General features: G+C 68.3%; 99 protein-coding genes, 3 tRNA genes and 8 pseudogenes (2 of these 110 only partly in view). 38 read left to right on the forward strand and 72 right to left on the reverse strand.

Going from position 1 to position 111,865, the window contains the following annotated elements; translation table 11 throughout:
• The 7 genes and pseudogenes from ACQ86G_RS29310 to ACQ86G_RS29340 form a co-directional block, all read right to left on the reverse strand.
• On the reverse strand, positions 1 to 1,126 hold the 5' portion of the coding sequence (locus ACQ86G_RS29310) for a restriction endonuclease subunit S (protein WP_431258545.1). Its footprint begins 494 nt before the window's first position; only the first 1,126 of its 1,620 coding nucleotides appear in the window; the start codon lies at positions 1,124 to 1,126; its stop codon lies beyond the left edge, outside the window.
• Positions 1,123 to 2,591: pseudogene (locus ACQ86G_RS29315) on the reverse strand (N-6 DNA methylase). The gene ACQ86G_RS29310 and the pseudogene ACQ86G_RS29315 overlap by 4 nt, the downstream one beginning before the upstream one ends.
• A gap of 82 nt (positions 2,592 to 2,673) precedes the next feature.
• On the reverse strand, positions 2,674 to 5,040 hold the full coding sequence (hsdR, locus tag ACQ86G_RS29320; protein ID WP_431258546.1) for an EcoAI/FtnUII family type I restriction enzme subunit R: 2,367 nt from the start codon (positions 5,038 to 5,040) through the stop codon (positions 2,674 to 2,676).
• 740 nt (positions 5,041 to 5,780) lie between these two features.
• Positions 5,781 to 7,151, reverse strand: coding sequence for a DUF2326 domain-containing protein (locus ACQ86G_RS29325; protein WP_431258547.1), 1,371 nt, complete (start codon positions 7,149 to 7,151; stop codon positions 5,781 to 5,783).
• Positions 7,121 to 7,570: a hypothetical protein gene (locus tag ACQ86G_RS29330; RefSeq protein ID WP_431258548.1), complete on the reverse strand. Its 450-nt coding sequence runs from the start codon at positions 7,568 to 7,570 to the stop codon at positions 7,121 to 7,123. The genes ACQ86G_RS29325 and ACQ86G_RS29330 overlap by 31 nt, the downstream gene beginning before the upstream one ends.
• 4 nt (positions 7,571 to 7,574) lie before the next feature.
• Entirely contained in the window at positions 7,575 to 7,886 is a 312-nt protein-coding gene (locus tag ACQ86G_RS29335) for a hypothetical protein (RefSeq protein WP_431258549.1), read from the reverse strand.
• Between the two features lie 3 nt (positions 7,887 to 7,889).
• Positions 7,890 to 8,792, reverse strand: coding sequence for a hypothetical protein (locus ACQ86G_RS29340; protein ID WP_431258550.1), 903 nt, complete (start codon positions 8,790 to 8,792; stop codon positions 7,890 to 7,892).
• 89 nt (positions 8,793 to 8,881) lie between these two features.
• Here ACQ86G_RS29340 and ACQ86G_RS29345 point away from each other — a divergent pair, with 89 nt between their 5' ends.
• On the forward strand, positions 8,882 to 9,235 hold the full coding sequence (locus ACQ86G_RS29345) for a helix-turn-helix domain-containing protein (protein ID WP_431258551.1): 354 nt from the start codon (positions 8,882 to 8,884) through the stop codon (positions 9,233 to 9,235).
• 27 nt (positions 9,236 to 9,262) lie between these two features.
• Here ACQ86G_RS29345 and ACQ86G_RS29350 read toward each other — a convergent pair whose 3' ends face one another.
• The 4 genes from ACQ86G_RS29350 to ACQ86G_RS29365 form a co-directional block, all read right to left on the reverse strand.
• Complete coding sequence (locus ACQ86G_RS29350; protein ID WP_431258552.1) at positions 9,263 to 9,997, reverse strand: YkgJ family cysteine cluster protein; 735 nt, start codon at positions 9,995 to 9,997, stop codon at positions 9,263 to 9,265.
• Positions 9,998 to 10,103: 106 nt separating this feature from the next.
• Positions 10,104 to 12,530, reverse strand: a complete 2,427-nt coding sequence (locus ACQ86G_RS29355) for a hypothetical protein (protein WP_431258553.1) — start codon at positions 12,528 to 12,530, stop codon at positions 10,104 to 10,106.
• A 1,286-nt stretch (positions 12,531 to 13,816) separates the two neighbouring features.
• Complete coding sequence (locus tag ACQ86G_RS29360) at positions 13,817 to 14,869, reverse strand: FecR family protein (protein ID WP_431258554.1); 1,053 nt, start codon at positions 14,867 to 14,869, stop codon at positions 13,817 to 13,819.
• A gap of 2 nt (positions 14,870 to 14,871) precedes the next feature.
• Positions 14,872 to 15,363 (reverse strand): RNA polymerase sigma factor, encoded by a 492-nt coding sequence (locus ACQ86G_RS29365; RefSeq protein WP_431258555.1) that lies wholly within the window; start codon positions 15,361 to 15,363, stop codon positions 14,872 to 14,874.
• A gap of 325 nt (positions 15,364 to 15,688) precedes the next feature.
• On the opposite strand from ACQ86G_RS29365, the gene ACQ86G_RS29370 reads away from it, so the two are divergent.
• The gene (locus tag ACQ86G_RS29370) at positions 15,689 to 15,958 is read left to right on the forward strand and encodes a helix-turn-helix domain-containing protein (RefSeq protein ID WP_431258556.1); all 270 of its coding nucleotides are present in this window, start codon (positions 15,689 to 15,691) and stop codon (positions 15,956 to 15,958) included.
• A gap of 257 nt (positions 15,959 to 16,215) precedes the next feature.
• Entirely contained in the window at positions 16,216 to 17,310 is a 1,095-nt protein-coding gene (locus tag ACQ86G_RS29375; protein WP_431258557.1) for a TIR domain-containing protein, read from the forward strand.
• Between the two features lie 296 nt (positions 17,311 to 17,606).
• On the opposite strand, the gene ACQ86G_RS29380 is transcribed toward ACQ86G_RS29375, so the two are convergent.
• From ACQ86G_RS29380 to guaB, 4 genes are all read right to left on the reverse strand, one after another.
• Positions 17,607 to 18,875: a tyrosine-type recombinase/integrase gene (locus ACQ86G_RS29380; RefSeq protein WP_431258558.1), complete on the reverse strand. Its 1,269-nt coding sequence runs from the start codon at positions 18,873 to 18,875 to the stop codon at positions 17,607 to 17,609.
• A 221-nt stretch (positions 18,876 to 19,096) separates the two neighbouring features.
• A complete protein-coding gene (gene guaA, locus ACQ86G_RS29385; RefSeq protein WP_431258559.1) occupies positions 19,097 to 20,701 on the reverse strand; it encodes a glutamine-hydrolyzing GMP synthase in 1,605 nt (534 codons plus the stop codon).
• Positions 20,702 to 20,756: 55 nt separating this feature from the next.
• A complete protein-coding gene (locus ACQ86G_RS29390) occupies positions 20,757 to 22,028 on the reverse strand; it encodes an MFS transporter (protein ID WP_431258560.1) in 1,272 nt (423 codons plus the stop codon).
• Between the two features lie 6 nt (positions 22,029 to 22,034).
• Positions 22,035 to 23,507 carry an IMP dehydrogenase gene (guaB, locus tag ACQ86G_RS29395; RefSeq protein WP_431258561.1) on the reverse strand — a complete coding sequence of 491 codons (1,473 nt, stop codon included), beginning with the start codon at positions 23,505 to 23,507 and terminating at the stop codon, positions 22,035 to 22,037.
• A 60-nt stretch (positions 23,508 to 23,567) separates the two neighbouring features.
• Between guaB and ACQ86G_RS29400 the strand changes: the two genes are divergently transcribed.
• Positions 23,568 to 24,077 (forward strand): DUF4124 domain-containing protein, encoded by a 510-nt coding sequence (locus tag ACQ86G_RS29400; protein ID WP_431258562.1) that lies wholly within the window; start codon positions 23,568 to 23,570, stop codon positions 24,075 to 24,077.
• A gap of 120 nt (positions 24,078 to 24,197) precedes the next feature.
• Here the strand turns inward: ACQ86G_RS29400 and ACQ86G_RS29405 are convergent, their stop codons facing one another.
• Complete coding sequence (locus tag ACQ86G_RS29405) at positions 24,198 to 24,533, reverse strand: RnfH family protein (protein ID WP_431258563.1); 336 nt, start codon at positions 24,531 to 24,533, stop codon at positions 24,198 to 24,200.
• Positions 24,520 to 24,984 (reverse strand): type II toxin-antitoxin system RatA family toxin, encoded by a 465-nt coding sequence (locus tag ACQ86G_RS29410; protein ID WP_431258564.1) that lies wholly within the window; start codon positions 24,982 to 24,984, stop codon positions 24,520 to 24,522. Before ACQ86G_RS29410 ends, ACQ86G_RS29405 begins: the two co-directional genes overlap by 14 nt.
• Before the next feature lie 147 nt (positions 24,985 to 25,131).
• Here ACQ86G_RS29410 and smpB point away from each other — a divergent pair, with 147 nt between their 5' ends.
• The gene (gene smpB, locus ACQ86G_RS29415) at positions 25,132 to 25,596 is read left to right on the forward strand and encodes an SsrA-binding protein SmpB (protein ID WP_431258565.1); all 465 of its coding nucleotides are present in this window, start codon (positions 25,132 to 25,134) and stop codon (positions 25,594 to 25,596) included.
• Positions 25,597 to 25,653: 57 nt separating this feature from the next.
• Here the strand turns inward: smpB and ACQ86G_RS29420 are convergent, their stop codons facing one another.
• The gene (locus tag ACQ86G_RS29420) at positions 25,654 to 26,856 is read right to left on the reverse strand and encodes a PLP-dependent transferase (RefSeq protein WP_431258566.1); all 1,203 of its coding nucleotides are present in this window, start codon (positions 26,854 to 26,856) and stop codon (positions 25,654 to 25,656) included.
• Positions 26,857 to 26,989: 133 nt separating this feature from the next.
• The gene (gene rimO / locus ACQ86G_RS29425; protein WP_431258567.1) at positions 26,990 to 28,399 is read right to left on the reverse strand and encodes a 30S ribosomal protein S12 methylthiotransferase RimO; all 1,410 of its coding nucleotides are present in this window, start codon (positions 28,397 to 28,399) and stop codon (positions 26,990 to 26,992) included.
• Positions 28,400 to 28,622: 223 nt separating this feature from the next.
• Between rimO and ACQ86G_RS29430 the strand changes: the two genes are divergently transcribed.
• The 3 genes from ACQ86G_RS29430 (at position 28,623) to ACQ86G_RS29440 (ending at position 31,317) form a co-directional block, all read left to right on the forward strand.
• A complete protein-coding gene (locus ACQ86G_RS29430) occupies positions 28,623 to 30,377 on the forward strand; it encodes an ATP-binding protein (protein ID WP_431258568.1) in 1,755 nt (584 codons plus the stop codon).
• Positions 30,378 to 30,448: 71 nt separating this feature from the next.
• Positions 30,449 to 30,916: a GFA family protein gene (locus tag ACQ86G_RS29435; protein ID WP_431261528.1), complete on the forward strand. Its 468-nt coding sequence runs from the start codon at positions 30,449 to 30,451 to the stop codon at positions 30,914 to 30,916.
• A gap of 131 nt (positions 30,917 to 31,047) precedes the next feature.
• Positions 31,048 to 31,317, forward strand: coding sequence for a hypothetical protein (locus ACQ86G_RS29440; protein ID WP_431258569.1), 270 nt, complete (start codon positions 31,048 to 31,050; stop codon positions 31,315 to 31,317).
• Positions 31,318 to 31,392: 75 nt separating this feature from the next.
• Here ACQ86G_RS29440 and phaR read toward each other — a convergent pair whose 3' ends face one another.
• The 9 genes and pseudogenes from phaR to ACQ86G_RS29485 form a co-directional block, all read right to left on the reverse strand.
• Positions 31,393 to 31,986 carry a polyhydroxyalkanoate synthesis repressor PhaR gene (gene phaR, locus ACQ86G_RS29445; RefSeq protein ID WP_431258570.1) on the reverse strand — a complete coding sequence of 198 codons (594 nt, stop codon included), beginning with the start codon at positions 31,984 to 31,986 and terminating at the stop codon, positions 31,393 to 31,395.
• A 130-nt stretch (positions 31,987 to 32,116) separates the two neighbouring features.
• A complete protein-coding gene (locus tag ACQ86G_RS29450) occupies positions 32,117 to 33,127 on the reverse strand; it encodes a tripartite tricarboxylate transporter substrate binding protein (protein ID WP_431258571.1) in 1,011 nt (336 codons plus the stop codon).
• Between the two features lie 189 nt (positions 33,128 to 33,316).
• Entirely contained in the window at positions 33,317 to 34,279 is a 963-nt protein-coding gene (locus ACQ86G_RS29455) for a LacI family DNA-binding transcriptional regulator (protein WP_431258572.1), read from the reverse strand.
• Between the two features lie 126 nt (positions 34,280 to 34,405).
• Positions 34,406 to 34,783 carry a hypothetical protein gene (locus tag ACQ86G_RS29460; protein WP_431258573.1) on the reverse strand — a complete coding sequence of 126 codons (378 nt, stop codon included), beginning with the start codon at positions 34,781 to 34,783 and terminating at the stop codon, positions 34,406 to 34,408.
• Positions 34,780 to 35,031 carry a ribbon-helix-helix protein, CopG family gene (locus ACQ86G_RS29465; RefSeq protein ID WP_431258574.1) on the reverse strand — a complete coding sequence of 84 codons (252 nt, stop codon included), beginning with the start codon at positions 35,029 to 35,031 and terminating at the stop codon, positions 34,780 to 34,782. Before ACQ86G_RS29465 ends, ACQ86G_RS29460 begins: the two co-directional genes overlap by 4 nt.
• A 71-nt stretch (positions 35,032 to 35,102) precedes the next feature.
• A complete protein-coding gene (locus ACQ86G_RS29470) occupies positions 35,103 to 35,735 on the reverse strand; it encodes a hypothetical protein (protein ID WP_431258575.1) in 633 nt (210 codons plus the stop codon).
• A gap of 19 nt (positions 35,736 to 35,754) precedes the next feature.
• Complete coding sequence (locus ACQ86G_RS29475) at positions 35,755 to 37,404, reverse strand: substrate-binding domain-containing protein (protein WP_431258576.1); 1,650 nt, start codon at positions 37,402 to 37,404, stop codon at positions 35,755 to 35,757.
• Positions 37,401 to 38,737, reverse strand: a pseudogene (locus ACQ86G_RS29480) (toxic anion resistance protein). The gene ACQ86G_RS29475 and the pseudogene ACQ86G_RS29480 overlap by 4 nt, the downstream one beginning before the upstream one ends.
• Entirely contained in the window at positions 38,692 to 39,816 is a 1,125-nt protein-coding gene (locus ACQ86G_RS29485; protein WP_431258577.1) for a hypothetical protein, read from the reverse strand. Before ACQ86G_RS29485 ends, ACQ86G_RS29480 begins: the two are co-directional and overlap by 46 nt.
• A gap of 361 nt (positions 39,817 to 40,177) precedes the next feature.
• On the opposite strand from ACQ86G_RS29485, the gene ACQ86G_RS29490 reads away from it, so the two are divergent.
• Positions 40,178 to 40,705: a Csu type fimbrial protein gene (locus ACQ86G_RS29490; protein ID WP_431258578.1), complete on the forward strand. Its 528-nt coding sequence runs from the start codon at positions 40,178 to 40,180 to the stop codon at positions 40,703 to 40,705.
• Between the two features lie 64 nt (positions 40,706 to 40,769).
• On the opposite strand, the gene ACQ86G_RS29495 is transcribed toward ACQ86G_RS29490, so the two are convergent.
• From ACQ86G_RS29495 to ACQ86G_RS29515, 5 genes and pseudogenes are all read right to left on the reverse strand, one after another.
• A complete protein-coding gene (locus tag ACQ86G_RS29495) occupies positions 40,770 to 41,924 on the reverse strand; it encodes a diguanylate cyclase domain-containing protein (RefSeq protein WP_431258579.1) in 1,155 nt (384 codons plus the stop codon).
• A 294-nt stretch (positions 41,925 to 42,218) separates the two neighbouring features.
• Positions 42,219 to 42,295, reverse strand: a tRNA-Val gene (locus ACQ86G_RS29500).
• A gap of 104 nt (positions 42,296 to 42,399) precedes the next feature.
• A tRNA-Val gene (locus ACQ86G_RS29505) sits at positions 42,400 to 42,476 on the reverse strand.
• Between the two features lie 117 nt (positions 42,477 to 42,593).
• On the reverse strand, positions 42,594 to 44,867 hold the full coding sequence (locus ACQ86G_RS29510; protein ID WP_431258580.1) for a RelA/SpoT family protein: 2,274 nt from the start codon (positions 44,865 to 44,867) through the stop codon (positions 42,594 to 42,596).
• Positions 44,868 to 44,912: 45 nt separating this feature from the next.
• Positions 44,913 to 45,778: pseudogene (locus ACQ86G_RS29515) on the reverse strand (alpha/beta fold hydrolase).
• A gap of 48 nt (positions 45,779 to 45,826) precedes the next feature.
• Here ACQ86G_RS29515 and ACQ86G_RS29520 point away from each other — a divergent pair.
• Positions 45,827 to 46,597 carry a 3-hydroxybutyrate dehydrogenase gene (locus tag ACQ86G_RS29520; protein ID WP_431258581.1) on the forward strand — a complete coding sequence of 257 codons (771 nt, stop codon included), beginning with the start codon at positions 45,827 to 45,829 and terminating at the stop codon, positions 46,595 to 46,597.
• Between the two features lie 36 nt (positions 46,598 to 46,633).
• Here the strand turns inward: ACQ86G_RS29520 and ACQ86G_RS29525 are convergent, their stop codons facing one another.
• Positions 46,634 to 47,371: an SIMPL domain-containing protein gene (locus tag ACQ86G_RS29525; RefSeq protein ID WP_431258582.1), complete on the reverse strand. Its 738-nt coding sequence runs from the start codon at positions 47,369 to 47,371 to the stop codon at positions 46,634 to 46,636.
• Between the two features lie 237 nt (positions 47,372 to 47,608).
• Here ACQ86G_RS29525 and ompR point away from each other — a divergent pair, with 237 nt between their 5' ends.
• Both ompR and ACQ86G_RS29535 read left to right on the forward strand, forming a co-directional pair.
• Complete coding sequence (gene ompR / locus ACQ86G_RS29530; protein WP_431258583.1) at positions 47,609 to 48,337, forward strand: osmolarity response regulator transcription factor OmpR; 729 nt, start codon at positions 47,609 to 47,611, stop codon at positions 48,335 to 48,337.
• Positions 48,338 to 48,341: 4 nt separating this feature from the next.
• A complete protein-coding gene (locus ACQ86G_RS29535) occupies positions 48,342 to 49,667 on the forward strand; it encodes an ATP-binding protein (protein WP_331613380.1) in 1,326 nt (441 codons plus the stop codon).
• A 64-nt stretch (positions 49,668 to 49,731) separates the two neighbouring features.
• Here the strand turns inward: ACQ86G_RS29535 and ispF are convergent, their stop codons facing one another.
• Genes ispF through ispD form a run of 3 tightly spaced genes read right to left on the reverse strand, consistent with a single transcriptional unit; the run spans position 49,732 to position 51,774 of the window.
• Entirely contained in the window at positions 49,732 to 50,223 is a 492-nt protein-coding gene (gene ispF / locus ACQ86G_RS29540) for a 2-C-methyl-D-erythritol 2,4-cyclodiphosphate synthase (protein ID WP_431258584.1), read from the reverse strand.
• 49 nt (positions 50,224 to 50,272) lie between these two features.
• On the reverse strand, positions 50,273 to 51,028 hold the full coding sequence (gene map, locus ACQ86G_RS29545) for a type I methionyl aminopeptidase (RefSeq protein WP_431258585.1): 756 nt from the start codon (positions 51,026 to 51,028) through the stop codon (positions 50,273 to 50,275).
• The gene (gene ispD / locus ACQ86G_RS29550; protein WP_431258586.1) at positions 51,025 to 51,774 is read right to left on the reverse strand and encodes a 2-C-methyl-D-erythritol 4-phosphate cytidylyltransferase; all 750 of its coding nucleotides are present in this window, start codon (positions 51,772 to 51,774) and stop codon (positions 51,025 to 51,027) included. The genes map and ispD overlap by 4 nt, the downstream gene beginning before the upstream one ends.
• A gap of 59 nt (positions 51,775 to 51,833) precedes the next feature.
• Here ispD and ACQ86G_RS29555 point away from each other — a divergent pair, with 59 nt between their 5' ends.
• The 5 genes from ACQ86G_RS29555 to ACQ86G_RS29575 all read left to right on the forward strand — a co-directional run bounded on the left by ACQ86G_RS29555 (position 51,834) and on the right by ACQ86G_RS29575 (position 60,424).
• Positions 51,834 to 52,892 carry an RNA methyltransferase gene (locus ACQ86G_RS29555; protein ID WP_431258587.1) on the forward strand — a complete coding sequence of 353 codons (1,059 nt, stop codon included), beginning with the start codon at positions 51,834 to 51,836 and terminating at the stop codon, positions 52,890 to 52,892.
• Between the two features lie 157 nt (positions 52,893 to 53,049).
• The gene (gene mfd / locus ACQ86G_RS29560) at positions 53,050 to 56,517 is read left to right on the forward strand and encodes a transcription-repair coupling factor (protein WP_431258588.1); all 3,468 of its coding nucleotides are present in this window, start codon (positions 53,050 to 53,052) and stop codon (positions 56,515 to 56,517) included.
• A 183-nt stretch (positions 56,518 to 56,700) separates the two neighbouring features.
• Positions 56,701 to 57,696 carry a PIN domain-containing protein gene (locus tag ACQ86G_RS29565; protein WP_431258589.1) on the forward strand — a complete coding sequence of 332 codons (996 nt, stop codon included), beginning with the start codon at positions 56,701 to 56,703 and terminating at the stop codon, positions 57,694 to 57,696.
• Positions 57,697 to 57,793: 97 nt separating this feature from the next.
• A complete protein-coding gene (gene serB / locus ACQ86G_RS29570) occupies positions 57,794 to 58,516 on the forward strand; it encodes a phosphoserine phosphatase SerB (protein WP_431258590.1) in 723 nt (240 codons plus the stop codon).
• 159 nt (positions 58,517 to 58,675) lie between these two features.
• Positions 58,676 to 60,424 (forward strand): bifunctional diguanylate cyclase/phosphodiesterase, encoded by a 1,749-nt coding sequence (locus ACQ86G_RS29575; protein WP_431258591.1) that lies wholly within the window; start codon positions 58,676 to 58,678, stop codon positions 60,422 to 60,424.
• A gap of 33 nt (positions 60,425 to 60,457) precedes the next feature.
• Here the strand turns inward: ACQ86G_RS29575 and rraA are convergent, their stop codons facing one another.
• The 4 genes from rraA to ACQ86G_RS29595 form a co-directional block, all read right to left on the reverse strand.
• On the reverse strand, positions 60,458 to 60,994 hold the full coding sequence (gene rraA, locus ACQ86G_RS29580; RefSeq protein WP_431258592.1) for a ribonuclease E activity regulator RraA: 537 nt from the start codon (positions 60,992 to 60,994) through the stop codon (positions 60,458 to 60,460).
• Positions 60,995 to 60,998: 4 nt separating this feature from the next.
• Positions 60,999 to 61,229, reverse strand: coding sequence for an RNA-binding S4 domain-containing protein (locus ACQ86G_RS29585; RefSeq protein WP_421036040.1), 231 nt, complete (start codon positions 61,227 to 61,229; stop codon positions 60,999 to 61,001).
• A gap of 39 nt (positions 61,230 to 61,268) precedes the next feature.
• Positions 61,269 to 62,993 (reverse strand): thiamine pyrophosphate-binding protein, encoded by a 1,725-nt coding sequence (locus tag ACQ86G_RS29590; protein WP_431258593.1) that lies wholly within the window; start codon positions 62,991 to 62,993, stop codon positions 61,269 to 61,271.
• A 148-nt stretch (positions 62,994 to 63,141) separates the two neighbouring features.
• Positions 63,142 to 64,404, reverse strand: coding sequence for an MFS transporter (locus ACQ86G_RS29595; RefSeq protein WP_431258594.1), 1,263 nt, complete (start codon positions 64,402 to 64,404; stop codon positions 63,142 to 63,144).
• A 69-nt stretch (positions 64,405 to 64,473) separates the two neighbouring features.
• On the opposite strand from ACQ86G_RS29595, the gene ACQ86G_RS29600 reads away from it, so the two are divergent.
• The 8 genes and pseudogenes from ACQ86G_RS29600 to ACQ86G_RS29635 all read left to right on the forward strand — a co-directional run bounded on the left by ACQ86G_RS29600 (position 64,474) and on the right by ACQ86G_RS29635 (position 72,124).
• Complete coding sequence (locus tag ACQ86G_RS29600) at positions 64,474 to 64,761, forward strand: hypothetical protein (RefSeq protein ID WP_431258595.1); 288 nt, start codon at positions 64,474 to 64,476, stop codon at positions 64,759 to 64,761.
• Positions 64,746 to 65,330, forward strand: a complete 585-nt coding sequence (locus tag ACQ86G_RS29605) for a helix-turn-helix domain-containing protein (protein ID WP_431258596.1) — start codon at positions 64,746 to 64,748, stop codon at positions 65,328 to 65,330. Before ACQ86G_RS29600 ends, ACQ86G_RS29605 begins: the two co-directional genes overlap by 16 nt.
• A gap of 12 nt (positions 65,331 to 65,342) precedes the next feature.
• A pseudogene (gene nadA / locus ACQ86G_RS29610) lies at positions 65,343 to 66,454 on the forward strand (quinolinate synthase NadA).
• Between the two features lie 105 nt (positions 66,455 to 66,559).
• On the forward strand, positions 66,560 to 66,847 hold the full coding sequence (locus ACQ86G_RS29615; RefSeq protein ID WP_431258597.1) for a late competence development ComFB family protein: 288 nt from the start codon (positions 66,560 to 66,562) through the stop codon (positions 66,845 to 66,847).
• Between the two features lie 354 nt (positions 66,848 to 67,201).
• The gene (locus tag ACQ86G_RS29620; protein ID WP_431258598.1) at positions 67,202 to 68,476 is read left to right on the forward strand and encodes an HlyD family secretion protein; all 1,275 of its coding nucleotides are present in this window, start codon (positions 67,202 to 67,204) and stop codon (positions 68,474 to 68,476) included.
• A gap of 72 nt (positions 68,477 to 68,548) precedes the next feature.
• On the forward strand, positions 68,549 to 68,881 hold the full coding sequence (locus ACQ86G_RS29625; protein WP_431258599.1) for a hypothetical protein: 333 nt from the start codon (positions 68,549 to 68,551) through the stop codon (positions 68,879 to 68,881).
• A 157-nt stretch (positions 68,882 to 69,038) separates the two neighbouring features.
• Positions 69,039 to 69,977, forward strand: coding sequence for a hypothetical protein (locus tag ACQ86G_RS29630; protein WP_431258600.1), 939 nt, complete (start codon positions 69,039 to 69,041; stop codon positions 69,975 to 69,977).
• Positions 69,974 to 72,124 carry a peptidase domain-containing ABC transporter gene (locus tag ACQ86G_RS29635; protein WP_431258601.1) on the forward strand — a complete coding sequence of 717 codons (2,151 nt, stop codon included), beginning with the start codon at positions 69,974 to 69,976 and terminating at the stop codon, positions 72,122 to 72,124. The genes ACQ86G_RS29630 and ACQ86G_RS29635 overlap by 4 nt, the downstream gene beginning before the upstream one ends.
• Here the strand turns inward: ACQ86G_RS29635 and nadB are convergent.
• Both nadB and ACQ86G_RS29645 read right to left on the reverse strand, forming a co-directional pair.
• Positions 72,061 to 73,674 carry an L-aspartate oxidase gene (gene nadB, locus ACQ86G_RS29640; protein ID WP_431258602.1) on the reverse strand — a complete coding sequence of 538 codons (1,614 nt, stop codon included), beginning with the start codon at positions 73,672 to 73,674 and terminating at the stop codon, positions 72,061 to 72,063. The two genes, ACQ86G_RS29635 and nadB, sit on opposite strands and share 64 nt — an antisense overlap.
• 46 nt (positions 73,675 to 73,720) lie before the next feature.
• The gene (locus ACQ86G_RS29645; RefSeq protein ID WP_431258603.1) at positions 73,721 to 74,701 is read right to left on the reverse strand and encodes a GlxA family transcriptional regulator; all 981 of its coding nucleotides are present in this window, start codon (positions 74,699 to 74,701) and stop codon (positions 73,721 to 73,723) included.
• A gap of 253 nt (positions 74,702 to 74,954) precedes the next feature.
• On the opposite strand from ACQ86G_RS29645, the gene ACQ86G_RS29650 reads away from it, so the two are divergent.
• The 3 genes from ACQ86G_RS29650 (at position 74,955) to ACQ86G_RS29660 (ending at position 76,513) form a co-directional block, all read left to right on the forward strand.
• Positions 74,955 to 75,479 (forward strand): MFS transporter, encoded by a 525-nt coding sequence (locus tag ACQ86G_RS29650; protein ID WP_431258604.1) that lies wholly within the window; start codon positions 74,955 to 74,957, stop codon positions 75,477 to 75,479.
• A 185-nt stretch (positions 75,480 to 75,664) separates the two neighbouring features.
• Positions 75,665 to 76,207 carry an MFS transporter gene (locus tag ACQ86G_RS29655; RefSeq protein ID WP_431258605.1) on the forward strand — a complete coding sequence of 181 codons (543 nt, stop codon included), beginning with the start codon at positions 75,665 to 75,667 and terminating at the stop codon, positions 76,205 to 76,207.
• Between the two features lie 87 nt (positions 76,208 to 76,294).
• The gene (locus tag ACQ86G_RS29660; RefSeq protein ID WP_431258606.1) at positions 76,295 to 76,513 is read left to right on the forward strand and encodes a hypothetical protein; all 219 of its coding nucleotides are present in this window, start codon (positions 76,295 to 76,297) and stop codon (positions 76,511 to 76,513) included.
• 102 nt (positions 76,514 to 76,615) lie between these two features.
• Here the strand turns inward: ACQ86G_RS29660 and ACQ86G_RS29665 are convergent, their stop codons facing one another.
• Positions 76,616 to 77,410, reverse strand: a complete 795-nt coding sequence (locus ACQ86G_RS29665; protein ID WP_431258607.1) for a YkgJ family cysteine cluster protein — start codon at positions 77,408 to 77,410, stop codon at positions 76,616 to 76,618.
• A gap of 38 nt (positions 77,411 to 77,448) precedes the next feature.
• On the opposite strand from ACQ86G_RS29665, the gene ACQ86G_RS29670 reads away from it, so the two are divergent.
• Both ACQ86G_RS29670 and ACQ86G_RS29675 read left to right on the forward strand, forming a co-directional pair.
• Positions 77,449 to 77,583 (forward strand): hypothetical protein, encoded by a 135-nt coding sequence (locus tag ACQ86G_RS29670; protein WP_431258608.1) that lies wholly within the window; start codon positions 77,449 to 77,451, stop codon positions 77,581 to 77,583.
• Positions 77,584 to 78,225: 642 nt separating this feature from the next.
• Entirely contained in the window at positions 78,226 to 78,372 is a 147-nt protein-coding gene (locus ACQ86G_RS29675) for a hypothetical protein (protein WP_431258609.1), read from the forward strand.
• A gap of 16 nt (positions 78,373 to 78,388) precedes the next feature.
• Here the strand turns inward: ACQ86G_RS29675 and ACQ86G_RS29680 are convergent, their stop codons facing one another.
• Together ACQ86G_RS29680 and ACQ86G_RS29685 are read right to left on the reverse strand one after the other, a co-directional pair.
• Positions 78,389 to 78,763, reverse strand: a complete 375-nt coding sequence (locus ACQ86G_RS29680) for a response regulator (RefSeq protein WP_431258610.1) — start codon at positions 78,761 to 78,763, stop codon at positions 78,389 to 78,391.
• 441 nt (positions 78,764 to 79,204) lie between these two features.
• Positions 79,205 to 80,623: an aldehyde dehydrogenase family protein gene (locus ACQ86G_RS29685; protein ID WP_431258611.1), complete on the reverse strand. Its 1,419-nt coding sequence runs from the start codon at positions 80,621 to 80,623 to the stop codon at positions 79,205 to 79,207.
• A gap of 128 nt (positions 80,624 to 80,751) precedes the next feature.
• Here ACQ86G_RS29685 and ACQ86G_RS29690 point away from each other — a divergent pair, with 128 nt between their 5' ends.
• Positions 80,752 to 81,660 (forward strand): LysR family transcriptional regulator, encoded by a 909-nt coding sequence (locus ACQ86G_RS29690; RefSeq protein ID WP_431258612.1) that lies wholly within the window; start codon positions 80,752 to 80,754, stop codon positions 81,658 to 81,660.
• A 150-nt stretch (positions 81,661 to 81,810) separates the two neighbouring features.
• On the opposite strand, the gene paaZ is transcribed toward ACQ86G_RS29690, so the two are convergent.
• From paaZ to ACQ86G_RS29745, 11 genes and pseudogenes are all read right to left on the reverse strand, one after another.
• A complete protein-coding gene (paaZ, locus tag ACQ86G_RS29695) occupies positions 81,811 to 83,859 on the reverse strand; it encodes a phenylacetic acid degradation bifunctional protein PaaZ (protein ID WP_431258613.1) in 2,049 nt (682 codons plus the stop codon).
• Positions 83,860 to 83,953: 94 nt separating this feature from the next.
• Positions 83,954 to 85,117, reverse strand: a complete 1,164-nt coding sequence (locus tag ACQ86G_RS29700; protein ID WP_431258614.1) for an ABC transporter substrate-binding protein — start codon at positions 85,115 to 85,117, stop codon at positions 83,954 to 83,956.
• 117 nt (positions 85,118 to 85,234) lie between these two features.
• Positions 85,235 to 85,897 carry a TetR/AcrR family transcriptional regulator gene (locus ACQ86G_RS29705; RefSeq protein WP_431258615.1) on the reverse strand — a complete coding sequence of 221 codons (663 nt, stop codon included), beginning with the start codon at positions 85,895 to 85,897 and terminating at the stop codon, positions 85,235 to 85,237.
• Positions 85,898 to 85,918: 21 nt separating this feature from the next.
• Positions 85,919 to 86,997: pseudogene (gene paaE / locus ACQ86G_RS29710) on the reverse strand (1,2-phenylacetyl-CoA epoxidase subunit PaaE).
• Between the two features lie 9 nt (positions 86,998 to 87,006).
• A complete protein-coding gene (gene paaD / locus ACQ86G_RS29715; protein WP_431261529.1) occupies positions 87,007 to 87,600 on the reverse strand; it encodes a 1,2-phenylacetyl-CoA epoxidase subunit PaaD in 594 nt (197 codons plus the stop codon).
• A 5-nt stretch (positions 87,601 to 87,605) separates the two neighbouring features.
• A complete protein-coding gene (paaC, locus tag ACQ86G_RS29720) occupies positions 87,606 to 88,379 on the reverse strand; it encodes a 1,2-phenylacetyl-CoA epoxidase subunit PaaC (protein WP_431258616.1) in 774 nt (257 codons plus the stop codon).
• A 10-nt stretch (positions 88,380 to 88,389) separates the two neighbouring features.
• Complete coding sequence (gene paaB, locus ACQ86G_RS29725; RefSeq protein WP_088408956.1) at positions 88,390 to 88,695, reverse strand: 1,2-phenylacetyl-CoA epoxidase subunit PaaB; 306 nt, start codon at positions 88,693 to 88,695, stop codon at positions 88,390 to 88,392.
• 81 nt (positions 88,696 to 88,776) lie between these two features.
• A complete protein-coding gene (gene paaA, locus ACQ86G_RS29730) occupies positions 88,777 to 89,778 on the reverse strand; it encodes a 1,2-phenylacetyl-CoA epoxidase subunit PaaA (protein WP_431258617.1) in 1,002 nt (333 codons plus the stop codon).
• 11 nt (positions 89,779 to 89,789) lie between these two features.
• Positions 89,790 to 91,101 (reverse strand): annotated as a pseudogene (gene paaK / locus ACQ86G_RS29735) (phenylacetate--CoA ligase PaaK).
• A 58-nt stretch (positions 91,102 to 91,159) separates the two neighbouring features.
• Complete coding sequence (paaI, locus tag ACQ86G_RS29740) at positions 91,160 to 91,627, reverse strand: hydroxyphenylacetyl-CoA thioesterase PaaI (protein WP_431258618.1); 468 nt, start codon at positions 91,625 to 91,627, stop codon at positions 91,160 to 91,162.
• Positions 91,627 to 92,499 carry an enoyl-CoA hydratase-related protein gene (locus tag ACQ86G_RS29745; RefSeq protein ID WP_431258619.1) on the reverse strand — a complete coding sequence of 291 codons (873 nt, stop codon included), beginning with the start codon at positions 92,497 to 92,499 and terminating at the stop codon, positions 91,627 to 91,629. The genes paaI and ACQ86G_RS29745 overlap by 1 nt, the downstream gene beginning before the upstream one ends.
• 151 nt (positions 92,500 to 92,650) lie before the next feature.
• On the opposite strand from ACQ86G_RS29745, the pseudogene ACQ86G_RS29750 reads away from it, so the two are divergent.
• Positions 92,651 to 93,261: pseudogene (locus tag ACQ86G_RS29750) on the forward strand (phenylacetic acid degradation protein PaaY).
• 257 nt (positions 93,262 to 93,518) lie between these two features.
• Positions 93,519 to 94,286, forward strand: coding sequence for a hypothetical protein (locus ACQ86G_RS29755; protein WP_431258620.1), 768 nt, complete (start codon positions 93,519 to 93,521; stop codon positions 94,284 to 94,286).
• Between the two features lie 3 nt (positions 94,287 to 94,289).
• Here the strand turns inward: ACQ86G_RS29755 and ACQ86G_RS29760 are convergent, their stop codons facing one another.
• A complete protein-coding gene (locus ACQ86G_RS29760) occupies positions 94,290 to 95,252 on the reverse strand; it encodes a carbohydrate kinase family protein (RefSeq protein WP_431258621.1) in 963 nt (320 codons plus the stop codon).
• 171 nt (positions 95,253 to 95,423) lie between these two features.
• Between ACQ86G_RS29760 and moaA the strand changes: the two genes are divergently transcribed.
• Genes moaA through ACQ86G_RS29775 form a run of 3 tightly spaced genes read left to right on the forward strand, consistent with a single transcriptional unit; the run spans position 95,424 to position 97,770 of the window.
• Positions 95,424 to 96,560, forward strand: a complete 1,137-nt coding sequence (gene moaA, locus ACQ86G_RS29765) for a GTP 3',8-cyclase MoaA (protein ID WP_431258622.1) — start codon at positions 95,424 to 95,426, stop codon at positions 96,558 to 96,560.
• Positions 96,560 to 97,195: a molybdenum cofactor guanylyltransferase gene (mobA, locus tag ACQ86G_RS29770; RefSeq protein WP_431258623.1), complete on the forward strand. Its 636-nt coding sequence runs from the start codon at positions 96,560 to 96,562 to the stop codon at positions 97,193 to 97,195. The genes moaA and mobA overlap by 1 nt, the downstream gene beginning before the upstream one ends.
• Positions 97,192 to 97,770, forward strand: a complete 579-nt coding sequence (locus tag ACQ86G_RS29775; protein ID WP_431258624.1) for a GNAT family N-acetyltransferase — start codon at positions 97,192 to 97,194, stop codon at positions 97,768 to 97,770. The genes mobA and ACQ86G_RS29775 overlap by 4 nt, the downstream gene beginning before the upstream one ends.
• A gap of 208 nt (positions 97,771 to 97,978) precedes the next feature.
• On the opposite strand, the gene ACQ86G_RS29780 is transcribed toward ACQ86G_RS29775, so the two are convergent.
• A complete protein-coding gene (locus ACQ86G_RS29780) occupies positions 97,979 to 98,641 on the reverse strand; it encodes a hypothetical protein (protein WP_431258625.1) in 663 nt (220 codons plus the stop codon).
• A 231-nt stretch (positions 98,642 to 98,872) separates the two neighbouring features.
• On the opposite strand from ACQ86G_RS29780, the gene ACQ86G_RS29785 reads away from it, so the two are divergent.
• Together ACQ86G_RS29785 and ACQ86G_RS29790 are read left to right on the forward strand one after the other, a co-directional pair.
• Positions 98,873 to 99,403 carry a DUF962 domain-containing protein gene (locus ACQ86G_RS29785; protein ID WP_431258626.1) on the forward strand — a complete coding sequence of 177 codons (531 nt, stop codon included), beginning with the start codon at positions 98,873 to 98,875 and terminating at the stop codon, positions 99,401 to 99,403.
• Positions 99,404 to 99,533: 130 nt separating this feature from the next.
• A complete protein-coding gene (locus ACQ86G_RS29790) occupies positions 99,534 to 99,962 on the forward strand; it encodes a CBS domain-containing protein (protein WP_431258627.1) in 429 nt (142 codons plus the stop codon).
• 36 nt (positions 99,963 to 99,998) lie between these two features.
• Here the strand turns inward: ACQ86G_RS29790 and ACQ86G_RS29795 are convergent, their stop codons facing one another.
• The 13 genes and pseudogenes from ACQ86G_RS29795 to fdnG form a co-directional block, all read right to left on the reverse strand.
• Positions 99,999 to 100,577, reverse strand: a complete 579-nt coding sequence (locus tag ACQ86G_RS29795) for a nitroreductase family protein (RefSeq protein WP_431258628.1) — start codon at positions 100,575 to 100,577, stop codon at positions 99,999 to 100,001.
• A gap of 11 nt (positions 100,578 to 100,588) precedes the next feature.
• The gene (phnE, locus tag ACQ86G_RS29800; RefSeq protein WP_431258629.1) at positions 100,589 to 102,223 is read right to left on the reverse strand and encodes a phosphonate ABC transporter, permease protein PhnE; all 1,635 of its coding nucleotides are present in this window, start codon (positions 102,221 to 102,223) and stop codon (positions 100,589 to 100,591) included.
• Entirely contained in the window at positions 102,220 to 102,744 is a 525-nt protein-coding gene (locus ACQ86G_RS29805) for an ATP-binding cassette domain-containing protein (protein WP_431258630.1), read from the reverse strand. Before ACQ86G_RS29805 ends, phnE begins: the two co-directional genes overlap by 4 nt.
• On the reverse strand, positions 102,741 to 103,034 hold the full coding sequence (locus ACQ86G_RS29810) for an ATP-binding cassette domain-containing protein (protein WP_431258631.1): 294 nt from the start codon (positions 103,032 to 103,034) through the stop codon (positions 102,741 to 102,743). Before ACQ86G_RS29810 ends, ACQ86G_RS29805 begins: the two co-directional genes overlap by 4 nt.
• 15 nt (positions 103,035 to 103,049) lie before the next feature.
• Positions 103,050 to 103,940 carry a putative selenate ABC transporter substrate-binding protein gene (locus ACQ86G_RS29815; protein ID WP_431258632.1) on the reverse strand — a complete coding sequence of 297 codons (891 nt, stop codon included), beginning with the start codon at positions 103,938 to 103,940 and terminating at the stop codon, positions 103,050 to 103,052.
• 16 nt (positions 103,941 to 103,956) lie between these two features.
• Positions 103,957 to 104,844 carry a putative selenate ABC transporter substrate-binding protein gene (locus ACQ86G_RS29820; RefSeq protein ID WP_431258633.1) on the reverse strand — a complete coding sequence of 296 codons (888 nt, stop codon included), beginning with the start codon at positions 104,842 to 104,844 and terminating at the stop codon, positions 103,957 to 103,959.
• A gap of 54 nt (positions 104,845 to 104,898) precedes the next feature.
• Positions 104,899 to 104,991: transfer RNA gene (locus tag ACQ86G_RS29825), tRNA-Sec, on the reverse strand.
• 16 nt (positions 104,992 to 105,007) lie between these two features.
• Positions 105,008 to 107,002 carry a selenocysteine-specific translation elongation factor gene (gene selB / locus ACQ86G_RS29830; RefSeq protein ID WP_431258634.1) on the reverse strand — a complete coding sequence of 665 codons (1,995 nt, stop codon included), beginning with the start codon at positions 107,000 to 107,002 and terminating at the stop codon, positions 105,008 to 105,010.
• Positions 106,999 to 108,480: an L-seryl-tRNA(Sec) selenium transferase gene (selA, locus tag ACQ86G_RS29835; protein ID WP_431258635.1), complete on the reverse strand. Its 1,482-nt coding sequence runs from the start codon at positions 108,478 to 108,480 to the stop codon at positions 106,999 to 107,001. Before selA ends, selB begins: the two co-directional genes overlap by 4 nt.
• 2 nt (positions 108,481 to 108,482) lie before the next feature.
• Positions 108,483 to 109,505 (reverse strand): formate dehydrogenase accessory protein FdhE, encoded by a 1,023-nt coding sequence (fdhE, locus tag ACQ86G_RS29840; RefSeq protein ID WP_431258636.1) that lies wholly within the window; start codon positions 109,503 to 109,505, stop codon positions 108,483 to 108,485.
• A complete protein-coding gene (locus ACQ86G_RS29845) occupies positions 109,502 to 110,122 on the reverse strand; it encodes a formate dehydrogenase subunit gamma (protein WP_431258637.1) in 621 nt (206 codons plus the stop codon). The genes fdhE and ACQ86G_RS29845 overlap by 4 nt, the downstream gene beginning before the upstream one ends.
• A 17-nt stretch (positions 110,123 to 110,139) precedes the next feature.
• Entirely contained in the window at positions 110,140 to 111,120 is a 981-nt protein-coding gene (fdxH, locus tag ACQ86G_RS29850; protein WP_431258638.1) for a formate dehydrogenase subunit beta, read from the reverse strand.
• Between the two features lie 12 nt (positions 111,121 to 111,132).
• Positions 111,133 to 111,865: pseudogene (gene fdnG, locus ACQ86G_RS29855) on the reverse strand (formate dehydrogenase-N subunit alpha) (it continues 2,335 nt past the right edge of the window).

The following is a 111,865-nucleotide window of genomic DNA, read 5'->3' on the forward strand; positions in this document are numbered from 1 at the left end:
CAATATCGATCCGGCCTCTTTGCACGTTTGCCACCCGAAGGTATGGGAAGTGATGCTTCGCTGGGGCACGCAGTGGCGTCTTCTGGATGCCGCCTTGCACCGTGCAAAACTCGTTGATCGTCCGAAGCCGCCATGTCGAACGTGCGGCGCCAGTGCAAAGCCGCCCCTCCACGCCCAGTTGCATCACCGACTTCTTCAGCGCCTCAACGCTGGCCTCGGTGGTGAACAGCGCATGGAAATGCTCGGCTAGTTGTTGCCAACCATCTCGGAACTCGGCAGCGTCGCGGGCTTGGTTGAGACTGGCGAGCAGGGCCTCCACTAGCTTGGCATGGGCGGCAGCGGCGTCGTCCTGCTCAGCCTCCAGCCGATCGCATAGGGCCATCAATTCCTCGACCTTGGCGACGATGCGGTGTTGCTCTTCCAGTGGTGGCAACGGAAAAGGATGCCTCTCAACAAACTCCTTTGGAAGTCGCTTCTGTCCTGCCGTGCCAGTCATTCGGGATTCCCCTGTCACCAGGAACCAAGGTGACTTGAGGTATGCCAAAACATACCTGGGGGCAAGCGTTCCAGCGCACGGTCTGACGATGTGCAGCTCAGTGGTGCCGGCGCCGATGCCGTTTGTCAGGCCAGTGAAAACACAAGCCTTGCTGTTCTCGAAGCACGGCGTGATCTTCGCAACTCCGATGTCACCCTCGGCGAAGTGGGTGAACCCCTGTTTTACCTCGCTCCAGCGGCGTAGCTCCTGGGTGTGTCCGCTGTCGAACTTGGCTCCAATCGAGGCCATTGGCACGAATGAAACTGACAAGTCGTCAGGCGCCACGTTGCGCGGATTGATGAGCGACACCGTTGCAAGAGTGGTCCAGAGCCAGCCAGCAGGCAGCTCGAAATGGTCGTCATAGGAAGCCTCGGCCGATTGGCTGGACTCCGTCCTGGCCTTACGGCTGGCGGCCGCAGCCAGACGAGCGGCACGAATACGCTCAAGCAGTGCCTCCGCTGGTTCGTCTGCCAAAGATTGCGGTACGAGCTTGCCCCTGATGGCGAGGTCGAGGATCAATGATCGAAGTTGGTTGATGCCGTTCGGAGCAGCCGCCAGCAGCGGCAGATTCTCAGTGACCAGCGCCGTCATGCGTCTCGCTCCAGCGCCTCAGATAAGACCGCCTTCAACTGCTCCCGCAAGCCATGGATGCCTTCTTGCATCTGCGCGTACTCGGCCAGCAATTGTGCCGGGTCATGGCTCACCTGTTCGCCAACGTGGCGGTTCTTGCAGTCGAGGTTGTAGTTGCGCGCCTTGATGTCTTCGGCGCTGACCTTCCAGGCGAACTGGTTTTCGACGCGGGCGGCAAAGCCGTCGCCCTCACTGCCCCACCAGGCCTGCTCGACCGCGAACTCCTCGATGCGCATCGGACGCGTCTTGGAATAGTTTTTCGCCCCGTCCGGATACTGGTGCTCGTAGAACCAGATGTCTTTGGTCGGCGTGCCCTTCGTAAAGAACAGCAGGTTGGTCTTGATGCCGGTGTAAGGGTTGAACACGCCGTTGGGTAGGCGAACGATGGTGTGCAGGTTGCAGTCGGTGAGCAGCTTCTCCTTGATGCGGCTTTTGATGCCCTCGCCGAACAGGAATCCGTCGGGCAGCACCACGGCGGCGCGGCCACCATCCTTCAGCAAGTGCATGATGAGCACAAGAAAGAGATCAGCTGTTTCGCGGGTGCGGAAGGCGGCGGGGAAGTTGGTCTCGATGCCATCCTCTTCCATGCCCCCGAAGGGTGGGTTGGCAACGATGCAGTCCACCCGGTACTTCGGCCCCCAACTGATCAACGGTCTGGCCAACGTGTTGTCATGCCGGATGTTGCTCGGCACCTCAATGCCATGAAGAATCATGTTGGTGGTGGCCAGCAAGTGCGGCAGGGGCTTTTTTCCACGCCACCAATGCTGGCCTGCAGGACCCTCTCGTCTTCCGGCGTCCTCACATAGCGGCGTCGCTTGTGTTCGATGGCGCAGGTTAGAAAGCCACCAGTGCCACAAGCCGGGTCCATGACTTTCTCGTCCAGCTTGGGGTCCACCATGCGCACCATGAACTCGGTGACCGGGCGCGGCGTGTAGAACTCACCTGCGTTGCCTGCGCTCTGCAAGTCGCGCAGTAGCTGCTCGTACATGTCGCCGAAGGCGTGCCGCTCCTGTGCCTTGTTGAAGTCAACCGCCTCTTGAATTTTGTTGACGACCTGGCGGAGGAGATGTCCGGACTTCATGTAGTTGTAGGCGTCCTCGAACACGCTGCGCACGACAAACGCGGCCGGTGTGGTGCTGTAGCTCTCAAGCTTCTGCAGCGACGGGAAGAGTTCGTTGTCGATGAAGCTCTTCAGCTCATCGCCGGTGACGCCTTCGGGATTGGCAGCCCAGGTGCGCCAGCGGTAAGGCTCGGGCAGAGGCGAGCGGTAGGCATCGTCCAGCAGCTCCCATTCCTGCTCGCGATCGTCAAAGATTTTCAGGAACAGAAGCCACACAAGTTGGCCGATGCGCTGGGCATCGCCGTCGACACCGACGTCCTTGCGCATGATGTCTTGGATGGACTTGATAGAGCTGCTGATCGACATTAGGGAAGCGTAGAGAAAGCGAAAGCGCTGGCGACAGGCCAGCGCAATGGGAGGTCAATGGAATCGCCAGTGCCGGCGCTGATCATGCGTAAAGCTGCGCCTCCAACTCCGCAACGGCCTTCACGTAGCCCGACCTGCCGCCAAAGGCCTGTACAAGCTCGACAGGCGCGCCGAAGCGGCTGAACGGGTCCAACTGCAGGATTTTGATGTCCTCAATGGGCTCCAGTCCGGTGTCGGCATACTTCTGAAGCAGCGCTTCGAGCACCTGGCGTGCGGCACCTTGGTATTTGGCAAAGTAATTGCGCTTCTTGACGTTGTCGGCACGTTCTCTGCGGGACAGCGGCGGCTGGTCGAAGGCGACGTGACAGATCAGGTCGAACGCGTCGAGCGGCTTGCCATGCTTGGCTTCGACCTCTTCGGCCAGCGCATCCCAGAGCACGCCATGATTGGCCAGCTCTTCGATGATGACCTTCTTCTGCTCGGCGTCAGACCAGCGGCGCAGGAAGGCGTCCAGCGAGCCGAACTGCCGGGTGACGCAACTGCGGGTGTAATCGCGCAGGGACTCGGTGATGAGCTTGCCGTCGGGACCGTAGTACTGCACGCGCTCGGCCACGACGAAGACCGGCACGTTGCCGACCACATACTTGATCCGGCCCCCGCCATCTCCCCCCATATCGCCGCCTTCGTCCGGCGGCCGGCCGTCGCCGCCCCCAGGCTCACCGCCTTCGGGTTGCTCGGGCAGTTCGTCCGGCGGTACCGGCGGCTCGTCGCCCTTGGGTTCGTAGACCTGCACCGGGTCACCATCAAAAGCCGGGTCGGCGAACAGCTCGGTCGCCTTCTTGAAGTCCATGATGGTGAACCAGAACTTGCCGTAGTCCTCGTTGATGCGGGTGCCGCGGCCGATGATCTGTTTGAACTCGGTCATGGACTTGATGTGCTGGTCCAGCACTACGAGCTTGCAGGTCTGGGCGTCAACCCCGGTGGTCATCAGCTTGCTAGTGGTGGCGATGACGGGATAGCGCTCTTCCGGGTTGATGAAGTTGTCGAGCTCGGCCTTGCCTTCCTGGTCGTCCCCGGTGATGCGCATCACGTACTTGCGGTTCTCCTGGCTACGCATTGGGTTCAGGTTGACCAGTGCCTGACGCATGCGCTCGGCGTGGTCGACGTCGTCGCAGAAGACGATGGTCTTCTGGAAGGGGTCAGTGGCCTTGAGTAAGGCGGTAATCTTCTCGGCCACCAAGTGGGTGCGAGCCTCCAGCACCAGGTCCCGATCCATGTCCTTGAGGTTGTAGATGCGGTCTTCGATGGGCTGGCCGTTCTTGTCCAGCATGCCGGCCGGCGGGCGCCAGCCCTGCAGGTCCTTGTCGAAGTCTATGCGCACGACCTTGTACGGAGCCAGGAAGCCATCGGCGATGCCTTGCTTGAGGCTGTAGCTGTACACCGGCTCGCCGAAGTAGTGAACGCTAGAGACCTCCTTGGTTTCCTTGGGCGTGGCAGTGAGGCCGATGTGGGTGGCGCTGGAGAAGTAGGCCAGGATTTCGCGCCAAGCGGAATCCTCTGCGGCGCTGCCTCGGTGGCACTCGTCGATGACGACGAGGTCGAAGAAGTCGGGCGAGAACTGCTTGTAGATGTTCTTCTCTTCCTCAGCGCCGGACACGGCCTGGTACAGCGACAGGTAGATCTCGTAGGACGTGTCGATCTGCCGCTTAGTGATCTTCGTCATCGCCGCGCCGAAAGGCTTGAAGTCGTTGTTCTTTGTCTGATCGACCAGGATGTTGCGGTCGGCCAGGAACAGGATGCGCTTCTTCTGCCGGCTCTTCCACAGGCGCCAGATGATCTGGAACGCGGTGTAGGTCTTGCCGGTGCCGGTGGCCATCACTAACAGCACGCGGTTCTGGCCGCGAGCAACCGCCTCCACCGTGCGGTTGATGGCGTTCATCTGGTAGTAACGCGGCATGCGGCCAGTGCCGTCGTCGTAATACGGCGCCTCGACCTTGGCAACAGCTTCGGCGTCGAGGCCCTTCCAGACACAGTAGCGCTGCCAGAGTTCGGCGGGGCTGGGGAACTGGTTGAGCGTCAGCTCGGTCTCGGTGAGGGCCGCGTTGCCGGTGCGGTCATGGAACAGGAAGCCATCGCCATTGCTGGAGAACACGAAGGGCACGTCCAGCGCCTCAGCGTAGTCCAGGGCTTGCTGCATGCCGTCGCCCAGCGTGTGGGTGTTGTCCTTAGCCTCGATGACTGCCAGCGGGAGGTTGAGCTGGTGGTACAAGATGAAATCGGCGCGGCGCGACTTGCCTCGGCTATGCAGCTTGCCACGGACGACGATGCGCCCCTTGGTGAAGCTGACCTCCTCGCGCACCTGCCGCTGCACGTCCCAGCCCGCCGCCGTGATGGCTGGCGCGATGAACTTGGTACAGATGTCGCGCTCAGACAGCGATCTTTTGTTCATGCCGACGTGATCCCCCTGGGAAGCATTTTGCCTGCTCGAACCATAGGGGCGCCGGGTTTGGTACGGAATTCGCGCATCGCGCGCCGTACACCTCGGCGGTTGCAGCTGGTCATCGCTAGCTTCCACAACATCGGTTGCAGCCGCGACAATCCACCGAGAAAGATATCGGGGCGAAGAACAGGTGGAACGGAAATGGGCAGGCGTTCTGACCGACGTGGACCGCTACCTCGCGGATGTGAGTGCGGCGTCGGCTGTGCATGCCGTGCTCGACAGATTAAGAGATTTCGAAACCTCGTACGAATCCATGTTCGTAGTTCAGGAATGGTCTTCGAGAACAAAGAAAGTATGAGGTATCAGCCGCAAGCCGTGTCTGGCAAAGGACGCTTGCCGAAGCGTCGCTCCGAAGGTCGATTCGCCCTCAAGTTCGGCGGACGTCGCGCAGACCTCATGGAAGCCGAAATTGCCCGGGCAATCCAGGAAGTACTAGCGCAAGGCTAGAACTGCTTGTGAAGCTACTCGAATACCGGCGTAGCCTCCACCGATGGGACACTAGCCCGCCTCGATGACCATGCGAAGACTGCGGATGTCTTCTACATGGAGCACATCTACAAGGCGCAAGGTAAGCGTGGCAAGAAGCAAGTCGTGGAGTACGCGATCCACCTTCCGTCCGAATCGCTGAGACGCCGGCTCGGAGAGTGGCCGCAAAGCGCGCCGCGTCGGCGCTCTTGCGTCGAGCCGAATCAAAACTCGCGCTTGAAGAATCGGCCACCCGGGTCGTCGCTGAGCGAGGCCACCGTGACGTCGCCCACATCGAACTCATAGGCGCCGTCGCGCGCCTGGTCTTGCTCGGCGGAGGAGAGTTCATCGACGTTGAAGGTCGCGATGTACTGGAACGGGCGGTAATCAGCCTGCGCCGCGAGGGCTTGACGGTACACGTAGTTGAGCGTCTTGACCGCGATTCGCTTGGCGATGCCGTGGAAGACACCATCCTGGATCAGGAATCGCGGCAGCGCCAGATCCTCCTCGACCTGGGTCAGCAGAACCGTCAGGTCGTACGCCACCAGGAGGAGGCGCGCGAACCCGAGCGCATCCACCTTCGGCAGCGAGACCGAGATCTTCACCGGCAGCGCTTTCGCGGCCGTTCCCGACTGGCTCACGATGTCGAGCGCCGCACCGGCAACTTCATCAGCAGATGTTGTCACCGCGTTGTGGACGACGTCGATGTAGCGGGCCCGCACACGGTCGATCTGCTCTTCCACCGTCCGCAGCGCGGCGGCCGCCTCGTGGCGGTAGGTCTGCATCAGAAGCTCGAGACTCGAAATGCGATCGTCCGCCAGCTTGATCTGGCCGATTGTCGCCCGGTACCGCTCGAGATCGCCATGTTCGGTCGCCAGGCGCTGGATGGCTGAATCGAAGGTCTCGTGGAAGTTGGTCGTGTCGACCGCGCGCATCAGGCTCGAGCGCTGCTGCTCAAGCTCGCTGAGCCTTTGCACGGCCTCGTTGTGCGTCCGGTCCAGTTCCACCAAGCGCTTGCCGTGAAACCGCAAGCGCTGCTGGGCTAGCGAGCGCCGGAACTCCATGACCTCTTCAATTGACTTTCGAACGGCGGCGCCCAGCGCCGCCGACACGTCGTTGTACTGCTGGATCACGCCAGCGGCATCGATCTCGTCCGTCACATCCAGGAAGCGGCGCAGCTTCTCAAGCTGGCGCCGAGACTGGGTGGCCAGCTTGCGCTGCTCAGACGCATCGGCCTCGAGCTTGGACAACGCCGCCGACACCTCCTCGAAGCCCTCGAAGAGATTGAAGTCCCGCACGGCCTTGGTGATCTCGGACAGGCGGGTCTCAGCGCTGACGAGATCGGTGCGCAGGACTTCCAGCGTCTTGCCGGTCTCTTGCTCGATCTTGCCCTTGAGATGTTCGCGCCCCTTCTGCTCTGCGTCCCACGTGGTGCGCGCCTCCTCGAGCTTGACCAGACCTTCGTTGGGCAAACCCAGCAAGTAAAGCGATAGGATCGTTGACTCGCGCTGGTTCCCGCCGCCATGCGTCATGAACTTGACGGGCTCGTGGCGCTTTTGCGCGCTCAAGTCGTCCTTGACGTAGAACGGCAGCAACTTGCGAAGCCCCCGTCCGCACCGATGCTGCCCGAGCGCGGCGGAAAGAAGATCTCGCCCAGGAGCGCCTTGGCACCACGAACGTCTAAGACCTCCTCGGCCGCATCGCCGATGCGCAGCCCCACCTCATCAGCCGCCTTACCGAACCCGCGGCGGATCTGGATGGACTTGCCGGCCACGGTCAACCGCAGGCACGCCGAGTGTGCATCCTGCGAGATCCACGCGTACTCATCCTTGGCGAACACGTGTCGACTCCAGTCGGCCAGGAGGAGGAAGTCGATCATGCGAACGATCGAGGATTTCCCGACGCCGTTGATCCCAGGCCCCTCGTTGCGACGTGCATCGGCGTACTTGCCGATGATGAGATTGATCCCGCTGCGGAACTCGACGTCCTCGAACAGCCCGGTGGGCGACCACATGCGCTCAAGCATTGCCGTCGCCCCTGTTGGTGATGACGTTGGCCGAGACGGCACTGCCGGCGGCAGTCACCGCGGTTGCCGACGGGTCGCAGAGCGTCACCTTGTAGCCTTTGACCTCGATCGTTCCGGTCGCGAAGAGCATTTCAAGGGTCGAGAAGAAGTTCTGCGGAGTGCGGCGCTTGTCGGCCTTGAGGAATCGGTCGAGAAGATCCTCGACGATCAGCGGCTTGCGCAGCCGGCGCAGCGTGCCCAGGACATCCGCGCCGTAGAAGACGAGGCTGAGCGACAGATCGGAATCGGGATGCAGGATCGCCATGGCTCAGGTTCCCGTCCCCGGCTGCACGGGGTCGGGCTCCAGGCCAATCAAACACTGGGTGAACACGTGGAAGAGCAGCGCCTCGATGTACTCGCGTACCTCATCGTGCTGCCCATAGTTGTAGCGCTGGCCGTAGGCCTTGGCCAGGCTGTTGAACTTCTCCTCGAAGGTGGCGCCGGGGGCCTGCGCGAAATCCGACACGATGCGCGCCTTCAGGTGCCCCGTGTCCTCGACGCTCATCGAGGTGAACTCGGCGTGCACCTCCATCTGCTGGGCCGCCGTCAGTGCGATCTGCTGCAGCACCGTATCCACCGAGGCCGGCGAGTAGTTCTTGATGACCTTGGCTTCGATCTCGGGCGCGCTGCGCGCGTATTTGACCCAGGGCGCCGTTGGCGCGGGCCGCTCGAGCAGGTCGTTGAGCACCATCTGCACAAAGTCGCTTGACAGCAACTCCTCGGGAATCTGCAGCGACTTGCAGATCCGGCGGCGAAAGCCGAAGCTCAAGTCGTCGATCATCTGAAGGATGCGACCCAGGCCCCACACGCTCTGGCCGCTGCCGTGCAGGTCGTTGACGAGCTTGAAGTGATCGGGCGATGGTTCCTTGTTCAGGAACAAGCGCCAGTTCGGGTACTGAGCCTTCCAGTGCGCGACGTACATGTTGTAGTCGTCGGTGATCTTCTTGCGCTGCTTGGTGAAGGTCGGCTGATCCGGCCCATAGCAGGCGATTCCGCAACCCTCTTCAAAGATGATCCCGTCCAGACCACCGTCGCGCGTGGGCCGAAGGTTGGAGAAGCCAGCGGCGCCGTGAACCATGTACAGGATGCTCACCACGAAGTCCTGGAACGGCATCTCGCGAAGCGCGCCAACCTGCGTCTTCAGATGAGTTTCCAGCGCACCCCGCAACATGTCTAGCTCCTGGCATTCACCTGCGGCTCACGGACCACTGGCGCTTCAGTAGTATGCACCATGTGCATATTTAGTGCTAGGCTGAACGGATGCGATTGCCACTGCCAAAGGCGCCCCATCTCGTCGTGAAAGCTGCGCGTTTGAAGCTTGGACTGACCCAGGAAGCCTTTGCAACCCAGATCAAGACGAGCCAGTCTCTGGTGTCGAAGTATGAAAGCGGCCAAGTAGCCCCGCCGGCCGAAATCTTGATGCACTGTGTGCATGTCTTGAGTTCACCAGGTGAGGATTCGGTGAGCGAGAACGCACTGCTCGACCTGGTCAGAGAGCGTCTCAGTGGTAAGCACCGAGCGGCCATACGAGCTGCAGTGGCAGACCTGATCCTGGGCCTGGTCCCCGCCGCCAGTCCAAAGCGACGATCTCGCAAGCCGAAGGCTAGCGCCTGAGCCAGCGGCTACCTGCTGCCTACGGTCTCAGGTCGCTCTCTGTGTGTCCCGATTCTTGCCGGAGGGGAACGAGTTCTTCCCAGCTCGCCAACGCTTAATGGCGGCCGGCTGCGTCAGCGCCTCGAGTACTGCAGCAGACATCTCGTACCTCGCAGCATCCATTCCTTCGATCTCCATGGACGCAACAGAGGACGTGAAAAGGCCATGGGCAACCGCCAGACGCTCCAGGGATTGCGGCGCCGCATCTTGCGACGTCGGATCATCGAACGTGACCCGACAGGGTTCAACGTCGAACGAATGGTGCTTGCGGCAAGCCACCGGGCGGACGTCATAGATCGAGCAGGAGTCCTGCGGAGACAGGAACGCACACCGAACGTTGGTGGCGGTATGCTCTTCTTCGGTCAGTCCCTGCACCGACGCCACGTTCTTAGCCAGGCTCTCGATTGCCACGGCGACACGCTCGGGCCTCCATTTCGCGCGCAGGTGCTCCGCGATCGCAATCGCCTCCGGCGCGCTGACGTGCACGTGATAGTTGCAGCAGTAGCTGCAGCCCTGGCCGCACGCCAGGCTGAGGTCGTCGGGAATCTCGACACTGGCCAGCGCCGCGTCGACGCGCTTATAGAACTGAACTTGGTGCTCCGCCAGGGTGCGGAGACCCTTCTTCACAGCCAACAGCCCCTGACGATGTAAGCCCAGCTCACCGCGAGCCGCTTGCGCGGCAACGGTCATGAAGTTGTCTTCGAACCCGCGTGCGTCGTCCATCACGATATTCCCTCGGAGAATTTTCGGCGCAGCGCCAGGAGCTTGGCCCGTCATTCGTCGCTGCTGAGAGGCATTCTCTTAGTAGAGAAGCTCACTGGGTGAGCTACTAGTCTCGGAGCCAGCGGTTCTTGAACGCCGTCGCTTCGGACGCGAACCTGTCTAGGAACCGATCCCTGGGCGCATGCTTTAGGGCGCGCTCGACGCATTGTCGAGCGCTCTCGACGTCCTTCGGTTCCGAGTAGACGTAGGCATAGCCGCGCTGCAGGTCGCACAGGTGCTTGGGCTTGCCGAGGGACTCGGCGCGATCCAGATCCTTGAGCGCGTCGGGCGCGCGCCCCATCCGCGCTTCGATCATGCCGCGGGTGAACCAGGCTTCAGGCTCTTCGGCGAGCAGCACGGTCGCACGCTTGGCCTTCTCCAGCCCCTCCGGATAACGCCGCTGGCTGAACAGGGCATAGGCGAACCGGTCGTAGAGGTAGCCGTTGTCCGGATCCTCCGTACAGGCGGCCGCGTAGTGCTCGAAGGCCTGGTCGATGTTTCCGTCCTGGAAGCTCTTCCAGGCAGCGCGCGCCGACGGAACCACGAAGGCGCGGGTGTTGCGGTCGCGCACCTGGGTGGACGCATCGGCGACGAATTCCTTGTACCGCTTTTGAACCCAGTTGACGTCCTCGTCGGTCGGAACCGTCTTGCCGTCCAGGAGCTCGGTGCGCTCGGCGCAGTAGTTCGAGAACTCCGGGTTAAAAGCAACTTGCAAGATGCCTTGGATCTTGGTCACCGTCCCGATGCCCTTGCTCTCCTCGATGGCCTCGCTCGCGGCGGCCACGTTCACGTTGGCGATCCGGCAGCACAGCTGGATGATGTACTGGTCGATCACATCGCCGATGCGGCTCATGAGGAGCATCACGTGGCGCATCTCGGGCGCGAGGCGGCTCCAGGCGTCGTCGTACAGGAACTGACCCAGATCCTGGCGCTGCATCCGCTGCACGCGCTCGAACGCGCGCTCCAAGCTTTCACCAGGCGCCGACGCGGCTTGAGCGAACACTTCGAGAGCGATTGGCTTGTTGTTGAGTGCCTTGGAATGGGCGCGGAGCGTGGCCGGGCCTGCCTGGATGATGGACTGGCACCTGAGGGTGCGCCCGCGCTTCTTCAGGAACTCCAGACCCTCGTCTGGTGTCCAGCTCTCCGTAGGGATGGGAAACGCCTCGATCTGCTCGCGGCGCCGCGAGGTCAGGATCACTCGCCCGACGTGCTTGCTCAGCTCGTTGATCTGGGCACCGAGAGCTTTGATGTCGGCCTCGTTCTTGGCCATCGTCTCGGTGTTGTCCAAGATGATCAGGTGGTCGTCACGTTTGATCCGCATCCCAGCCTGCAGGCCAGCGAGCTTGGCGACGACCTCCTTGGGACTCTTGTCATACCAGGAGCGGTCCAGCGGCTTGGTGGAATGCAGGCGCGCGATCTCGACCGCGACATCAGCGACACCGACGTCCTGCGCGGAAATGTGCTCCAGGCCTTGCAAGCCCCAGCGGGTCTTCTTGGCCGTGTAGAAGGTGATCAGCTCGGGCCGCCACTTGACGTCGGTCTCGCCTTCGATGAGTCGGTGCAGGAACTCGATGACCAGGGTAGTTTTGCCCATCCCACCGTCGCCGTGGACCATGCACCGGCGCGAGTCCATGTCGTCCGCCCACTCCTCCAGCGCGGACAGCTCGATCGACCGCCCAGTGAACTCCTGAATCGTCGCCAGCCGATCGGGGATCAGAACGAACGGCTGCCAGTTCGGAGCCCAGCTCGGCTCAGCGATGGCATATTCGGGCGACGATCGCGCCGGAAGCTCCAAAAGCAGGTTGGGGACTTCAAAGACGACGTCTTCGCGCTTCAGGAGCGCGCGAGAGATCTGAGCCTCGACCCGGATCTTGCCGGCGGAAGTTGCAATGAGTCGACGGTAGCAAACCGGGTCGCCACGATAGAGCTTCAGCGTTTTCAGGGGCGTGCCCTCGCGACCACCAAGCGACGGGATCAGGAGCGTCTCGCCGTCGTCAGAGACTGTGGGCAGGAACGGCGCGGCTCGAGTGATCAGGCTGCGGATGACGGCCACGTCCGATTCGGGATCGTAGTCGCCCGGCAGTCCGTGCCCTTCGACGCCATCGTTGCGCTCGCGCACGAACGCCAGGAGGACGGTTTCGACGTTCGCCTTGGGCTTTCCGACCAGGCGCTTGAGCGCCTCGGACAGAGGCGCCGTCTCCCAGTAGTAACGACCGGCTGACTTCCAGCCGATGTTTTCGACCGCCACGAGGAGTTCGGACAGCAAGCCGACCAGGTCACCGTCCGCGGGCGCAACGAAGTCCTTCAAGTCGACGCCGGTGAAGTTCTGCAGCTTGGAAGGATCTGCTCGGAGGGTGTTGGCGATCCACTCCCCGAGCACAACGCAGGCGTGCTGAAGCGTGATTCGCATCAGACCCAGGACGGCAGCCCGAACATTCTCCGGGTTCTTGAGTTGCTCGGCACCCCGAGCGCGGGTCTCCAAGATTGCTTGCATGCGTCTCGCTTTTTGTTCGATCGATGTTGAACCTGGCAGCAGGTCAAGCACGGGACGGCCGCAGCATCACCGCTGCCGTGACTCCATGCGATCTTTTTCTCCTCTAACCCTTAAAACGGGATCGATTTGCAGAACCCGACATTGGGCTCAAAAACTTTTTTCCGGGAGAGCCTTTACTGCAGTGGCCACGCACGCCGCCTCGCTGCATGTCACCGTTTCGGAGCTTCTGCCTGACTCGATCGGGGCCGATGAGATGACTCGGGTGAGGAATGAACCAAGCTGCCCATCACCGGAATACGGTATGAGGCATGGTCGCCAGCGCAATTCGGAGCGCGGGAACGCTGGCGCGTGAGATATCAGTGATCCGGGCCGCAGATTCTGGCGTTGTGCAGCCGAGTTGATTTACGACGAAGTTGGGGTCCTACTGGGTGCAATGTTCGTGCTGATTCAGGCGGGCATCACCGAGACCGTCTCCATAGTGATGGCCTGTATCGACTGCACGGTCAGACGGTCAGCAGGGATGCCGTGATGGACTTCGAAGCCGGCAGCGGAAGCCCACCGCGCTCAACGCCTCATCAAGAATGAGGATGATGAGCTACCCATATAAATCGGGCCTGTAGTCTATTAAGGCTCCACTCGGAAAACTGCAACGCCAAACGGTGGCCGAAGCGATCAAGCTTGTGAACTGAGGGAGAGAGACATTCGATATCGAAGCCTCGCCACAATATTTCAGAAGGCCGGTTCGTGTGAATAGTTCCAAGCGCAAGGCGCAACCATCAGCAACAACGTCCGGGGCGTTTCGCCCGAAGCGCTCTGCGAACAGAGGTTGGACCGCGTACCACCGCCCTTGCACGCCAAAGTTCCTGCAGGCAGCCCACAGGTGACCAGGTGTTTCGTAAACAGGTTGAGTGCCGGCGCTAATGGCCATGGTGGTGACATGCCCCCCGCCGTAGAGCACGTACTTTGGCATCGGGCACGTTGTTGACGCCTCCGACGAGCGTGCCGGCGACCGCAACGTGTCGTGATCGCATGTCGCGGGGCGCCAGGGCAGTCGTTCTTGCCTGCACAGTGCTTGAGCCCGCTGTCGGGCGACCGGTTCAAGGCGTGAAACAGCCGGTCAGAGCGGGCCGCCCTCAATGACCGGTCTGCGTGGGCGCTGTCGTTCAGGCAGTGGCCCGCGAATGACTCAGACCAGCCTGATGCAGTCAGTCGGCCTCATCGGTGCTGCCGGTGCTGCCGGTGCACGAGTATTCGCGAGTGGCGAATGGCCCACAGAGCGCGAGGCGCTACGGGGCGGTGAGCGTGACACCCCCAGCCTCCCGCTGCAGCACCAAGTCGTGCAGCCGCGCCACCGCCCGGGCGAAGGCGTCGTTGTCTCCGGTCCGGTACACGCCGCTCACCCGCAGCGCCTCACCATCGACCCCCACGAGGAAGATCTGCGCCTTGCTGTAGCGATTCAACTCAGCCACGGCTTCAGGCAGTGGTGTGTTATCGAATACGGCCTCGCCCCGCTGCCAGGCCAACAACTGATTTAACCTCGGCCGATCCAGTCGTGGCGGCGGGAACTCTTCCCCCGCCCTACCCTCCTCCGACCGGAGGACTCGCATGCGATCTCCAGGCGCCATCACTAGAGAAGCTGGCATCGTCTGTGCGCCGCGAGGGCGTTGTACGACCACCCGCCCCTCGATCAGCGTGACGCCGAAGGATTCACTGCTGTCGCGTTCGCGCGGCGTCGCCCGGACCAGAAACGCCGTGCCGGTGGCCACCACCTTGGCGTTTGCGACCTGGACCTCGAAGGCCCTACTGGAGTCCTTCGCCACCTCGAACAACACTTCCCCACTCCGAACGCTCACAGCTCGCCGTGTCTTGGTCAGCTCGACACGTACATCGGTCGATGTGTTGAGGCTCATGCGGGTGCCATCGGCCAGCATCACGACGCGCCGCTCGCCAACCCCCGTCTCATAAATCTGCTCATCGGGAAGAAGACGCCATGCGAGCGAGGCCGCGCCACCCAGCGCCGTAGAGACCAGGACCGCGCGCCGGATACGGAAACCCCCGTTGGCGCCGTGGTGCGGTCGCGCACCGGCGGTCGCACCTGCATAGACGCTGAGCGTGAGGCCCGAGACAGCCTCCCAGGTATCGGTGCACCGCTCGAAAGCCAGGCGATGCGCCGCCGAACGACCTTGCCAGTCCAGGCAGGCCAATTCCATAGTCCGAGATCGGCTGGGGCCGTGCAGCCGGGCCACCCACACGGCGGCCTCTGCGGCAATCTCGGGCGTCACTTTCAGATGCGATTCCGGTGCGGTCGCTGGTGTGTCGGAGGTCCTCGGCGGAGGCATTGCTACCAGCCTTCCATCCAGGAGGTCAGTCGCAGCGTGGCCTTGGCGACGTGTTTGTGGACGGCGCTGACGCTCATGCCGTGTGATTGTGCGATCTCACTGTAGGAAAGGCCATCAATGCGATGAGCCAGGAAGACACTTCGCGTTGTCTCAGTCAAGCGCTCAAGGCCGATGCTCAGGCGTGCGAAGCGCTCCTTGGCGAGCAGTGCGGCCTCCGCGGTCGGCGCGATGCCGGTGAGCACAACCTCCTCCACGGTGACCTCATCGCCGCGCGTCCGCTGCGCACGATGGGAGTCAATCGAGAGATTGAGCGCCGTTCTCATCATGAAGGCTTCGGGCCGCTCGACGACGTGGTCCCGCTCGTAGCAGGCGAGTCGAATCCAGGCCTCTTGAACAAGGTCGTCGGCCTCGTGTCCGCTGCGCCCACGGCGCATCAGCGCAAGGCGAACGCGAACGAGGGTGTCGTGCAAGTCCTTGAAGGGGAGTGCTGTCATACCACGTCAGCGCGTTGGTTGGAATCTGGCAGCGCTTGCGCGAGCAAGGCTAGCGCGCTGGCGCGAGCAGGAGGACAAAGGTTTTCGAACGTACCGATGACATGCCTTAGACAAAGCGGCCCGCGAGGGCATGCCGAGAGGGCAAGGAAGCTGACTCCCGCTCCGTCGATAAGGTCTTCGAGCCGATTCCCGTCTCTAACAATCGCTGAGTGACTCATTACGCCTCCTTGCGAGCGCATGGCGGCGTCCACCCACACAACAAGCTCAGCCAATATGTGAAGCAAACTCCGTAGATGCAAATTTAGCACATGAGCACGCTAGCGGAATGTCCGCCAAGCCGAAGCCGCCAGAACATTTGCCACCTCCCGAAGACGTTCGGGCAGTCCTTGCCTACAACGTTCGACGTTTGCGCGTGAGCAGGTCGTGGTCCCAGGAAGATCTTGCGATGGAGTGCGGGTTGGACCGTACCTATGTGTCTGCCGTCGAACGAGCTCGCTGGAACATTTCCTTGGGAAACGTTCAGCGAATTGCGTCGGCGCTCGACACTGAACCCTGGCGGCTGCTACGGCCGCCATCGACATCCAGTGATAACTGAGTTGCTACCGCCGGCATCGCTCGAAGAGTGACGGAGACAGAGCGGCGAATAGACGAGGGTAAGGGGTCAGGCGCTATGGCCAGTCGCGAGAGACTCGGCTACCGTATTCGCTCATTCACAAACAGGGAGGACGTATGGCAAGAGCGCCTGCGAAAAAGGCTGTGGCTGCGAGGAAGAGCGCGGAGAAGCCAAAAGCACGAGCTGTGAAGGGCTCGCCACCGGCAAAGCCTTCGGCGCCAGAGCGTACGCGTTCCTATATGTCGCAGGAAGAAATTCCCGCATATGAACTTGACGAGGCGTTGCTGGTCGCCAAAGCGCTATTGCAAGAATATGGCGGGCATGCTGCCGCACCTCTTGACGTGGCGGCTGCGATGGATCTGACACCCACAAGCGGAAAGTTCCGAATGCTATGCGGGTCGTCCATCGCGTATGGACTGACCACAGGTGGGTACAACGCAGGACAAATCGCGCCTACCGCGCTGGCTCGCCAAATCTTAGAACCGCAAGAGGAAGGCGCAGGCGCTTCCGGCCGACGGGAGGCGGTTATGAAGCCGCGCATTCTCCGTGAGTTTCTTTCAAAGTATTCTGGTTCTCCCCTACCAAGACAAGATATTGGAGAGAACGTGCTCAAGGGTATGAGTGTCCCCGCCGATCGAGCAAGCTCGGTGTGGGAGATGATCTTGCGCACTGCAGACTCGGTCGGATTCCTGCAGACCATTAAAGACAAAAAGTATGTGAACCTCGGCGGCGGCAAGCCTTTGGCAGCGTCAAAGCCGTTGGTCGACGACCATGGAGAGTACGAGGCGCCCAATCACAGTGAGATCAAAGAACTAGTACGCGATGTGCACGAGCCTGAACCTGGCGAGGTCGCGCGAGAGTCGAAGCGATCTAGTAGCCACAACGACGCGAAGCTGCGCCGAGTTTTCATCACGCACGGCAAGAACACCGCGTTCATTGAGCCCATCAAAGAGCTACTTGGCTTCGGCGAATTGATTCCCGTGGTCTCTATCCACAAGGAGTCGGTCGCCCAACCCGTACCAGACAAAGTGATGAATGACATGCGAAGCTGCGGCGCTGCGATCATTCACGTGGACGGCGAGCAGAAATTCTTGGACCACGAAGCAAAAGAGCACACAGTCATCAACGCGAATGTGCTGATCGAGATTGGCGCTGCAATGGCTCTATACGGCAGACGCTTCATTCTGCTTGTGCGTGACGGCGTGAAGCTTCCGTCTAATCTGCAGGGCCTGTATGAAGTGCGATATCAGGGCGAATCGCTAGACGGAACGGTGACCATCCGCCTCTTGAAAGCCATCAATGAGATGAAGGCAGTCGGGCTTCCAAGCGAGTGAGCGTGAGCAAGCCCTCCCGCACGGCCGCCTGACCTCGGCACCCGGCGCCAGGGCGGGATTGCCGGAGGTGCACGACGAACTCGCGCAGGCGTTCGTAGGCTTCCAGGCGCTACTTGCCGAACTCCAAGTAGGCGTCGGCGGTCGTGGTCGCATCCTCCTGGGACTTCGTCACCTTGGCCAGACACAGGCTCTCGGCTCAGTTGTCGGTCAGCGCGCCAGTGATGAATAGCCGGCTCAGGCGGGTGAACGCCGGCACGCGGCTGCCGCGGGAGGACGAAAGGCGCCGTGACCAACCGTCACTGGGGCGTTGGGACGGGGCCACTATCTCCATAGCGGATCCAGCCGTCCAGCATGTCCGCCCAAGTCTGGAGCATCGACCGCCGCTGCTCGGCGTACTCTGCCTTGTTGTAGACGGCGCGCACGCCGCGCTGCTCATGGGCCAGACACTTCTCGATCCAGTCGCTGTTGAAACCCGCCTCATGCAACAGCGTGCTAGCTGTTCGGCGCAGATCATGCACGGTGAAGGGCTCGAAGTCATCTCCTCGCTCACGAATCAACGCTACCGTCGCGTCAATCACGCGGTTCAGCGTCGCAGCGCTGATGGGCAGCGCCGTTTCGTACCGCCCCGGATGAAGATAGGAGCTGGCTCCGAAGCAGGTCTTGAATGCCACGAGGATGTCCAGCGCCTGCTGGCTCAAGTAGACGTTGTGCGGCCGCCCTGCCTTCATGCGCTCCTTGGGGATTGTCCAAGTCGCGGTCTCGAAGTTCACTTCGCCCCAGACGGCATCGATGAACTCAGACTTGCGAACCAGCGTCAGCAGCATGAACTTGAGGGCCAGGCGCAAGGTCGGCATCGTCGCGGTCTGCTCGAGGGCCTTGAAGAAGACGTGAATCTCAGCCGGTGACAGGGCTCGATCCCGCGCCTTGAACGACGCAATCGCGCTGGGGCGGATCGCTTCGGCCGGGTTGTCGATCTTCAACCCACGCGCCTGAATGAAGCGGAACACCTGCAGCACGATTTCGCGGGCGTGAACTGCCGGGGCCGAGACCCCGCGTTCCTTGATCTTTTCGCACCGCGCCATCAGGCGAACGGGCGTGATCTCTTCGAGCTTCAGCCGGCCAAACTCCGCCGCCAGATTGCGGTCGTAGACCGACTTGCGCATCGCACGCGTGGACTCCGCAAGCGGGGCCTGGGCGAAGTAGGTCTCCACCCACTTGCCGAAGGTCAGAGCGTCGGCGGCCTCGGTGCGCTTCTCTGTCTTGCCACGCGACGGGCTTTCGCCCTGCTCCACGGCTCGACGCGCCCGCGCCAACAGCAGCCTCGCCTCGGCCAGGGTCAGCGACATGCCGTAGTCCAGTCCCGCGGGATCGCGGCGCCGCTTCGCACCGAGGCTCGGATCGTACTTGCCGATCACCAGCGTCTCCCGGCGCCCATGGATGCGGTAGTCAAACCGAAAGCTCGCCACGCCGGTGCGCGTGACGGCGACATACAGGCCCTGCTGATCCGCGACCTTGTAGACCCGATCCTTGGCCTTCAGCGCCTTCAATTGCATATCGGTGAGCATCGATTCCCCCTGAACTGATACCGTCAGTCGATACCGTCAAGCCATTCGACGGTATCGGCGGTGGTCGTTCAAGGGGCTGCTCTCGATACCGCTCGGAATACCGCCGGAATCGACGGGCTTTCGTGTGGCGGACTGGAACCGGGTGAGACCGTAGGTGCCTGTCAGGACTGAGGTTTCGAGGGACCGCCGGACTACATGGCACGACCTGAAATCAGCTTAAGTCACTCCCACTCGATCGTCGCCGGCGGCTTGCTCGAGACGTCGTAGGTCACGCGGTTGATGCCGCGCACTTCGTTGATGATGCGACCCGAGCAGCGCTTGAGCAGGCTGTACGGCAGCTCCGCCCAGTCGGCCGTCATGAAGTCGCTGGTCTGCACCGCGCGCAGCGCCACCACGTAGTCGTAGGTCCGGCCGTCGCCCATCACGCCCACGCTCTTCACCGGCAGGAACACCGTGAAGGCCTGGCTGGTCAGTTCGTACCAGGTCTTGCCCGTCGCCTCGTCGCGCGTGTTGCGCAGCTCCTCGATGAAGATCGCGTCGGCGCGGCGCAGCAGGTCGGCATATTCCTTCTTCACCTCGCCCAGGATGCGCACGCCCAGGCCCGGGCCAGGGAACGGGTGGCGGTAGACCATCTCCGGCGGCAGGCCCAGCGCCACGCCCAGTTCGCGGACCTCGTCCTTGAACAGCTCGCGCAGCGGCTCCAGCAGCTTCAGGCCGAGCTGCTCCGGCAGCCCGCCCACGTTGTGGTGGCTCTTGATCGTCACGGCCTTCTTGGTCTTCGTGCCGCCGCTCTCGACCACGTCCGGATAGATCGTGCCCTGCGCCAGGAAGGTCGCGCCTTTGTGACCGCCGTCGCCGGACTTCAGCTTCTCGGCCTCGGCCTTGAACACGTCGACGAACAGCCCGCCGATGATCTTGCGCTTGCGTTCGGGATCGGTCACACCGGCCAACTGGCCGAGGAACAGATCGCTCGCATCGACACGGATCACCTTCGCATGCAGCTTGCCGGCGAACATGTCCATCACCATGTCGCCCTCGTTCAGGCGCAGGAGCCCGTGATCAACGAAGACGCAGGTCAGCTGGTCGCCGATGGCGCGGTGGATCAGCGCCGCAGCCACCGAGGAGTCCACACCGCCGGACAGGCCGAGGATGACCTCTTCGTCACCGACCTGCTCGCGGATCTTCTGGACCGCTTCCTCGATGTAGTCGCCCATGATCCAGTCGCCCTTGCAGCCGGCGATCTCGCGCACGAAGCGCTTGTAGATCGCGGCGCCCTGGACCGTGTGCGTGACCTCGGGATGGAACTGGAGCGCGTAGTAGCCCTTGTCCTCGTTGACCATGCCGGCGATGGGGCAGGTCGGGGTGGACGCCATCAGCTTGAAGCCCGGCGGCAACGCGGTGACCTTGTCGCCGTGGCTCATCCAGACCTTCAGCATGCCGTGGCCCTCGGCCGTGGCGAAGTCCTGGATGCCGTCCAGCAGCTTGGTGTGGCCGTGGGCGCGGGCTTCGGCGTAACCGAACTCGCGGTGATCGCTCCACTCGACCTTGCCGCCGAGCTGCACCGCCATCGTCTGCATGCCGTAGCAGATGCCCAGCACCGGCACGCCCAGGTCCCACACCGCCTGCGGCGCGCGCAGCTCGTGGTCCTCGTAGGTCGACGCGTGGCTGCCCGACAGGATGATCGCCTTCGGCGCGTACGCGCGGATGAAGTCGTCGCTGACGTCGTTGGGGTGGATCTCGCAGTAGACCTGGGCCTCGCGAACGCGACGCGCGATCAGCTGCGTCACCTGGGAGCCGAAGTCGAGGATGAGGACTTTGTCGTGCATGGTCAGCTTCTGAAGATGCTTGGGGATTCTGGGAGGCTCAAGCTCAAGTTCGGGCTCAGGCCTTGGCCGCGGCGGCCTGCGCCGGCGGGCCCATGTTGAAGTGGCGCCACGCGAAGCCCAGCGAGGCCAGCTGCAGCAGCGCGCAGAGGTAGAACGGCGCGCCGAGGCGCCAGTCGGTCTTTGGGAGCTCGGCGACCAGCGCCATGAGCCCCAGGCCGGCGATCGGCGAGATCACCGCCATCAGGCTGTTGATCGCCGCCACCGCGCCCATGGTCTCGCCCTGCGTGCGGGCGTCGGCGGCGTTGGAGATCACGCTCTGCATCGCCGGGGCCGCGGCCACGCCGGCGATGTTCAGGAAGATCGCGGCGATCATCATCCAGGCCTCGGTCGACATCCCCCAGATCACGTTGGTGAGGATGGAGGTCGTCAGCCCGATCAGCACCAGCCGACGCGCGCCCAGCCAGCGCATCAACGGCTGCAGCAGCACGCCCTGCACCACCACCGCGACCAGACCGACGACGAACAGCGACAGGCCGTTCTCGCGCGGGCCCCAACCGAACTTGTGCTGGTTGTAGAGGACCCAGCTGGTCTGGATCACCAGCTGCGCCAGGCCCGAGCACGCGATCACGTAGATCAGCGGGCCCACGCCGCTCAGCTTGCGCAGCCGGCCCAGCGCGGCGACCGGATTGGCCTTGCGCCATTCGAAGGGTCTGCGGTGCTCCGGCGCCAGCGATTCGGGCAGCACGAAATAGCCGTACAGCCAGTTCAGCAGCGCCAGCGTGCCGGCGACGTAGAACGGCAGGTGCAGGTCGATGCTGCCGAGCAGCCCGCCCATCACCGGACCGAGGATGAAGCCCATCCCGAAGGCCGCGCCCAGCATGCCGAAACGCTTGGCGCGGTCCGCCGGCGGCGTGATGTCGGCCACGTAGGCGTTGGCGACGGCAGCGTTGGCCTGCATCGCGCCCGAGAACAGCCGCACCACGACCAGCATCCACAACGCGTCGGCCAGCGCCGTCACGAAGAAGCTGAGCGCCAGCCCGCTGAAACCGATCAGCATCACCTTGCGGCGGCCGAAGCGGTCGGACAGCCCGCCCAGGATGGGCGAGCCGAAGAAATTCGCGAGACCGAAGGCGAAGGCCACGGCCAGCTGCGCCAGCGTGTGCTGGGTCTCGCTCTGCGTGAAGGTTCCGACCAGCGGCGGCAACACCGGGATGATCAGGCCGATCGACACCATGTCGATCAGCACCGCGATCAGGATGAACGACATGGCGGCCTTGCGGCCGCCATGGGTCGTCGTTGCCGCGACGGCGTCGACCTTATTGGACAAGGGGCGTCACTCCAGGCGGTAGTTGGGCGCTTCCTTCGTGATCTGCACGTCGTGGACGTGACTCTCACGGATGCCCGCCGAGGTGATCTCGACGAACTCGGCCTTGTCGTGCATGTCGGCGATGCTGCCGCAGCCGCAGTAGCCCATCGAGGCGCGCACGCCGCCCGCCATCTGGTGCACGATCGCGACCATCGACCCCTTGTACGGGACACGCCCTTCGATGCCTTCGGGCACCAGCTTGTCCGCGTTCGGGTTCGTCGTCTCGTCGTTCTCCTGGAAGTAGCGGTCCGCCGAACCGGCCTTCATCGCGCCGATCGAGCCCATGCCGCGGTAGCTCTTGTAGCTGCGGCCCTGGTACAGGATCACTTCGCCCGGGGCTTCCTCGGTGCCGGCGAACATGCCGCCCATCATCACCGTGCTCGCGCCGGCGGCGATGGCCTTGGCGATGTCGCCCGAGTAGCGGATGCCGCCATCGGCGATCGCCGGGACGCCGGTGCCCTTCAGCGCGGTGGCGACGAAGTCGATGGCCGCGATCTGCGGCACGCCGACGCCGGCGACGATGCGAGTCGTGCAAATGGAGCCGGGGCCGATGCCGACCTTGACCGCGTCCGCGCCGGCTTCGACCAGCGCCAGCGCCGCGGCGCCGGTGGCGATGTTGCCGCCGATGACCTCGACCTGCGGGTAGTTCTTCTTGACCCAGCGCACACGCTCGATGACGCCGCTGCTGTGGCCGTGCGCGGTGTCGACGACGATCGCGTCGACGCCGGCCTTGACCAGCAGCTCGACGCGTTCTTCGGTGCCGTCGCCCACGCCGACCGCCGCGCCGACGCGCAGCTTGCCGTGCGCGTCACGCGCGGCGTTCGGGAAGTTGGTCTGCTTGGTGATGTCCTTGACGGTCATCAGGCCGCGCAGCTCGAACGCGTCGTTGAGGACCAGCACGCGCTCGAGCTTGTGCTTGTGCATCAGCGCCTTGCCGTCGTTCAGCGAGGCGCCTTCCGGCACGGTGATCAGGCGTTCGGCCGGGGTCATGATCTCGCTGACCGGGATGTCCATGCGCGTTTCGAAGCGCAGGTCCCGGTTGGTGACGATGCCGACGACCTTCTGCCCCACCAGCACCGGGAAGCCGGAGACGCCGTGGTGCTCGCTGAGCTGCTTGACCTGGCGGACGGTGGTCTCGGGGGTGATCGTGATCGGGTCGCGGAGCACACCCGACTCGTAGCGCTTGACCCGCGCGACTTCCGCGGCCTGCTGCTGCGGGGTCAGGTTCTTGTGCACGATGCCGATGCCGCCTTCCTGGGCGATGGCGATCGCCAGGCGCGCCTCGGTCACGGTGTCCATCGCGGCGGACACGAGCGGAAGGTTCAGGCGGATGCCACGCGTGAACTGCGTGGCCAGACTGGTGTCGCGCGGCAACACCTGGGAGAACGCCGGCACCAGCAACACATCGTCGAAGGTGAGGGCCTTTCCGAGTAGGCGCATGAGGGAAGCTCCAGACGCAAAGGCGCATTATAGAGAAGCCCGGCGGTACACTCCACGACCATGATGAATCCCCGACTCTCGCGACGCCCGCTGGGCGTGATCTGCGCGCTGGCGCTGATGGCGCTGACCTCGATCGCGCACGCCCAATGGAAGTGGCGCGACGCCGACGGCCGCACGCAATACAGCGACCGTCCGCCGCCGCCCAGCGTGGCCGAGAAGGACATCCTGCAGCGTCCGTCCAATGCGACGCGCGTAGCCCCGTCGTCGGGGCAGGCCGCGCTGCAGAGCGCGTCGGCGGCCGCCTCCGCCGCTTCGGCGCCGGCCCGTCCGGCGAGCGAGGCGTCCTCGCGGGAGAAACTAGAGCGCGAGCGCAAGGCCCAGGAAGACAAGGTCCGCTCGGAAGCCAAGGACGAGAACTGCCGCCAGGCCCAGAACCGCCAGCGCGTCCTGGAGTCCGGCGTGCGCCTGCGCAGCGGCACGCAGACCGGCGAATCGCAGCCGATGACCGAGCAGATGCGCCAGGACGAGATCCGGAACATGCAGTCCGTGATCACGGCGAACTGCAAATAGGCCGCGAACGCGTCCAGGAAACAACACTGCGCGACGCCAGGACGTAAGTCTGGTGACCGCCGGTAAGACGAAAGGCCGCTGATTGCGGCCTTTCTGCTTTCTCCCTCCGAGGGGCGCGTGTCAGGCCTTGCGGCCCAGTGGCCGGTGGCGGGTGACGATGCGGCTGCCGGCGGCCTGGAAGCGCTGACGGCGCGCTTCCTTCGGATCGACCGTCAACGGCCGGTAGACCTCGACGCGGTCCTGCTCGCGCAGCGGCGCCTCGAGCGGGGCGACGCGTCCCCAGATCCCGGTCGTCAGCGCGGCGATCTGATCCGGCTCGAACCAGGCGCTGGCCGCCAGGGCGTCGCGCAGCGTGCTGCCGGCGGGCAGGGTCAGGCGTTGTTCGCGCAGCTCGCCGGGCACAGGGCTCCAGAACAGCTCGACCGACAGGTCGGCAGGCCGATCAGCGAGCGCCATAGACCTGCTCGGCGCGCTTCACGAAGCTGTCGACGAAGGTGTTGGCGATGCGGTCGAACACCGGGCTGACAACCGCCTCGAGCGCGAAGCTCGAGAAGGCGTAGCGCAGTTCGAATTCGATCTTGCACGCGCGCGGCTCGCCGTCCGCCGGCGCGCCGGGACGATGCAGCGGCAGGAACTGCCAGTCGCCGTCGAGCATCGAGAACGGCCCGTCGACGAGCGCCATGCGCACGCGCCGGTTCGTCTCGTTCGTGTTGCGGGTGGTGAACGCGTGGCGCAGGCCCGCGTACTGCAGGGACAGCTTCGCGGTCACGCCGTCGTCGTGGCGCTCCAGGACCTCCGCGGAGGAGCACCAGGGCAGGAACTCCGGATAGCGCTCGACCTGGGTGACGAGGTCGTACATCTCGCGCGGCGAGTACCAAAGGAGGACTGTCTTCCGGACGTGCTTCATGGCGGTTCTTAGAATGGCGGGATTGTAGGCGGCCCGATCGCCCCCATCTGGGCGTCACCGGGACGCCATCCGGGGGCCCGCCCGACCGCGCGCCAGCAGATCCGCCCTGGACGCGACCCGCCTGCGCCCCGCACAAGAAGAACGCCCATGCCCATTGCTGAAAACCGTCGCGCCCGATTTGAGTACCACATCGAGGAGCAGTACGAAGCCGGCCTCGTCCTCGAAGGCTGGGAGGTCAAGGCCATCCGCTCCGGACAGGTCCAGCTGCCGGACGGTTATGTCGTCATCCGCAACGGCGAGCTGTTCCTGATCGGCTGCCGGATCGATCCGCTGCGCACCGCGTCCACGCACGTCAACCCGCTGGCCGACCGCACGCGCAAGCTGCTGATGAGCGGCGCCGACATCCGCCGCCTGATCGGCAAGGTGGAGCAACGCGGCTTCACCCTGATCCCGCTGGACCTGCATTACACCAACGGCCGCGTGAAGGTCCAGATCGCGCTGGCGAAGGGCAAGGCCCAGCACGACAAGCGCGAGACCGAGAAGAAGCGCGACTGGGAACGCGAAAAGGGCCGCCTGATGCGGCACAAGGTCTCCGGTCCGTCGAAGGACTGACGGGACCGGCAGGCCGCCCGCGCGCTCAGCGGCTCAGCGGCTCAGCGGCTCAGCGGCTCAACACGTCGAACGCCTGCGCCAGGTCCGCGCGCAGGTCCTCGACCTCCTCGAGCCCGATCGCGAAACGCACCAGCGTGCCCCCTCCTCCGCCGTCCATGGCAGCCCCAGCGAGCGGCTGCGGCTGAGGTCGTAAGGCACGGCCAGGCTCATCGGACCCGCCCAGGAATAGCCGATCCCGAAGCAGGTCAGCGCATCCACGAAGGCGTCGACGCGGCGCGCGTCGAACCCGGGACGGAACACCGCCGAGAACAGGCACCCGCCCGCCTCCGGGCTCACGGCCCGCCAGTGCACGTGGCCGGGCGAGTCCGGCAGCGCCGGATAAAGCACCCGTGCCACTTCGGGCCGGGCAGCCATCCACTGCGCGAGCTCGCGCGCCGCCGCGTCCTGCGCGCGGTAGCGCAGCGCGATGCTCGGCAAGCCGCGCAGCACCGCCTCGACGTCGTTCTGGCCGACGCCATAGCCGAGGTATTCGTGCGTCGCCACCAGTTCCCGATGGAGTGCGACATCGCGCGTGCAGACGGCCCCCATCAGCAGGTCCGCGCCGCCGGACGGGAACTTGGTCAACGCCTGCATGCTGATGTCGGCACCGAGTCCGGGGGCGACGGCCGGCGCCACCTCGAAGGCGTTGAACGCCAGTCCCGCGCCCCAGGTGTTGTCGAGCGCCGTGAGCACGCCCCTGGCGCGGCAGGCCTGGAGCAGCCCGATCAGGTCGGGGAACTCCAGCGTGATCGATCCCGTCGCCTCGAGCCAGACCAGCTTCGTGCGTGCCGACAGCATCGCCTCGAACGCCGGCACGTCGAGCGGATCGTAGAAGCGGTGGGTGATGCCGAGCCGCGCCAGCAGCCCGTTGGCGAGATGGCGGTTCTGGCCGTAGACGTTGTCGGGCAGCAGCACCTCGTCGCCCGGCTTCAGGAAGCTCAGGCTGACCAGCGTGATCGCGGAGACACCACTCGGCGTGAGTACACAGTGCGACGCGTGTTCGAGCGTCGCGATGCGCGCGGCCAGCGTGTAGGTCGTCGGTGTGCCCGGCAGACCGTAGCGGTAGCTGATGCCGTCCCGCGCGCGTGGGCGGTGCAGTTCGGCGGTGTTCTTGAACAGCACCGTCGAGGCCTTGGCCACCGGCACGGGAACCGCGTCCCAGCCGTCGGGCGCGCGGAACGGGTGATGGATCTGATCGGTGGACGGGCCGCGTCGGGTCACGACATCTCCTGGTGCTGAGCAAGCAGACCGGCATTCTGGAACATCGGCGCGACGACAGGCCCGGAAACGACAACGCCGGCCCGCAGGCCGGCGTTCGTCAGTGCGCGGAACCGCAGAACCGCGGAGGCGCGGATCAGATCGGCAACGCGATCAGGTCGTGGCCTTCGACGCCGACGATGCGGGCGCGGGTGAACTCGCCGACGCGCAGCTGCTTGCTGGCCTTCTCGGGCGGCAGCAGGCGCACGGTGCCGTCGATCTCGGGCGCGTCCGCGTACGAGCGGCCGACGCCGCCCTTGCGGCCCAGTGCCGGCGCGGAATCGACCAGCACCTGCATCGTCGCGCCGATGCGGCGCTGCAGCTTGGCGATCGAGACTTCCTCGGCCACGGCCATGAAACGGGCGCGGCGTTCTTCGCGGACCTCGTCCGGCAGCGCGCCGTCGAGCGCGTTCGCCGGCGCGCCTTCGATCGGCGAGTAGGCGAAGCAGCCGGCGCGGTCGATCTGGGCTTCGCGCATGAAGTCGAGCAGGTACTGGAACTCGGCCTCGGTCTCGCCGGGGAAGCCGGCGATGAAGGTCGAGCGGATCACCAGCTCGGGGCAGATCTCGCGCCAGCGCAGGATGCGCTCGAGATTCTTCTCGCCGTTGGCGGGGCGCTTCATGCGCTTCTGCACGTCGGGATGGGCGTGCTGGAACGGCACGTCCAGGTAGGGGAGGATCAGGCCCTCGGCCATCATCGGCACGATCTCGTCGACGTGCGGGTACGGGTAGACGTAGTGCAGGCGGACCCAGGCGCCGTAGGGCTTGGCGATCTCGCCGAGCTGCGCGACGAGGTCGAACATGCGCGTCTTGACCGGCTTGCCGTCCCAGAAGCCGGTACGGTACTTGATGTCGACGCCGTAGGCACTGGTGTCCTGGCTGATGACCAGCAGTTCCTTGACGCCGGACTCGAACAGCGCCTTGGCTTCGGACAGCACGTCGCCGATCGGGCGCGAGACCAGGTCGCCGCGCATGCTCGGGATGATGCAGAAGCTGCAGCGGTGGTTGCAGCCCTCGGAGATCTTCAGGTAGGCGTAGTGCTTTGGCGTCAGCTTGATGCCGGCGATGCCGCGGGCCTCGGGCACCAGGTCGATGAACGGGTCGTGCGGCTTGGGCACATGGGTGTGGACGGCGTCCATCACCTCCTGCGTCGCATGCGGGCCGGTCACGGCGAGCACGCTGGGGTGGATCTCGCGGACCATGTTGTCGGAGCTCGCGCCGGCCTTCGCGCCGAGGCAGCCGGTGACGATGACCTTCCCGTTCTCGGCCAGCGCCTCGCCGATGGTGTCCAGCGACTCCTTGACGGCATCGTCGATGAAGCCGCAGGTGTTGACGATCACCAAGTCCGCGCCGGCGAAAGTCTTGGAGGTCTCGTAGCCCTCGGCGCGCAGCTGCGTCAGGATGAGTTCGGAATCCGTCAGGGCCTTCGGGCACCCGAGAGATACGAAGCCAATCTTCGGGGCGGTCTTGCTGCCTGCGGCGGTGGGGTCGTAAGTCGTTGATTCCATTTGGGTTCCGCCGGGCGATCTGGCTGAGGGCTGGGGCGGCATTGTAAGCGACCCGGCATTTTCGGGACAGGGGCGGGTTCATGGCACCGGCCCACGCATCGTGCACGACTGCCGCTCGCACGACCGGTAACGGGCCGGGATCGTCGCGTGCCGCCCCGGCGGGCCGCTACGGGGATACTCGCCCCTCCGGCCCTCCCGTCACGCCTCGCCCAGCCCCGCCTCGATGTCCGATCCTTCCCCGCGCTCCGAGCTTCTGCCCCTGATCGGCGACCGCGCCTCGGTGGAAATCGCCGCGCTGGTGCTGCCGCCGGTCGTGGTCGCGAGCACGCCGGCGGGAAGCCCGGCCGCCGTCTGGGCATGGGCATGGGCGATCGCCTATGGGTTGAGTTCGATCGGTGTCGCGGTCGCGCGCCGCCGCTTCCGGCGCGAGGCCGCGGTCATGGCCCCCTCCGCCTTAGTCGCGCGCTGGGCGCCACCGCTGGAGCGCATTGCGATCGCGTTCGGCGTCCTGTGGGGCCTGCTGCCGGGGGTCGCCGCCGCCAGCGGCGTCTTCGAACACGCGATCTTCCTTTACCTCGTGCTCGCCGGCACGACGGTATCGACCGCCGCCTTCGCCGCCGCGGACCTGCCGTTCTTCGCGCGCTTCCTCGTTCCCGCGTGGGCCATGGCCACGGCGGCGGTCCCCTTCGCGTTCCCCACGCACTGGCCCATCGTCCTGCCGCTGTGCCTGCTCTTCCCATGGCTCGTGTGGCGCCATGCGCGCACCTCGAATGGCTTCCTCGTCCAGCAGTCCCGGCTCAAGCGCCAGAGCGAAGCCCTCGCCCTCGCGCACCAGGAGGCCCGCGATGTCGCGAAAGCCGCGTCGCGCGAGAAGAGCCTGTTCCTGGCCACCGCCTCGCACGACCTGCGCCAGCCGCTCTACGCGCTGACCCTGACCGCGCAAGCGGCGCTTCAACGCAACCAGGATCCGTCGCTGCGGCCGCTGCTGGTCGACATCTCCCAGGCCGCCGGCCACGTCAACGACCTGCTGAACTCGCTGCTCGACGTCTCGGCGCTGGACAGCCGCAGCGCCGAACTCGCGCTCCAGCCGCTGGCGCTGGCGCCGCTGCTGTCGGAGTTGCATGAACGATTCCAGCCGGAGGCGCATGCGCGCGGCCTCGACTGGCGCATCCGCGGGCCGGAAGCGCCCGCGTGGGTCGTCGCCGAGCCGATGCTGCTGCGACGCGCGCTCGCCAACCTGCTGCACAACGCGCTGCGCTACACGCCTGAAGGCGGCGTGCTGCTGGCGGTGCGCAGACGCCAGGACGACTGGGCCATCGAGGTCTGGGACACCGGCGTCGGCATGGCCGCGACCAAGCGCGAAGCGCTGTTCTCCGAGTTCCATCGCGGCGACGACGCCGCGCGCCACACCGGCGACGGTCAGGGGCTGGGCCTGTCCGTGGTGCGGGACTGCGTGCGGCGGATGGCAGCGACGATCGCCTGGCACTCGATCCCGGGTCGCGGATCCTGCTTCCGCATCACGCTGCGCGGCGCGGCCATGCCGGCGGCACCGGTGAAACGCGCATCCGCCGCACCGCATGTCTTCGAGCGGCTCGGTGGCCGCGTGCTCGTGGTCGACGACGACCTCGGCGTGACGCGCGGCCTGTCCCATCTGCTGAGCGAATGGGGCATCGACTGCCGCATCGCGAGCGATGCCTCGCAGGCCCACGCGGTGCTGGACGCCGACTTCGAACCCGACGTCGTGGTGAGCGATCTCCGGCTGGGGCACCACGACGGCGGCTATGCGCTGCTGCAGGACCTGCTGGACCGCCTGCCGCTCGCGCGCGGTCTGGTGGTCACCGGCGAGCTCGACCTGCCCGACCTGCGCCGCGCCGAGTCCGAAGGCTTCCTCGTGCTGCGCAAGCCGGTGTTGCCGGCCTCGCTGCACGGCGTGCTGCGGTCGATGCTGGCGCCGAAAGCCGCCAGGCTCACGGGGTGACCGTTCGCGTGGGTGCCACAGGTACGTCGCTTGCTGCCAGGAGGCATCGACAGATGCTCCCCAGGATCACCATGCACCTCGAAGGTTCCTGCCACTGCGGCCGCATCCGCTTCTCGGTCGACTCGACCGAGCCCTGCCCGTTCATGCGCTGCTACTGCACGATCTGCCGCAAGACCGCCGGCACCGGGGGCTATGCCATCAACATCGGCGCCGACAACACCACCTTCCAGCTGATCCAGGGCAAGCGCGACCTGAAGGTCTATCGCGCCGTCATCGACGGCAAGGAGAGCAGCGGTCAACGCCACTTCTGCGGCCATTGCGGCACCGCGCTCTGGATGTATGACGACAACTGGCCCGACCTGATCCACCCGCACGCGAGCGCGATCGACACGCCCTTGCCGGCGCCGCCGGAGAACGTGCACGGCCTGCTGGACTCCAAGGCGCCCTGGGTCCAGGTCGAAGGGAACCCGGGTGACGCGCGCTTCGACCACTTCCCCGACGAGTCGCTGGCCGACTGGCATCGCCGTCACGGACTCTGACGCGGCGCATCGCCCGCGAGGCACTCGACCGGGGGGCCGCGACGCAGGATCGACCGGGGGCGCGCATTCGGTCACGGGCCCGGCGCCGCGGGTCGCCCACGAGGCGCCAGCCGCTGACTAGCATCGCGCCCATGTCGGACACACGCCCCGCCCCGCTCACGGACCTCGTCCCGCGCGCACGCGCCAGGCCCTTTGCCTGGGCGAGACAACGCCCCGTGACGGCGGCGCTCGCGCTGATCGCGGTGATCGTGCTGCTGGCGGTCTGGACGGGCCAGGACCCCTACGCCGATCGCGACGACTGTCGCGCGCGCGAAGGGACACCAGTGGTCGTCAATGCCGCCTTGAATCAGGTCGACTGCCGCATCTCGGGCGACAGCGCCGACGACGGACGCCAGCGCTGATTCAGGCGCGGTCCCGGTGCCGAGCACACGGCCGGCGTCGACGACGCAGAACGGCTGGACGGCAGGACCTGCCGCTCATTTCTTCGACGGTGGCGGCGGCGGGAAGCCCGGCATGCCGGGCACGCTGGGGAAGATGGTCCCCGCGCTCTGGAACTGCTCCTGCATCTGCAGGAACAGGTTCTTGGACTGCTCGAGGTAGTTGCCCATCAGGCCCTGCATCATCGGTGCCTGGCCGCTCATGAACTGCGACCACAGCTGCGGATCGAAGCCGCCGCCCTTGCTCGGGTCGGCGAAGCGGCTCTGCAGCTCGGTGACCGCCTGCAGGTTCTTCTCGAGGTAGGCGCCCATCAGGCCCTGCATCGCATGGCCGTAGAAGCGGATGATCTGTGCCAGCAGCGGGGTCGAGAACATCGGCATCCCGCCCATCTCCTCCTCCAGGATGATCTGCAGCAGGATGGAACGGGTCAGCTCGTCGCCCGACTTCGCGTCGCGGACCTCGAAGTCCTCGCCGCCGAGCACCATCTTCTTGACGTCCGCCAAGGTGATGTAGCTGCTGGTCTGCGTGTCGTACAGCCGCCGGTTGGGGTACTTCTTGAGGACCCGCGTCCCCTTGGGTTGCGCGGGGTCCTCGCTGCCGGTTGCGGTCTTGCCGCGTCGGGCCGTCGCCATGCTGTCTCCTCTGAGGGTCTTCGACCCATTCTAGGAGGCGCCCGGTTGACGGCCCGCCGGGTGATTTCCCTTGCTGTGCGGGAGGCGGACCGCCCTGCCGCACCCAGGTGCGGCAGCGACGTCAAGGGAGTCAGTCCGGCTTGACGTTGCCGTCCTTGATCACCTTCGCCCACTTGGCCTGCTCGGCCTTCTGGAACTCGGCGAACTGCGCGGGCGTGTTGGGCGTGTACTCCAGGCCCAGCGATTCCATCTTCGCCTTCACCTCGGGCAGCGCGACGATCTTCTGCACCTCGGCGTTGAGTTTGGCCACGATGGGCGCGGGCGTGTTGGCGGGGAAGTACAGCGCCTGCCAGCTCGACACGTCGAAGCCCGGCACGCCGGACTCGGCCAGCGTCGGCACATCCGGCAGCTGCGCGCTGCGCTTGGCCGAGGTCACCGCCAGCGCCTTCACCTTGCCGCCCTTGATCTGCGGCAGGGCCACCGTCACCGTCTCGAAGCTCATCGGGACCTGACCGCCCATCACGTCCTGGATGGCCGGCGCGCTGCCCTTGTAGGGCACGTGCGTCAGGTCCGCGCCGGTCAACAGGCGGAACACCTCCCCGGACAGATGCTGCGACGTGCCCTGCCCCGCCGAGGCGAAGGTGATGTCGCCGGGCTTGGCCTTCGCGGCCGCGATGATGTCCTTGACCGTCTTGGCCTGCGAGCCCGGCCCGATCAGCAGCACGTTGGAGATCTTGCCCAGCAGGATCACCGGCGCGAAGTCGCGGTCGGCCTTGTACGGCATCTTGGGCAGCAGCGACGGATTGATCGCGTGCGTCGCGATCGTGCCCAGCAGCATCGTGTAGCCGTCCGGCGCGGCCTTGGCCACGCTGTCCGCGCCCAGCACGCCGCCGGCGCCGGCCTTGTTGTCGACCACGATGGTCTGCTTGAGCGCGACCTGCAGCCGCGCCGCGATCTCGCGCGCCAGCACGTCGGAGGTGCCGCCCGGCGCGAACGGGACGATCAGCTTCACCGGCTGGGTCGGCCAGTTGGCGGCATTGGCGGCGTCGGCGGCCTGCGCCGTCATCGCCGTCATGCCCAGCACCACCGTCGCCGCCGCAGCGGCCAGGACGCGCACGCGGCCCCGCATCACCGAATTCATGTCGCTTGTCTCCATCCATGAGGGCGAGCGGCCCTCGTCGACATCGACGAAGGTCCGATGCCCTCTTCTGATGAGTCAAATGGTATCGGTACCATCCGCTGCGTCAAGATTGCGTTCATGAGGGATTCCACCCGGTGCGCCTGCCTGGCTCCCTCTCCCGCAGCCAGCAGATTCCGCATCGCTTCGCCGTCAAGCGCTGGCGCGCTGGACCAGTTCGAATCCGATATCGACGGCGCGTCTGTCGACGCTGCCGCCGGCCCGGTCGAGGATGAAGCGCGCCGCCTGCCGTCCGATCGCAAAACCGTCGATGCGGACCGTGGTCAGCGCAGGTTCCAGGTCCCGGGCCAGTGCCAGGTCGCCGAAGCCGACGATGGCGAGGTCCTCCGGGATGCGCAGGCCGCGCGCCTGCGCCTCGATCACGACGCCCAGCGCCAGCGAGTCGGAACTGCAGAACACCGCATCGACGCCGTCCGGACGCGCCAGCAGTTCGGCCAGCCCGCGGCGGCCACTGCCCAGGGTCGTCGGCGTGGCGACGGTGGCCACCGGCACGTCGGCGATGCCGAGCGTCCCGGCCTGCTCCTGGAAGGCGCGGAACCGGCGCATCGCGCGCTCGTCGCTGCCGCCCACGCCGGCCAGCCGGCGGTAGCCGCGCTCATGCAGGAAGGACGCGACCTTGCGGCCGACCTCGACGTGGGAGAACCCGACCAGCATGTCGATCGGATCGTCGCTCTGGTCCCAGGTCTCGACGACCGGCACGCCCGCGGCGCGCAACCGGGTGCGCGCCTGTTCGGAGTGGCTGGTGCCGGTGAGCACCAGACCGTCGGGGCGGCGGCCGATCATCGCGTCCAGCCAGGCTTCCTCCCGCGCGTTGTCATAGCCGGTCTGGCCGAGCAAGACCTGGTACCCGGCCTCGAACAGCGCCTCGGTCAGGCTCTGCACGGTATCGAGGAAGACCGGTCCGGCGATCGTCGGCACCGCGACACCCACCATGCGGCTCTTCATCGACGACAGCGCGCCGGCCAGCAGATTGGGCACGTAGCCGGTCTTGCGCACCGCCTCGGCCACGCGCTCGCGGACCTCGGGCGACACCTGCGCCGGGTTGTTGATCGCGCGCGAGGCGGTGATCGGCGCCACGCCCGCGAGTTGCGCCACGTCGCGCAGCGTGACGGCGCCGCTGCCCTTGCGGCGGCGGGGACGGGGAAGGTCTCGATGTCGGACATATGGCGGTCGATTATGGCGGTCGATCACCGGCGCTGACCACGGTCGACCGCCCGTTCGTCAGCCGGCGCGACGCCCTTCGTAAGCCACCACCACATTGCGCCCCGCGTCCTCGATCCCGTCGCACCGCGAGGTCACGAACATCAGTTGGTTGACGTTGGCCGTTGCCCAGGCGATCGCGCGCGGGTGATCGAGCGCCGGTGACGTGAGCCGCAGCCGCAGCGCCTCGTCGGCGACGGCCTCGCTGATCGACAGGCGCTCGAAGCTGCGCAGGAAACCGCGCGTCGGCTCCAGCAGTTCAGGCGGACAGCGCGCCATCACCGCCAGCCAGGTGAGCACGCTGATCGACCGGTGCGCGCAGGCGTCCAGCGCCTGCGCCGCCGTCGGCACGCCGTTGAGGTAGTCGAGCAGCAGGTCCTCGTCGATGACGGCGTTCATCGGCGGGGGCTCCGTCCGGGCGCGCTGTCGTCCCCGCGCTCCGACCGGCCCGGTGCACCCGCCGGATCGGCGACGCCACGGCGCGAGGACCACAACCCGAACGCCTCCGGCGTCACGTCGACATGCCCCTGCGCGAACGTGGCGAGCGCGCGCCGCACCGCCTCGGCGCGCGAGATGCCCATCAGCTTGCAGAGCCGGTCGATCTCGACGAGCTGCGCGGCCGGGATGTCGACGATGGTGCGGGTCATGCGGGCCTCCGGTGGATGGGCTTCAGGTGTCCGCGCTCGAGGTGTCCGTGGCCGCGGACCTGGCATTCGACTCAACGCGCGAGGAAATCGGGCTGTCGGAACTTCTCTTCGAGGAAATGTCCGTTGGCGATGAGCGCCTGGGCGTCCTGCTTCGCGGCGTTGGCGACGATCTCGCGCATCTGCGATTCCAGCAGCGACAGCTGTTCCGCCAGCAGTTGACGCGCGGTCTTCCCGTCCTTCAAAGCATGGCTGACGCGGAAGGCCGGCGGCAGCGCGACGTAGTTCGCCAGCGTCTCCGGCAGGTAGCGCAGCACCGTCTGGCGCACGGTGAACAGGTCCTCGCTGTGCAGGCCGGTCCCGCGCAGACGCGGCAGCACCTCGGCGACGGCGTCGCGGATGGCCGCCAGGCGGGGCTTCACCTCCTCGGGCAGATGCGGCACCGCGTGGGCGATGACCTCGTCGAGGCGCTGCAGGGTCTGTTCGTGGGTCAGGCTGTCCTCGATCGCGCGCTCGAGCTCGGGCTGGCGACGGCCGAGCAGCAGGCCGGCGAGGTACAGGCCCGCCGTGATCGCCAGCCAGCCGCGATCGATGACGCCGGCGAACAGCAGGGCGGGCCCGATCAGCGCCAGCGCGCAGCCCAGGATGTTGCCGCTGCCGTAGAGGAACAGCAGCGCGCGCAGCTTCAGCGGTCTCGAGGCGGCCATCGCGGGCGTTCCGGCGCGTTCACTGATAGCCGCGGATCTCGCGGAAGACCTGCGCCAGACGCGAGTGGCGTCCGTCGAATTCGCGTCCGCCGGTCATCTGCGCGATCCGCTTCATCTCGTCGACGTTGCCCTCGCCGAACAGGATGGGGAACACGCGCGCCGGCGCGCCCTGCCCGTAGCGCGAGCGGAACGCGGCGAAGGACATCCCGCTGTTGCTCTCGCCATCGGTGAGCAGCGCGATGCTGACGAAGCGGTCCGGATGCTCGCGCGATTCCTGCGCGGCCAGCTCCAGCGCCGCCGACAGCGCCGAATACACGGCGGTCCCGCCGCGCGGCCGCAGGCCGTCGGCGACGGTCGCCAGCCGGGCGCGCGAGCCGTCGATGTCGCCGGCCTCGAAGGCCACCAGCACCGGGTCGCTCACATGGTCGTCGAACGGGATGAGGAACACGCGCTCGCGTCCCTGGAAGGCGGTGAGCCGCGCGCTGGCCGTCGCCTGCGACGCGCCGCTGAGCACCTTCAGCGCCTCGCGCATCAGTTCGATGCGATCGCCCTTCATCGAGCCGCTGATGTCCAGCACGAAGATGGACGTCGACGGCTTGCGCCAGGTCGACTGGTAGGCCGTGAGCACGGCGTCGATGACCTCGAGCCGGTTCGGGAAGGAGAGCTCCGCGATCGCCGCCGTCGGCAGCGCCGACGCGGTCGCCACCTGCGCATTCGCCGGCCGCAGGAAGGCCGGCCCCAGCACATCGCGCTGGAAATCCGCCGCCTTCAGCGCGGCGACCAGCTGGTTGTACGGTGCGCGCCGGTCCTCGCGCAGCAGCATCAGCGGGTAATCGGCCGAGATCATCCCGTCGCGGGGATAGACCAGCGTCAGGCGCTGGTCCTGCGCCAGCTTCTCGTTGGCGCGCAGGATCACGGCCTCGTAGTTCACCATCGCGTCGATGGCGCCGGGGTCCATCGTGAAGGCATCGGCCAGCCAGCCCGAGCTGCCCGCGGTCAGCCGCTGGCCCGACAGGAAGGCGGTGATGACCTTCGCATCGACATCGGACGCGGCCATGTCCTCGGTCTTGCCCGAGGACGCGGCGGCGACCGCGAAGAGCGCGCTCATGCCCGAGTTCGAGCTCGCCGCATTGGTCATCGCATAGCGCAGCCTGCCGGTGCTGGCGGCCTTGGCGATGTCGGCCCAGGTCGGCGCGCGTGAACCCCAGCCGAGTTCGGTCACCTTGGCCGCGTTCACGCCGAGCGCGATGCGGGAATAGAAGAGCTTCTCGCGCGCCAGCGGCGGCGTCTGCAGGGCCAGCGACGGATAGGCACCGTTGGGCGGCAGGATCGCGTCGAAGCGTTCGCCCGCGTTGATCCGCTCGACGATGTCCAGCGTCCCGGCGTAGCTCATCTTCACCGTCACGCCGGCCGCTCGCCCGGCTGCGACGATCGCCGGCTCCAGGTCCTTGACCTCGGAGCCCGCCAGCACGGTGAAGGCAGCCTCGGCGTCCGCCCCGCCGGTCGCGTCGGCGTTCGGCGCGTCGGGCTCCCGCTTGCCGCAGCCGCCGAGCGCCAGCGCCGTCGACAGCAGCGCCGCCCACAGCAGCGTGAAGGACAGACAACCGGACAGCCAAACGGGAAGCCAGCCGGGCAGCCAGCCGACCGCCGGGCGGCGCGCGCCGCTCACAGCGACACCTCTCCCGACGCCTGCAGCGCCGCGGCGGACTCCTGGCGCCGGACGCGGTCCAGGTAGGTCCGGCTCTTGGCGACCTCGTCGGACAGCGTGTCCACGGTCGTCTGCATGGACGCCAGCGCCTTCGTCTTGAAGTCGGCGATGGTGTCCATCGTCTGGTAGATGTTGGTGAAGGCCAGCTGCAGCTTCGCGATCTCGATCGTGCTGGACGCGGCCTGCTGATGGATCGCGGCGCTCTGGTCGCGCAGCATCTCGCTGGTGCCGGCGATGAGGTTGCCCGTCGTCGTGTTGAGCGCCGAGATCTGGTCCAGCACCAGCTTCTGGTTGTTGAGCGCCTGCGCGACGATGACCGCCGTGCGCAGCGCCGAGACGGTCGTCGTCGTCGCCCGGTCGACGCCCTTCACCAGTTCGAGGTTGTTCTTGCGGATCAGGTCCAGCGCCAGATAGCCCTGGATGTTCACCGCCTGCTGCGTCAGCAGGTCCGTCACCTTCTGGCGCGTGTAGAACAGCATCTCCTCGCGGACGACGCGGGCCTTCTCGCCGTCCGAGATCTCGAGTTCGCGCGCCTTCGCCTCGAGCTGCCCGTCGAGCGTGCGGCCGATGTGGATGTACTTCTCCAGCCGCTCCATCAGCGTCCAGAGGTTGACCTTCTCCTGCTCGATGGCGGCGTTGTCGCGCAGCAGTTCATCCTTGCCCCCTTGAGCGCCTCGATGATGCCGTTGAGGTGCGACTGCGAGGACTGGTAGCGGTCGAAGTAGTCGGCCAGCCGGTTGCCCAGCGGGATGAAGCCGAGCAGCTTGCGCGCGGAGAACAGGTCGCCCTGGCGCGAGGGGTCGAGGTCCTCGACCGTGCGGCGCAGGTCGACCAGCGACTGGCCGATCTGCGCGCCCTGGTCGAGCAGCCCGCTCTTCAGCGATCCGACGGGCCGGTCCAGCATCCGGTTGGACGCGGCGGACGCGGCCTCGATGTCCTTGCTGCCCATCGCGTGGATGCGTTCGACGGCCTGCTTGAAGGTCGGATGCTGGCTGTCGTGCGTCGTGATGTCATCGATGAACTGGCGGACCTGGCCGTCGAGCTCGGCAACGTCCTCCGGCTTGAGCCGGACCTTGCCCGCGACGGCCTCGGCGGGCACGACCTGCACCGGCGCGGGCGGCTCCAGCGTGAAGGACGGCGGGGGCTGCAGCCCGTCGAGCGCGGCGTTGCCGGTCGACGTCTCGGTCGCGCGCGGAGTCGGGTTCGGGGTCTGGGAAGCGGTCATGCGGTCCTCCTCGGGATGAAGCATCACTTGAACCGGGCCTCGACGCCCTGGATCATGCGTTCGAGCCATTCGTGGCTGGGCGGGTCGACGACGTCGACGAGCACCGGCGGCACCTTGACGCCGCGCCGGGCCCAGGTCTCCGGGCCCTTCACGTCGCCGCCGGTACGGAAGCCGTATTCATGCGCGAGCTCGCGCAGCTGGGGGTCGGTGTCGAGCGCCTCGCCCAGGCGGGCGCCCTTCTCGTTGTAGGGCACCAGCACATGCTTGGAATACACGGTCGGGCGCGGGTAGAGCACGACCATGTCGCCCTTGAGCCGGTCCGGATTGCGCAGCCAGAACTCGACCATCTGCGACTCGTAGGCCGCCAGCAGCGGCGCCTTGCCCATGCCCAGCGCCAGGTAGTCCTCGAACGGGCCGGCGGAGCTCTGCTCCTGGAAGCCCTGGCGCAGGAACAGCGGCGCGACAAGCGGCAGCACCTTGTCGACTTCCTCCTGGCTCTGGACGATCTGCTGCTGGTTGGCCAGGTAGCTGGCGAGCGCCAGGTACATCGCCGCCGAGTTGGAGGTGCGCACGTCGGTGGAGTTCACCAGCACCGCCTTGCCGGTGGCGAAGGCCTCGCTCTTCTTGAGGTCGCGCCAGCGGGCGTTCTGCTCGATCAGCGTCATCAGCCGCTGGAGGTCGACGATGTAATAGAAGTCGCCCTCGCGCTGGGCGATGCCGTTGGCGACCAGGATCTCGGCGATCGGTTTCCAGCTGGCGAAGACGATCGGCGTATAGAAGGGCGTGTAGACGTTGGCGGCCTTGGCGGCCGTCTTCAGCTGCTGCCCCGCCGGCGCGCCCGACGGGAAGCCGAAGTCGTACTTCGCGGCGTCGAAGCGGCCGGCGATGGCGCGCGAGCCGGCCTTCTCCACCGTGACGCTCAGCCCCCTGGCCGCCAGCGCCTGCTGGACGCGCGGGTCGTTGAAGAACGCTTCCTTCTCCGAGCCGATCAGCCCGCGCAGCGTGACCTGCCGGTCCCGCTCCTGCTGGGCGCTCACGGCGGCGACCTTGTCCTGGCCGAGCCTGGCGTTGGAGAACCAGACGCCGCCGCCCACCGCGGCGAGCAGCGCGATCGCCAGCACGGGGGCGACCAGTTTGCGGATGTCCAAGGTGACGAGCCCCTGAGAGCGCGTGGAAGCTCACGCTGCCGGGGACGATATCGCCGGGTGATGACGGAAATATGTCACACGACTGTCACGGGGCAGGCCGCCTCGATGCGGATGAAAGACTGGGGGCAGCGAGTGATGGTGGGGCCGGAATGATGCGAGGGGTTCGCGGACGCGATGCCCCTTGCATCGTGGAGTGCCCGCGCTTGGCAGACCGGGGTCCGTTGAGTTCCCCAGCCGACAGCTGTGGGCAGATTCCCTACACCGCGGTGCGGGTCCCGCCCGACCCCTGGTACCGCTATCGGCTTCTGTTGGTAACGAGGCGTGAGAACGAAGATTCATTCATCGCAAACAGGGGGCCAACATGAACACGATCTCGAAGCAAGCCAGCAAGTTCAAGCACATCGCCATCGGCCTGGGCCTGGCGGTTTCCGCCGCCGCGGCAGCCAACGCCACCACCGCGCAGAACACCTTCCAGGTGACCGCGACGATCACCAGCTCCTGCACGGTGTCCGGTTCGGCGCTGAACTTCGGCAGCGCGATCGACCCCCTGGCCGCCGGTGTGCCGCTGGACGCCTCGTCCACGCTGACGGTCACCTGCTCCAACACGACGCCCTACGCGGTGTCCCTGAACGCCGGCGCGAACGCGGGCGGTGCGTCCAACTTCACGTCCCGCACGATGAAGAGCGGCGCCAACACCCTGGGCTACCAGCTCTACATGGATTCGGGCCGCACGACCGTCTTCGGTGACGGCACCGCCAGCTCCAGCACCAAGAGCGGCACCGGCAGCGGTTCCGCGCAGTCGATCAGCGTCTACGGCCGGGTGCCGTCGCTGGCCGGCGTGGTGCCCGGCTCGTACACCGACACCGTGACCGTCACGATCACCTACTGATCCCGATCCGGGGCCCGGTTCCGCGCCCCCGGGCAACGGACCTCGGACGGCACCCAAGCTCCGTTCACGCCCGCAGGGGCGCACGGAGCTTTCTTCTTTTCTTCTCTTCGTAGGACATGTCGTCCGCGATCTCCAGCAGGCGCTCGTAGCTGGTCCGCCCGTCGCCGACGGCGTAGCCGATGGAGGCGCCCACGGAAACCGTCCCGCCATCGATCGCGATGGGTTCCGTCAGGGCCTGCAGCAGACGCTGCCGGATCTGGGCCAGCCGGAATTCGTCCGGCGCGCCGGAGAGCAGCAGGACGAACTCGTCGCCGCCGACCCGCGCCGGGAGGTCACCGTCGCGGCACTGCGCCCGCAGACGCTGGCCCACGGCGCGCAGCACCGCGTCGCCGGCGGCATGGCCGTGGCGGTCGTTGACCGGCTTGAAGTCGTCGAGATCGAAGACGATCACGCTGATCGGCTGCCCGGCCAGCTCCCGCGCCCGGCGCTCCAGTGAGCGTCGGTTGGCCAACCCCGTGAGCGGGTCCGTGTCGGCCGTCGTGGCCAGATGCGTCATGTCGCGGTCGCTCGCGCGCACCAGGCGGCTGGCGTAGCCGATGGTCCAGAGCGTGAACGCGATGAACAGCGCCGCGAGCGCCAGGGCCGAGCGCTTGACCGACTGGAGTCCGCGCTCCTGCCCGGCCTGACGGGATGCGAGGAGGGAGCGCTCGGTGCGCTCCATCGTGTCGAGGAGCTGGCGCAGCCGCTTCGAGGCGTCGTTGGTGATGCGCGCGTCCAGCCCGTGACGCAGGGCTTCGGCGCCGTCGCGATCCCCGATCACGGCGGAGGCCAGGTACCAGCCGGTGATCTCGAGGGTCTCCGACCTCACCTCCGCGGCGACACCCAACTGCGCAGGGTTGTCCTGGACCAGCGATTCCAGCTTCTCCGCCGTCTGCCGGGCATCCCCGGCGGCGGCCCGAAGCCGCTGCAGCGCTTCAGCCTGCGGCACCAGCGCGAAGTTGCGCAGCGCGATGCCGCCACGTAGCAGGCCGGAGCGCAGCTGATTCAGCTGGTCGAGGACTTCGTGGGTGTGGGCGACCAGGTCGTTTGCGTCGCCGTAGCGGCGGGCACTGTCGACCAGCACGCCGGCGGCGCCGATCACCAGGACCAGCGCCACCGCCTGGGACAGCTGCAGGACGCGCGCGATGCGCCGGAGCAAGGGGTTGGAGACGGTCGCCAAGAGCGTGTGCGGGTGCAGGAATCGCGGCATCCTAGCGCCGGGATCCTCCCGCAGGAGGCCGGAAAAGCGCGCCCTTTGCCGGCCATCACGGTCATCGCACAACGCGCGCAGGCAAGCCGCAGGGAAGCTCTGGACTGCGGCAGAACAACGGTAGAAAAAACCGAAGCCACGAACGAGGCCAAAGACGAGGCCACAAAGCGAAACGCCCGCTGGAGGCGGGCGCACAAAGCAGAACGCCCGCTTGCGGCGGGCGTTTGCTGAGGTCTCGGGTCCCGGAGGACCTTCTACCAATTCTGGTAGGCGCGATTGGATTCGAACCAACGACCCCCACCATGTCAAGGTGGTGCTCTAACCAACTGAGCTACGCGCCTGAAAAACTCGGCCGACGGTGGTCAACCCGCCGGTCCGTAAAACAAATCGCCCGTTGAAGCGGGCGATCCGTCTGAGGTTGTCCCTGAGGACTGCCTACCAAATCTGGTAGGCGCGATTGGATTCGAACCAACGACCCCCACCATGTCAAGGTGGTGCTCTAACCAACTGAGCTACGCGCCTGGAGAAGCCTCGCAGTATAAGCCGGATTTTCAGGTCCGTCCAGGAAGCTGCGGCAAAAAGAACAGCAGTCGCACGGCGTCCTCGACAAGACCGCGAGCGGCAGACCCTGAGAAGACGTCAGCGACGCCGCGCGCTGCGGATGCCCGAGACCTGGGAAAGCGCCACCAGCGTCTGCTGCAGGCGCTGCGCGTCGCTCACCTCGACGGTGAAGTTCATCCGCGACAGGTCGTTGCGCAAGGGCTTGCCCTTGCCGCTCTGCTGGTTCACCGAGATCACGTTGAGCTTGTCCTTCGCGAACAGCTCCAGCACGTCGCGCAGCAGTCCGGGCCGGTCGGTGGCCTCGACGACCAGGTCCACCGGGTACATCGCGCCCTTGCCCGCCCGGTCGGGCGCGGGCTCGCCCCACGCGACCGCGATCACGCGCTCCGGCGCCGACTGCGCCATCTGGCGCAGGTTGGCGCAATCGCAGCGATGGATGGCCACGCCCTTGCCACGCGTCACGTAGCCGGTGATCGGATCGGGCGGTGCCGGCCGGCAGCAACGTGCGAGGCTCGTCAGCAGCGAGTCCACGCCCACCACCAGCACGCCGCCCTTGGGCGTGCGCCCTTCCCCGACCGCGCCCTTCGTGTGCCGCTGGACGAGCAGCTCTTCCTCGTCCGCCTCCGGCACCGGCGGGCGCAGCAGCGTCTCGATGTTGCGCAGCGAGTACTCGTCCTTGCCGACGACCTCGAACAATGCTTCCGCGCTCTTGAAACCGAGCCGGCCCGCCAGGTCATCGAGCTTGATCGCCGTCTTGCCTTCACGCTGCAGCAGCTTCTCGACGAGCTCGCGGCCCTTCGAGATCGTGTGCGTCTGGACCTGCGCGTTGAACCACGCCCGCACCTTCGCCCTGCTGCGCTGGCTCTGCAGGTAGCCGAGCTCCGCGTTCAGCCAGTCCAGCGACGGGCCGCCCTCCTTCAGCGCGACGATCTCCACGGTCTGGCCGCTCTGCAGCGGTGTGTTCAGCGGCACCATCTGGCCGTCGACCTTCGCGCCGCGGCAGCGGTGACCCAGGTCGGTGTGCACCGCATAGGCGAAGTCCACCGCCGTCGCCCCGGCGCACAGTTCGACCACGTTGGCCTGCGGCGTGAACACGTAGATGCGGTCGTCGAAGCTGGCATCGGTCTCGGCGACGTAGTCACGTTCCCAGGCGAGCAGCTGCCGCAGCACCGCCTTGCGGGCCTGCGCGACCTGTTCCTCGAACTCGCCCGCCGCGCTCACGCCGGCATAACCCTTCGTGCCCGCCTCCTTGTAGGCCCAGTGCGCCGCGACGCCGTGCTCGGCATGCTCGTGCATCTCGCGCGTGCGGATCTGCACTTCCATCGGGCGGCCGTCCGCGGCGATCACCACCGTGTGCAGCGACTGGTAGCCGTTGGGCTTGGGACGCGCGATGTAGTCGTCGAACTCGCCGTCCACCGGCCGGTAGCGCTCGTGCAGCTGCGCGAGCACCGCGTAGCAGTCCGCCACCTCCGGCACGACGACGCGCAGCGCGCGCAGGTCGAAGACGCGCTCCAGCGTCAGCCCCTTGCCGCGCATCTTCTTCCAGATGCTGTAGAGGTGCTTGGGCCGCCCCTGCACCTGCGCCTCGATGCCATGGCCCTGCAGTTCGCGCTCGAGCGCGGCTCGCACCGACTCCACCGACTGCTCGCGCTCGACGCGCTTCTCGTGCAGGCCCTTGGCGAGCTGGTGGTAGTGCTCCGGCTCCAGGAAACGGAAGGCGAGGTCCTCCAGCTCCCACTTGATCTGCCAGATGCCGAGCCGGTTGGCCAGCGGCGCGAAGACCTGCAGCGACTCCGCCGCCAGCTCGCGCGGGCACGGCGTCTTGCTCGCCGCGAACCAGCGCAGCGACTGCAGCCGCGACGCCAGCCGCAGCAGCACCACGCGCAGGTCGCGCGAGAACGCCAGCAGCATCTTGCGCACCAGCTCGGTCTGCTCCTGCCGGCGCTGCTCCTCGACGCGCGCCTCGCGCGCCGCGCGCTGGATCTGCACCAGCCGGCGCGTGTGCGCGACCAGGCTCGCGTCGCTCTCGCCGAACGCCTTGGCGACGATCTCTTCCGGCTTGTTCAGGTAGTCGCCGGCGTACACCAGGTAGGAGGCCGCCTGCATGGACGGCGCCGCGCCGACGCCCGCCAGGATCGCCGCCACGCCGTCCGCGTGGTCGAGCGCCGGCTCGCCGGTGCCCAGCAGGTGATCGGCCAGCAGTGGTTCCGCGAACGCGCGGGCGCGTCGCACCGGATCGGCCGTCTCTTCGGCGCGCGGCTGCGCCGCCGGCAAGCGGTGAGGCAGGTCCCCGTCCAGCAGGGCCACGATGGGCGCCGCCTGGTCCTGCCGCAGCCCCAATTCCGTCTTCATTCGTCGTTCATCCGTGTCGTCGGGGGCGCGAAGGCCGCCGGGACGTCATCCGCGGGCCAGGAACTGCTCCACCACGCGGATCTGTTCGTCATGCACCAGCGTCGGCGCGTGGCCGACTCCGGGGAACTCATGCAGCTCGGCGCGCGGCCGCGCTGCGTCATCAATTCGGCGGTCGTGCGCGTCAGCAGGTCCGAGTCGCCGCCGCGCAGCAGCAGCGTCGGGCATCGCACCGCGTCGTAGGCCGCCCAGAGCTGCGCCTCGCCGGCCTTCGCCAGTTCCGGCGTCAGCCCGGCCAGGCCCTGGCCGATGCGCGGGTCGTAATGCAGCCGGCAGCGATCGCCGTCCGGTTTGAACATCGCCCGCGACAGCGCGAGCCACTGGTCGTCGGTGTGCGGTCCGAAGCTCTGCGAGATGCCGCGCAGGTAATCCGCGCCCTGCTGGCAGTTCTCGAACTGCGGCGCGCGGCCCAGATAGCTCGCGATGCGCTGCAGCGCGACGAACTCGATCGTCGGACCCACGTCGTTGAGGACCAGCCGCTTGATCGGGCTGGCCGGCATCGCCGCCAGCGCCAGGCCGATCAGCCCGCCCATCGAGGTGCCCAGCCAGTCCACCTGCCCCACGCCCAGACGGGCCAGCAGCGTGACCATGTCCGAGACATATTGAGGCAGCTGGTAGTTGCGCGGATCGCCCAGCCATTCCGACTCCCCGCGCCCGACGACGTCCGGGCAGATGACCCGGAAACGGCCGCTCAGGCGCTGCGCGATGACGTCGAAGTCACGCCCCTGCCGCGACAGCCCGTGCACGCAGACCAGCACCCGCGGGTTGTCGGCCTGCCCCCACTCCCAATACGCGACCTGGTGAAGGCCGCAAGGGCTCAGCGCCTGGACTTTTTTCAACAAGGGTTCAGACATCGCTCGTATCCTTTGTCCCCATCCTAACAACCCTGAAGAGGACGCGGCATGTTGAAAGGCAAGACGGCGCTGGTCACCGGCTCCACGAGCGGCATCGGATTGGGGATTGCCCTGACCCTGGCCAGGGAGGGCGCGAACATCGTGCTCAACGGCTTCGGCGACCACGCGGGTCCGAAGGGGCAGGTGGAAGCGCTCGGCGTGAAGGTGGGATACCACGGCGCCGACATGAGCAAACCCGCCGAGATCGAGGCCATGATGGCCTACATCGACCAGGAGTTCGGCGGCTGCGACATCCTGGTGAACAACGCCGGCATCCAGCACGTGGCCAATGTCGACGAGTTCCCGCCGGAGAAGTGGGACGCGATCATCGCGATCAACCTCAGTTCCGCCTTCCACACGATGCGCCTGGCGCTGCCCGGCATGAAGAAGAAGCACTGGGGCCGTGTCGTGAACATCGCGTCGACGCACGGGCTGGTGGCGTCCGCGGGCAAGTCGGCCTATGTCGCGGCCAAGCACGGGCTGGTCGGCCTGACGAAATCCGCGGCGCTGGAAACCGCCCTGCTCCCCGTCACCGTCAATGCGATCTGCCCCGGCTGGGTGCTGACCCCGCTGGTGCAGAAGCAGATCGACGACCGCTCGGCCAAGGAGGGCCTGGACCCCGCCGAGGCCAAGCGTCAGCTGCTGGCCGAGAAGCAGCCTTCGCTGCAGTTCACGACGCCCGAGGAACTCGGCGCGCTGACCGTGTTCCTGTGCTCGGACGCCGCGGTCAACGTGCGCGGCCAGGCCTGGGCGATGGACGGCGGCTGGACCGCGCAGTGACCCTCCATGGCGCCTCCACGGAGGCTCGCTGGAGCCTCACTTCGTCATCAGCACGTTGCCGTTGACGTTCACCGTGACGGTGGCCTTGCCGGACTCGGTCGGCAGGGCCTCGTCGGCGGACGCGCCCATGGCTTTCATGCGGGCCATCGGCGCCGCCATCATGGCCATCGGCTGGTCGGCGTTCACGCTGACCTCGCCGATGCGATAGCCGGAATAGCCGAACTGCTTCGCATAGACGGCGGCCTTGGCCTTGTAGCTGGCGATCGCCTGACCGACGACCTCGTCCTCGGCCTTCTCGCGCGCTTCGCGCGACAGTCCGTAGCTGACGTTGGCGATGGCCAGCGACTGGATGCGGCCGCTCAGCTTGGAGATCGCCTCGATGTCGCGGCCCTGCACCAGCAGTTCCACGCTGCCCTGCCAGCCGGTGATCTGCGGCCCGGCGTTGGAGCCCGCCTTCGGCTGGCCGTAGCGCGGATAGACCGACAGGTTGCCCGCCTGCAGGTCGACCTGCCCCGGCTTGGCGACCTTGCGCGCCTCGGTCAGCGCGGCATCCAGGGCCTGCTTGAGTTCGTTCTGGACGGCGGCGGCCTCCTTGCCCTCGCGGGTGGTGGAGAAACGCAGTTGCAGCAGGTCGCGGGCCACCTCGGTCGTGGCCGAGGCGGACAGCGAGAGCACGTCGGCCCGCACGGCCTGGGCCTGCGCCATCACGGGCAGGACCGCCACCGCGCCGGCGGCGATCAGGGTGCGGGCGAGGATCTTGGAGCTTCGGATCATTCGGGTTCCTACGGAGAGTCCAGGTGGGAACCAGCATAACGTGTGAGGAAAGCGTCACGGTTGACCGGAACCGGACGCCGTTCATCCGCCTTTTTGAGTCATTCATCGACCTCACCAAGGGGAATGGGCCGCCTTGTTACAAAAGATGTAACTATTCAGTAAGGACTGATGCATCCCGCAAACAGGCCGAAAAACTGCCCTTACAGTCCCGCTGTTACAAATTCCGAGGTGGCCGCCATGCAATCCACAACCCGCCCCAACCGCGTCCTGGTCGTGGACGACGACGCCCGCATCCGCGACCTCCTGCGCCGCTATCTGGCCCAGGAGGGCTTCGAAGTCCTGCTCGCCGAGGACAGCAAGGCGCTGAACAAGCAGCTGACGCGCGAAACCGTGGACCTGATCGTCCTGGACCTGATGCTGCCCGGCGAGGACGGCCTGTCGATCTGCCGCCGGCTGCGCGCCGCCGGCGACAGCACGCCCATCATCATGCTGACCGCCAAGGTCGAGGAAGTGGACCGGATCGTCGGCCTGGAAGTCGGCGCCGACGACTATCTGGCCAAGCCCTTCAACCCGCGTGAACTGCTGGCCCGCATCAACGCGGTGCTGCGCCGCCGTCCGCCGCCGGAAGCCCCGGGTGCGCCGTCCAAGGAACCGATGACGGTCCAGTTCGGCCCGTTCGAGTTCGACCTGGCGCTGCGCCGCCTGGCCAAGAACGGCGAACCGGTGCCGCTGACCACCGGCGAGTTCTCGATGCTGAAGGCCCTGGTGCGCCACCCGCGCCAGCCGCTGTCGCGCGACAAGCTGGCGATGCTGGCCCGCGGCCGCGAGTTCGAGCCGTTCGACCGCAGCCTGGACGTGCAGGTCTCGCGCCTGCGCAAGCTGCTGGAAGAGGATCCGGCGCAGCCGCGCTTCATCCAGACGGTGTGGGGCGTCGGCTACGTGTTCGTTCCGGACGAGGCGGCCTGATCCCGTGGCACCCCCGCGTCTGGCGCTGAACCTGTTCTGGCGCACATTCGCGCTGCTGGCCTTGCTGCTGGCGGCGGGCGTGCTCGCCTGGCAGCAGACCTTCAAGGCCCTGGAGGCCGAACCCAAGGCCCTCGAGGCGGCGCAGCAGCTGGCCGGCCTGGTGAACCTGTCGCGCGTGGCGCTGTCCAGCACCGACGCGATCAACCGCGTGGCGGTGGTCAAGTCGCTGGCGCGCAGCGAGGCCGTGTCCGTGGAAGTCGCCGAGGCGACCGACCGCTGGCTGCCCTACGAGAACTCGCCCTTCGCCCAGCGGCTGCGCAAGGAGCTGGTCTCGCGGCTCGGGCCGCAGACGGTGCTCGCGAGCGGCCTGAACGGGGTGCCCGGGCTGTGGGTGAGATTCGACGTCGGGCCGGACCAGTTCTGGCTGCAGACCAACCCGGCGCCGCTGCAGGCCAACATCTCCAGCAACTGGTGGTGGATCGCGATCGCGCTGGGCGCGTCGCTGCTGGGCGCGGCCGCGATCGCGCGCCTGATCAACCAGCCGCTGCGCGAGCTGTCGATCGCCGCGAGCCGCATCCGCGAGGGCGAATACGACTCGCGCCTCGACGAAAGCACCCTGACCAGCGAGATCCGCGAGGTCAACATGGGCTTCAACCGGATGGCGCGCGAGCTGGCCAAGATGGAAGAGGACCGCAGCGTGATGCTCGCGGGCATCTCGCACGACCTGCGCACGCCGCTGGCGCGGCTGCGGCTGGAAGCGGAGATGAGCGTCAACGACGAGCAGGCGCGGACCTACATCGCGCAGGACATCGACCAGCTCGACGCGATCATCAACAAGTTCATGGACTACGCGCGTCCGAGCGAGCTGCAGCTGCAGGCGCTCAACCTGCGCGAGCTGGTGGAGCGGGAGGCGCAGGGCTTCCGCGATCCGCAGCAGATCCAGATCAGCGTGCGGCTGTCCGCGGCGCTGCGCATCTGGACCGACCCGACCGAGCTGGGCCGCATCCTGCTGAACCTGTTCGAGAACGCGCGCCGCTACGGCCATCACGGCGACGAGCCGACACGCGTGGAAGTCACCGCCGAGGCGGACAGCGCCTGGGTGCTGCTGACGGTGCGCGATCACGGGCCCGGCGTGCCGCCGGACAAGCTCGCGAAGCTGACGACGCCGTTCTACCGCGGCGACACCGCGCGCACGGCGGCGACCGGCGCCGGCCTGGGCCTGGCGATCGTCGAGAAGTCGGTGCAGCGCCTGGGCGCGCAACTGCGCCTGGCCAACGCCGACGACAGCGGCTTCGTCGCGCAGCTGCGGCTCAAGCGCGCGAGCGTCTGACCGCAGTCAGCCGGCCTTTCTTGCTCCCTCTCCCGCAAGCGGGAGAGGAGTCCGAGCGAGCGATTCAGTCGGCAGCGCGGACAAGCAGGCAGACGGCCCGCGCCTCGATCGCCTTCAGCTCGCCGACCGGCCCCATCTTCTCCGCCGTCTTCGCCTTCACGTTGATCTGGCCGGCGTCGATGCCCAGCACCTCCGCGAGCCGCTGGCGCATCAGCGGGATGTGCGGCGCCATCTTGGGCTGCTGCGCAATGATCGTGCTGTCGAGGTTGCCGATCACCCACCCCAGGTCCTTCACGCGCCGGTAGGCCTCGGCGAGCAGCACCATCGAATCGGCGCCCTTGAACTCGGCCGCGGTGTCGGGGAACAGCTTGCCGATGTCGCCCAGCGCGGCGGCGCCGAGCAGCGCATCGGTGATCGCATGCGCGAGCGCGTCGGCGTCCGAATGGCCCAGCAGGCCGTGCGTGTGCGGAACCGTGATGCCGCCCAGGATCAGCGGGCGGCCGGTGACGAGCTGGTGGGTGTCCCACCCCTCGCCGATGCGGAAATTCAGGACCATGTGGATGTCGCGTTGACTGCGGAAAGCGGGCGGATCGAAGGAGCCGGGCTCAGTGCGGCAGCGCGTTCGTCACGACGATTGGCCCGTTGCGGGTGACGATCATCGTGTGCTCGAACTGCGCGGACAGGTTGCCCTTGACGCCGGAGAGGGTCCAGCCGTCGGCCTCCTCGTCGACCCAGCGGCTCTTGGTCGACAGGAAGGGCTCGATGGTGATGACCATGCCTTCGGTGAGCACGCGGGTGTCGTTGGCGTCGTAGTAGCCGGGGATGCTCTTGGGCTCCTCGTGCAGCGAGCGGCCGACGCCGTGGCTGCAGAGGTTCTCGATGATCTTGAACTTGTGCCCCCTGGCGACGCGCTCGATCGCATGGCCGATGCGGTTGAGCCGCGCGCCGGACTTCACTTCCTTCATCGCCTGTTCGAGCGCGTACTGCGCGGCGAAGACGAGCTGCGTCTTGGTCGGCGTCGTCGGCGGGACGATGCGCGTGCCGCCGGTGTCGCCGAAGTAGCCGTTCAGCTCGGCCGAGACATCGACGTTGACGACGTCGCCCTTCTGGATCACGCGGTCGCCGGGGATGCCGTGCGCGGCCTGCTCGTTGATCGAGATGCAGGTGGCGCCGGGGAAGTTGTACATCACGCGCGGCGCGGACTTCGCGCCGAACTCGGTCAGCCAGCGCTCGCCCATCTGGTCGAGCTCCAGCGTCGTCATGCCGGGCCGGATCGCGTCCAGCATGCGGCGCAGCACGGTGGCGACGGCTTCGCCGGCGGCCTTCAGGCCCTGGATATCGTCATCGGATTCGACAGTCATGCGCGGCTCCTCAGCAGGCGTTCGGCCAACGCGAAGTCGGCGGGATAGGTGACCTTGAAATTCTCCATGGAGGCTTCGACCAGCCGGGGCGCGTGGCCGAGGGCCTCGATCGCGCTGGCCTCGTCGGTGATGCCGTCCAGCGGGCCGGCCAGCGCGGGCATCAGCAGGCCGAGGCGGAACATCTGCGGCGTCTGCGCGGCCCACTTGCCGCGACGGTCGACGGTGGCGGCGACGCGCAGCGACGGCGACGCGCCGGGGTCCGTGCCCGGGCTCGCGGCCACCGCGTCCTTGAGCGTGTCGGCCACGGGCAGTGCGAGCAGGCCGCCGACCTCGTCGTCGTCGCAGGCCGCGATCAGCGCCTCGACCCATTCCGGGCGGAGCAGGCAGCGGGCGGCGTCGTGGACCAGCACCCAGTCATGCGGTTGGGCGCCACGTTCGCGCAAATCCTGCAAGCCGGCGGCGACCGTGTCGGCGCGCGTCGCGCCGCCGGTGCGCGCGATCCAGCCGCGTTCGCCTTCAAAGCCGGGGACGGCGGATTCGAACTGGTCATCGTCGGGCGAGAGCACGACCAGCGTGGCCTCGATGCGAGGGACGGCGCCCAGCGCCGCCAGCGTGTGCGCGATCATGGCGCGGCCGGCGAGCGGGACGTACTGCTTGGGGCGGTCGGCGCCGGAACGGCTGCCGACGCCCGCGGCCGGCACCAGCGCGAAGCAGCGCGGCGCGAGACCGATCGGAAAGGAACTCATGGGGTCGATTGTAGGGATCGGCGAAACTCCAGCCTTCAGCCGCCCCTGCTCCGAATGCCGTGTTCGCCATCGCCGACATCCACCGCCGCCTGAGCGCGCTCGGCGCCAACGAGGCGCACGCGGGGCGCGTGCTGCGTCACTGGGTCCAGGCCCGGCCGCTGACCGAGGGCCGACGCAAGCTGGAGCACTATCTGCCGCAGGCGGTGCGCGACGCGCTGCCGGCGCTGATGGACGAGCTGCACGGCCTGGCCACGCTGATCGAGCGCCATCCGGGCGAGGACGGCTCGGCACGGCTGCTGGTGGGACTCAAGGACGGCCTGACCGTCGAGAGCGTGCTGCTGCCGCGCGACGGCCTGTGCGTGTCGAGCCAGGTCGGCTGCGCGGTGGGTTGCCGCTTCTGCATGACCGGCAAGGACGGCCTGCTGCGGCAGGTCACGAGCGCCGAGATCGTCGCCCAGGTGGCGCTGGCGCGGCGCGAGCGCGCGGTGAAGAAGGTGGTGTTCATGGGCATGGGCGAGCCGTCGCACAACCTGGAGGCGGTCATGGAAGCCATCGAGCTGCTGGGGCTCGAAGGCAACCTCGGCCACAAGAACCTGGTGTTCTCGACGGTCGGAGACCTGCGCGCCTTCGAGCGCCTGGCCGCGGGACCGGTGAAGCCGGCGCTGGCGCTGTCGCTGCACACGACCAAGCCGGACCTGCGCCGCGAACTGCTGCCTCGTGCGCCGCGCCTCACGCCGCGCGAGCTCGTCGAGGCGGGCGAGCGCTACGCCCGCGAGACCGGGTATCCGATCCAGTACCAGTGGACGCTGATCGACGGGGTCAACGACGGCGAGGATGAACTCGACGGCATCGTCGAGCTGCTCAAGGGCAGGTACGGCGTGCTGAACATGATCCCGTACAACAGCGTGCCCGAGCTGCCGTACGCGCGGCCGGACTGGGACAAGGCGCGCGACATCGCCCGGCGGCTGCACCAGCGCGGCGTGCTGACGAAGCTGCGCGATTCGGCCGGGCAGGACGTCGACGGCGGCTGCGGGCAGTTGCGGGCGCGCAGCCTCGACGTGGCGCCGGTATCGATGCGCGAGGCCCGCCGGTCGATTCCCATCGCCTCGGCGGGCTGAGCCGGCGTCGGCGCCAGCGCGCGCGCCGCCGCCGCGGCTCACACGACCCGCGCGCCGGGTACGCCGACTGCTCTTGTCGCTCCTGTCACGCCGTGTCGCGGCGGCCTCCCTACAATTCCGGCGGGCCCCTTTCCGGGGCCGTCCTCATTTGTGCGCCATGCAGCTGTCCACGATCTCCCCCGGCAAACGCTTCACCCTGCCCCGCCCCACCGGCTCCGCCGACGCGCTGCTGCTCGCCCGCTTCGCGCGGCAGCAGCTGGCGGCCGGCCGCCTGACGCTGGTCGTCACCGCCGAACCCGGCGACACGCAGCGCCTGGAGGACGAGCTCAAGTTCTTCGCGCCCGAACTGCGCGTGGCCGTCTTCCCCGACTGGGAGACCCTGCCCTATGACAGCTTCAGCCCGCACCAGGACCTGATCTCCGAGCGGCTGGCCACGCTGTGGCGGCTGCTGCAGGCCAACGGCAAGCCGGTCGCCGAGCGCGACCTCGACGTCGTGCTGCTGCCCGCGACGACCGCGCTGACGCGGCTGGCGCCGCCGTCCTTCCTCGCCGCGACCACCTTCAACTTCCGCCAGAAGCAGCGTCTGGACGAGGCCGGCCTGAAGCAGCAGCTGACCCTGGGCGGCTACCAGCACGTCAGCCAGGTCGTCTCGCCCGGCGAGTACGCCGTGCGCGGCGGCCTGATCGACCTCTACCCGATGGGCTCGCTGGTGCCCTACCGCGTGGACCTGTTCGGCGACGAGGTGGACTCGATCCGCGTCTTCGATCCGGACTCGCAGCGCTCGCTGTACCCGGTGCCCGAGGTTCGCCTGCTGCCCGGGCGCGAGTTCCCGATGGACGAGGCCTCGCGCAAGGCCTTCCGCGCCCGCTGGCGCGAGAAGATGGACGGCGACCCGACCAAGTCGCGCATCTACAAGGACATCGACACGGGCCTGGCCACCGGCGGCATCGAGTACTACCTGCCGCTGTTCTTCGACGAGGTCGCCAGCGTGTTCGACTACGTGAGCGCCGAGGCGGGCCTGGTCCTGCACGGCGAGGTCGACGAGGCGCTGCAGCGCTACTGGACCGACACGCGCGAGCGCCACCGCTTCCTGCAGCACGATCCCGACCGACCCATCCTCGCGCCCGAGGAGATCTTCCTGCGGCCCGAGGAGTTCTTCACCGCGACGCACCGCCACGCGGTGCTGGCCGTGCGCGGCCACGAGGCCGTCGACTACGCGCGTCCGCTGCCCGACGTCAGCGTCGAGCGCGGGGCGCAGGAGCCGCTCGCGCGCCTGGCCGCGCACTTGAAGTCCACCGACTTCCGCGTGCTGCTGCTCGCCGAGAGCGAAGGCCGCCGTGAAAGCCTGCTCGAGCTGCTGCGCGACAACAAGATCGATCCGCCGTCGGTGAAGGACCTCGCCGAGTTCGAGGCCAACAAGGACGAGCGCTTCGCGATCACCGCCGCGCCGCTGGCCGCCGGCTTCTTCTGGTTCGAACCCGACGAGGGCCGCCAGATCCAGCTGTTCACCGAGACCGAGCTCTTCGCGACCACGCCCACCACGCGCCGGCGCCGCAAGCAGGAGCAGGTCAGCGACGTCAACGCGCTGATCAAGGACCTGTCCGAGCTCAAGGTCGGCGATCCGGTCGTGCACACGAACCACGGCATCGGCCGCTACCTCGGCCTGATCAACATCGACCTGGGCGACGGTCCCAGCGAGTTCCTGCACCTGGAGTACGCCGACAAGGCCACGCTGTACGTGCCCGTCGCGCAGCTGCACCTGATCAGCCGCTACACCGGCGTCAGCGCCGAAGAAGCGCCGCTGCACCGCCTCGGCTCGGGCCAGTGGGACAAGGCCAAGCGCAAGGCCGCCGAACAGGTGCGCGACACGGCGGCCGAACTGCTCAACCTCTACGCCCGCCGCGCCGCGCGCGAGGGCCATGCCTTCCGCTACTCGCCGCACGACTACGAGGCCTTCGCCGCGAGCTTCGGCTTCGAGGAGACGCCCGACCAGCGCGCCGCGATCCACGCCGTCATCCAGGACATGATCAGCCCCAAGCCGATGGACCGGCTGGTCTGCGGCGACGTCGGCTTCGGCAAGACCGAGGTCGCGCTGCGCGCCGCCTTCGTCGCGGTGATGGGCGGCAAGCAGGTCGCGCTGCTGGCACCGACGACGCTGCTGGCCGAGCAGCACTACCAGAACATCGCCGACCGCTTCGGCCGCTGGCCGGTGAAGGTCGCCGAGATGAGCCGCTTCCGCTCCGCCAAGGAGATCAAGGCGGCGATGGAAGGCCTGGCCGACGGCTCGATCGACATCGTCATCGGCACGCACAAGCTGCTGTCGGCCGACGTGAAGTTCAAGCGCCTGGGGCTGCTGGTCATCGACGAGGAACACCGCTTCGGCGTGCGCCACAAGGAGGCGATGAAGGCGATGCGCGCGGAGGTCGACGTGCTGACGCTGACCGCGACGCCGATCCCGCGCACGCTGGGCATGGCGCTGGAGGGACTGCGCGACCTGAGCGTCATCGCCACCGCGCCGCAGCGGCGCCTGGCGATCAAGACCTTCGTGCGCAGCGAGACCAGCGGCACCATCCGCGAGGCCATCCTGCGCGAGCTCAAGCGCGGCGGCCAGGTCTACTTCCTGCACAACGAGGTCGAGACCATCGAGAACCGGCGCATGAAGCTCGAGGAGCTGCTGCCGGAGGCGCGCATCGTCGTCGCCCACGGCCAGATGCCCGAACGCGAGCTGGAGCGCGTCATGCGCGAGTTCGTCGGCGGCAAGCACAACGTGCTGTTGTGCTCGACCATCATCGAGACCGGCATCGACGTGCCCAGCGCCAACACCATCGTCATCAGCCGCGCCGACAAGTTCGGCCTGGCGCAGCTGCACCAGCTGCGCGGCCGCGTCGGGCGTTCGCACCACCAGGCCTATGCCTACCTGATGGTGCCGGACGTTGAGGGCCTCACGAAACAGGCGGCGCAGCGGCTGGAGGCGATCCAGGCGATGGAGGAGCTGGGCTCGGGCTTCTACCTCGCGATGCACGACCTGGAGATCCGCGGCGCCGGCGAGGTGCTCGGCGAGCACCAGAGCGGCAACATGATGGAGGTCGGTTTCCAGCTCTACAACGAGATGCTGTCGGAGGCCGTGCGTTCGCTCAAGGCCGGCCGCGAGCCGGACCTGCTCAGCCCGTTGTCGGCGACCACCGAGATCAACCTGCACGCGCCCGCGCTGCTGCCCGACGCCTACTGCGGCGACGTGCACCAGCGGCTGTCGCTGTACAAGCGGCTGGCGACGGCGGACCGCGCCGAGCAGATCGACGCGATGCTCGAGGAGGTCACCGACCGCTTCGGCAAGCTGCCCGCGCAGGGCCAGACGCTGTTCGACACGCACCGCCTGCGCGTGCTGGCCAAGCCCTACGGCGTGCTGAAGATCGACGCGGCGCCCAGTGTCATCAACATCAACTTCCGGCCCAATCCGCCGATCGATCCGATGCGCGTCATCGAGCTGGTGCAGAAGAACCGCAACATCAAGCTGGTGGGCAACGAGAAGCTGCGCATCGACAAGGCGCTCACCGATCCGAAGGACCGCGCGCAGGCAGTGCGCGAGGTGCTGCGGCTGCTCGGCGCGCCGGTGGCGCAGGCCTGATCGAGGGCCCGCCTTGCAATGATGAAACGGCGGCTCCGGCCGCCGTTTTCCATGGCAATCCGGAGAGGTGAGTGGACCTCACTTGAATTGCTGGAAGACGTCCGGCACGTCCACCAGTTCGAGTCAATGACGGCGGAGGAACCGCTTCCTAGACTGACGGCTTCTCAACTTCTGGAGATGCCGATGCATCAACACCTGCCCCTCTCAACGACGGGCCAACCCATCGAATCGATGGCGGCCCGCCTCGCGCGGGAACAAGCGGAAGACGACGCCTGGGAGGCCGCGCGCGATGCCGAGATCGCGGGGAAGTACCGGGGGCGCGAGTACGCCAGGACCTGCCTCGCGTGCCCACACCTGCCGCCGGATTATCTGGATGTCGGGACGGATCCCCTCAGCCTGTGTCTGCGCGAGGCACGGCGGATCGGCCGCCTGGAAGTGCACGCGCGCGAGGGCTGCGAGACCTGTCCCTACCTGCCCGAGAACTACGGCAAGCCCGTCCGGATGCGAGTCCTCGGGCTGGACGATTGGGGGATGGACCGGAGGTGGACCTCATCCGCCGCGTGCGCTTCGAAGCCTGGGAGGCCCGCCATGTCTCGCGCTGAACCGCTGTACATGCTCGACACGAACATCGTGAGCTACCTCATCGACCCGCCCGGCAAGGCACGGCGCCTCTACTGCCAGGAGAGGTTCGACGCGCTCCAGGGTCGGATCGCGATCAGCGTGATCGTTCAGGCAGAAATCTTCTACGGCCTGGAGAAGACGCACTCCCCCAGCAAGGAGTTGCGTTTGCGGGAGCTGATGCGCCGTATCCGGGTCGAGTACCTGCACGATGGTCTGTGGTTCTCCGATCTCTACGCCTGCATCAGGACTCAGTTGGAACGGATCGGCCGGGGTCCGGGAGAGCTCGACATGGCCATCGCCGCTCACGCGATGGCGGTCGGAGCGACCCTGATCAGCAATGACAAGGCGATGTCCCACATCGGAGGTCTGAAGCTGGAGAGCTGGAACGTTCCCGAGATCGCCCACCATCGACGTGCTCCCGGCGTCGCCGAACCCGCGGCGATGTACCGCTCCCATCGGGGTGGCCGTGACGCGGACCTGGTCGACCTGTCCCTGCCGGCAGCAGCCTGGATGTCCCAAGCGCCGGCCGCCCGCTACGCCGTGGCTCATGCGCGCTGAGGCCCGCTCCGGCGAGTGCGCTAAGCTCCCGCCCGTCCCCGCCAACTGATCCAAGTGATCATCGGCGGGGGCCTTCCGCATTCAAGACCGCGCTCGCATGACCACCTCGTCGCCCTCCACGGCATCCCTCTCCCCGCTCGTCCTGCAGGGCTTCACGCCGCCGCTGGCGCTGAGCGACTTCAAGCTCGCCGCCTTCGACATGGACTCGACGCTGATCTCGATCGAGTGCATCGACGAGATCGCCGCCGCCGCCGGCCGCAAGGACGAGGTCGCCGCGATCACCGAGGCCGCCATGCGCGGCGAGATCACCGACTTCAAGGACAGCCTGCGCCGCCGCCTCGCGCTGCTGAAGGGCGTCGGCGAGGATGCGCTGGCGCAGGTGCTGCGCGAACGGCTCACCTTCAATCCCGGCGCGCGCGAGCTGTGCGCCGCGCTCAAGGCCGCCGGCCTGAAGCTGGTGCTGGTCTCCGGCGGCTTCACCTACTTCACCCGCTTCGTCGCCGCCGAACTCGGCATGGACTTCGTCCGCAGCAACGAACTGGAGATCGTCGACGGCCGCCTGACCGGCGGCCTCGTGATGCAGGACTGGGGCGACATCTGCGACGGCGAGGAGAAGCGCCGCATGATGCTGGCCTGCGCCGGACAGGTCGGCGCGACGCCCGCGCAATGCATCGCCGTCGGCGACGGCGCGAACGACCTGCCGATGATGGGCGCCGCCGGACTCTCCGTCGCGTACCACGCCAAGCCCAAGGTCCGCGAGCAGGCGATGGTCGCCATCAACGACGGCGGACTGGACCGGCTGCTCGACGTCCTGCGCTGAGGCCCTTGCCGTCAGGCGTCGGGCCTGCGATGCTTCCGGGATACAGGGAGCAGCGATGCGAGAACAGCACGCGACAAGAACCGACGAGCAGGCCGACATCGACCACCTGCAGCGCGACGTGCTGGAAGCCGTCGCGCTCGGCGCCCGCTGGCGGCGGTGATGGACCTGCTGTGCCGGGCCGTCGAGACCCTGGCGCCGGAGGTGATCTGCTCCGTGCTGACGGTGGACGAGGACGGCCGCGTGCACCCGCTGGCCGCGCCCAGCCTGCCGACCTCGTTCAGCGGCGCGCTGGAGGGCTTCTCGATCGGCCCGCAGGCCGGCTCCTGCGGCACCGCCGCCTGGCGCCGGCAGCCGGTCGAGGTGACCGACATCGACAATGACCCGCTCTGGACGGACTTCCGCGAGCTCGCGCGGTCGCATGGGCTGGCGGCCTGCTGGTCGACGCCCATCCTGCTGGGCACCGAGCAGGTCGTCGCCACCTTCGCGCTGTACTACCGCGAACCGCGCGCCGCCGCCCCCTTCCACCGCCGGATGGTCCAGGCCTGCACGCAGCTGTGCCAGATCGCGTTCATGCACGACCGCCACCAGCGCGAGATCGAGCGTCTGGCCTATTTCGACGGCGTCACCGGCCTGCCCAACCGCACCCTGCTGGCCGACCGGGCCCGGCAGACGCTGATGCAGTCCTCGCGCACCGAGGCGCCGGCCGCGCTGCTGCTGCTCGACATCGACCGTTTCAAGACCGTCAACGACTCGCTCGGCCACGCGGTCGGCGACCAGGTGCTGAAGCACATCTCCGCGCGGCTGCTGGGCTCGCTGCGCGACAGCGACACGCTGGCGCGGCTTGGCGGCGACGAATTCGTCGCGCTGCTGCCGGGCTGCTCCGCCGAGGACGCGATGCATGTCGCCGCCAAGCTGCGCGCGGCGCTCGAGGCCCCGATCCCGCTCGACGACAGCCACGCCCGCGTGCAGATGACGGCCAGCATCGGCGTCTGCGCCTATCCGCGCGACGGTCTCGACCTCGACCAGTTGCTGAAGAACGCCGACATCGCGATGTACGAGGCCAAGCGCGCCGGTCGCGACTGCGCGCGCTTCTTCCTGCATGCGATGAACCAGGCACTGGACGAACGGCTCGACATCGAGGCCGCGCTGCGCCACGCCTTGTCCAACCAGCTGCTGCAGTTGCACTTCCAGCCCAAGGTCCGCCTGACCGACCGTGCGCTGGTGGGCGTCGAGGCGCTGCTGCGCTGGCACGACACCGCACGCGGCTGGGTGCCGCCGGACCGCTTCATCCCGGTGGCCGAGGAAAGCGGCCTGATCAATGCGCTGGACGCCTGGGTGCTGGCGCACGCCTGCGCGCAGCTGGCGCGCTGGCGGTCCGAGGGCATCGCGGTGCCGGGGATGTCGGTCAACGTCTCGCCGCAACGTTTCCACCAGGACGACGTCGCCGCGCACGCGCGGGCCCTGCTCGCGAAGCACGGACTCGCGGCCAGCGACCTGACGCTGGAGGTGACCGAACGCCTGATGCTCGACGACACCAGCCGTCCGCGCGAACAGCTGCAGCAGCTCCACGAGATGGGGGTCGGCGTGTCGGTGGACGACTTCGGCACCGGCTATTCGAGCCTGAGCTACCTGAAGCGGCTGCCGGTGACCGAGCTGAAGCTGGACAAGAGCTTCGTGCGGGATCTGGAGCAGGACGCCGACGACCGCGCGCTGTCGAGCGCCGTGATCGGCATCGGGCGGTCACTCGGGTTGACGGTGGTCGCGGAAGGCGTGGAGACCGAGGGGCAGCGCGACATCCTCGTCGCCATGGGCTGCGACGCGGCGCAGGGCTGGCTGTTCGGCCGGCCGATGGCGGCCGAGGCGCTGTCCGGATGGATCGCCGCGCGGGCCGCGGCGCCCGGGGTCTGACCCGGCCCGCCTCGCCCCCGGCGGTGAGCCCGGTCAGCCCGCCGCGTGCACCGCCGCCGGCGTGACGACGACGCCGTCCTCGTCGGCATAGAGCCAATCGCCCGGCCGGATCCAGACGCCGTCGATCTGGACGGGCTGGTCCGACAGGCCCTGCTCGCGACGCTCGGTCGGCATCGGGACATGACCCAGCGCGAAAATGCCGACGGCGGCCGCGCGCAGTTCCTCGAGGTCGCGCACCGCGCCGTGGACCAGCACGCCGGCCCAGCCGTTCTTCGCCGCGCTGACCGCAAGGTTGCCGCCCAGCAGCGATCGCCGCAGCGAGCCGCCGCCGTCCACGACCAGCACCCGTCCCGCGCCGAAGCTCTCCACGGCCGCCTTGACCTGCGAGTTGTCGTCCAGGCATCGCACCGTCGCCACAGGGCCGGCGAAGCGCGGATGGCCACCGTAGCTGCGATACCGGCTGCCCGGCAGCCAGCGCGTGTCGCCGCTGGTGTCCGCCTTCAGCGAATCGCAGAGGTCGCAGGTCGAGAAACGGATCGCGGCGCGGGTCGAGGCACTGGGACTGGTCATCGGGTCATTCCTCCGGGTCGTTCAGGATCTCGATGCGTTCGCCGTTGAACTCGACCACCTGGCCGGCGCGGATCTTGGCGGTCTTGCGCAGATCGACCTGACCGTCGACGCGCACCTGGCCCTCGGAGATGAAGTGCCGGGCCTCGCCGCCGCTGCTGGCCAGCGAGGTGGCCTTGAGCAGCTTGTCGAGTTCGATGTATTCGCCGCGCAGGGCGAAAGGAATAGGTTCAGACATGGGTCGATTCTCCGTCAGAGGCGGCAGCAGCCATCGACGTCACGCGGACTTCCGCTTCAGCGCCGCTTCACGGATGCTGCTGAGCGTCGCACGCGAGGTGGAGATCTCGACGGGCAGCTTCAGGTGGATCAGCGTCGGGACCTGCGACGAGAGCGCCTGCCGCAGCGCGGGCTCGACGTCCTCGGTGCGGGCCGCAGTGAAGGCCGCCCAGCCGTAGGCGCGCGCCAGCGCGGCGAAGTCCGGGTTGTGCAGGTCGCTGCCGCTGACGCGGCCGGGATACTCGCGCTCCTGGTGCATGCGGATGGTGCCGTAGCTGCCGTTGTCGACGACCAGGCAGATCAGCCGCCGCGCGCCGTGCGCCATCGCGGTCGACATCTCCTGGCCGGTCATCAGGAAATCGCCGTCGCCGGCGATGTTGACGACCCAGCGCTCGCGCTGCAGCAGCGCCGCCGCCACGGCGGCCGGAAAGCCGTAGCCCATGGCCCCGCTGGTGGGCGCGAGCTGCGTGCGGCCGCCCTGATGCAGCGCCGTGTAGCGGTGGAAACGATGCAGCCAGCCGCTGTAGTTGCCGGCGCCGTTGGTGAAGATGGTCTCGGCCGGCAGCAGCCGGTCCAGCAGGTGGATGACCTCGGCGAGGTCCATCGGGCCGACCGGCAGCGCCTGCTGGTTGCGCTGGTAGTCGGCGTGCGCGTCGCGCGACCACTGCCGCCACGGCAGCTCCTCCTGGTCCGCCGGCGGGCGCAGCTGCTGCAGCGCCAGCGCGGCGCCGCTCATGCTGGCCTGGATCATCTGGTCGGCGGCATAGACACGGCCCAGCTCCTCGGACCCGGCGTGGATGTGCACCAGCTGCTGCGCGGGCCGCGGCGCCTTCAGCAGCGTGTAGCCGCCGGTGGTCATCTCGCCCAGCCGCGGGCCGATCGCGATGACGAGGTCCGCCTCGCCGATGCGCTTGGCCAGCGCCGGATTGATGCCGATGCCGACATCGCCGGCATACAGCGGGTCGCGGTTGTCATAGAGGTCCTGGAACCGGAAGGCGCAGCCGACCGGCAGTTGCCAGGCATGGGCGAAGTCCTGCAGCGCGGCGCAGGCCTCGGCGGTCCAGCCGCCGCCGCCGGCGATGACGAACGGCCGCTGCGCGCCTTCGAGCCGTGCCTGCAGCTCGACGAGGTCCGCCGGCGCCGGCCACGCGACGGCGGGCTTGGCGCGCGGCAGCACCGGCGCGTCGGTGAGCTGCGTCAGCATGTCCTCGGGCAGCACCAGCACGACCGGTCCGGGCCGCCCCTGCATCGCGGTGTGGAAGGCGCGCGCGACGTACTCGGGCAGGCGATGCGGGTCGTGCACCTCGCCGACCCACTTCGCCATGCCCAGCGTGCCGGGGCCGAACATCTGGCGGTAGTCGACTTCCTGGAACGCTTCGCGATCGCGCTGGTCGGACGCCACCTGCCCGATGAACAGGACCATCGGCGTCGAATCCTGGAAGGCCGTGTGCAGCCCGATGCTGGCGTTGGTGGCACCGGGCCCGCGGGTGACGAAGCACACGCCGGGCCGGCCGGTCAGCTTGCCCTGCGCATCGGCCATGAAGGCGGCGCCGCCTTCCTGCCGGCAGCCGATGAAGCGGATGCGCTCGCGATGCTCGTGGAAGCCGTCGAGGACCGCGAGGTAGCTCTCGCCCGGCACGCCGAAGACCTCCTGGATGCCTTGCTCGATCAGGGCCTCGACGAGGACGTGCCCGGCGGGGCGGCGGACGGTGCGGTGCTGATCCATGACGGACGACTGTAGCGAGCGGCCCCGCCATTGCAAGCGGGCGGGATGTCCCCTGTTGCGGCGCGGATGCGACTTGCGGACCGGCGCCTTCCGGGGTCAAGTCTTGCCTGGCCGTCAACACCCCCGATCGACTTCCCCCGGAAGGGTGTCAGCGCTTCCCCTGCCGCACCAGGCTCGCCGCACCGATGCCCAGCAGCAGCGCGAACGACGCGCCGAAGAACACGGCGTTGTTCCAGTGGCGGTCCATCAGCGCGCCGAAGATCGGCGCCGCCACCGCGAAGCCGGTGTCCAGGCCGGAGTACACCGTGCCATAGACGCGGCCCGTCGCTCCGGGCGGCGCCGCGCGCTTGATCAGCATGTCGCGCGACGGACCCGCCAGGCCGGTGCCGAAGCCCGCCGTCGCGGCGGCGATCAATGCCGCCGTCGCCGGCAGCCAGCCCGTGGCCGTCAGGGCCAGCAGCGCCGCGGCGACGAACATCGCGCCGGCGATGTTGCGCTCCAGGTTCTGCGACTTCGCCACCAGGAAGCCGCCGACGATCATGCCCGCGGCGCCGGCCAGCATGTAGCCGGTCACCACGAAGGCGGTGCTCGCCAGGCTCACGCCGTACATCGCCGACAGCGCCGGCGACGCGAAGCTCTGGATCGCGCTCAGCGCCGAGGTCGTGAAGAAGAAGAACGAGAAGCACAGCCACACCGACGGCAGCTTCAGGAAGGCCATCGGATGCTCGTCCACCGGCGCCTTCGCCGCGCCGGCCTTCTCGTGGCCCCAGGAGCCCTGCGTGTCGTCGATCGCGTCGCGCTTGAAGACCAGCAGCGCGATCACGAACAACGCCCACGCCGACGTCGCGACGTAACCCAGCCGCCATTGGCCGGTCGCCTCATGCATCGAGATCAGCAGCAGCGGCGCCACGGCCCAGCCGAGGTTGCCGGTGATGCCGTGCACCGAGAACGCATGGCCCAGCCGCTGCTGCGACACCCGCTTGTTCAGGATCGTGAAGTCCACCGGATGGAAGGGCGAGTTGCCCAGGCCCGCCAGCGCAGCGGCCAACGCCAGGCCCGCGAAGCCCTGCGCCGTGCCCGCCGCCAGCGACGCCAGCACGAAGCAGCTCAGCGCCGCGAACAGCACCGGCCGGGCCCCCGTCTTGTCGACCAGGAAACCCGACAGCGCCTGCCCCACGCCCGAGATCACGAAGAAGATCGTCACCAGCAGGCCCAGCTCCGAATAGCTCAGCCCGAACTCCCGCATGAACACCGGGAACAGCGGCGGCAGCAGCATGTGGAAGAAGTGCGAGGTGCCGTGCGCCAGGCCGATCAGGCTGATGGTCTGGATGTCTCGTGTCCTGCTCTGGGCGGCGCTCTGTTCGGGGCTCAGTCCCGGAAAGCCGCTGGCGGTGGTGGTGGCGGTGTTCATGGGCGGAATGGTGACAGGGCCTTCACGTCGGGATTACGATAGCCGGACAAGTTCTGTCGAGTTTCCGCCATGGACCGTCCGACCCAGCACCTGACGCCACATCCGACGCCCACCCTCACCCGGCGCACCAGCCTGCCGCCGCTCGATCCGCGTCGCTATGCACCCAGCGCCGCGCGTCCGGTGCGGGCCAAGTCGCGCAGCCTGGACGGCTTCATGGACATCCAGGCCCACCTCCACACCTGGGGCCAGTTCGTCTTCTCGGTGACCGGGGTCGTGCGCGTCAGCACCGACCGCGCCACCTTCCTGGTGCCGCGTCGCGCGGCGTCTGGATTCCGGCCGGCGTGGTCCATGCGGTGACGGCCGTCGAGCGCTGCGAGCTGCGCACGCTCTATCTGCTGGATCCGCCCGACGACGGCGAGGTCTGGGCGGAGAACCGCGTCCTCGAGGTCTCCCTGCTGCTGCGCGAACTGGCGGTGCAGCTCGCCCGTGACGAGGTCGAGCCCGGCGCAAGCGTGGACAAGGCCGTGGCCGACCGCGAGGGCTGGATCGGCCAGCTGATCCTGGACGAGATCCGCCGCGCGCCCAGCCTGCAGCTCGGCGTCGCGCTGCCGACCGACAAGCGCCTGCGCCGCCTCTGCGAGGCCGTGCTGGCCGAGCCGATGCGCCATGCCAGCCTGGACGACTGGGCGGCGGAGGTCGGCGCGAGCGCGCGCACCGTCTCGCGCCTGTTCCGCCAGGAGCTGGGCAGCAGCTATGCGCAGTGGCGCCAGCAGGCGCTGCTGGCCGAGGCGCTGCGGCTCGCGGCGCACCGCAAGCCGATGCAGGTCATCGCCGCGGAGCTCGGCTACGCCAGCGCCAGCGCCTTCACCGCGATGGTCACAAGGACGGTCGGCATGCCGCCGAGCCGGTTTTTCGGGCACACCTAGAATTCCGACCCTATGGAACAGGTTCTCTACGACTTCGCCCGCCAGGATGCGGACGGCGCCACCTGCACCGCCCATGCGTGGGCCAAGGTGCCGGCACCGTTGACGCCCAGCCAGCGCTCGCAACTCAAGGCGCGTGCCGCCGAACTGCTCAAGGCCAAGGGGCGGTGCTCGTCGCCCACTACTACGTCGACGGCGACCTGCAGGACCTCGCGCAGGAAAGCGGCGGCATCGTCTCCGACTCGCTGGAGATGGCACGCTTCGGGCGTGATCACGCGGCGCAGACGCTGGTCGTCGCCGGGGTGAAGTTCATGGGCGAAAGCGCCAAGATCCTCAGCCCCGAGAAGCGCGTGCTGATGCCTGATCTGGACGCGACCTGCTCGCTGGACCTGGGCTGCCCGGCCGACGACTTCGCCCTGTTCTGCGACGCGCATCCGGATCGCACGGTGGTCGTGTACGCCAACACGAGCGCCGCGGTGAAGGCGCGCGCGGACTGGATGGTCACCAGCTCCTGCGCGCTGGAGATCGTCAGCGAGCTCAAGGCCCGCGGCGAGAAGATCCTGTGGGCGCCCGACCGCCACCTGGGCCGCTACATCCAGGAGCAGACCGGCGCCGACATGCTGATGTGGAACGGCGCCTGCATCGTCCACGACGAGTTCAAGGGCCTGGAGCTGGAGCTGCTGCGCGAGCAGCATCCGGACGCGATGATCCTGGTCCACCCGGAGTCGCCGGCCTCGGTGGTCGCGCAGGCGGACGTGGTGGGATCGACCTCGGCGCTGATCAAGGCCGTGGTCGAAGGCACGGCGCGCGAGTACGTCGTCGCCACCGACAACGGCATCCTGCACGCGATGCGCCAGATGGCGCCGGGCAAGGTGCTGATCGAGGCGCCGACGGCGGGCAACAGCGCGACCTGCAAGAGCTGCGCCCACTGCCCGTGGATGGCGATGAACGGCCTGCAGGGGCTGGTCGACTGCCTGGAGCGCGGCACCGGCGAGATCGTCGTCGAGGAGGCGATCCGCGTCGAAGCCAAGTCCTGCATCGATCGCATGCTGGACTTCACCGCGAAGCTGAAGGCGAAGAAGGCGGCGGAAGCGGGCGCGATGGTGCCGGGCATCGGCGCCGCCTGACCGCCCTTCGACGACCGCCCCGCGTGAACGAGTGTCCGCGGGGCTTTCCATTTGCTCGGGAGGCGGCCTATGCTGTGGCCATCAGTTGCCCACGGCAGGACGCACATGGACTTCACCTCGCTCTACAACCATCACGAACGCGAAGTGTTTGCCGCGGTGATGGAGACCGCGCCGCAATTCCCCGAGATCCACCGCGAGGCCGAGCTGCTGGCCGACGTGGCCTGCGTCGCGCTGAACCGGCTGCCGCCGCGCTACATCCGCCATGCGGTCGACTACTCCTTCTACCTGACCGAGCAGGAACGGCTGGACGTCGACGCCGCGATCAAGGAGGCGGTCAGCTACGCCTACAACTTCGTCCAGGCGCGCAGCGTGCTGCGCACGAAGGCGCGCTGAGCGCGAATCGAATACCCCGACGGCGCGTCGGGGCACTTGTCGCCGATTGCCAGTCCGAATGCCGTCATCGGTCAGCCCCGTTGACCCAAAGGCATATCGGAACGGCAGGATCCGGTGACCCCCATCGACTAGGCAGAAGTACCGGCTAGGCGCGCCCGGCCGCCCTTTCCTAACCTGCTCCGAAACACAGCCCGCACCCAGCGGGCCACGCACCGCCACCCCCGTGGCGATCGCGGGATTCGGAGTCATGGAAGCCCTGTTTCGCCCTGAAGTCCTGAACGGCGTCGAGCGCCCCCGCTGGGGACCGCCCGCCTGGACCCCCATCCGACGCTCACCGTCATCGCGGTCGCCGCCGTGGTCGCGGCCGTGCTGCTGGTCGTGTTCGCCGGCCTGGGCCGGACCGCGCGCAAGGTCACGGTGCCGGGCCTGGTCGTGTCGCCGGCAGGCAGCATCCAGGTCGTGGCGCCGGTCTCGGGAACGATCCGCGGTCTGCGCCTGACCGACGGCGACGCGGTGCTGGCGGACCAGCCGCTGTTCTCGATCTCCGCGGCGAAGCGCTCGCGCAACGGCGCCACCGTCGCGCGGGTGGCCCAGGAGATTGCGACACGCGGCCGCGCGCTGGGCGACGAGGCCGCCGCGCAGCAGGCCCTGGCCGCCTCCCGCCTGGGATCGCTGCGGGCGCGGCAGGTCAGCCAGCGCGCGGAGATCGAGCACAACGACGCCGAGTCGGTCCTGCTGAACCGGCGCATCGAGCTCGCGACCGGCAGCGTCCGCCGTTTCGAGTCGCTGGCGCAGGACGGTTTCGTGTCGTCGATGCAGGTCCAGCAGCGTCAAGAGGAGCTGCTCGATCTGCAGGCCCGGCGGGAGTCCGTCGCGCGCAGCCGCTCCGCGCTGGAGCGCGGCGTCCTCGAGATCGATGGCGAGATCGAGGCACTCGACGCACAGCGCGCCGCGGAGCGGGCCCAGCTCGAGCGGCAGCGCGCGCTGGTCGCGCAGGAGTCGGCGGAAAACGACGAGCGCCGCGAGGTGCTGGTCGCCGCCCCCATCCGCGGTTCGATCGGGGCGCTGACGCTCCATGACGGCCAGGCCGTGCGCGAGGGTCAGGTCTTGCTGACGCTGGTCCCGGACGAGGCGCAGACCGATGCCGATTTCCATGTCGATGTCGATGCCTATGCCGATTTCCATGCCCGTGCCGATGCGGGCGGGCTCGCCGCTCGCGGGCACCGGGACCGCGACGATCGCCAGGCCCGGTGGCTGGAGGTCGAGCTCTTCGCCCCCAGCCGCGCCGTGGGCTTCGTCGCGCCAGGGCAACCGGTGCGGCTGCGCTTGGCCGCGTTCCCGTACCAGAAGTTCGGCATGCAGCGCGGCCACGTCATCTCGGTCAGCCGCACGCCGCTGGCCGCCGACGAACTGCCCGCCGGTCAGGCCGCGGCGCTGACGCAGGCCGCGCGATCGAACGAGCCGCTGTTCCGGATCAAGGTCCGGCTGGCCTCGGCCTCTGTCCGCGCCTACGGTGCCCGTTTCCCGCTGCGGCCGGGCATGGCCCTCGAGGCGGACATCCAGCAGGAGTCCCGAGCGATCTGGGAGTGGTTGCTCGAGCCGCTCTTCGCGGCGGGCCAGGCCGCCTGAACACGCGACCTCTTCATCACGCGTCGACGGGCTGAACGCGTTCCCATCAGCCCGACCCCTGAAAGGATCACCATGACCATTCGATGCCTCACCGAGCAGGAAATTTCCCGGATCAGCGGCGGCGACAGCCTGCTGCGCAAAGCGCTGCAAGGCTGCATCAACGGCGGCTTGGCCGGCGCGGGTACCGCCGCGGACGGCGCGAAGTGGAACGGCGGCGGCGCGGGTTGCCTGGCCGGCGCCTCTGCGGCGATGGTCGGCGCGGGCGGCGCCCGCCAACAGGCGGCCGGCGCGCTGGCAGGCGCGGCGTTCGGTCCGTACGCGGGCTCGTCAAGCGACCCCGTCGCGGCGAACTACGAGAACTCGATGGACCGCGACAGCACCCGCTACATGTACCTGAAGGCGTAAGCCACGGGGTCGGCGACGGTCTCCCGGGCGACCGACCGCGCCCGGTCCTCCGCCGGCCCCCTTTCCCCGCGGCCGACACACACGGGCGCCCAGCGTCCGTCGGCCGTCTCCACGTCCACCGCCCCGTCCACTCACTTCCTCCGCGATCGGAACGCCCATGCGCCTTCACCGCATCCGCTTCAACACCCGGCGGGCCGCGCGACTCGCCGCAGCCGCCATGATGGCGCTGCTCCTCGCCGCGTGGCCCCCGCTCGCGGGCGCGCAGCCCGTCTGGCGGCTCGATCGGGCCGGCCAGCAGATCTTCCTCATCGGCACCAAACTCACCGGGAGCGCCGACGACCACCTGACGCCGTCGGCGCTGAAGGCGCTCGAGGCCGCCGAGCGCCTCTACCTGCAGGTCGAGGACGGCGGCAGCTGGCGCCTGCCGCCCGCGTGGCGCGGCACCACGGATGCCACCTTCCAGAAGACGGTGATCCACGACTGCGAGCGCTGGAATCCGCTCGATCAGGCCGACCAGGGCACCGCGGGCATCTCCGCGGCCTATGCCGTGTGCCTGCAGGCCTTCGCGTCCGAGCTCGGCCAGGAGGTCCGCTTCGGCACGGAGCCGCTGCTCGTCGAGGCGTTCCGTCGCCTGGGCAAGGGCGGCCCGTTGCGCAGCCTCCAGTCCCCCGCCGAGGTCGTGCTCGCCAACTTCACCGTGCCGGTCGAGGCCAGCCTGCGCGCGGCCATGGGCGACAAGCCGACCGCCGGATCCGTGGCACGCGACCTCGCACGCGAAGCCGCCGCCTTCGCGGCGCCGACCGACGCGCCCATGACGCGGATCGCACTGGAGGACTACGACGCCCGGCACGCCGATCCCGTGATGCTCGAACGTCTCGTCGAGGGCCCCAACAGCGTGTACGTCGCGCGCATCGTGGCGGCCGCCGGCGACGAGCCCATCGCGGTGGCGATGGACTACACACGCCTGTTCGGCCCGCACGGCGTGCTGAAGAAGCTCTCCCGGGCCGGGTTCGCGGTGACACGCCTGCCCGCCGGGACGCCGACGCCGACGTCAGCGTCGACGCCCCCTCGACACCGACGCCCGGGCATTGAATGAAGACCCAGCTCCAGTCGGAATCTGCGGAATGCGGCCTCGCCTGCCTGGCCACGGCGGCGGGCATGCTCGGGCTGTGCGGCGACCTCCCGACCTTGCGCCAGCGCTTCCCGCAGAGCCGGCGGGGCATCGATCTCGCCGGTCTGATCGAACTCGCCCAGGCGATCGGGTGCCAGGCCACGCCGGTGCGGGCGGACCTCGACGACCTCGCCCATCTGACGCTCCCCTGCGTGCTGCATTGGGACCTGGCGCACTTCGTGGTGCTGCACCGGATCCGGCGGGGCCGGTTCCACATCGCCGATCCGGCCGTCGGCGACCGCGTGCTGACGCGCGAGGAGGTCTCCTCGCACTTCACCGGCGTCGCGCTGCTGCTGAGACCCGCGCTCGACTTCACGCCGATCCCCGCGCGCCTGGGCATCGCCTGGCGCCGCGTGCTGGGCCGGATCCAGGGACTGCCGCTCGCGCTGGGACGCATCGCGGCCGTGGCGGTGGTCCTGGAGGCGTTCACCGTGACCGCGCCGCTGCTGCAGCAACTGGTGATCGACGACGTCCTCGTGTCGGCGGACGCCGATCTGCTGACCGTGCTGATGATCGGCTGTCTGCTGCTGATGGTGCTGCAGACCCTGCTGGGTCTCGCGCGCTCCTGGATGGTCCAGATGCTCGGCCAGGACCTGGCGTTGCAGCTGTCGGCCGGCGTCTTCGCGCGGCTGGTGCGTCTGCCCCTGTCGTTCTTCGAGCGCCGCCAGATGGGCGACATCGCCTCGCGCTTCGGCGCCATCGGCGCGATCCAGCGCGTCCTGACGCAGCGGTCGGTCGACGCGCTGCTCGACGGCCTGATGGCCGTGGCCGCGCTGGGCATGATGCTGAGCTACTCGCCGCCGCTGGCGGGCGTCGTCGTGGCGGCCGTGGCGCTCTACGCGCTGCTGCGCTGGGCGGCCTTCGCGCCCTACTGCGCCGCGGCGGCCGAACGCCTCGTCGTCGAGGCGAACGAGCAGAGCTATTTCCTGGAAACACTGCGGGCGATGCCGGCCCTGAAGCTGTTCGGCCGCGAATGCCAGCGCGAAGCCCGATGGCAGGCCCTGTTCCGCGACGTCCAGCGCCGCGACGTGCGCACCGCGCGCATGAACATCGCGTTCTCGGCGGCGAACGCGCTGATCCTCGGCCTGGAGAACCTGCTCGTGCTGCGGCTCGGCGCGCGCCTGATCCTCGCGCAGGGCACGCCCGGCGCGGCCCCCTTCACCATCGGCATGCTGTTCGCCTTCATCGCGTACAAGACGCAGTTCGGCGGCCGCGCCAGCGGACTGATCGACTTCGTGGCCGAGCTCAAGACCCTGTCGGTCCAGACGGACCGGCTCGCCGACATCGTCCTGGCCCCGCCCGACGAGGAGGATGCGCCGGTCGCGGACCTGTCGCATCTGCCGCCCGGCATCGAACTGCGGGACGTCAGCGTCCGCTACTCGGACCGGGATCCCTGGGTGCTGGACAAGGTGTCGCTGCGCATCCGCGCCCACGAGCATGTGGCGCTGGTCGGCCCCAGCGGATCGGGCAAGAGCACGCTGATGAAGATCGCGCTGGGACTGCTGCGTCCGACCGAAGGGGAAGTGCTCTACGGCGGCCTCCCGCTGCGGCAGGCCGGCGCCGCCAACGTGCGCCGGCTGATCGGGACCGTCATGCAGGACGACGCGCTGCTGGCCGGATCGATCGCCGACAACATCTCGTTCTGCGATCCGTCGGCGACGGCCGACCACGTCGAGGCGGCGGCCCGCGCCGCCGTGCTGCACGAGGACATCCAGCGCATGCCGATGGGGTACGCGTCGCTGGTCGGCGATCTGGGCGCCGGCCTGTCCGGCGGCCAGCGCCAGCGCCTGCTGCTGGCGCGCTGCCTCTACAAGACACCGCGCGTGATCGCGCTGGACGAAGCCACCAGCGAGCTCGACGCCGCCAACGAGCGCAGCGTCGCGGCGACGCTGCGGCGCACGCGGGCGACACGCCTGACGATCGCGCATCGGCCGGAGACGATCGCCGGCGCGGACCGGGTCGTGGAGCTGCGCTCAGGCGCGCTGCGGGTCGTGCGCGACCAGCGCGATCAGCGCGCGGGGCCGCTGCGCACCAGCACGGTCGGCAGGCTGGCCGGCAGCGTCCGCGGGTAGTCCCGGCTGTAGTGCAGCCCGCGGCTCTCGTGCCGCAGCAGCGCCGAGCGCACGATCAGCTCCGCGCAGTCGACCAGGTTGCGCAACTCCAGCAGGTCGCGGTTGACGCGGAAGTTGGCGTAGTAGTCGTCGATCTCCGCGCGCAGCAGGTCGATGCGGTGCAGCGCGCGTTCCAGCCGCTTGGTGGTGCGCACGATGCCGACGTAGTTCCACATCAGCGAGCGCAGCTCGTCCCAGTTGTGGGCGATGACGACCTGCTCGTCGGCGTCCTCGACCTGGCTTTCGTCCCAGGCCGGCAGCGGCGCCGGCGGGAGCACCTCCTGCGCCAGGATGTCGGACGCGCAGCCCTGGCCGAGCACGACGCACTCCAGCAGCGAGTTGCTCGCCAGCCGGTTGGCGCCGTGCAGCCCGGTGTGGGCGGTCTCGCCGACGGCGTAGAGCCCGGGCAGGTCGGCCCGCCCGTGCAGGTCCGACACCACGCCGCCGCAGGTGAAGTGCACCGCCGGCACGACCGGGATCGGCTGGCGGGCGATGTCGATGCCCAGCGCGAGGCAACGCGCATGGACGGTCGGGAAGTGCTCCTTCAGGAAGTCCTCGCCCAGGTGCGTGGCGTCCAGCCACACGTGGTCGAGGCCGTGCTTCTTCATCTCGAAGTCGATCGCGCGGGCGACCACGTCGCGCGGCGCGAGCTCGAGCCGCTCGTCGTGCGCGGCCATGAAGCGCGTGCCGTCCGGGAGCTTCAGGTGACCGCCCTCGCCGCGCAGCGCCTCGGTGATCAGGAAGCTGCGCTCCTGCGGGTGGTACAGGCAGGTCGGGTGGAACTGGATGAACTCCATGTTGGCGATGCGGCAGCCCGCGCGCCAGGCCATGGCGATGCCGTCGCCGGTGGAGGTGTCCGGATTGGTCGTGTAGCGGTAGACCTTGCCGGCGCCGCCGGTGGCCATCACCACGGCGCGCGCGGCGATCGCGTCGACGCGCTGGGCGTCCATGTCGAGCGCGTAGATGCCGTAGCAGCGCGACGGTTCCTCGCGCTGCACATGGCGCGACGTGATCAGGTCCAGCGCCATCCAGCGCTGGCGCAGCTGGATGTTGGGATGGGCCTGCGCCTTGGCCAGCAGCGCATCGTGGATGGCCTTGCCGGTGGCGTCGGCGGCGTGGGCGATGCGGCGCACCGCGTGGCCGCCCTCGCGGGTCAGGTGCAGCCCGAGCGGCCCCTGCTCGTCGGGCGTGAAGGGCACGCCCTGCTCGACCAGCCAGCCGACGGCGTCGGCGCTGCGTTCGGCGATGAAGCGGGCGGTGGCCTCGTCGACGAGGCCGGCGCCGGCCTCCTGCGTGTCGCGCACGTGGCTCTCGATGCTGTCGTCCGAGCCGAGCACCCCGACGATGCCGCCCTGGGCCCAGGCGGTCGCGGCCTCGTTGAGTTCCCGCTTGGCCAGCACGATCACCGGCACACGGTCGGCGAGGTGAAGCGCCACGGTCAATCCGGCCAGGCCGGCGCCCACGATCACCACCGGCGCCAGCGCGGCGTCGGTCCGAACAGCTGCTGTCATCGTCATCGCCCGGTCATCGGGGCGTCATCGCTTGGGAGAGGGGATTCTAAGCATCGGGCCGGGACGCGCCCGCGCCGCGCCGCAGCAGCGAGGGCGGCAGCCGCTCATGCCTGTTCCAGTTGGCGCGCAGGGCCTGCACGCTGCCGTAGCCGCAGGCGGCGGCGATGTTCTCCAGCGAGAGCCGGGAACTGGTCATGAGCCGGCGGGCCAGGTCCATGCGCAGCGCGATCTGGTACTGCTTGATGCTCACGCCGGTCTCGGCGAGGAAGAGCCGGGCGAGGTGGCGCCCGCTCAGGCTGACCTGCGCGGCCAGCTCGTCCAGGGTGACGCGATCGCCCAGGCGGCTGCTGATGGCGTCCTGCACCGCATGGATGCGCTGGTTGCAGTGGGATCGATGACGCATCGCGGCGGACAGCCCGGGATCGGCGCCGAAGCGGCGGAAGTGCACGACGTTCTCGCGCGCGACCTGGATGGCGATGTCCTCGCCGAACGCACCGGCCACCAGGTGCAGCGCCAGGTCGATGCCGGAGGTGACGCCGGCGGAGGTGAGCAGGTCGCCGTCCTCGACGAACACGCGGTTCTCCAGGACGGTGGCTGCGGGGACGGCCGCGCGCAGCCGCGGGATGAAGCGGTGATGGGTCGTGCACAGCCGGCCGTCCAGGAGGCCGGCGTCGGCCAGCAGGAAGGTGCCGGAGCAGACCCCGCAGATCCGCAGCCCCTCGGGCCGTTCATGCCCCAGGCGACGCAGCCAGTCGACCGACCGGCGCCAGGCCGTCGAGCGCATCAACGCCGGCGTCAGCTTGCTGCCGATGACGAACAGCACCGAGTCCGGCGGCAGGACGCGCGGCAGCGGCCGGATATCGGTCAGCGTCAGCGGCTGGAAGGCGCCGACGGACGCCTCAGGCCCGATGCAACCCACGTCGATCGAGCCGGCCCCCATCTCGCCGACCGTGTGGATCACCTGCAGCGGCCCCGCGAGATCCAGCAGGTGGGTCGACGGCATCGTCAGGAACTGGACATTTTTCATCGCCGGCAGATCCGCTGGATTTCCTCCTCCCGATCATGTCCGATTTTTTGTCCTTCTGGGCCTGTCCGCTGCTGTTCGACCAGCGGGTCCGTCATTAACCTGATCCCACGATCTCCCACGACATCTCACGACGGAGCAGAACCATGGCGCATCGACAGGCACAGGGCGGGCATCGCGACCGCAGCGGAGGACTGGCCATCGGTCGTCTCGACCGCCGTGCGGCCGCGCGCCACGGCGCGACCGAGGGGGTCGCATGAAACCCGTCGCCGCGTCCCGATCCTTGGTCTACGGCCTGGTGGCGGTGGGTTTCCTGGTGATGTTCTTCTCCACGAGCATCAAGAGCGTCTACCAGGTCTACTTCGCCGATCTGGCCACCCACTTCGGTCGTGGCCGTTCCGACTTCGCCTGGTCAGGCTCGGTGTTCATGCTCGTCACCGGCCTGGTGTCGCCGCTGGTGGGCGCGCTGAGCGACCGTCACGGTCCCCTGCGCACGGAGGTGGTCGGGTGCCTGGCCGCCGGCGCCGCGCTGACGGGCGCCAGCCTGTTCGACCGGTCGCTGCCGGTCTTCGTCCTCGGCTACGGACTGCTGGCCGCGTTCGGACTCGCGGCGATGACCTACGTGCCCATGGGCGTGCTGGTCGACCGGCTCTTCGAGCAGAAGAAGTCCGGGCTGGCCTATGCGGTGGTCACCAACGGCACGTCGATCAGCTTCATCGTGCTCTCCCCTTCTGGCTCTGGCTGGCGCCGGAGGCGCCGTGGGAGACCACCTTCCTGCTGACCGGCGCCTTCCTCGCGCTGCCGCTGGCGGGCCTGGCGTGGTTCGCCGCAGCGAAGGCGACGGCGGCCGGTCTCGACGCCGCCGCGGACACGAGGTCGGCATCCCCGCCGCCCGCCTGGCCCCTCCTGCGACGCGACCCAGGCTTCTACGCGCTGGCGATCGGCTTCATGGGCTGCGGTGCGAGCATGGCCTTCATCGATGTCCACCTGGTCGCGTTCTGGCAGGACCAGTCGGCCCCGCGCGGACTGATGGGGCTCAGCCTGAGCCTCCTCGGCGTGCTGGAACTGATCAGCGGGTTGCTGACCGGCTGGCTCGCGATCCGCCTGCCCCGGCGCGCGCTGCTGGGCGGGTTCTACCTGCTGCGATCGTGCGCGGTGCTGTTGCTGCTGGGCGCATCGCAGGATCTGCGCACCCTGGGCTTCTCCGTCCTGTTCGGCGCGACCTATCTCGGCACGGTGGTGCTGACCTCGATGTCCTGCCTGGCGCGTTATGGCGCCGCCATCAAGGGACGGGCCTTCGGCTACCTGTTCCTGGCGCACCAGCTCGGCGGCTTCGCCTCGGTGCAGCTGGGCGCGTTCAGCCATGACCGGTGGGGCAGCTACCAGCCCTACATCGTCGGTCTGGCGGTCCTGACGGCGGTGGGCGGTCTGACGAGCTGGCTGTTCCTGCGCGATCCGCGGGCCGAGCCTGCGCCGCCGGCCGGTCTGCCGGCCCCCTCTTCCGCCTGACGCGCGGCTGTCCCAGGGAATGCCATCCCAGCGAACGCCCTCCAGGGGCACGTCTGGATCGACCACCGATTGAACCGAGCCGGGATCATGGACACCGCCCCCCATGCGCTGATGAATGCCCTGTTCATGGTGGGTGTCGGCGCGCCGTTCCTCATCTCGGCCTGCCGGCCGCTGTCGCGATCCGCACGGGCGATCCGGCTGGGTCTGGGCGCGCTGGCCGTGTGCGCATCGCTCGCGACGGATCCGCTCTCCGTCGCATTGCTGAGGGTGGACGGCGTGCTGGCCATGAGCAGTTGCGGGCCTTGACGCGCCACGGCGCGGATCGTTTGACGCGCTCCGGCGCGGATCGTGCGCAGCGCCGGAAGGCCCCGTGGGGCCCGCGCGCCGGACGCCGTGCGCAACCGCAGTTCAACTCGCCCTTGGATCGCCGCTGCTCGTCGCCATCGGCATGAACACATGCGCAGCCCGGCCGTCGCCCGCGTACAGCTGAGCGTCCGCGTCGGCAAGCTTGGCCGCGAGCTCGGCGCCCACCACCCGCAATGCCCAGGACAACGGCGCCGGCCCCTCGGTTCGCGCGCCGGCCTGTGCGATCGCGTCCAGGAAGTCCTGCACCGAGGGGATGTGAATGACGATGCCGTTGCCGCGCCATCCCGCGAGATGGACGCCGAGCGCCTCGCAGATCGCGACCTTGGCCGCGGCGTCCCGCCCCAGTTCGCCCTGGAAGGCCTCGACCATCGCCTGGATCCCCGGCGGCATCCGTCCATCCTCCTCCACGAGGATCACGCCGGCCGGCGGGTTCCAGGCCTCGGGCGGACAGGCCCGCGTGTCCATGCGGAACACGCTCAGCGGATGGGTCTGCGCGGGGTAGAGGCGACAGACCGCGGGACGGTCGTCGTAGATGCGGCAGGCGTTGTCATCGGCAAGATTCGGGCAGCCGGCCTGGAGGTCCGCCCCGAAGACCGGCGCGATGCGCAGCCCCATGCCGCCTGACCGGACTTCGACGCCGTAGTCGACCGGAAGCTGGAGGCCAGGACCCGCCTCCTGCTCGCCGCTGGCGGGGAAGGCCTCCAGCAGCACGGCCACGCGCTGGCCGCGACGCAGCCAGGCCACGGTCTCGGCCAAGGTCAGGGACATGAAACCGTGCCTGCCGCGGCAGCAGTCACCGCAGCCGACGCAGTTGAACCGGATAGGGGGTCGGGTCATGTCCAAGATCGTGCCCAGGAAGTCGACGTGGCCGGAGTGTGGCCGAACATCGCCCGCCGCGCGACACCGCCCTGCTGATCGGAATCTGCGTCGAGCCCAGCGCGGATGTCGTGCGCAAGACACGTTCGAACGACTTCGAAGAAATATTTGAAGCGCGTGGCATGTTCGGTTGAAGAAGCCACCTGACTGCCACCGTTGCTTCGACGGCTGGAACACGTCATTTCAATGCCAAGACCCTGGGATCAAAAGCCGCCATTACTGGCGAATCCGATCGGTCGATTCAACGCCTATCCCAAACGTCGTTGGATTTCCATGACCTTTCCAGGTCTGACGTCGCCTATATGCCATGCCTACAGTCGGCAACGTCAACGGCTCCGCGATGAAGCAGTGGCCGTGACAAACCCTCAACTTCAGCTTTCATAGGCACACGACATGGATATCGAAGTTCTCACCGAAAAAGAGATCGACATGGTCAGCGGAGCAGGCGGCAAGAGCGGCTTCGTCAAGGGCTGCATCAATGGCGCCCTCGCCGGGTACTCCGGGGCCAGCTCTGGCTATGGCGCCCAAGGCGCTGGTGCTGGCTGCCTCGCGGGTGGCAGCATCGGATTGCTGGGGGCGGAGCCGAGGCGCAATCGCTGGCCGGCCTTCTCGCTGGTGCGGCATTCGGTCCGTACGGCGGGAGCTCCTCCGACGCCTTCGCCGCGAACTATGAAAACTCGTTCGATCGTCAGGACTCCGCCCGGCGGATGTCCTCCACCTGATCGATGACCGACTGCGGCGCCAGCGACTGGAGTCCCTGGCGCCGCGCCCATCCGATGAGCAAGGACACTCTTCTCTTCGTTTGCCTGCTCGTGCTCGGCGTCGCCGCCCAGAACACGGCGCATCCGATCCGGACCTATCTCGTGGGCCTGGCGGTCATCTACCTGCTGCGCAAGGCCTACGAGCGATGGGGACGACGCTAGGCGCGGGACCGTCCGGCTAGAACAGCGGCTTCTCGCCCGCCAGCACGCGCAGATCGTCGAGCAGCTGCAGCTGCTCATGCGCCTTGTCGTAGAAGCCGTCGGCGCCGTGCTTCTCGCACAGCGTGCGGTAGAAGTCGGGGTCGCGGCTGCTGAGCACCCACAGCTTGCCGGTGTAGCCGCCGGCGCGCGCGCGCCTCAGCACATGCATGCCGGAACCGACCTGCAGGTTCAGGTCGAGCAGCACCACGTCGGGCTTGAGCACGGAGATCGCCTGGACGGCATCTTCCTCACTGTCCGCATAGCCCACCACTTCCACGAACTCCAGTCCCTCGAACAATCGCAGGAACTGCTCACGGACAAACTCGGAATCCTCGACGAGCAAGACGCGCATGCCCTTCCCTTCCTCTCACTGAATCGTTCGCCACATTTTGGCGCGGCGCCGAATCACGCGCAGGCGTCAGGGGCGTCGACTTCGCAACGGGGCGTAAATCATGGGGATCTGGCGGGCGCTCCTCGCGCCGACGACGTCAGACCACCACGGCGATCACCGTGCACACGCCGCCCACGCCCGCCGCCGAAGCGAGGAAGGTGACGTCGCGCTGCTCGCTGCCCCCTTCCACGCCATCAGCGCGACGATGGCCAAGGTGGCGGTGAACAACAGGCCGGCGATGACGGGAGTGGTGAGGAAGTCCAAGATCGTTCGAAGCGGGGATGTCGGGAGCACGCAGTGTGGGCGGCCCGCGCCCATCGCTCAAGGCCGAACTTCCTTGTCCGCGATTCGGCTTTGCCGATCCACAGCCGATCCGACCACGACTGCTGGCCCTGTGGCGGCTCAGGCCGCGGTGATGGTCTTTGGCTCCAGGAAGGCTTCCATGCCCATCACGCCGAACTCCCGGCCCATTCCCGACTGCTTGACGCCGCCGAACGGCGCCAGCAGGTCCGGTGCGACGCGGTTGATCAGCACCGTGCCCGCTTGCAGCCGCAAGGCCGCGCGCCGTGCCCGGGCCGCGTCCGTCGAGAACACATAGGCCTGGAGTCCATACGGCGAGTCGTTGGCCACGGCGATCGCTTCGTCCTCCGAATCCACCGGCAGGACGGACAGCACCGGACCGAAGATCTCCTCGCGGGCGATGTCCATGTCGTTGCGGACGGCGGCGAACACCGTGGGACGCACGAACCAGCCGCGGTCCAGGCCGTCGGGCCGGCCTTCTCCGCCGGAGATCAGCGTCGCGCCCTGGTCGAGTCCCCGGCGGATGAAATGCTGGACGCGCTCGTACTGCGCCCGGCTGACCATCGGCCCGATCGCGGTGGAAGGATCACGAGGATCGCCGACGCGCAACGCGGCGACGGCGGATCGGAGCCGATCCAGGACCTCGGACATCCGCACCCGCGGCACCAGCAGCCGTGTGCCCGCCACGCAGGCCTGCCCGCTGTTCATGAAGGCCGCGCCCAGCGCGAGCGGCAGCGCGGCATCCAGGTCCGCGTCCTCCAGCAGCAGCGAGGCCGACTTGCCAGTCAAGGCCAGGCTCACGCGCTTCATCGTGTCGACGGCGCCGCGGGCGATGAGCTTCCCGGTCGGCGTCGAGCCGGTGAAGGACAGCTTGGCCACACCCGGATGCGTGCCGATCTCAGCGCCGACATCGGCGCCTAGCCCCGTCACGATGTTGACGACGCCCGGCGGCAGGCCCGACGCGTGGATCGCGCGAGCGACGACATGCGCCTGCCACGGACTCAGCTCGCTGGGCTTGATCACCGTCGCGCAGCCGGCGGCGATCGCCGCCGCGAGCTTGCTGGCCATCGTGCCGGCGGTGCTGTTCCAGGGCGCGAAGAGCGCCGAGACACCGACCGGCGCCATCACGACGATCGAGCCGCCGACGGTGCGTTCGAACGCGTAGCTCGACAGCGCACGCGCCGCGTCGCCAAAACACTGCGCGGCGTAATCGGCCACCCATTGCGCGCGAGCGACCGGTCCGCCGTACTCGGTGATCGTCGCTTCGAGGAGCGCATCTGCCTGCGCCAGCATCGCGGCTTGCAGGCGCTCGAGCATCCCGATGCGTTCGGCGACGGACGCGTGCCCGAACGCCGGCTGGGCGCGCATCGCTGCCTCGACCGCGCGCCGGGCGTCGTCGCGGCTCGCGAGCCGCGCACGGCCGACGACGCCCTCCGTGGCTGGATCCACGATGTCGACGAACTCCTCGCCCGTCACCGGGACGAAGGCGCCGTCGATGTAGTTCCGGTCGAAGGTCCGCATGACTTGTCCTTTCAGCATGTACCTCGGCGAATGCCGGGACTCGATGGGATGAATGTAGGCAGCGACCTTCGTTTCGATAAGACGGTCAATGTCGGATGTGGAATCCCGATTCCAGGAACAATGCGGGCATGCAGAAAGACAGCCTGACCGAATTCGAGGTGGTGCTCGCCGTCGCCCGCCGGCAGGGATTCCGGCCCGCGGCGGTGGAGCTGGAGATGTCGACCTCCGCCGTCAGCAACGCGGTCGCGGGATTGGAAGCGCGCATGGGCGTGCGGCTCTTCCACCGCACGACGCGCAGCGTGTCGCTCACCGAGGCGGGACGACGCTTCGTCGACCGGATCGGCCCGGCGGTGGCGCAGATCCAGGAGGCCGTCGCGGCGGCGGACGATCGCGCGGGCGCGCCTTCCGGCACGCTGCGGCTCAACAGCTCGCTGGGCGCGGCGCAGATGGTGTTCCGGCCGATCCTGGCGGAGTTCCTTCGCAGGCACCCGGACGTCACGCTCGATGTCGTCACCGAGGGCCGGCTGGTCGACATCGTGGCCGAAGGCTTCGATGCAGGACTGCGGCTCGCGCCGCAGGTGCCGCGGGACATGATCCGCGTGCAGATCGGTCTGCCGCTGCGGATGGCGGTCGTCGGATCGCCCGACTACGTCGAGCGGCACGGCACGCCGTCGACGCCCGCCGATCTCGCGCGCCACGCGTGCATCCGAGCGCGGATGCCGAGCGGATTGCCATCCTCCTGGGAGTTCGCGCGGGTGAAGCGCGGCAAGGCGCCGGCACACGAGACGGTCGAGGTGCCAGGCCCGATGGTGTTGGACTCGCCGCTGCTGATGCTGGAAGCAGCGCGTGCGGGCCTGGGACTCGCGCAGGTCGCCGAGTGGTACGTCGCCGACGACATCGCAAGCGGACGCCTCCGCCGGGTGCTTGACGACTGGGCAGCGCCGCTACCGGCGCTGTGCCTGTACTACTCGGGCCACCGGCACATTCCGTCGACGCTGCGCGCGTTGATCGAACTCATCCACGAGATCAATCGCTGAGGTTCGCGAGAGACCGCCCTCCTGCACCATTCAGGGCGCGGGCCCTCCCAGGGCATGGGGCGTCCCGTCCGGGAACCCCAAGCCCTGTGCGGACCCCACACGAGCACCGCCCTGCCACGGTCTGGTGCTCGCTGCCTCCGAGCCTTGGCGTCAGCCCTTCTTCGCCACCAGCGTCAGGATGTCGTAGCTCGCCACGAGCTCGCCACGCTGGTTGGTGACCTGCACGTCCCAGGCGACGACGCCCTGCGGCGGCTGGTCCGGGCGATTGCCGCGGTCGATGCGGCGCTTGCAGGTGAGGCGCGCCTGGATGGTGTCGCCGATGGCCACGGGGTTCACGAAGCGCAGCGTGTCCAGCCCGTAGTTGGCCAGCACCGGGCCCGGCGCCGGCGACACGAACAGTCCCGCCGCCGCCGACAGCACGAAGTAGCCGTGCGCGATGCGCTGGCCGAATTGCGTGTCCTTGGCCGCGACCTCGTCGAAGTGCATGTAGAAGAAGTCGCCGCTGATGCCGCCGAAGTTGACGATGTCCGCCTCGGACACCGTGCGGCGATGCGTCAGCAGCGAGTCGCCGACCTGGATTTCCTCGAAGTGCTTGCGGAACGGATGGATCGCATCCTCGGTGACCTTGCCGCCGCGCACGTATTCGCCAGTGATGGCAGTGAGCATCGTCGGCGAGGCCTGCACCGCGCAACGCTGCAGGTAGTGCTTGACGGCGCGGATGCCGCCCAGTTCCTCGCCGCCGCCGGCGCGCCCCGGACCGCCGTGCTTGAGCATCGGCAGCGGCGAGCCGTGGCCGGTCGATTCGCCGGCCGCGTCGCGGTCCAGCACCAGCAGCCGGCCGTGGAAGGCGGCCGCGTGATACACGGCCTGCGCCGCCAGCGCGGGCGTCTTCGTGACCACCGAGCCGACCAGACTGCCGCGGCCCTTGGCGGCGAGCGCCAGCGCCTCGTCGAAGTCGCCGTAGCTCATCAGCGTCGACACCGGCCCGAAGGCCTCGACGTTGTGGACCGCCTCGTTGTTCATCGCGTCGCGGCACAGCAGCAGCGTCGGCGCGAAGAAGGCGCCGTCGGCGACGCCCTCGCCCACCGGCGCGAAGCCGTCGCGCTCGCCGAAGACGACCTCGTTGCCCTGGGCGAGTTGCGCTAGGCGCTCGGCCACGTCGGCCTGCTGCGCCTTGGACGCCAGCGCGCCCATGCGCACGCCTTCGACGGACGGATCGCCGATCCTGATCTTCGCGAGCCGCTCGCGCAGCGCCGCGGCCACCGCGTCGATCTGCGCCGCCGGCACGATCGCGCGGCGGATGGCCGTGCACTTCTGGCCGGCCTTGGCGCTCATCTCCCGCATCACTTCCTTGACGAAGAGATCGAATTCCGGATCGCCGGGCACGACGTCCGGCGCCAGGATCGCGCAGTTGAGGCTGTCGGCTTCCGCGTTGAACGGCACCGAGCGGCGGATCAGGTTCGGATTGACGCGCAGCTGCGCCGCCGTGTCCGCCGATCCCGTGAAGGTGACGACGTCCGTCTCCTCCAGGCGGTCGAGCAGATCGCCGGAGCCTCCGATGACCAGCTGCAACGCGCCTGCCGGCAGGAGGCCGGACTGCTCGATCAGGCGCACGCAGGCTTCGGCGACGTAGCTGGTCGCCGTGGCCGGCTTGACGATGCAGGGCATGCCGGCAAGGAAGCTCGGCGCGAACTTCTCCAGCATCCCCCACATCGGGAAGTTGAACGCGTTGATGTGCACGGCGACGCCGCGCTTGGGCACCAGCACGTGCGTGCCCATGAACTGGCCGAGCTTGCCCAGCGCCTGCGCCGGACCTTCATGGACGATGTTGCTCGACGGCAGCTCACGCCGGCCCATGGACGCGTAGGCGAAGAGCGTGCCGAAGCCGCCTTCGATGTCGATCCACGAATCCGGACGCGTCGCGCCGGTGTGCGCGGAGATCGCGTAGAGCGATTCCTTGTGTTCCTGCAGATAGGTCGCCAGCGCCTTCAAGATCGCGGCGCGCTGTTGGAAGTCGAGTGCCAGCAACGCCGGCAGCGTCTGCCTGCGCGCGAAGTGCAGGCTCTCGCCGAAGTCGATCTCCTCGGCATGGGTCTGCGTCACCAACCGTCCGTTGACGGCGCTGTGCAGGCCGCGCGCGGCGGTGGAGCCGATCCAGCGACCAGCGATCAAGCTCTGAAGGACGGGGGTGGCGCTCATGACTGTCTCTCTTGAACTTCTGTTTGAACTTCGGTTCGAACGTCTGAAATGAACGAGGGCGGGACGTGGTGCGTCCCGCCCTCGGGTCAAAGGCTTAGGGTTGGTACTTCCAAGCGCCGTTCTCGATCTTCACCATCACGCGGGCGCGTTGGTCCAGACCCAGATGGTCGTTCGGCGACATCGTGAACACGCCGTGCGCGGCCGGCAGTTCCTTGACGCCTTCGAGCGCGTCGCGCAGCGCCGCGCGGAACTGCGGCGTGCCCGGCTGGGCCTTCTTGATGGCCTCCGGGATCGCCGCCTGCAGCAGCAGGCCGGCGTCCCACGCGTGGCCGCCGAAGGTCGACACGCTGCCCTTGCCGTACGCGCCCTCATAGGTCGTCACGTAGGCCTTGGCGCTCTTCTTGGCCGGATGGTCTGCGGGCAGCTGGTCGACGACCAGCACCGGGCCCGACGGCAGGAAGGTGCCCTCGACGTCCTTGCCGCCGACGCGCAGGAAGTCGTTGTTGGCCACGCCGTGGGTCTGGTAGTACTTGCCCTGGTAGCCGCGCTCCTTGAGCGTCTTCTGCGGCAGCGCCGCCGGTGTGCCGCTGCCGCCGACCAGCACCGCGTCGGGCTTGGCCGCCATGATCTTCAGCACCTGACCGGTCACCGAGGTGTCGGTGCGGTTGTAGCGCTCGTTGGCGACGATGCTCAGGCCCTTGCTGGCGGCGACCTTGTTGAACTCACCGTACCAGCCTTCGCCGTAGGCATCGGCGAAGCCGACGTAGGCCACCGTCTTCACGCCCTGCGCCTGCATGTGGCTGGCGATGGCCAGTGCCATCATGATGTCGTTCTGCGGCGTCTTGAAGACCCACTTCTTCTTGGCGTCCATCGGCTCGACGATGCGGGCCGAAGCCGCCATCGAGATCATCGGCACCTGCGCCTCCGACACCGCGTCGATCATCGCCAGCGAGTTCGGCGTGACGGTCGAGCCGACGACCACGTCGACCTTGTGCTCGGTGATCAGCTTGCGGGTGTTGGCGACAGCCGTCGTCGTGTCCGAGGCGTCGTCCAGGATGATGTAGTTGACCTTCTGCCCGGCGATGGTCTTGGGCATCAGCGAGAAGGTGTTCTTCTCCGGGATGCCCAGCGACGCGGCCGGGCCCGTGGCCGACACGGTCACGCCGACGTTGATGTCCGCCCACGCGCTGCCGCCCGCGCCCATCAGCGCGGCACCCGTCATGGCCATGGCCAGCAGGGTCTTCTCGATGCGTTTCATGTCGTCTCCTTCGGAATGTGTTTTTCAGGAACGCAAGGTCAATGAGGTACTGCTACTGCGATGACTGCAAGCACTGCACGGAATGCATGTCGACGGCGATGGTCCTCTCCGAAGCCTTCATGAGACTTGCGGCGCCGCGGGGTCGAGTTCGCTGCGCTCGTGGCGCACCGAAGGATCGGTGAGTCCGGTCCGCACCGCACCGAGCCCGCCGAAGAACAGGTCCGCCACCATCGGTGCGACCGCCTCGTAGGTCAGCGCGCCGTCGGGCCGCAGCCAGGTGAAGGTCCAGTTGATCATGCCGAAGAGCAGCATGGTCAGCGGCTTGTGCAGGTGCGCGCCGCGCAGCTCCGGCCGCACCGCGGCCACTGCGTCGGCGAAGCGGCCCACGACCTGGCGCTCGACCGCGACCATGCGCTCGCGGTGCTCGTCGTCGAGGAACTTCAGGTCCTCGGTCAGCACGCGGTGCTCGTTCTGCGCCTCGCCGTAGGCCTGCACGAATCGGTGGATCAGCCCGCGCAGGTGCTCCTGCGGCGGGAGTTGCTGCGCCGTGACCTCGTCGACCAGGTCGACCAGGTGCTGCAGGTGGTTCTGGCAGATCTGCGCGAGCAGCTCATGCTTGTCGCGGACGTAGTGGTACAGCGTGGGCTTGCTCACCGAGCACGCTTCGGCGACCTGGTTCATCGAGGTCGCGGGGTAGCCCTGGTTGGCGAAAAGTCGGGCGGCCTGCGCGAGGATCTCCTCGCGGGTGGCATCGAATCCTGGAGCTCGACCTCGGGCCATGAAATCTCTTTTCCTTATGAATCAGCGTTCGTCAAAGGAGATCACGACGCGGGGGTCAGGGCATGCGCCTGGCAACTCAGGATGAATCCGGCCGCCACTTCGTGCTTCTCGAGGGCGAAATTCTTATCCATCCGGACCTCACCTTCGATCAACTTGCAGCGGCAGGTGGAACAGACGCCGGATTTGCAGGAGAACGGGACGTCCATGCCGGCCCGCGCCGCGGCGTCGAGCAGGCTGGGATCGCTCTTGCGGAACTCGATCTCGCGCGAGACGCCGTCGCGGATCACGACAACCTTGGCGGCCTCCGCGTCCTCCTCGTGGACCTCGTGCGGCGCCGGACGGCCGGTCTGCATCTCCGGCGTGCCGAAGCGCTCGATGTGGATGCGTTCCTCGGGGACGCCGGCGGCACGCAGCGCGGCTTCCGCCTGCTCGTTCATCTCGAACGGGCCGCAGACGAAGACCTGGTCGATGCCGGCCGCGGGCACGGGACCGCTGAGGAAGTCGCTGAGCTTGGCCTGGTCCAGCCGGCCCGCCATCAGCGGCGAATCGACATGCTCGCGCGAGAACACGTGATGCAGCGTCAGCCGCGTCATGTAGCGGTTCTTCAGGTCCTCGAGCTCTTCCTTGAACATCGTCGTCGCCGGCCGGCGGTTGCCGTAGATCAGCGTGAAACGGCTCATGGGCTCGCGGGCGAGCACGCTCTTCATGATCGACAGGATGGGCGTGATGCCCGATCCGGCCGCGATGCCGACGAAGTGCCGGCCCGTCGCGGGCTCCAGCGGCACGTGGAAGCGCCCCTGCGGCGGGAAGACCTGGACCTCGTCGCCGGCCTTCAGGTGCCGGTGGACCCAGGTGGAGAAGGCGCCGCCGTCGACCTGGCGCACGCCGACGCGCAGCTCGCCGTCGTCGACGCCGGCGCAGATGGAATACGAACGGCGCAGGTCCTGGCCGTCGACGTCGCCGCGCAGCGTCAGGTACTGGCCTTGCGTGAAACGGAAGGTCTCGCGCAGTGCCTCGGGCACGTCGAAGCACAGCACGACGGCGTCGTCGGTGTCCTGGTGCTTGGCGCGCAGGCGCAGCGGGTGGAAGTGCAGGCTCATGGCGATGGCTCAGATCGGCTTGAAATGTTCAAAAGGCTCGCGGCAGGCGACGCAGCGGTACAGCGACTTGCAGGCGGTCGATCCGAAGGCCGACAGCTGCTCGGTGTGCGTGCTGCCGCAGCGCGGGCAGACGATGGCCTCGCGACGGCGCACGATGCGGATGGGCACGCCCTGCCCCGCGTCCACCGGTCCCGGCGGCGCGATGCCGTACCGGCGCAGCTTCTCGCGGCCTTCGTCGGTGATCCAGTCGGTGGTCCACGCCGGCGCGCGGCGCATGGTCACGGTCACGGTGCCGAAGCGCGACAGCGCATCGCGGACGCTCTGCTCGATCGCCTCGGTGGCCGGGCAGCCGGAGTAGGTCGGCGTCAGCACGACCTCGACGCCGTCGGCGGTCTCGACCAGGTCGCGCACGATGCCGAGCTCGACCAGCGACACCGCCGGCACCTCGGGATCCAGCACCTGCGACAGCACCTCCCACGCGGCGGACAGACGTCCGCAGCCGAGGTCGGTCGCGCCGACGTCGGACGACGACGCACGCGGTCCGACCGGCGTCAATGACGACAGCCAATCCAGGTGTGACGGCGTCGGCGCGTTCATCACGATCCCGCTCACCACACCCCGCCGGGGTAGCTGCGCTGCAGCGATTGCATCGTCGCCAGCATGTGGCCCATGTGCTCGCTGTGGACGCCGCGAACGCCGGTGTAGACGTGCGGCGTGTCCTTCGGCCGCGCGAGTTGCGCTTCGGTCAGGATTTCGTCCATCGCCGCGTCCCAGTCGGGTTTGAGCGACGACCAGGCCGGACCCAGGCCGCTGGCTTCGGCCGCGGCGTCGATCTCGTCCGACGCGAACAGTTCGTTGACGTAAGGCCAGAGCTGCGCGAGGGCCGCCTTCATCCGCTGCGCCGATTCGTCCGTGCCATCGCCCAGGCGCACCACCCACTCGGCCGCGTGCTGCTGGTGATAGCGGACTTCCTTCACCGCCTTGGCGGCAATGGCGGCGACCTCGGCGTCGCTCGACGCCTGCAGCCGCGTCCACATCGGCATCAGCCAGCAGGCGGCGATCAGGTTGCGGGCCTGCGTGAAGGCGAAGTCGCCGCGCGGCAGCTCCATCATCACGGGGTTGAGGTAATGACGTTCCTCGCGCAGGTAGGCGAGCTGGTCCTCGTCGAGCGGTTGCTCGTTGAGCTGGCCGGCGCGCGTCAGCAGCGCGCGCGACTGGCCCAGCAGGTCCAGCGCGATGTTGCCCAGCGCGAGTTCCTCTTCCAGGATGGGCGCGTGGCCGATCCATTCGGAGATGCGATGCGACAGCACCAGGCAGGCGTCGCCGACGCGCAGCAGGTACTGGACGTCGGCGCGCTGGCCGGGTTGGACGGAAGCGTTCATCGTCCGGTCCTCACATGTGGTCCAGCGACTCGGGCAGGTCGTAGAAGGTCGGGTGGCGGTACACCTTGTCTTCCATCGGGTCGAAGTACATCGACTTCTCGCCCGGGTCCGACGCCACGATCGCCGACGACGGCACGACCCAGATGCTCACGCCTTCCTGGCGGCGGGTGTAGACGTCGCGGGCCATCTGCAGCGCCATCTTCGAGTCCGGGGCATGCAGGCTGCCGCAGTGCTTGTGGTCCAGGCCCGCCTTGTTGCGGACGAAGACTTCCCACAGGGGCCATTCGTTGGCGCCGGTCGTTTGGTTGATGCTCATGATTCGAGTGCTCTGAACTGTTCGTGGCGGAGACGGTGTGATCGCTCGTGCGTGGCAGCGCTGGCGCGCGGCTGCACTCGATCAGGCCGCCTTGGCTTCGGTGGCGCGCTTCTTCGCGTGGGCGAGCGCGGCGTCGCGGACCCAGGCGCCGTCGTCCCAGGCCTTGACGCGGGTGCCCAGGCGCTCGGTGTTGCAGGGGCCGTTGCCGCCGACGACGCGCCAGAACTCAGCCCAGTCGATCGCGCCGAAGTCGTGGTGGTCGCGCTCGGCGTTCCACTTCAGGTCGGGATCCGGCAGCGTGATGCCGAGCAGCTCGGCTTGCGGCACGGTCGCGTCGACGAACTTCTGACGCAGCTCGTCGTTGGTCAGGCGCTTGATGCCCCAGCGCATCGACTGCTCGGAGTTCGGCGAATCCTTGTCCGCCGGTCCGAACATCATCAGCGACGGCCACCACCAGCGGTTCACCGCGTCCTGGACCATTGCCTTCTGCGCCTCCGTGCCCTCGCGCATCATCACCAGCAGGCTCTCGTAGCCTTGGCGCTGATGGAAGGATTCCTCGCGGCAGATGCGGATCATCGCGCGGGCATACGGGCCGTAGGAGCAGCGGCACAGCGGCACCTGGTTCATGATCGCCGCGCCGTCCACCAGCCAGCCCACCACGCCGATGTCGGCCCAGGTCAGCGTCGGGTAGTTGAAGATCGAGCTGTACTTGGCCTTGCCGGTGTGCAGCGCGTCCAGCATCTGGTCGCGGCTGGTGCCCAGGGTCTCGGCGGCGGAGTACAGGTAAAGCCCGTGACCGCCCTCGTCCTGCACCTTGGCCAGCAGGATCGCCTTGCGCTTGAGCGTGGGCGCCCGCGTGATCCAGTTGCCTTCGGGCAGCATGCCGACGATCTCCGAATGCGCGTGCTGGCTGATCTGCCGCACCAGCGTCTTGCGGTAGTGCTCCGGCATCCAGTCCTTGGCCTCGATGAAGTCGCCCGCATCGATGCGGGCCTCGAAAGCCTCGTTTCGCTGCTGCTCTTCAGCGGTCTGCAGCTTGGTCGCCTGGTCCTGGGGACCGACGCTCATGGCTTGCGTGTACATGGAAGCGCTCCTTACGAATTCTTCGGACGTTGGTCCACGACGCGGCGGGCCTTGCCCACCAGCGTTCTTTCAATCGAATCCGGTGCGCCGACGGTCACCCGGGTCGACACGCCGATCAGCGTCTTGATGCGGTGCTGCAGCGACTTCGACATCGCCTGCACGTCGCCGCCGCCCGCGGCGGACAGCTCGCAGCGCACCTCGACCTCGTCGAGGTGGCCGTCGCGGCTGACGACGATCTGGTACTGGCCGGACAGGCCGGGTTCGGCGAGCACCAGTTCCTCGATCTGCGTCGGGAAGAGGTTGACGCCGCGGATGATCAGCATGTCGTCGCTGCGGCCGACGATCTTGCCCATGCGGCGCATGCTGCGCGCGGTCGGCGGCAGCAGGCGCGTCAGGTCGCGCGTGCGGTAGCGGATCACCGGCAGCGCCTCGCTTGCTCAGCGAGGTGAACACCAGTTCCCCTTCCGAGCCTTCAGGCAGCACCTCGCCGGTCTCGGGATCGATGATCTCGGGATAGAAGTGGTCCTCCCAGATCACCGGGCCGTCCTTGGTCTCGATGCACTCGCTGGCAACACCCGGCCCCATCACCTCGGACAGGCCGTAGATGTCGACCGCATCGATGCCGGCCTTGTGCTCGATCTCGCGGCGCATCGCCTCGGTCCACGGCTCGGCGCCGAACACGCCGGTCTTCAGCGAGGACGCGCGCGGATCCAGGCCCTGGCGCACGAACTCCTCGACGATCACCTGCATGTAGCTCGGCGTGACCATGATGACGTCGGGCTTGAAGTCCTGGATCAGCTGGACCTGCTTCTCGGTCTGGCCGCCCGACATCGGGATGACGGTGCAGCCCAGCCGCTCGGCGCCGTAATGCGCGCCCAGGCCGCCGGTGAACAGGCCGTAGCCGTAGGCGATGTGGACGATGTCGCCCTTGCGCGTGCCCGCGGCGCGCAGCGAGCGCGCGACCAGGTCGGCCCAGGTGTCGATGTCCTTCTGCGTGTAGCCGACGACGGTCGGCTTGCCGGTCGTGCCGGACGACGCGTGCACGCGCACCACCTGTTCGCGCGGCACGGCGAAGAGGCCGAACGGGTAGTTGTCGCGCAGGTCCTTCTTGGTCGTGAACGGGAACAGGCGCAGATCGCTCAGGTCCTTCAGATCGTCCGGGTGGACACCCTTCGCATCGAACGCGGCCTTGTAGTGCGGCACGTTCTCGTAGGCGTGCTTCAGCGACCACTTCAGGCGCTGCAGCTGCAGCGCGCGCAGCTCGTCCTGGCTGGCGCGCTCGATGGGCTCGAGGTGCTCGGGCTGGAAGGTCTTCACCGTCATGGGGTCTGTCTCCTGACCTGTCTTCTGAGCTGTCCGCTCGTTCCGGGGCGCCGGCGCTTCAGCGCACGGCGGCCAGTTCCGGCACCACGGGCTTGCCCTTGATGCGGTAGGACCGGCCCCGGAAGACCGCGATCAATTCGTCGCGTTGATTGGTGATGCGGATGTCGTAGACGCCGGTGCGCCCGGCCAGCGAGGTCTCGACGGCGCTTGCCGTCAGCACGTCGCCCAGCCGGGACGGCGCGACGATGTCGATCGCGAAGCCCGAGGCCACCGTCACCTCGTTGTGCGAGTTGCACGCGAAGGCAAAGCAGGAATCGGCCAGCGTCGTGACGAAGCCGCCGTGGCAGATGTCGAAACCGTTGAGCATGTCCTCGCGCACCGCCATCGACAGCGTCGCGGTGCCGGGGCCGATGGCCTCGATGCGCATGCCCAGGCCCTTCGACGCGCGGTCGTTGGCGAACATGGTGTCGCGGACCGCTTCGGCCACGCGCTGCGCGTCCACACGGGGATCCAGGGGCTCGCTCATCAGCGGTCCTTGAAGGTCGGTTGGCGCTTGGTCAGGAAGGCGGCGGCGCCTTCGAGGTAGTCATGCGCGTAGCCGAGCTGGCTCTGCAGCCGGGCCTCGAGCTTGAGGGCGTCCTCGAACTCCAGGTCCATCGAGGCATCGAGCGCCTCGCGCGTCTGCACCAGCGCCCGGGTCGGCATCTTCGCGAGCTTCTGCGCGGTGGCCATCGCCTCGCTCTGCAGCTCGGCATCGGCGACACAGCGCGCGATCAGTCCCCAGGCCTGCGCGTCCGCGGCGGGCAGCTTTTCGCCGAGCAGTGTCAGCTGCATCGCGCGGGCACGGCCCACGAGACGCGTCAGCAGCCAGGTGCCGCCGCAGTCGGGCACCAGCCCGATCTTCGAGAACGCCTGGATGAACGACGCCGACTGTCCCGCCAGCACGAGGTCGCAGCCGAGCGCAAAGTTCGCGCCCGCGCCAGCGGCCACGCCGTTGACCGCGCAGACGGTGGGCACCGGCATGCTGCGCAGTCGCAACGCCAGCGGGATGTAGTAGTGGTCGAGCAGGTTGCCGATGTCCTTGGCCTTGGGCTTCTTGTGGGAGTCGGTGGTGCTCGCCGGGTCCGCGCGTTCATCGAACTCCGGTTTGATGTGGGGATCCGACAGGTCCTGGCCCGCGCAGAACGCGCGGCCTGAACCGGTGATGAGCACCGCCCGCACGGCCTCGTCGTGCGCCGCCTCGTCGAGGGCGACTCGCAACTGGCCCAGCAGGCCGGTCGTGAACGCGTTCAGCGCCTGCGGCCGGTTCAGCGTGAGGACGCGGACGGCGCCCTCGGTGCTGATCAGCAGCGGACTGTCTTCGGCAGCGGTGGATGGGGTTGTGGTGGCGGTGCTCATTCGGCTTGTCTCCTCGGCCGTCGATGGATTCAGCTTTTTCAGCTTTTGTGGGTCGGCTTCTATTTACCGACCGGTCGGTAGATACTACGAGTCATCGCATCGCAAGACAAGGTCGGAAACCTAGGGTTACCACCTAAAAGGAGGCCATTCCATGCCCTGCTACGCCATCGACGACCTGTCGCCCGTCGTCCATCCGAGCGCCTACGTCCACCCGACGGCGGTGCTGATCGGGGACGTGATCGTCGGCCCGGACTGTTATGTGGGGCCCTGCGCCTCGCTGCGGGGGACTTCGGCCGCATCCGGCTGATGGACGGCGCCAACGTGCAGGACACCTGCGTGATCCATGGGTTCCCGGATTCGGACACCGTCGTCGAGACCAACGGCCACATCGGCCACGGCGCGGTCCTGCATGGCTGCGTGGTGCGGCACGACGCGCTGGTCGGCATGAACGCGGTGGTGATGGACGAGGCGGAGGTCGGCGCGTACAGCATCGTCGCGGCCTGCGCCTTCGTGCGGGCGGGGCTGAAGCTGCCCGAGCGCTCGCTCATCGCGGGGCTGCCCGCCAAGGTCGTGCGTCCGCTCACCGAGGACGAGATCCGCTGGAAGCGCGTGGGCACCGAGACCTACCAGGACCTCGCACGGCGCTGTCATGCCAGCTTGCGGGAAGTGACGCCGCTGGCCGAGGAGGAAACGGATCGGCCTCGTTTGCAGGTCGGTGGCCCAAAAGCGCTGGTGGCCGACAGGCGCGCGACAGAAAAATGACAGGTCGAAGCTGTTGACCAGCAGCTTCTAGTCAATTTCTGTCGTCCGATCCATCGGTTGCTGCGATGGTCGCCATGCGGACGAATCCGGAGCATGGGGAACTTCCCACCCGATGGAGTTCCACCGTGCTTCCCTCCCTTTCCGCGCCCCACTCCTGCAAGACCTGGATCGCCGCCGCCTCCGTGGCGCCAGGCAAGTCCCGATCGACGGCCCGGCCGCCCGCCGGCACGGGGAACATCCCGCTGGTCGACTCGATCGTGCGCGCCAGGAAGGCGCTGGCGTCCAGTCTCATCCGCGCGAGGCTCGTCTCCCGGCTCGACCGGGGCGATGCGGTCTACATCGCCTCGTCCCCACAGGGCGGCCCCGTGGGCGCCCTGGAGGATCTGCCCACGGCACCGATGGAGTACCCCGGCGACAGCGCGCCGGCGCCGGTCCACCCCGTGCGCGAGCGTTCAGGGCCTCGAACTGACGCTTCCTCCGTCGCTCCAACCACAGCGCCCCGCAAACGCAGGAAGGATCTGCTGTGGGGCAGCGACCAGCCCGAAGGGCACACCCTGTCAGCCACCCTCCGGAAGCTCATCTGGGCTTGCGGGAAGCCGTTGGACCTGCGTTCGATGTGGACACGATTCCTTCGACGGAGCGCGGCCGATCCGATCCTCGAACTCAACAAGTCGCTGCTGCCCTTGATCGTCAAGATGCGTCAGGACTTCCGGACGGCCCACGATCTGCGGCGCGATTCCGCCGAGGAACGGGACTTCATCCGAGGGACCTTGGAGGCGTATCTGAGAGCCTGTCTCGTCCAGTCACCCGTCGACGAACTGCAGCGGCTGAAATCGCAGCTGAAGTCCGCGCGCGGCCCCTGGGTCCAGGCCCAGGCGGTCATCCATCGTGGACTGGTCGACGCCGCACGCCAGGCCGACGGTTCCGGACGGGACGGTGAACTCGCCCTGTACCGGCAACTGCAGCGCCGCGCCGCGCTGGACGCGCTCGCGCAGGCGTTCAGACAGGCGTTGCAGGTGGGCTGACGCTCACACCACTTCCGCGCGCTGAACCTGCACGCGATCGATCAGACCGCTCACCAGGCCGGCCGTCAGGTCATGGACCCCGGCGCCCGCGCAGGCCGCCGCGCCGGCGGCGACCGCCCAGCGCAGGTGATCCTCGGGATCCTGCGTGCCGCCGTTCATCAGGCTGTACAGCAATCCGGCCATGGCGGCATCGCCGGCGCCGATGGTGTCGACGACCGGGTCCAGCGGCGGCGGCGCCGCGCTGAGGTCGGCCTTCGGATGGAACAACTGCGCGCCGCGCTCACCCAGCGTCAGCATCACGATCGCGCGAGGATTCCACGCGGCGATCTGCGCCAGCCCCAGATGGTGGTCCCGGCTGCGGAACAGGCCGCGCAGATCCTCGTCCGAGACCTTGATGACGTCGGCGAGCCGGCACATGCGTTCGAGCGTGCGGTCGTAGCGGGAATCCATCGACATGCGGTAGTTGGGGTCGTAGCTGATGCGCACGCCCTCGTCCTTGAGCGACTCCGCCAAGGCGATGAGCCGGGCCGCCAGCGGCTCCCGGGTGAGGCTGATCGAGCCGAAATGTGCCCAGCGCAGCGCCCGGCGCCAGCCGGCGGGCAAGGCATGGGGGCGGAAGTGCAGGTCGGCGCTGTCATCGCCGACGAAGGCGTACTCGGGCGGATCGGCCTGATGGACATAGGCCACCAGCGGGGACTTGGCGAACTGCTGGATGAAACGCAAGTCGAGGCTGGCATCGGCGCTGGCCTGCCAGATCGCCTGGCCGAACGCGTCCTTGCTGATGCCGCCGGCGAAGGCGCTGAGCTGCCCCAGGCGCGACATCGCGATGGCGACGTTCCAGGGCGAGCCGCCGCTGCGGCTGCGCCAGTGATCATGGCCGACGCGGATCATGTCGGTGAGGGCTTCGCCGAAGGAGACGAAGCTGGCCAGGTCCGCATGGACCACGGTCGTGGGGGTCAAGCTCATGCCGCGATTCGAACGCCGCCGGCCTCGTGGTGCAAGTGGCAAGTCCTACAGGGTGACGAGGGCGCCCCGATCAGGGCGTAGTGCACGGCATCGCCCCCGGCCGAGTCGTCCGGCGGCTTCCCGAAGGGCCTGCGCCGGCACGGGCGGTCCGGCGGCGGCACAATCCGGACCATGACCGATGGTGTGATTCCGCTGCTCGATCTGCGCCAGATCGGGCGGACGCCTCCCGTGCCGCATCCGCTGCCGCCGCCGCGCACCGGGCCGTGGCTGGATGCGCGCGGCCGGCCGCTGCGCGACCTGCGGATCTCCGTCACCGACCGCTGCAACTTCCGCTGCAGCTACTGCATGCCGAAGGACGTGTTCGACAAGGACTACGCCTTCCTTCCCCACCGCGACCTGCTCTCCTTCGAGGAAATCGCCCGCCTCGCCGGCGTCTTCGCGCAGCTCGGCGTGCAGAAGCTGCGCCTGACCGGCGGCGAGCCGCTGCTGCGCCGCAATCTCGAGGCGCTGATCGCCCAGTTGGCCGCGTTGCGCACGCCCGAAGGATGGCCGCTCGACCTCACGCTCACCACCAACGGATCGCTGCTCGCCCGCAAGGCGCAGGCGCTCAAGGATGCCGGCCTGAAGCGCGTCACCGTCAGTCTGGACGCGCTCGACGACGACATCTTCCGGCGCATGAACGACGTCGACTTCCCCGTCGCCGAGGTGCTGCACGGCATCGAGGTCGCGCAGGCGGCCGGGCTGGCGCCGATCAAGGTCAACATGGTCGTCAAGCGCGGCACCAACGACGACCAGATCGTGCCGATGGCGCGCCACTTCCGCGGCACCGGCGTGGTCCTGCGCTTCATCGAGTACATGGACGTCGGCATGAGCAACGGCTGGCGCATGGATGAAGTCCTGCCGTCCGCCGAAGTCCTCGCGCGGCTGCGCGAGGACGCCGACCTGGTCCCGCTCGCGCCCTCGTCCGACGGCGAGACCGCCACGCGCTGGGGCTACGCCGACGGCAGCGGCGAAATCGGCCTGATCTCCAGCGTCACGCAGGCCTTCTGCGGCGACTGCAACCGCGCGCGGCTCTCGACCGAAGGACGGCTCTACACCTGCCTCTTCGCCGGCGACGGCCACGACCTGCGCGCGTTGCTGCGCGGCGACGCCGTCCACGAGGCCCGGACCGACGACGAGGTCGCCGCCGCGCTCGGCGCGCTCTGGACGCGGCGCAACGACCGCTACTCCGAACTCCGCGCCAGCCTGCCGGCCGCGACGGACTCCGCCCCGGCGCGCCGCGTCGAGATGCACTACATCGGCGGCTGATGCGCGTCACCGCGCTGCTTCTCTGCGGCGGTCGCGCCACGCGCATGGGGGGCGTCGACAAGCCGCTGCAGACCTTCCGGGGCCGTCCCCTCGTCGAACACGTGCTGGACCGCATCGCCCCGCAGACGGGCGGTCGCGTGCTCATCAGCGCCAACCGGCACCTCGACGACTATCGCCGCCTCGGCTATCCGGTGCTCGAAGACACGCTCCCGGACTTCCCCGGGCCGCTCGCCGGCATCCTGGCCGGACTGGCGTCGATGAATGCCGGTCCGGACACGCCGTCGACGACCGCGGAAACCCGCGCGGTCCAGGCGGCCGACGATCGCTGGCTGCTCGTGGTCAGCGGCGACAGCCCTTGGCTGCCCGCCGATCTCCTCGCCCGCCTGGTCGACGGCCTGGCGCCTGGGCAGAGTGCAGCCATGGCGCTGGGCCGCGAGGCCCCGGGCGAACCGTTGCGCAGCCAACCCCTCGCCAGTCTGGTCCACGCCAGCCATCGGGCGTCGCTGGCTGCCGCGCTGCGGGGGCGAGCGGCGTGTCGAACGCTGGCTGGGCAGCCTGCCGCTGGCGCGCGTCGCCTTCGACCGACCGGGCGACGAACGCGCCTTCGCCAACATCAACGACAGGAGCGAGCTTGAGCGACTTGAACGACTTGAAGGACTCCGATGACGCGGACCACGGCGGCGGTGCGCCGATCACGCTGCGCCTGCTGAACGAGGGCGATCTGCCCGCCTACAAGGCGTTGCGCGACGCGATGCTGGGCCGTCACGAGCAGGCGTTCACCTCCGACGCGGAGACCGAACGCGCCCGCGACGCCGTGAGCTACCGGGTGCGCCTGCATCCGCAGGCGGGCGGCAAGTCGCTGTTCACGCTCGGCGCGTGGCATGACGAGCGCCTCGTGGGCGCCTTGACCTGCGAGCACGAGAACCGGAAGAAGGTGCTGCACATCGCGCATCTGATCGGGATGATGGTCGATGACGACTACCGCGGACGCGGCATCGGCAAGCGCCTGCTGCGGCAGGCGCTGGCGCTGCTGCGTCGCGAGCCGCGCCTGGAGTCGGTCACGCTGAGCGTCACCGCCGGCAACCAGGCCGCGATCGCGGTCTACCGCCAGGCCGGTTTCACCCGCTACGGCCACCTGCCCCGCGCCATCCGCCTCTCCGACGGCCGTTACTACGCCAAGGACCTGATGAGCCTGGACCTCCGCCCCTGACCCAGCACGCCCCGGGCCGCCGGCCACGGGCGACAGTGGCGCCGGAACAGGCACAGGCCCTCCGACAGCGAGCGCCGGTGGGGCCGGAATGAGGCTTGGGGTCCCTGGAGGGGCGCCCCATGCCTCGTGGAGTGCCCGCGCCAGGCCTCCCGCAGTCGACGTCAATCGCAGGCCGCTGCCGCCCGCGCCACCACGTCGACGTCGACCGTCAGTTCATCCTGGATGGCAAGCAGCCCGCCGAGCACGGAGAACGGCGTGATGCCGAACTCGCTCTGACGCAGGACGAGCGCGCCCTGGGCGCGCAGGGGCGCCTCCCCGAAGGCCGTGCCACGCGCACGGGCACGTCGATCTCGCGGATCTGGCCGTGCCACCGGACCGCGAGCTTGACCGCGAGGACGGGGAACGCGCCCGCCACCGCGGTGCTGCGCATCGAGATCGTCGGGAATCGTTCGCCGTCGATGGCGCGGAGCATGTTGGTCCGGGTGCCGGCGACATCGGACGCCGTGGGCACGCTGGCGAATTCGGGGCCGAGCCCGGCGCGCCACTCGGGCTTGTCGATCCCGACGTCGTCGAGCCGGAAGGCGAGTTCAACGCCAGCGCTGGCGATGCCGTCCGCGGGCAGGAAGACCTGGCCGGCCATCCGCTCGACGCCGAGCACGTGGTTGTGCCCGACCTTGGCGAGCCGCCCGGCGCGGAACACATGGATGCGCACCTGCGACTCCGTGGCGTCGACGCGATAGAGCCGACCTTCGCCGCGCTGCTGCGCCGCGAGCCAGGCCGGACAGGACGATGGAAGCGCATCGGGGCCCGAGCCGGGCGCCCCGGACGACGCCGCGGGTGCGGCAGCGACCGGCCGCGCATCGGTCGTCACCGCATTTGGTGCACTGCCGCATCCGGCGACCGCCAGCACCGCCGCCACGATTGCGGCGCCGGCCGCCCCTCGCCGCCACCGGGCCCGCAGAACCGGAGGCACCTCGCTTGCCCGCGTCAACACTTGCATAGGGGTAAACCAAGAGTGGTCAGACCCGCATTCTGAACGGCACAAACAGGCGGGTCGCACTAGCATTGCGACATCACGACGACACCTCGCACGGAGACTGCCATGGCACGCCAAGCCACCGACCTGATGGCGCAGTACGCCGCCTACCATCGAGACCGCCGCAACATCGCCACGCATTTCGTCGGCATTCCGCTGATCGTCTTCGCGATCGGCGTGCTGCTCGCACGGGCGCAATTCCATGTCGCCGACTGGACGGTCTCCGCCGCCTGGGTGGTGTGGGGCGCCGCGACGATCTGGTACCTGACACGCGGCAACCTGGTCCTGGGCCTGGCCACCGCCGTGGTCAACGCGGTGCTGATGGCGCTGGCGCACCCGCTGGCGGCGGGCTCCGTCGGCGGCTGGCTGGCCTGGGGCCTGGGCAGCTTCATCGTCGGCTGGATCATCCAGTTCGTCGGTCACTATTACGAGGGCCGCAAGCCCGCCTTCGTCGACGACCTGATCGGACTGCTCGTCGGCCCGATGTTCGTCGTCGGCGAAGCGCTCTTCGCGATGGGCTGGGGCCGCGACCTGCTCGCCGAGATCGAGCGCCGCGCCGGCCCCACCCATCTGCGCGACCTGACCCACCCGGCCTGAACCTCGCGAGGTCACGACCTCGCTCCTTTGGGGGCCGGGTCTTGATGGGGCTTGCGGTGCGCCGCCAAGGCGCTTATCTTGGACCCTCGATGTCCCTCAGCAATTCGCCAGGATTTCGCCAGGAGGCCCCATGAAACCGGTGTCCGATCTGTTGAAGAACCGCGGCCCGAGCGTCTGGCGCATCACGCCGGAAGCGACGGTGTTCGATGCGCTGCATCTGCTCGCACAACATGATGTCGGCGCGCTGCTGGTGATGGAGGGCGAGCGGCTGCTCGGCATCTTCTCGGAGCGCGACTACACCCGCAAGATCGCGCTGCAGGGGCGCGATTCACGCAATACGCAGGTCAAGGACGTCATGACGGCCAACGTGTTCGTCGTGAAGCCCAACACCGAGTGCCGCGAGTGCATGAGCCTGATGAGCCAGCGCAAGATCCGCCACCTGCCGGTGGTCGAGGGATCGACCGTCGTGGGCATGCTGTCGATCAGAGACCTGATGGACAACATCATTGCGGACGATGAACTCACCATCGCCCAGTTGCAGAGCTACATATACGGCTGACGTAGGCGCAGCGCCCACGCCAGCCGGCGACGCGTTTCAACCACCCCAGAATTGCAGGGCCTGATCGGCGCCGTCCTTGGCGCCGCGTGGCTTGGCCGGCTTGTCCGACGGCGCCGGCGTGCCCATCGCGATCCAGCCGAGCAGTGTCTCGCCCGGCTCGCAGAACGCGGCGATCAGCCCCGGATCGCGCGCCTTTGCCCCGCTCAGCATCTTTCCGCCGAACCCGAGCGCCTGCGCGGCGTTCAGGAAGTTCGTCAGCGCTCCGCCCACGCAGGCCCACTGTTCGTGCGCCGGCACCTGCGGATGGCCCAGGTCCAGCCGCGCGACGACAGCCACCGTCACCGGCGGCCGCAGTGCGCGTTCCTCGTCCATCGCCAGGCCCACCGCGTCCTTGCCGGCACGGCGGGCGGCCTCGGCGAACAGCGCCGCCATCGACCGTTTCGCCTCGCCGCGCACGACCTTGAAACGGAAGGGCACCAACCCCGCGTGGTCCGGCGCGTGCAGCGCGGCATCGACCATCAGGCGCAGTTGGGCCTCGTCGGGGCCGGGCTCGATCAGGTACTTCGGCCCGACCGAAGCTCGCGCGAGCAGCAGCTTCAGGGCGTCGTCGTTCATGGCGGCTCTCTTCATCGATTCAACTGCCGGCGCGCCGCGTAGGAACAGGCGTCGACCAGCATCACCAGCGCCAGCATCGCCAGCAGCACGGTGCAAGTCTCGCGCATCTGGAACAGGCTGAGGTGCAGGCTCAGCATCTGGCCGAGTCCGCCGGCACCGACGACCCCCAGCACCGTGGCGGCGCGGATGTTGTTCTCCCACCGGTACAGCGTGTAGCTGAGCAGCTGCGGCGCCGCCTGCGGCAGCGTCGCGAACGCGAAGACCTGCCACCGGGACGCCCCCGCCCAGCGCAAGGCCTGGGCGGTCTGCGGCGGTGCGTTCTCGAGCGCCTCGGCCATCAGGCGGCCGAGCACGCCGGTCGTGTGCAGTGCCAACGCCAGGGTGCCCGGCATCGGTCCCAGACCGGCGGCGACGAGCAGGATCGCCGCCCAGACCAGCTCCGGCACGCTGCGCAGCGCGTTCAGCAGCAGCCGGGAGAGCCAGCGCAGCGGCCCCGGCGGCCGGCTGGCCACCAGCGCGATCGCCAGCCCGGCCACCGCCGCCAGCCCGCTGCCCAGCGCCGACATCGCCAAGGTCTCCAGCGCCCCCTGTCCGACACGCGCGAGGAAGGCGGGCGCCAGTTGCGGCGGGAAGAACTCCGCGATGAAGCGCCCCATCTGCGCGAGCGCGCCCGCACCGAGCAATTCGCCCCAGCGCAGCGGCAGCGTCGCGAAGCTCGCGATCAGCAGCACCAGCAGACCCAGCAGCAATCCACGCACGCCCCATCGCGCGGTCGGCCGCCCCGTCTGCCGCAGGCGCTCGGCGCCCTGCCCGGCCTCGCGCGCCGGCCGCAGCCAGGCGCTGACCCGGTCCGCCATCGCCACCAGCGCGATGAAGATCAGCAGGATGGTCGCGACCTCGGAGCCGGCGAACATCTTGGTCGCGTTGTCCAGCTGCTGCCCCAGGCCGCCGGCGCCGACGAAGCCCAGCACGACCGAGGACCGGATCGCGCATTCCCAGCGGTAGACGGTGTAGCTGACCAGCTCGTCGGCGCAACCCGGGATCGTGCCGAAGAGCAGCGCCTGCAGCCGTCCCGCGCCGCCGCGCAGCAGCGCCTGCGTGGGCGCGGCGTCGGCGCTCTCGAGGATCTCCGCGTAGACCTTGCCGAGCATGCCGCCATAAGACAGCGCGATCGCGAGCACGCCGGCGCCAGGACCGAGGCCGATCACGCGGACCAGCATCAGCGCCCAGACCAGCTCCGGTACCGATCGCAGCACGATCAGCACCAGGCGGACGAACCAGCGCAGCGCCGCCGGCACCGGTCCCATGCGACCGGCCACCGCGGACACCGACAGACGCGCCGTCGCCAGCAGCGCCAGCGGCACGGCGATCGTCCACGCGAGCGCCAGTCCCACCGTGGCCATCGCCACGGTGCGCCACGTGTCGGCCGCCAGCATCGCCAGGAACTCGAGGTCCACGCGCGGCGTCAGGAACTGCGCGCCGAAACGCATCGTCGCGCGCAGGCTGCGTTCGTCGAGCAACTCCCAGGGACGGAACTCGCACCAGACCAGCAACGGCCACAGCAGCACGAGCAGCCCGACGGTCACGCCGAGGCGCCGCGTGGCGGCCGGATCGCGGCGCCAGGGGGCTTGCGCCGCGGCGCTCATCGACACATCGCCTGCGGCAACGGTGTCGGCAGCACCGGCGCCTCGGCCACCGGCGGCGGCTCGTTCTGCAGATCCGCGTAGATGTCGTCGAGCTGATGCGCGCCGAGCGCCCGAGGCGGGCCGTCGTACACGAGGCGGCCCTCGCGCAGCGCGATCACGCGCGGAAACAGCCGGCACGCCAGATCGACCTGATGCAGGCTGCACACGAGCGTCCGGTCCTGCGCCCGGGCGCTGTCCCGCAACACGTCCAGGACGCGCTGCGCGCGCTGCGGATCCAGCGCCGAGAGCGGCTCGTCGGCCAGCCAGAGCCGCGCCTTCGACACCAGCAGCCGTGCGACCGCAACGCGCTGCCGCTCGCCACCCGACAACTGGTCGACACGCGACCAGAGCCGGTCGCCGAGTTCCATCCGATCCAGCGCGTCGAACGCGAGCCGGGCCTGCGCCTCGGTCGGACTGAACAGCATGCGCAGGGTCTGCGCCATCGACGCGCCGGGCAGTTGTCCGGCCAGCACTGCGGTCACCACACGCTGGCGCGGCGGCAGCGGGGATGCTGCGGCGCCAGCATCAGTTCACGGCGCAACGCGTGCCGGTCGCGGGACGACAGCGCCCAGGCGTCCTCGCCCGCCAGCCGCATCGTCCCGGCGACCGGCGCCAGCGCCAACGCCAGCGCGTGCAGCAGCGAGGTCTTGCCGGCCCCCGAAGCGCCGATCAACGCGACCTGCTCGCCGGCCTCGATGCGCAGCGACAGCGGCTCGATCAGCGTGCGCGCGCCCGCCCGCAGATGCAGGCCCTCCAGTTCCAGCAGACGCATCGCGTTCGCCTCAGTTCATTTGAGCAGGCCGGCGCTCTCGGCGGCGGCCTTGATGCCGTTGTAGTTCTCGATCCGCGTCGGCACGTATTTCGTCGCGCGCTGATGGTCGAGGACCTCCCGGTGTTCCGGGATAGCGGCATTGAGCTTCAGGAACGCGGCCTTGATCGCCTCCCGGGTCGCGACCGGCATGTCGGCATGGACGCTCCAGTTGGCGTCGTAATAGGGCGGCGTGGTGAAGAACACCTTCACCACCGAGCTGTCGACCTTCTTCTCCGCGACGAGCCGCTCCCAGAGATAGAAGTTCACCGCACCCGCGTCGACCTTGCCCGAGGCCACGGCGGCCACAGTGCCGTCGTGCGCGCTGGAGAAGACGATGTGCTTCAGGCTGGCGTCGGGATCGATCCTTGCGGCCAGCAGGGCGGCGCGCGGCATCAGATGCCCGGAGGTCGACGTGGCCGGACCGAAGCTGAGCGTCCGGCCCTTCAGGTCCTCGAGCCGCCGGATCCCTGAGTCGACCCGCGTGATGAACACGGAGCGGTAGTTGCTGTCGCCCTCGCGCTGGACCAGCGGGATGATCTTGCCGCCGGACCGCTGGTTGGCCCGCACCAGCGCGAAACCGCCCAGCACGGCCAGGTCCACCTGCCGATTGACGATGGCGTCGACCACCAGGTCGTAGTCGGTGCCCGGGACCCACTCGACCTTCATCTCGAGTTCCTTCTCCAGGTACCTGCCCAGCGGCACGAAACGGCGGGCCACCTCGGTGGGCGACTCGCCCGGGATGGCGCTGACGCGCAACAGCCCCGGCGTCTGTGCCCGAGGCTCTCCGACCACGCCGACGAGGAACGCGACCACAAGGAGCACGAGGGTTGGCAACGCGCGGCGAGTCGGTCGATGCGGGCTGGACATGCGGGGTCCCCTCAGGTCACTTCAGCAGGCCGGCGTTCTCCGCGGCGGCCTTGATGCCGGCGTAGTTCTCGGGCTGCGTCGGCACGAACTTCGTCGCGCGCTGCAGGTCGAGGATCTCCTTGCCTTCCGGCGTCGACGGGTTGAGCTTCAGGAACGCGGCCTTGAGCTTTTCCTTCGTCGCGACCGGCATGTCGGCATGGACACTCCAGTTGTAGTCGTAATACGGCGGCGTGGTGAAGAAGACCTTGACCGTCGAGGTGTCGACCTTCTTCTCGGCGACGAGCTTCTCCCAGACGGAGATGTTCAGCGCGCCCGCGTCGACCTTGCCCGAGGCCACGGCCGCGACGGTGGCGTCGTGCGCGCCGGAGAAGGAGACGCGCTTGAGGTCCGCGTCGGGATTGATCTTCGCGGCCAGCAGGAACGAGCGCGGCATCAGGTGGCCCGAGGTCGACGACGCGGAGCCGAAGCTGAGCGTCCTGCCCTTCAGGTCCTCCAGCTTGGTGATGCCCGACTTCGCGTCGGTGATGAAGACGGAGCGGAACTTCTCGTCCTCCTCGCGCTGGACGAGCGGGACGATCTTGCCGCCCGATCGTACGTTGGCCTGCACGAAGGTGAAGCCGCCGAACCAGGCCAGGTCGATCTTCTTGTTCACGACCGCCTCGACCGCGGCGGCGTAGTCGGTGACGGGCGTCCACTCGACCTTCACGCCGAGTTCCTTCTCCAGGTAGCGGCCGAGCGGCGCGAATTTGCGGGCGAGCTCGGTCGGCGATTCGTCGGGGATGGCGGTCACGCGCAGCACCGGCTGCGGCTGCGCCAGCGCGGGCGCCGCGAGGCCTGCGGCGATCAACGACGCGGCGACGATTCCCTGCAGCGCACGGCTGACTTGTCGGAAGAGGCTGGGCATCAGAGGCTCCGGTGAAGGGTGGGAGAAGGAACGCCGGGAGGGTGGAAAAGAGGGCGGAAGGAAATGGGAGTCGAACCCACCCGACGGCGCGTGGCGCCGTCCACCGGATTTGAAGTCCGGCCGATCCACCAGGATCGTTTTCCTTCCATGGATCGTGGCGCGCTCATGCGGCCTCGACGGCGTCGGCGCGGGTCGCGCCGCCGCCTTCATGATCGTCGAAGAACAGGCGGCTGTCGGTCCGCAGCCGGTGCGCATCGCCGACGCGCCGCAGCACGCCGACCTTGTCGAAGAATTCCAGCACCTGGATGGCGCGCTTGCGCCCGAGGCCGCTGCGGTCGCGGAACACCGCGGCCGTCACGTCGCCGCCGACGGCCGAGGCCCGCGCGATGCGCGCCAGTGCCTGGATGGCCTCGGGCGCGTAGTACAGGTCCTTGACGACCTGGAACAGCTCGCCCCGCTGCGACAGCCGCGCCAGCGTCGTGCGCACCAGCGCCTCCGGCTCGTGCGCGTCCTTGGCCAGGTCGCGCGCCCAGGCGCCCTCGAAGCCCGCCGACCGCAGTCGCGGCATCGCCTTCTGCGCGAGGCGCTCATCGAGCGCCGACAACTGGATGCCATGCGCGGGCAGATGCGCCGCGGCGCCGCTGATCGTCACCTGCCCGGCCGAGGACATCCGCCGCACGAGCGACTGCCACAGCGGCTCGGCCATCCGGGGCGCCGCCAGCCGTCGCCAGCGCGCGAGATCGGGGCCCAACTCCTCCGGCTGCTCCTCGTGATAACGCGCCAGGCGCGCCAGCGCGACGGCTTCCCACTGGGCGGTCTGCGCGGCACCGAGCGCCCAGACCGGGCCGTCGGCGCCCAGCACGACCGTCGACGCACCGGCCGCCGCCAGCAGCGTCACGCGGGCGTCGTGTGCCACGCCCTGGCCGGCGGCGAAGCGCGCGAGATCGACGCCCATCGGTGCCTGCGCCAGCAGGCCGGCGAGCCGCCGCGCAGGCGACGCCGCGGTCAGCGCGACAAGTTCCGCGAGCCGCTGCGGCGTGCGTCGATAGCGCGCGGGCGCCTGCGGATCGAGCACCACGCCGCCCGCCAGCGCGCGCGTCGCGGACGCGTCGCGCAGCACGACGCGATCACCGGCCCACGCGCCGATCGGGCGATGCAGCACCAGCTGCACGACCGCCTCGGCCCCGGGCTGCAGCGCGTCGAGCGTCGATCCGTCGACGCCGCCCAGCACCGCCACGGATCCGGTGACCTGCTCCGCGCCGACATGCACATGCACCGGCGCGCCGCCGCGCAACGGCCGAGACTCCCCGGACCACAGCCGCAGCCGCGCATCGAGGCGGTCGGTCCACTGCGCGATCTCCGGCGCGGCCAGCCATTGGCCGCGCTCGACCTCGTCCTTCTCCAGGCCGGCAAGACCGATGGCGACGCGCTGTCCCGCCGAGGCGCGCGTGGCCGGTTCGTTCTGCGCATGCAGGCTGCGCACGCGGCCCCGCCGCGGCGACTGGCCGGGCGCGGGCGGCAGCAGCAGGAGCTCGTCGCCGATCGCCACCTCGCCAGCATGCGCTGTGCCGGTGCAGACGGTGCCGACGCCGGCCAGACTGAACACACGATCCACCGCCAGACGGAAGCCGCGGCCCGCGACCTCGCGCGGCGGCAGCGCCGCCGCCTCGGCGATCAGGTGCTCGCGCAATTCACGCACCCCCTCACCCAGCGTCGCCGAAACCTCGAACACCGCCGCCTGCGCCAGCGAGGTACCGGCCACGAGCGCACGGACCTCCTCGCGCCGCTGCCTGCATGTCGCCGCGTCGACGCGGTCGCACTTCGTCAGCGCGATCGTGCCGCGCCGGATCCCGAGCAGCGACAACAGTGCCAGATGCTCGCGGGTCTGCGGCATCACGCCGTCGTCGGCGGCGACCAGCAGCAGCGCATGGTCGATGCCGGTCGCCCCTGACAGCATCGTGTGGACGAGGCGTTCGTGCCCCGGCACGTCGACGAACCCGATGCGCAAGGCCTCGCCGGCCTCCAGGAACGCGTAGCCGAGCGCAATGCTGATGCCGCGCCGCTTCTCCTCGGGCAGCCGGTCCGTGTCGACGCCAGTCAACGCCTTCACCAGCGTCGTCTTGCCATGGTCGATGTGGCCGGCGGTTCCGACGATCATGCGAGCGACTCCTTCAGCCGCGCGAGCTGCTCGATGAAGTCGGGCTCCTCGCGAGCCTCGTCGAGGCAGCGCAGGTCCATCCAGAGTTCGTCCGCCTGCACGCGGGCGATGACCGGCAGCGGCAACGAGCGCAGCGCCGTGAGCAGCTCGTCGAGCGCGCGACCGGTGCCGCGCTTGCCCGGCAGCCTCGGCGTCAGCACGAGGCCTGCCGACGGCAGCGTCTCCACCGGCAACGAGCCCGAGCCGATCTGCCCGCGCATCGCGCTCACGCGCGCGTCGAAACGCGGCGCGACGGCCTCCTCCACGCGCGACAGCAGCCGCTGCGCCTGCGCCTCGATCTGGTCGACCGGGCGCGTCAGCAGCCGCAGCGTCGGCAGGTCCTGCGTCAGGCGGTCCGGCTGCAGGTACAGGCGCAGCGTCGCCTCCAGCGCGGCCATCGGCAGCTTGGACAGCCGCAACGCGCGCTTCATCGGGAACTTGCGGATCTTCTGCACCAGGTCCCGGCGCCCCACGATCAGTCCCGCCTGCGGCCCGCCCAGCAGCTTGTCGCCGCTGAAGGTCACGACGTCGCAGCCGTCGGCCAGCATCGCCTGCGGCAGCGGCTCGGCCGGCAGCCCCCATTGCGCCAGGTCGACCAGCGAGCCGCTGCCGAGGTCCGTCATCAGCGGCACGCCCGCGGCCTTCGCGATCGGCGCAAGTTCGGCCTCGCTGACCGACGACGTGAAGCCGTGGATCGCATAGTTGCTGGTGTGGACCTTCATCAGCAGCGCGGTCCCGGGACCGATGGCCGATTCGTAGTCCCGCGCGTGCGTGCGGTTGGTCGTGCCGACCTCCACCAGCCGCGCCCCCGCCGCCGCCATCACATCGGGCATGCGGAACGCGCCGCCGATCTCGACCAGCTCGCCGCGCGACACGACCGCTTCCTTGCCGCCGGCCAGCGCGGCGATGCCCAGCAGCACCGCGGCGGCGTTGTTGTTGACGACCGTCGCCGCCTCGGCACCGGTGATGTCGCAGAGCAGCGATTCGACGAGGCTGTCGCGGTCGCCGCGCTCGCCGCGCGCGAGGTCGAACTCCAGGTTGTTGGGCGAGCTCATGCAGGCCAGCACGTGGCGCAGCGCCTCGTCGGCGAGCAGCGCGCGACCCAGGTTGGTGTGCAGCACCGTGCCGGTGAGGTTGATCACGCGGCGCATGCGCGGCGCGAGACGCTCGACGCAATGACGCTCGAGTTCGACCGGCAGGCGGTGGAGTTCATCCACCGTCAGGGCGTCGGTCAGTGCGCGTTCGCGCGACGATTCGAGCAGCCGGCGCGCCTCGGCGGCGACGAAGGCATGGCCGTGTCTCGCCATCAGGTGCGTCACGGCCGGATCGCGCAGCAGGCGATCGACGGAGGGGAGGTCCTTGGGGGCCGCGACCGGATCGGAACTTCTGACCGGGGAGCCTGCCGTCGGACCATGAACCATGGATGCCTCGGGCTTCATGCTCAGCGTCCTCCGGGATCGGGAGGCGGCGCGCCGCCGCTCGATGCGTCGGCCTCCCCCAGGATCAGCAGCGGATTGAAGCCCTGGCGCACCAGCCCCAGTTCACCGACCAGCAGGTCCAGCGTCAAGGTCGCCAGGTCGTCGGCCAGCGGCTCGACCTGCAGGTCCTTTTCCATGTGGACCTGCTTCAGGTAATGCCCGCAGGTCTCGCAGCATTCGGCCGCGACCGCGTCGGACTTGTTGCCGTCGTCGTCGACCAGGCTCTGGAAGGTGATGCCCTTCGTGCCCTGGCAGTGCGTGCACTTGATGCGCACGTAGTGCCACTGCGCGCCGCAGAGCGAGCAGGCGAGGAAGCGCTGCCCGGACTGCTCGGCCGCGATGCGCGTGATCGACGCCACCGGACGCGAGCCGCAGCAGGGGCAGACCGTCGGGTCGTCGATCATGCCGAAGGGCGCGACGTGTTCGCCCTGGTCGCTGGCGTCGTAGCGCTGCTGCAGCTGCACGACGAGCCGGGACCAGTACACCTGCAAGGCCGCGGCGATCAGCGGCGCGGAGGCCGGGTCCAGGCCCGGTGCACCGCCCGCGAGCAACGCGGCCGCCTGGTGCTCCAGCCAGTCGCCCTCGGCGTCCGCGAGCTGCCTGATCTGCGCCTTCGCCGGTTCGGGGATCGCCGCCGCGCCCATCGCGCGCAGCAGCGCGCGGAGTTCCTCGCGCCACACCGGATCGCGCGGATACGTCGCCACGTCCAGCGGCGGCAGCCCGCCGACCATCGCGCTGTTGACCAGCACCTCGGCCGGCAGCGCCAGCGCGTCGGGCCGCTTGAAGCGCTCATGCTGCGCCTGCGCCAGCTCGGCCACGAAGAGCAGGTAATCCCGCATCGCATGCCCCTCGGCCAACTGCCTCAGGCGCACGGCGCGCTCGGCGAAGAGTCCGGGATCGGGCACCTTCACCGGCGCGGCGCGCGCGCCGGCGTTGACCGCGATCTCTTCCGGGGTCATGACCCGGATGGGGCTGGAAGACGTCATGCGCGAGGCCGCTCCTTCACTTCCTTGTGCCACAGCGGATGATGGTGCGCGGCCCAGGTGTCGGTGACCGTACCACGGGTCATCGCCCGGAACGAGCCCTGCACCCAGATGGCCGCGTAAACGTGGATGATGATCGTCAGGATCAGGATCGCCGCCGACGCCGAATGCAGCAGCACCGCGATGCGCCGCATCAGGATGTTGCCCTCGGGAAACCAGGCGTGCCAGAACATGAAACCGGTGACGAGCAGGATGCTCAGCGTCACCACCATGATCCAGAAGACGATCTTCTGCCCGGCGTTGTACTTCGCGGCCGGCTGGACGTCCTCCTTGCCAGCGCCGCTGATCATGGCCGGGCTCTGGCGCATCCACTGCGAGTCGGCGCCGATCCACAGGTTGTCCCGCCACATCCGCGCCGCGAGGAACGCGAACGCGATCACCATGCCCAGCCCCATATAGGGATGCAGCACGCGCGTCCACGGCCCGCCGCCGAAGAGGTTGCTCAGGAAGAAGAGGCTCGGGTGGAAGAAGGCCAGGCCCGAGAGCCCGGCGCACAGGAACAGCAGCACGATGAGCCAGTGGTTGAGCCGCTGGCTGTCGCGATAGCGTTGCAGCAACATGAGGATCTCCCGGTGGGTCAGAGGCCGCCGCTGGGCGGGGTGTACGAGGTGCGCCGCGGCTCGCCGCCGGAGGGGACGTCAGGCCCTTCGCCGTGCTTCGCGCGCTCGTAGGCCAGCTCCTCCTCGGGATCCGGCTCGTCGTGTGCCGTCTTCTGCGGACCGACCTTCATGTAATGGAAGAAGCCGGCCACCGCCGCGCCGACCATCGCGGCCACGGCCAACGGCTTCGCCGCGCCCTTCCACAGCGACACGAACGGGCTGATCTGCGGATCCTTCGGCAGCCCGTGATAGAGCCCCGGCTGGTCCGCATGCTGCAGCACGTACATCACGTGCGTGCCGCCGACGCCCTGCGGGTCGTAGACGCCGGCGTTCGTGTAGCCGCGTTCCTTCAGATCGACGATGCGTTCGGCGGCGAACTCATGCATGTCCTCCTTGGAGCCGAAACGGATCGCGCCGGTCGGACAGGCCTTCACGCACGCCGGCTCCAGGCCGACGCCGACGCGGTCCGAGCACAGGCTGCACTTGTAGGCCTTGTTGTCGGCCTTGCTGATGCGCGGCACGTCGAACGGACAGCCCGTCACGCAGTTGCCGCAGCCGACGCAGTGCTCCGAGATGAAGTCAACGATGCCGTTCTGGTACTTCACGATCGCGCCCGGCGCGGGACAGGCCTTCAGGCAGCCGGGATCCTCGCAATGCATGCAGCCGTCCTTGCGGATCAGCCATTCGAGCTTGTTCTCGACGACCTCCACTTCGGAGAAGCGCATCACCGTCCACGACTGCGGCGTCAGGTCGCGCGGGTTGTCGTAGGTGCCGTGGGTCTCGCCCACGTCGTCGCGCAGGTCGTTCCACTGCATGCAGGCGACCTGGCAGGCCTTGCAGCCGATGCACGAGGAGACGTCGATCAGCTTGGCGACTTCCGTCGTCGTGCGTCGCGCGTCGGGGCTGGGCAGCGTCGTCGCGGAGCGCTTGGCGATGTCGAGGGATTGCAATGAAGACATGGCGTGGGCTCCTCAAGCTTTCTCGATGTTGACGGTGAAGCTCTTGAACTCCGGCGTCTGGGTGTTGGCGTCGCCCACGAAGGGGTCAGCGTGTTCACCAGATAACCGGGCTTGGCCACGCCGACGAAGCCCCAGTGGTTCGGCAGGCCCACCGTGTGGACCCGCTTGCCGCCGACATCGAGCGAGGCCACGCGCTTGGTCACCACCGCCACGGCCTTGATGAAGCCGCGGTTGGAGCTGACCTTCACCTGATCGCCGTTGGCGATGCCCTTGTCCTTGGCGAGTTCCTCGCCGATCTCCACGAACTGCTGCGGCTGGATGATGGCGCTGGTGCGGACGTTCTTGGTCCAGTAGTGGAAGTGCTCGGTGAGCCGGTAGCTCGTCGCCACGTACGGGAACTTGTCCGGCTTGCCGAAGGCCTCGCGGTCGGCCTTGAACACCCGGCCGGCCGGGTTGTTCATCGCCTTGGCGTTGGTCGGGTGCATCGGGTTGACGGTGAGCGGCGACTCGAAGGGCTCGTAGTGCTCGGGCAGCGGACCGTCCACCATGCCGCTGGGCGCGAACAGCCGTGCGACGCCCTCGGCGGTCATGATGAACGGCCGCACCGCGTCCTCGTCGTTGGGGTTGGCGTCCGGCCGGATGTCCGGCACGTCGGAACCGCCCCACTTGTCGGTGTAGCTGATCAGTCGCCGCTTCGGATTCCACGGCTTGCCGCTCGGATCGCAGGACGCGGCGTTGTAGAGCA

This window comes from Roseateles chitinivorans (assembly GCF_050632145.1).
In the GTDB taxonomy this organism is placed as follows: Bacteria; Pseudomonadota; Gammaproteobacteria; order Burkholderiales; family Burkholderiaceae_C; genus Roseateles; species Roseateles chitinivorans_B.

Excerpts from the sequence above, each read along its gene's own strand:
- hsdR (WP_431258546.1), bottom strand. The coding sequence starts at position 5,040 with ATGAACAAAAGATCGCTGTCTGAGCGCGACATCTGTACCAAGTTCATC.
- ACQ86G_RS29330 (WP_431258548.1), bottom strand. The coding sequence starts at position 7,570 with ATGTGGTCGCCCACCGGGCTGTTCGAGGACGTCGAGTTCCGCAGCGGG.
- ACQ86G_RS29335 (WP_431258549.1), bottom strand. The coding sequence starts at position 7,886 with ATGGCGATCCTGCATCCCGATTCCGATCTGTCGCTCAGCCTCGTCTTC.
- ACQ86G_RS29340 (WP_431258550.1), bottom strand. The coding sequence starts at position 8,792 with ATGTTGCGGGGTGCGCTGGAAACTCATCTGAAGACGCAGGTTGGCGCG.
- ACQ86G_RS29345 (WP_431258551.1), top strand. The coding sequence starts at position 8,882 with ATGCGATTGCCACTGCCAAAGGCGCCCCATCTCGTCGTGAAAGCTGCG.
- ACQ86G_RS29350 (WP_431258552.1), bottom strand. The coding sequence starts at position 9,997 with ATGGACGACGCACGCGGGTTCGAAGACAACTTCATGACCGTTGCCGCG.
- ACQ86G_RS29355 (WP_431258553.1), bottom strand. The coding sequence starts at position 12,530 with ATGCAAGCAATCTTGGAGACCCGCGCTCGGGGTGCCGAGCAACTCAAG.
- ACQ86G_RS29360 (WP_431258554.1), bottom strand. The coding sequence starts at position 14,869 with ATGCCTCCGCCGAGGACCTCCGACACACCAGCGACCGCACCGGAATCG.
- ACQ86G_RS29365 (WP_431258555.1), bottom strand. The coding sequence starts at position 15,363 with ATGACAGCACTCCCCTTCAAGGACTTGCACGACACCCTCGTTCGCGTT.
- ACQ86G_RS29370 (WP_431258556.1), top strand. The coding sequence starts at position 15,689 with ATGTCCGCCAAGCCGAAGCCGCCAGAACATTTGCCACCTCCCGAAGAC.
- ACQ86G_RS29375 (WP_431258557.1), top strand. The coding sequence starts at position 16,216 with ATGTCGCAGGAAGAAATTCCCGCATATGAACTTGACGAGGCGTTGCTG.
- ACQ86G_RS29380 (WP_431258558.1), bottom strand. The coding sequence starts at position 18,875 with ATGCTCACCGATATGCAATTGAAGGCGCTGAAGGCCAAGGATCGGGTC.
- guaA (WP_431258559.1), bottom strand. The coding sequence starts at position 20,701 with ATGCACGACAAAGTCCTCATCCTCGACTTCGGCTCCCAGGTGACGCAG.
- guaB (WP_431258561.1), bottom strand. The coding sequence starts at position 23,507 with ATGCGCCTACTCGGAAAGGCCCTCACCTTCGACGATGTGTTGCTGGTG.
- ACQ86G_RS29400 (WP_431258562.1), top strand. The coding sequence starts at position 23,568 with ATGATGAATCCCCGACTCTCGCGACGCCCGCTGGGCGTGATCTGCGCG.
- ACQ86G_RS29405 (WP_431258563.1), bottom strand. The coding sequence starts at position 24,533 with ATGGCGCTCGCTGATCGGCCTGCCGACCTGTCGGTCGAGCTGTTCTGG.
- ACQ86G_RS29410 (WP_431258564.1), bottom strand. The coding sequence starts at position 24,984 with ATGAAGCACGTCCGGAAGACAGTCCTCCTTTGGTACTCGCCGCGCGAG.
- smpB (WP_431258565.1), top strand. The coding sequence starts at position 25,132 with ATGCCCATTGCTGAAAACCGTCGCGCCCGATTTGAGTACCACATCGAG.
- rimO (WP_431258567.1), bottom strand. The coding sequence starts at position 28,399 with ATGGAATCAACGACTTACGACCCCACCGCCGCAGGCAGCAAGACCGCC.
- ACQ86G_RS29430 (WP_431258568.1), top strand. The coding sequence starts at position 28,623 with ATGTCCGATCCTTCCCCGCGCTCCGAGCTTCTGCCCCTGATCGGCGAC.
- ACQ86G_RS29435 (WP_431261528.1), top strand. The coding sequence starts at position 30,449 with ATGCACCTCGAAGGTTCCTGCCACTGCGGCCGCATCCGCTTCTCGGTC.
- ACQ86G_RS29440 (WP_431258569.1), top strand. The coding sequence starts at position 31,048 with ATGTCGGACACACGCCCCGCCCCGCTCACGGACCTCGTCCCGCGCGCA.
- phaR (WP_431258570.1), bottom strand. The coding sequence starts at position 31,986 with ATGGCGACGGCCCGACGCGGCAAGACCGCAACCGGCAGCGAGGACCCC.
- ACQ86G_RS29450 (WP_431258571.1), bottom strand. The coding sequence starts at position 33,127 with ATGAATTCGGTGATGCGGGGCCGCGTGCGCGTCCTGGCCGCTGCGGCG.
- ACQ86G_RS29460 (WP_431258573.1), bottom strand. The coding sequence starts at position 34,783 with ATGAACGCCGTCATCGACGAGGACCTGCTGCTCGACTACCTCAACGGC.
- ACQ86G_RS29465 (WP_431258574.1), bottom strand. The coding sequence starts at position 35,031 with ATGACCCGCACCATCGTCGACATCCCGGCCGCGCAGCTCGTCGAGATC.
- ACQ86G_RS29470 (WP_431258575.1), bottom strand. The coding sequence starts at position 35,735 with ATGGCCGCCTCGAGACCGCTGAAGCTGCGCGCGCTGCTGTTCCTCTAC.
- ACQ86G_RS29490 (WP_431258578.1), top strand. The coding sequence starts at position 40,178 with ATGAACACGATCTCGAAGCAAGCCAGCAAGTTCAAGCACATCGCCATC.
- ACQ86G_RS29510 (WP_431258580.1), bottom strand. The coding sequence starts at position 44,867 with ATGAAGACGGAATTGGGGCTGCGGCAGGACCAGGCGGCGCCCATCGTG.
- ACQ86G_RS29520 (WP_431258581.1), top strand. The coding sequence starts at position 45,827 with ATGTTGAAAGGCAAGACGGCGCTGGTCACCGGCTCCACGAGCGGCATC.
- ACQ86G_RS29525 (WP_431258582.1), bottom strand. The coding sequence starts at position 47,371 with ATGATCCGAAGCTCCAAGATCCTCGCCCGCACCCTGATCGCCGCCGGC.
- ompR (WP_431258583.1), top strand. The coding sequence starts at position 47,609 with ATGCAATCCACAACCCGCCCCAACCGCGTCCTGGTCGTGGACGACGAC.
- ispF (WP_431258584.1), bottom strand. The coding sequence starts at position 50,223 with ATGGTCCTGAATTTCCGCATCGGCGAGGGGTGGGACACCCACCAGCTC.
- map (WP_431258585.1), bottom strand. The coding sequence starts at position 51,028 with ATGACTGTCGAATCCGATGACGATATCCAGGGCCTGAAGGCCGCCGGC.
- ispD (WP_431258586.1), bottom strand. The coding sequence starts at position 51,774 with ATGAGTTCCTTTCCGATCGGTCTCGCGCCGCGCTGCTTCGCGCTGGTG.
- mfd (WP_431258588.1), top strand. The coding sequence starts at position 53,050 with ATGCAGCTGTCCACGATCTCCCCCGGCAAACGCTTCACCCTGCCCCGC.
- ACQ86G_RS29565 (WP_431258589.1), top strand. The coding sequence starts at position 56,701 with ATGCATCAACACCTGCCCCTCTCAACGACGGGCCAACCCATCGAATCG.
- serB (WP_431258590.1), top strand. The coding sequence starts at position 57,794 with ATGACCACCTCGTCGCCCTCCACGGCATCCCTCTCCCCGCTCGTCCTG.
- ACQ86G_RS29575 (WP_431258591.1), top strand. The coding sequence starts at position 58,676 with ATGGACCTGCTGTGCCGGGCCGTCGAGACCCTGGCGCCGGAGGTGATC.
- rraA (WP_431258592.1), bottom strand. The coding sequence starts at position 60,994 with ATGACCAGTCCCAGTGCCTCGACCCGCGCCGCGATCCGTTTCTCGACC.
- ACQ86G_RS29585 (WP_421036040.1), bottom strand. The coding sequence starts at position 61,229 with ATGTCTGAACCTATTCCTTTCGCCCTGCGCGGCGAATACATCGAACTC.
- ACQ86G_RS29590 (WP_431258593.1), bottom strand. The coding sequence starts at position 62,993 with ATGGATCAGCACCGCACCGTCCGCCGCCCCGCCGGGCACGTCCTCGTC.
- ACQ86G_RS29595 (WP_431258594.1), bottom strand. The coding sequence starts at position 64,404 with ATGAACACCGCCACCACCACCGCCAGCGGCTTTCCGGGACTGAGCCCC.
- ACQ86G_RS29600 (WP_431258595.1), top strand. The coding sequence starts at position 64,474 with ATGGACCGTCCGACCCAGCACCTGACGCCACATCCGACGCCCACCCTC.
- ACQ86G_RS29615 (WP_431258597.1), top strand. The coding sequence starts at position 66,560 with ATGGACTTCACCTCGCTCTACAACCATCACGAACGCGAAGTGTTTGCC.
- ACQ86G_RS29625 (WP_431258599.1), top strand. The coding sequence starts at position 68,549 with ATGACCATTCGATGCCTCACCGAGCAGGAAATTTCCCGGATCAGCGGC.
- ACQ86G_RS29630 (WP_431258600.1), top strand. The coding sequence starts at position 69,039 with ATGCGCCTTCACCGCATCCGCTTCAACACCCGGCGGGCCGCGCGACTC.
- ACQ86G_RS29635 (WP_431258601.1), top strand. The coding sequence starts at position 69,974 with ATGAAGACCCAGCTCCAGTCGGAATCTGCGGAATGCGGCCTCGCCTGC.
- nadB (WP_431258602.1), bottom strand. The coding sequence starts at position 73,674 with ATGACAGCAGCTGTTCGGACCGACGCCGCGCTGGCGCCGGTGGTGATC.
- ACQ86G_RS29645 (WP_431258603.1), bottom strand. The coding sequence starts at position 74,701 with ATGAAAAATGTCCAGTTCCTGACGATGCCGTCGACCCACCTGCTGGAT.
- ACQ86G_RS29650 (WP_431258604.1), top strand. The coding sequence starts at position 74,955 with ATGAAACCCGTCGCCGCGTCCCGATCCTTGGTCTACGGCCTGGTGGCG.
- ACQ86G_RS29655 (WP_431258605.1), top strand. The coding sequence starts at position 75,665 with ATGGCCTTCATCGATGTCCACCTGGTCGCGTTCTGGCAGGACCAGTCG.
- ACQ86G_RS29660 (WP_431258606.1), top strand. The coding sequence starts at position 76,295 with ATGGACACCGCCCCCCATGCGCTGATGAATGCCCTGTTCATGGTGGGT.
- ACQ86G_RS29665 (WP_431258607.1), bottom strand. The coding sequence starts at position 77,410 with ATGACCCGACCCCCTATCCGGTTCAACTGCGTCGGCTGCGGTGACTGC.
- ACQ86G_RS29675 (WP_431258609.1), top strand. The coding sequence starts at position 78,226 with ATGAGCAAGGACACTCTTCTCTTCGTTTGCCTGCTCGTGCTCGGCGTC.
- ACQ86G_RS29680 (WP_431258610.1), bottom strand. The coding sequence starts at position 78,763 with ATGCGCGTCTTGCTCGTCGAGGATTCCGAGTTTGTCCGTGAGCAGTTC.
- ACQ86G_RS29685 (WP_431258611.1), bottom strand. The coding sequence starts at position 80,623 with ATGCGGACCTTCGACCGGAACTACATCGACGGCGCCTTCGTCCCGGTG.
- ACQ86G_RS29690 (WP_431258612.1), top strand. The coding sequence starts at position 80,752 with ATGCAGAAAGACAGCCTGACCGAATTCGAGGTGGTGCTCGCCGTCGCC.
- paaZ (WP_431258613.1), bottom strand. The coding sequence starts at position 83,859 with ATGAGCGCCACCCCCGTCCTTCAGAGCTTGATCGCTGGTCGCTGGATC.
- ACQ86G_RS29700 (WP_431258614.1), bottom strand. The coding sequence starts at position 85,117 with ATGAAACGCATCGAGAAGACCCTGCTGGCCATGGCCATGACGGGTGCC.
- ACQ86G_RS29705 (WP_431258615.1), bottom strand. The coding sequence starts at position 85,897 with ATGGCCCGAGGTCGAGCTCCAGGATTCGATGCCACCCGCGAGGAGATC.
- paaC (WP_431258616.1), bottom strand. The coding sequence starts at position 88,379 with ATGAACGCTTCCGTCCAACCCGGCCAGCGCGCCGACGTCCAGTACCTG.
- paaB (WP_088408956.1), bottom strand. The coding sequence starts at position 88,695 with ATGAGCATCAACCAAACGACCGGCGCCAACGAATGGCCCCTGTGGGAA.
- paaA (WP_431258617.1), bottom strand. The coding sequence starts at position 89,778 with ATGTACACGCAAGCCATGAGCGTCGGTCCCCAGGACCAGGCGACCAAG.
- paaI (WP_431258618.1), bottom strand. The coding sequence starts at position 91,627 with ATGAGCGAGCCCCTGGATCCCCGTGTGGACGCGCAGCGCGTGGCCGAA.
- ACQ86G_RS29745 (WP_431258619.1), bottom strand. The coding sequence starts at position 92,499 with ATGAGCACCGCCACCACAACCCCATCCACCGCTGCCGAAGACAGTCCG.
- ACQ86G_RS29760 (WP_431258621.1), bottom strand. The coding sequence starts at position 95,252 with ATGAGCTTGACCCCCACGACCGTGGTCCATGCGGACCTGGCCAGCTTC.
- moaA (WP_431258622.1), top strand. The coding sequence starts at position 95,424 with ATGACCGATGGTGTGATTCCGCTGCTCGATCTGCGCCAGATCGGGCGG.
- mobA (WP_431258623.1), top strand. The coding sequence starts at position 96,560 with ATGCGCGTCACCGCGCTGCTTCTCTGCGGCGGTCGCGCCACGCGCATG.
- ACQ86G_RS29785 (WP_431258626.1), top strand. The coding sequence starts at position 98,873 with ATGGCACGCCAAGCCACCGACCTGATGGCGCAGTACGCCGCCTACCAT.
- ACQ86G_RS29790 (WP_431258627.1), top strand. The coding sequence starts at position 99,534 with ATGAAACCGGTGTCCGATCTGTTGAAGAACCGCGGCCCGAGCGTCTGG.
- ACQ86G_RS29795 (WP_431258628.1), bottom strand. The coding sequence starts at position 100,577 with ATGAACGACGACGCCCTGAAGCTGCTGCTCGCGCGAGCTTCGGTCGGG.
- phnE (WP_431258629.1), bottom strand. The coding sequence starts at position 102,223 with ATGAGCGCCGCGGCGCAAGCCCCCTGGCGCCGCGATCCGGCCGCCACG.
- ACQ86G_RS29810 (WP_431258631.1), bottom strand. The coding sequence starts at position 103,034 with ATGCGTCTGCTGGAACTGGAGGGCCTGCATCTGCGGGCGGGCGCGCGC.
- ACQ86G_RS29815 (WP_431258632.1), bottom strand. The coding sequence starts at position 103,940 with ATGTCCAGCCCGCATCGACCGACTCGCCGCGCGTTGCCAACCCTCGTG.
- ACQ86G_RS29820 (WP_431258633.1), bottom strand. The coding sequence starts at position 104,844 with ATGCCCAGCCTCTTCCGACAAGTCAGCCGTGCGCTGCAGGGAATCGTC.
- selB (WP_431258634.1), bottom strand. The coding sequence starts at position 107,002 with ATGATCGTCGGAACCGCCGGCCACATCGACCATGGCAAGACGACGCTG.
- selA (WP_431258635.1), bottom strand. The coding sequence starts at position 108,480 with ATGAAGCCCGAGGCATCCATGGTTCATGGTCCGACGGCAGGCTCCCCG.
- fdhE (WP_431258636.1), bottom strand. The coding sequence starts at position 109,505 with ATGACGTCTTCCAGCCCCATCCGGGTCATGACCCCGGAAGAGATCGCG.
- ACQ86G_RS29845 (WP_431258637.1), bottom strand. The coding sequence starts at position 110,122 with ATGTTGCTGCAACGCTATCGCGACAGCCAGCGGCTCAACCACTGGCTC.
- fdxH (WP_431258638.1), bottom strand. The coding sequence starts at position 111,120 with ATGTCTTCATTGCAATCCCTCGACATCGCCAAGCGCTCCGCGACGACG.